This window comes from Mycobacterium sp. NGS68, assembly GCF_059812195.1.
Map to the genome: position 1 here is coordinate 57007 of NZ_JCALCE010000006.1, position 112575 is coordinate 169581.

Below are 112575 nucleotides of genomic sequence, written 5' to 3' on the forward strand. Positions count from 1 at the left end.
CCGGAACCGGCGGCAGCGGCGGGGAGGGCGGTGACCCTGGCGCCACCGGCGGCCTCGGTGGGCAGGGCGGCGCCGGCCTCAGCAAAGGCGCCCTCGGCGGCAATGGCGCGGCGTCCAACGTTGGTGGTGACGGCGGCACCGGCGGCAAAGGCGCCGACGCCACCACCCCGGGTGGCGCCGGTGGTACCGGCGGGGCCGGAGGCAACGGTGACCCGAACTTCAACGACGACGGCGGCACCGGCGGTCAGGGCGGTGCCGGCGCCAAAGGCACGTCCAGCATGGGCCCGGGCATCGGCGGGACCGGTGGGGCCGGCGGCGACGCTGGGTTGGTCGGTACCGGAGGCACCGGCGGCAAGGGCGGCACCGGCGGGATCGGCGCGTCCGGGGCTGACGGCAGCGTCGGCAGCGCGCCCGGCGCCACGGGCGGCACCGGTGCCGACGGCGGCGCCGGGGCCAGCGGCGGCACCGGCGGAATCGGCGGTGTGGGCGGCACGGTGTCGGGCAATGGTGGCCTGGGCGGGTCCGGCGGCACCGGCGGCTCGGGCGGCGCAGGCGGCGAGGGCGGTACCGGCGCCGACGGCAATCCCACCGGCAGCGGCGACGGCGGCACCGGCGGCACCGGCGGCGGCGGCGGAGAGGGTGGCACCGGCGGCCAAGGTGGGGCCGGCGGCAGCCTGGCTGTCGGCGTGCAGGGTGGCCTGACTCAGGGCGCGCCGGTCATCGGCGCCGGCGGCGCTGGCGGGGCCGGCGGCGCCAGCGGGCAGGGTGGTGATGGCGGTACCGGCGGCGGCGGCGTGGTGAACAGCAGCGGCGCCGCCGGCGGCGGCGGCACCGGCGGCCAAGGCGGCGACCCCGGCAGCACCGGCGGCCAGGGCGGGCAGGGCGGCTCTGGGTACACCGTCGGCGTGCAGGGTGACACTGGTGGTCTTTCCACCACCGGCGGGGACGGCGGCACCGGTGGCAAAGGCGCCGATGCGACCACCGCCGGAGCCACCGGCGGCGCGGGCGGGACCGGCGGAAACGGCGCCCCGGGCGCGGACGACAACGGCGGCACCGGCGGTCAGGGCGGCGCCGGCGGCAAAGGCAGCAGCGACAAGGCGCCCGGTGTCGGCGGCACCGGCGGGACCGGCGGCGACGCCGGGTTGAACGGAAAGGGCGGCACCGGCGGACAAGGCGGCACCGGCGGGATCGGCGCGCCAGGCGCGAACGGCGGCGACGCCGCCGACCCAGGTGGCACCGGCGCCAACGGGCTTACCGGCGGTACGGGCGCCGACGGCGGCGTCGGCGGTCAAGGAGGGTTAGGCGGCTCGGTGTCCGGCGACGGCGGGGCGGGTGGCGTCGGCGGCACCGGCGGCGCGGGCGGGACTGGTGGCACCGGCGGCACCGGCGGAAATGGTGTCGTGGCGGCCGACGGCACCGGCGGAACCGGAGGAATTGGCGGCACCGGCGGCGTCGGCGGCGTCGGAGGCCAAGGCGGGGCAGGCGGCCACGTGGCCGTCGGCGGCTCAGGTCATGACGGCGTCGGCGGCGCAGGCGGGGCCGGTGGTTCGAGCGGCCAAGGCGGACAGGGCGGCACCGGCGGCGACGGCGTCGTTACCGGTGGTGGTGCCGCTGGTACCGGCGGCACCGGCGGCCAGGGCGGTGACCCGGGGACCACCGGCGGTGCCGGCGGCCAAGGCGGCGGCGGCTCGGCGCCTGGCGATCACGGCGCGACCGGTGGTCTGGCCACCAGCGGTGGGGACGGCGGCACAGGCGGCAAAGGGGCAGACGCCACCGCCCTGGGGGCCACCGGCGGCGTCGGCGGCGTTGGGGGTGTCGGCGGGGAATACGGCGGCGGTGGCACTGGCGGGCAAGGCGGACAAGGCGGCAAGGGTACCGACGCCACCGACCCCGGCGGCGGCGGCACCGGCGGTGCCGGCGGCCGCGGAGGCGGCGACTACGGCAAGGGCGGCACAGGCGGGCAAGGGGGGCAAGGTGGCACCGGGTTTACCGGCGATGACTCCGACGCCGCCGGCGGAACCGGTGGCACTGGCGGCACGGGCGGTGCCGGCGGAACCGGCGGTGCCGGCGGTAGTGGCGGTCTGGTCTCCGGAGACGCCGGCGACGGTGGGCCCGGTGGCAAGGGTGGTACCGGCGGCGACGGGGGCAAAGGTGGCGACGGCGTCAACGGCGCCAACGCCGTCGGCGGGACCGGCGGTACCGGCGGCACCGGCGGAGAGGCCGGCCAGGGCGGTAGCGCAGGGACCGCAACCGGTACCGGCAAAGATGGTAACTCGGGTGCCGTGGGCACCGGGGGCGACGGCGGCGACGGCGGCAACGGCGGCGTGGGCGCCAACGGCACGCCCGGCGCCGCGGGCGGCGGCAAAGGCACCGCTGGCGACGACGGCGGCCCGGGCGGCCAAGGCGGCCAAGGCGGATCAGCCGACTTGGGCGGCACCAACGGCGACGGCGGCAAGGGCGGCCAAGGTGGACAGGGTGGCACTGGCGGCGACGGCGGCACCGGTGTCGCCACCGGCACCGGTGGGACCAGCAACGGCACGTTCCACGCGAATGCCGTTGTCGGGGGCGGCGGTGGTGGCGGCGGCAATGGCACCCCAAACACCACCGGCGGTGACGGCGGCAACGGCGGCAACGGCGGTGCCGCCGGCGCTGGTGGCGACGCCGGCACCGGGGACGGCAAGGCGGGACAGGTGGGCGACGTCGGCACCGGCGGCACCGGCGGTACCGGCGGCAGAGGCGGACTGGGCGGCCAAGGCAGCACCGGCGCGTCCGGTGGCGGCCAGGGCGTCGACGGCTATGTCGGCGGCGCGGGCGGACAGGGCGGCCAGGGCGGCGCGGCAGCCGCCGGCGGCACCAACGGCGACGGCGGCAAAGGCGGCACCGGCGGCGACGGCGGGACCGGGGGAACCGGGGGCTACGGCCTCACCGACGACCTCGTCAGCAGCAATGGCGGAACCGGCGGAACCGGCGGAACCGGCGGTGCGGGTGGCCTCGGCGGCTTCGCCGGCACTGGCGCGGGCAAGGCGGGCGGCATCGGCAATGCGGGCGACGGCGGCAACGGCGGCACGGGCGGTCTCGGCGGCGATGCCGGCTACGGGACCTACGGCGGCGTTGGCCAGGACGGCGGCCCCGGCTACACCGGCGGCGCGGGTGGCAACGGCGGCCAGGGCGGCACGTCCGGCTACGGCGGCACCAACGGCAACGGCGGCAACGGCGGCAACGGCGGATACGGCGGTGATGGCGGCCAGGGCGGCTACGGCCAAAGTGGTCCGGGCGGCAACGGCGGCAACGGCGGCACGGGTGGCGCGGCCGGCCTCGGAGGCGCGCCCGGCGACAGCGGCGGCAAGCCCGGAGACGCGGGCCACGCCGGCACCGGCGGTACCGGCGGCAACGGCGGCGATGGTGGCGGCGGCGCGATCGGCACGGCTGGCACCGATGGCAAGGATGGCGGTCTCGTGAGCGCAGGCGGGGCCTCTACCAGCGGCAGCGACGGCTACGACGGCGGAGCGGGGGGGCAAGGTGGCCAGGGCGGCGCCGCACCCGTCGGCGGCACCAACGGCAACGGCGGTCACGGCGGCAACGGTGGATATGGCGGCGATGGCGGTCAGGGCGGCAACGGCGGTAACGGTGGTGACGGCGGCGTCGCCTCCGACGATCCTTTCCTACAACTGGGCACCGGCAACGATGGCGGCAGCGGCGCGGCCGGCAGTGACGGCGGCAACGGCGGTAACGGCGGCGCGGCGGGGGGCGGCGGCGCTGCAGGTGCCGGCGCTGGCGTCGCCGGCACCGTCGGCAACACCGGGGTCGGCGGTGGTGGCGGGAACGGCGGCAAGGGGGGCAGCGGCGGTAGCGGCGGGTTCGGCGACACCGCGAGCACCGCGGGGGGGACGGGCGGCGTCGGCGGCAACGGCGCCGGCGGCGGCCAAGGGGGCGACGGCGGGCGCGGCGGCGATGCCAGTGGGCCGGGCGGGACGGCGGGTGCCGGCGGTAACGGTGGCCAGGGCGGCGCCGCGGGGGACGCAGGCGCCGGCGGAGTGGGCGGTTACACCCTAAGCGCAGACGGCCCCGGCGGTGACGGCGCCAAGGGCGGAACCGGCGGCTTGGGTGGCAATGCCGGCCAAGGCGGCCAAGGCGGTGATGGAACAAACGGTTCCACCGCGGGCAGTGGCGGTGGAGGTGGCGTGGGTGGTTCCGGCGGCGACGGCGGTGCCGGCGGCTCCGGCGGAACCGGCGGCACTTACGGCGTCAGTGGCTCGGGCGCCGCAGGCGGCGACGGCGGCGACGGCGGTAACGGAGCCGCCGGTGGGGCGGCCGGCTCCGGCCCTGGCGGCGCTCAAGGGGTCGCCGGCGCGGGCGGCGGCGGCGGCAACGGGGGCACCGGCGGCAGTGGCGGAGACTTCTTCGACCCTGCCCTGGGAGCCGTTGGCGGCACCGGTGGGAATGGCGGCAACGGCGGCAACGGAGGCACCGGTCCGGGTGCCACCGGCCAGGGCGGCAACGGCGGTGACGGCGGATACGGCGGTGGACCCGGCTACGGCGAGTCGAGCCGGGGCGGCGACGGCGGCGACGGCGGAAGACCCGGCGGTGCCGGCGGTCAAGGTGGAAACGATGCCGCCAACGGCTCTAACGGCTGATCTGATCGGGCCTCGTCACCGACGCCGGAGGGTACCCGCGACTCCTGGTCAGGGCGGGCACCCGGCATTGCGCTCCCGCTGGTGGTGAACTTCCCGATGGCGGCGATTTTGGGGGCTTTCGCGTCTGCTCGCGCGGACATGTCTACAGTCGATCACGGTGACTAGCCCAGCTAAGAGCAAACGAGGACCGGCATGACGGAGATCGCCACGGCCAGTGGGGTCAAGAGCATCGGGATGCTCAGCGTCGGGGCTTACCGCCCCGAGCGGGTGGTCACCAACGAGGAGATCTGCGAGAACATCGACTCGTCCGACGAGTGGATCTACACCCGCACCGGCATCAAGAGCCGCCGCTTCGCCGCCGACGACGAATCCGCCGCGTCCATGGCGACCGAGGCGTGCCGGCGCGCCCTCAAGAACGCGTCACTGGCCGCGTCCGACATCGACGGTGTGATCTTCACCAGCAACACCCATTTCCTGCAGACGCCGCCGGCCGCGCCGATGGTCGCGGCGGCCCTGGGCGCGAAGGACATACTTGGCTTCGACCTGTCCGCCGGCTGCGCCGGGTTCGGCTACGCCCTCAGCACGGCCGCCGACATGATCCGCGGCGGGGGCGCCACCAAGATGCTGGTTGTCGGCACCGAAAAGCTCTCCCCCACCATCGACATGACCGACCGCGGCAACTGCTTCATCTTCGCCGACGGCGCCGCCGCGGTCGTAGTGGGCGCGACACCCACCCAGGGCATCGGGCCCACAGTCGCGGGCAGTGACGGCGAACAGTCCAGCGCCATCCGCCAGGACATCGACTGGATCACCTTTGCGCAGAACCCGAGTGGCCCACGCCCCTTCGTGCGACTGGAAGGCCCCGCGGTGTTCCGCTGGGCGGCGTTCAAGATGGGCGACGTCGGGCGCCGCGCGCTGGAACTAGCGGGCGTCGGACCGGATCAGATCGACGTCTTCGTCCCGCACCAGGCCAACAGCCGCATCAACGAGCTGCTGGTCAAGAACCTGAAGCTGCGGGAGGACGTCGTCGTCGCCAACGACATCGAACACGCCGGAAATACCTCGGCGGCGTCCATCCCGCTGGCCATGGCAGAACTGATGACGACGGGCGCGGCCCAGCCGGGCGACTTGGCCCTGCTGCTCGGCTACGGTGCTGGTCTGAGCTACGCCGCACAGGTAGTGCGGATGCCGCAGCACTTCGACACGTAGCCGCCAGCGGCGTCAGTCCCCGTCCGGCTCGTCGGACACCTCGGATTCGTCGGGCACGTCCTCACCGCGCAACCGGGCGCGCAGCTTGTCCCGTTCCGCGCGCCGACGCTCACCGGCGACCGCCAGCGCCGCGGTGGCGCGGCGGCGCAGCGGGGCGAAGATCCAGATCCCCAGCGGCATCGCGATGACGAACGCGAACAGCGCCGCGACGACGACGGGGAACTGCCGGACCCCCAGGATCAGCGCCACCCCGTAAATCGCGCACCCGACCACCACCACCAGCAGCAGCCGCAACGCGGCGTAGAGCAGCACGTCGAGCGCCACTCGGTCCCTGGTGGCATCCCCTGTGGCGGGGCCGTTCCGCGCTTTTGACACAGCTAGAGACTACGGCGCAGGTATATTCGCTCAAAGGAGGTGTTGAGTGATCTACCTGCTCCTCGTTCTGGTGTTGGGGACGCTGGTCTACTTCGGCTGGCGCGCGGCCAGGGCCCAGGCGAACCGGCCGAAGACCCGCGTGATCGGGCCCGACGACGACCCGGAATTCCTGCGACGGCTAGGGAAAGACTTTCGTTAGGCCGGGAAACCGCCCGCGACGACGGCGGCCAACTCGGTGAGCGCTTCCCGCGTCTGCCGCCGCAGCCGGGACAGATCCACCTCCGCGCCCTCCTCCAGGTGCGGGTCGAACGGCACCAGCCGCACGGCGCGGCAACGCCGCGAGAAGTGGTCGACGACCTTCTGCATGTCGACATTGCCCGACCGTGGCCGCACCGCGTTGATCACCGCGACCGAGGACCGCACCAGGTCTTCGTGGCCATGCGCGTCCAGCCAGTCCAGCGTCGCCGACGCGCTGCGCGCCCCGTCGATCGAACCCGAGCTGACGACGATCAGGGCGTCGGACCTGTCCAGCACCGCCGACATCGCCGAGTGCAGCAGCCCGGTGCCGCAGTCGGTGAGCACCAGGCCGTAGAACCGCTCCAGGATCCCCAGGGCGCGGTTGTAGTCCTCGCCGCTGAAGGCGTCCGACGCGGCCGGATCGCTGTCCGACGCGAGCACCTCGAGGCCGCTTGGCCCGCGCGAGGTGTAGCGGCAGACGTCGCTGTAGCGCTCGATGGTCCCGGCGTCGTGCAGCAGCTGCCGCACGGTGGCCGCCGTCTCCAGCGGGATCTTCTGGCTTAGCGTGCCGCGGTCCGGGTTGGCGTCGACGGCCACGACCCGGTCGCCGCGGACGGAGGCCAGGGTGGATCCGAGCGTCGCCGCGATCGTGGTCTTGCCGACGCCGCCCTTCAGCGACAGCACCGCGATCTTGTAGCAACCCCGCAGCGGCCGGTTGATCTGGGCCACCAGGTCGTTGTGCCGCGCGGCCCGCGGGCTCTCGCCGACGTTGATCATCCGCCCGGACGCCACATACAGCAGCCGGCGCCAGCCCTCCGAGGGCGGCGGCTTCACCGGTCGCAGCAGCATGCCGGTGGACAGCTCCGGGTACGGCGTGTGCGGCACCTTCTCCGGGCGGTACGGGGCATCCACCGGCGGTTGCGGCGGCGCGGCCTTGTCGACCGGGCCGGTGTAGTAGCCGCCGAAGCCCGGTTCGATCGGCCGGATACCGGTGACCGGGCCCGCGTCCCAGGGCGGTAATCCGCCGGGTGCGGTCGGCGGAACGACACCGCGGGGGTCTATTCCGGGACGTCGCGCCTCGGTGCGGAATCCGGCGAAGGCGCGGGTCGGAGGTTCCGCGCCGCCGTCGGCGGGCGGCGGACCCTCGCGTCCTGGCGGGTACGGCGTCGGCGGCAACTCCCTGGTCGGATGATCGACCGCGGGGCCGCGTGCGGTGGGCGGCGCCCCCGCGCCCATCGGGTGCTCAGACAACGTCGAATTCCCCCTTTGGGCCACTGCTTGGCCCCTCGGTTACTTACCGGGCCGAATGCCGACGATCGGTCAGCCGACGCCCGCGTAGGAATGCAGGCCTACAGTCACCAGGTTAACGAAGAACAGGTTGAAGACCATGGCGACGAATCCCACGACGTTGATCCAGGCCGCCTTCCGATCCCGCCATCCTGCCGTTGACCTGGCATGCAGATACGCCGCGTACACCACCCATGCGATGAAAGACACCGTCTCCTTGGGGTCCCAGCCCCAGTACCTGCCCCACGCCTGCTCGGCCCAGATTGCGCCGAATATCACACCGAAGCCGAACACCGGGAACGCGAAGATCGTGGTTCGGTAGGCGACCCGGTCCAGGGTCTGCGCGTCGGGGAAGCGCCCCACGATGCGGGCCAGCGCGCCCTCGGCGCCCGGTTCCCCCAACCGCGACGTGCGCAGCAGGAACAGGATGCTGGCGATGCCGGCGACCAGGAAGACCCCCGAACCGAGGCTGACCACCGACACGTGGATGGGCAGCCAGTAGGACTGCAGCGCGGGCATCACCGGCGCCGCGTTCGCATAGAGCCAGCGGCCGGACACCGTGAGCAGAATGAGCACCGGCACCAGCAAGAAGACCCACAGCGGCCGGTACTGCGGGCGGCGCAGCACGATCGCGCCCGCGACCAGGCCGCAGAAGCAGGTCAGGTTGATGAACTCGTACATGTTGCCCCACGGCACCCGCGTGGTGGCCAGGCCGCGCAGCACGATGCAGGCGAACAGCAGCCCGATGCCGAGGTAGGTGACCGACAGCCCGGCCCGTCCGATGCGTTCGTCGAACGGCCGCTGCGGGCCTTCCGCGACGACCCCGGGCGTCGCGCTGTCGGCCGCTACGGCACCGGCCAGCACCCGGTCGCGGGTTTCGACGCGGCGGCCGCCGACGTAGGCCAGCTCGAACGCCAGCAGCAGCAGCGCCACCACCAGCGCCACCACCGCCGACGTGAACGCCCAGTCGGAGTACCTGGACAGGCCGATGTCGACGTGCACGGTGTTCATTTGACGTCCACCTGAGAACTCCTTTGGGCGGTCGTGTCGCTCGCGGTGTCCAGCCCGGCCAACAACCGCTCAGTCAGGCGCTCGAACTCGTCGCCCCACCCCGAGTTGTCGGTGCGCGCCAAGCCGCCCAGCTCGACGTTCACCGTACCGGGGGCCGCGCCGCCGGCCGGCGTCAGCCGCACCCACACCCTGCGCCGGCGCACCACCAGCGACACCAGCAGCCCGGCCATCATCGTGATGGCGAACACCAGCACCCACCGCTGGCCCGGGTCGTGGGAGACCTGCAGATTCACGAACGGCACGGCGCCGTCGAACCGGACGACGGTGCCCGCGCCCGGCCCCGCGTCGATGCGGACCTGCTCGCCGACGCGCAGGTTGACCCGCTTCTCCTTGGTCAGCCGGCCCTGCTGGATCAGCCGCGGATCCAGGGTGAACAGCGACTGCGGGCGCCCGGTGTCCAGCCCGGTGTCGCCGCGGTAGATGTCGACGGCCACCGCGGGCGCGTCCAGCGCGGGGAAGCGCGACGACAGCAGGGTGCCGTCGAGCTGCTCGGTCGGCGCCAGCAGGCCCTGGATCGCGATCTGGTGTATGCGCCGTTCCTCGGCGCTGGGGTAGCTGCCGGCGGGCGGGTCGATGCGCGCCACGCCCGACGAGAGCAGGGTCTGCGGGTTGTCGGGCCGCCATTGCACGGTCGACGTGCGGGTCTGCCCGTCGGGGAACGTCACCGTGAAAGTCGGGGCGTAGCCGTGGCCCTGCAGGTACACCCGGTCGCCCCCGATCCGCAGCGGGTGGTTGACCTCCAGCCGGTAGGGCCGCCAGGTGTTCGCCGCCAGGTCGTTACCGGACTGGTAGGCGATGTCCGCGGCGAACGAGGTGGCCTGGCCCGACGGCAGGTACTTCGCCTGGAAGTCGTTGACGCGCAGGCAGATCGGGTGCAGTGACGTGCCGTCGACGGTGTTGCCGGCGCGGAACGAATCGAACGCGGCCGGCGACGCCGAGCAGACGCCGGGCCCGCCGTCGGCGATGACGATCACGTTGCCCTCGTAGCCGAACAGCTTGCCGACGGCGACCGCGACCAGCAGGCCGAGCAGCGAGAAGTGGAACAGCAGGTTGCCGAACTCGCGCAGGTAGCCCTTCTCGGCGGACACCTCCACCGCTTCACCCTGTTCGCGGGTGGACGTGCGCCAGCCGCGCAGCCTCGCGGTCATGGCCGCGGCGATGTCGTGCGGGTCGCCGTCGGCCTCGGCGGCGGCGTGCTTGGGGAGCCGGGCCAGGTTGCGCGGGGCCGCCACCGGCTTGGCGCGCAGGCCGCGGGCCTGCTCGATCATCCGCGGCGTGAGGCAGCCGACGAGGGAGACGAACAGCAGCACGTAGATGGCGGTGAACCAGAAGCTGGAGAACACGTCGAAGGCCTGCAACGCGTTGAGCCAGGGGCCGATCACCGGGTGGCTTCGCAGGTACTCGTCGACCTTGCCGGCGTTGAGGCTGCGCTGCGGCAGCAGCGCGCCGGGGATCGCGCCGAGCGCCAGCAGGAACAGCAGCACCAACGCCGTGCCCATCGACGTCAGCGACCGCCACAGGTTGCGGCACCGTTGCGCGAGCAGACGCAAAAGTCCCCCAAAATGGCCCATTTTGGGTGCTTTTGTGTCTGCTCGCGGGGGCGCCGTCAAATCGGCAGCCTCACGTCGGACACGAAGGCGTCGCGCAGCCAGGAGATGAAGTCGTTCCACAACCCGGTGACCAGCGCGGCGCCGACGGCGATCAGCAACGCCCCGCCGAAGATCTGGATGGCCCGGGTGTGTCGGCGCAGCCAGCCCAGGCCCGCGACGGCCCCCGCGGAGCCGAACGCCAGCAGCACAAACGGAATCCCCAGCCCCAGGCAATAGGCGATCACCAGCGCGATGCCGCGCGCCACGTTGGCCCCCTCGGTGGCCGAGGCGACGGTGATCACCCCCGTCAGCGTCGGCCCCAGGCACGGCGTCCAGCCCAGCGCGAACACCGCGCCCAGCAGCGGCGCCCCCGCCACCGTCGTCAGCTGCCGAGGGCTGAAGCGGGCCTGCCGCTGCAGCGCCGGGATGAAGCCCAGGAACACCAGGCCCATCACGATGGTCAGCACCCCGCCCACCCGTTGCAGCAGCACCTGGTTGGTGATCAGCGCCGACGTCATGCCCAGCACCGCGACGGTGCCGAGCACGAACACCGTGGTGAACCCTGCCACGAACAGCGCGGCCGACCCGACGACCCGCCACCGCGCCGCCGGCGGCGCCTTGACGGCACCGGCTTGCGGAGCCTCGTCCACGCCGACGACCCCGACCAGGCCCGCCAGGTACGACAGGTAGCCGGGGACCAGCGGCACCACGCACGGCGAGGCGAAGGACACCAGCCCGGCCAGCACACACACGCCCAGCGCCACCAGCAGCGGCCCGGCGGCGGCGAGGTGCGCGAACCCGGTCATGACGCCGGGGTTCCCGCGGCTTCGGCAGCCACCCGTTGCACCACCGGCTGCAGATCCTCGGCCAGCAGTTCCCGCAGGAACACCGCCGCGACCCGGTGCTGGCGGTCCAGGATCAGCGTGGACGGGATGACGGTGGTGGGGTACTTGCCGCCGAACGCGATCAGCGTGCGCATCGCGGGGTCGTAGATCGACGGATAGGTGACGTGGCGGTCGCTGATGAAATCCTGCGGGGCGTCGCGGCTGTTGTCGCGGACGTCGATGCCCAGGAACGCGACGCCGGCGTCGCGGGTGGCGTCGTACACCTTCTGCAGCTGGCCGACCTCGGCGCGGCACGGCCCGCACCACTGACCCCACACGTTGACGACGACCACCTTGCCGGTGAATCCGGCGTCGTCGAGTGACACCTTGCGGCTCGGGTCCGCAAGGTCGGGCCCGGACAGCGGGCCCGGACGCCCGCGGCTGGCCGGCGGGTCGTAGTAGATGTCGGTCTTGCCGCCCGGGGAGACGAACGCGAACGTGCCGCCCTGCGCGACCGCGTCGCGTCCGGAGCAACCCGCGACCAGGCAAGCGAGCAGAACCCCGGCGATCGCCCGGCGCGCGATCACGTCGCCGCCGGTTCCGCGTACTCCACGCCGGCCAGGGCGTCGCCGTCATAGACCAGCGTCGTCACCGAGGCCAGACCGCATTCCCGGCGCCGCGGGTCGTGCCAGAGCCTGTTGCCCGTCACGTGCATGCGCAGCGTCCACACCGGCAACTGGTGGCTGACGCACACCACTTCGTGTCCGGCGCCGCGCGCCCGCGCCTTGTCCGCCGCGGTCGCCATGCGTGCCGCGATCTCGGTGTAGGGCTCCCCCCACGACGGCCGGAACGGGTTGCGCAGCTGCCACCAGAACCGCGGGTCGCGCCAGGCGCCGTCGCCGGGGCCGACCTTGCGGCCCTCGAAGAAGTTGGCCGATTCGATGAGGTCCGGGTCGGTGTCGATCGGCAGGTCGTGCGCGGCGGCGATGGGTGCCGCGGTCTCCTGGGCCCGCTGCAGCGGCGAGGCGATCACCGCGGCGACGTCGCGGCCGGCCAGGAAGTCGGCGACCGCGGCCGCCTGCTCGCGGCCCCGGTCCGACAGGTGGAATCCGGGCAGCCGCCCGTAGAGGATGCCGGTGGGGTTGTACACCTCGCCGTGGCGTATCACGTGGACGCGGGTCTGCTCGGCCATCACGCCTCCCCCGCGTCGGCCGCGGCCTCGGCGGCCGCCCGGGCGGCAAGGGGCATAGCGTCGGCGATCCGGCCGAACGCGTCGTCGTCGAGCGCGGCCGAGACGAACCACGCCTCGAACGCGCTGCACGGCGGGTACACGCCCGCGTCCAGCAGGGCATGGAAGAACGGGGCATAGCGCCACGTCTGGCTGGCCCGGGCGGACGCGAAGTCGGTCACCGGCGTCTCGGTGAAGAACACGCTGAGCATGTTGCCGGCCCGCGGAATCTGGTGTGGCACACCGGCGTCCGACAGCGCCTGGGCAAGCAGCCCGGCCAGCCGATCCGCGTTGCGGTCCAAGGCGGCATAGACCGCGTCGTCGGCGGCCCGCAGCGTCGCCAACCCCGCGGCCATCGCCACCGGGTTTCCCGACAGGGTGCCGGCCTGGTACACCGGCCCCAGCGGCGCCAGTCGCTCCATCACGTCGGCGCGGCCGCCGAACGCGGCCGCCGGCAGCCCGCCGCTCATCACCTTGCCGAAGGTGAACAGGTCGGCATCCACCGGATCGACGCCGTACCAACCGCTTCGGCTGACCCGGAAGCCCGTCATCACCTCGTCGACGATCAGCAGCGCGCCGTGCTCGGCGGTGATCGTCTTCAACGCGGCGTTGTAGCCGGGCGCGGGCGGGACGACGCCCATGTTGCCCGGGCTGGCCTCGGTGATCACCGCGGCGATGTCGTCGCCGTGCCGGGCGAACGTTTGCCGCACGGCGTCGATGTCGTTGTAGGGCAACACGATCGTGTCGGCCGCGGTGGCGCCGGTGACGCCGGGCGAGGACGGCAGGCCCAGCGTGGCGACGCCCGAGCCGGCGTCGGCGAGCAGCGCGTCGACGTGGCCGTGGTAGCAGCCGGAGAACTTGACGATCTTGGCCCGACCGGTGAACCCGCGGGCCAGCCGGATGGCGCTCATGGTGGCCTCGGTGCCGGAGTTCACCAGCCGCAGCCGCTGCACCGGCGCCACCCGGCCGATGATCTCGGCGGCCAACTCGGTCTCGGCCGGCGTCGGCGCGCCGAACGACAGCCCGTTCGCGGCGGCCTTGGCGACGGCGTCCACGACGCCCGGGTGCGCGTGGCCCAGGATCATCGGCCCCCACGAGCAGACCAGGTCCACGTAGCGGTTGCCGTCGGCGTCGGTGAGCCAGCAGCCGTGCGCCTCGGTGATGAAGCGCGGCGTCCCGCCCACCGCGCTGAAGGCCCGCACCGGCGAGTTCACCCCGCCGGGGATGACCCGGCAGGCGTCCTCGAACAGCCGCGCGGATGCGCGCACGCTGGCAGTCGCCTGGTCAGTGCTACCCATGCCGACCAGTGTCCCAGCCTTCGCGGCCGGATCAACTACAGGGTGTAAGAGTCAGTGCCGGGCGACCTCCTGGGCGAGCTGCACGCGCGAGGTCAGCCCAAACGTATCCGGGTTGAACGCGGCCGGTGTCCGCGACTTGGATAGCAGGTATGCAACTTTCGCGTCGAATGGCCCGGTTCAACCGCCGCGTCACCAACCCACTCGAAATGCCGTTCGCCGGCTGGGCCCCGATGTTCGCGATCATCGAGCATGTCGGACGGCGCTCCGGCAAGACGTACCGCACCCCGGTGTCGGCGTTCGACATCGACGTCGACGGCACGCCCGGTATCGCGGTCTTGCTGGCCTACGGCCCTGACTGTGACTGGTTGAAAAACCTCACCGCCGCCGGGGGCGGGCGGGTAATCCGCAAGCGCAAGACCTTCGACATCACCGTCCCCAGGGTCGTCAGCAAGGCCGAGGCGGCCAAGCATGTCATCGACCGGCGGAAATCCTTCGCCCGGCCGCCGTTCGACCAGGCCGTCCTGCTCACTAAATCCGGCTGATGGCGGTGGTGCGTCGCGCAGTGGCCACGACCGAGCGGCGCTCGCGCGGCCACCGGTTGATGTCGATCCGCGCCGCGGGTTGGATGGGTCGCATGCAATTTCCGCAACGGCTCGCCCGGTTCAACCGCCATGTCACCAACCCGATTCAGCGGATGTGGGCCGGCTGGGCCCCCGGGTACGGCATCATCGTGCACGTCGGCCGTCGCTCCGGGAAGACCTATCGGACGCCGGTGAGCGCATTCACGACCAGCGTGGACGGCAAGCCCGGCGTGGCGGTCCCGCTGGCCTACGGCCCCGACCGCGACTGGCTGAAGAACCTGCGGGCGGCGGGCAGCGGCAAGATGCGCCGCAAGGGCAAGACGATTGGCATCACCGACCCGCAGATAGTCAGCCGGGACGTCGCGGCTTCGCATGTGACCCGCGGGAGCGCGGTTTTCGCCCGGTTGCCGTGGGAGCAGGCGGTGCTGTTCACCAAGATCGACTGATGCGGATCACCGCGATCCGGGAGATGCCGGTCGCGCTGCAGGGCGCCCCCGCCAACGCGCTGGTCAACTTCGGCGGCCACACCGTCTCGCTGGTCGCGGTGATCACGACCGCCGGCACTGGGGTCGCCTTCGACTCGATCGGGCGGTTCGCCCAGAGCGGGATCCTGCGCGACCGGATGATCCCCCGCGTGCTCGCGGCCCCGCCCGAATCGGTGCTCGACGGATCCGGCCGGCTGGACCCATCGGCCGTGCTGGCCTGCGCGCTGCGCGACGAGAAACCAGGCGGCCATGGCGATCGGGCCGCGGCCGCCGCCGCGCTGGAACTGGCATGCTGGGACCTCAACGCCAAGCTCGACGGCGAACCCGCCTTCGCGACGATCGCGCGCCGCTTCGGGCGCGAGCCTTTGGCCAGCGTTCGGGTCTATGCCGCCGGCGGCTACTACTACCCGAGCGGCGGCCTGGACCGCCTGCGCGACGAGATGCGCGGCTACCTCGACCTCGGCTACGACGCGGTGAAGATGAAGATCGGCGGCGTCGACATGCGTGCGGACCTGGCTCGCGTCGAGGCGGTGATCGACGTCGTCGGCTCCGGTGCGCGGGTCGCCGTCGACGCCAACGGCCGGTTCGACGCGACGACGGCGGCCCGGTGGGCGGCCGCGCTGACCCCCTACCGCCTGCGCTGGTTCGAAGAGCCCGGCGACCCGCTGGATTTCGAGCTGAACCGCGCGGTCACTGCCTACTACGACGGTGCCGTCGCCACCGGCGAGAACCTGTTCTCCGTGCCCGACGTGGTGAACCTGGTCCGCTACGGCGGCATGCGGCCGGGGCGCGACGTCTTCCAGATGGACGCGGGCCTGAGCTACGGGCTGACCGAGTACGCCCGGATGCTTGACGTGCTCGAGGCGCATGGATTCGACCGCCGGTTCGCCTTCCCGCACGGCGGGCACCTGATCAACCTGCACATCGCGGTGGGCCTCGGCCTGGGCGGTTGCGAGTCCTATCCGGGTGTGTTCCAGCCCTTCGGCGGCTACTCCTCTGGTTGCGCCCTTGCCGACGGCCGGATCACGCCGACGGACGCGCCGGGCTTCGGGCTGGAGCAGAAGGCCGGCCTGGCGGAGCTGATCGCCGAGTTAGGATCGAGCGCATGAAAATCGCGGTGATCGGTTGCGGTGCAATGGGTTCCATCTATGCCGCCCGGCTGGCCGCCGCCGGCAACGACGTGCTGGCCGTCGACAGCTACCGGGCCGCCGTCGAGGCGATCGCCCGGGACGGGCTGCGGGTCACCGGCCCCGGTTACGATCGGACGGTGCCGCTGCGGGCCGCCACGGTCGCACCGTCGGAGCCCATGGACCTGATCGTGCTCGCCGTCAAGGCCGCCGACGTGACAACCGGTGCCCGGCAAGCGCTTTCGCTGCTCGGCGCGGAAACGCCCGTGCTGACCATCCAGAACGGTCTCGGTTCGGCGGACACCGTCGCCGGGATCGTCGGGGAGCAACGGGTGGCCGTGGGCATCGCCAGCGGGTTCGGCGCGTCGCGCGTCGCCCCAGGCCACGTGCACCATAACGCGATGCGGGCCATGCGTTTCGGCGCGTACTCGTCGCTGCCGTTGGCGACGGTCGAGTCGATCGCGGCGGCCTGGACCGACGCCGGATTCGACGCCGCCGCCGTCACCGACATCGCGGCCATGCAGTGGGAGAAGCTGATCTGCAACGTCGCCTACAGCGCGCCGTGCGCTTTGACCGGCATGACCGTCGGGCAGGTGATGGACGACGCGGACATGGGCCCCGTCAGCCGGGCAGCGGCGACGGAGGCCTGGAACGTCGCCCGGGCGTCCGGAATCGCCGTCGGCGTAACCGATCCCGTCGAACATGTGCGGAATTTCGGCGCCGGCATGCCCGACGCCAAGCCGTCCGCGCTGCTCGACCACGAGGCGCGCCGGGTCAGCGAGATCGACGTGATCAACGGCGCCGTCCCGCGCCAGGGCGCCCGCGTCGGCGTCGAGGCTCCCGTGAACGCGACCCTGACCGCGGTCGTCAAGGCCGTCGAGCGGGCCTGGCGTTCCTAGCGCGAGCAGACGCAAAATAGACCGCCACCACCACCGCCCAGGACAGCAGGCTCAGCCAGAGCTGACTGCGCGCCTTGTGGTCGAACGCCATCTGCACCAGCACGGCGACGATTCCGCCGGCCGTGAGCACCGACAACACCGGAAAGAACCACATCTTCACCCGCAGCTTCTCGGGCGGCGTGCGTCGTCGCAGCACGATCTGTGACAGCGCGATCAGCAGGTAGACGAACAGGATGATCGCGCCAGATGAGTTGAGCAGGAACAGAAATACCGTGTCCGGCGCGAGCCAGGCCATCAGCACGCAGAGGAAGCCCACCACCGACGAGAAGACGATCGCGACGTGCGGCACCCCGCGCCCGCTGATCCTGACCAGGTGGGCCGGCGCCTCCCCGCGCTCGGCCAGCACGAACAGCATGCGCGACGACGTGTACAGGCCGGAGTTCAGGCACGACAGCACCGCGGTGAGCACCACGGCGTTCATCAGCTGATCCGCGCCCGGAATGCCCATGTGCTTGAGCGCCGCGACGTACGGCGACGCGCCGAGCTCGACCGAGTTCCACGGCAGCACCACGACGAGCAGAAAAACCGACCCGACGAAGAAGATCGCGATGCGGGCGACGACGGAGTTGGTGGCGCGATGCACGGCGCGCTCCGGGTCGCGGCTCTCGGCGGCGGCGATGGTCACGACCTCGGCGCCGACCATCGAGAAGATCACCACCACGATCGCGCCGAACACGGCCCACACGCCCTTCGGGAAGAAACCGCCATGGGCGTACAGGCCGGAGAAGTCTAGGTGCCGGCCCGGCCACCAGCCGAACGCGAACGCCACGCCGAGGCCCAGGAAGGCCACGATGGTCGCGACTTTGATTCCGGCGAACCAGAATTCGAACTCGCCGAACGAGGACACCGAGAACAGGTTGGTCGCGGTCATCAGCAGCATCAGACCCAGCGACGACAGCCACAGCGGCACGGGAAACCAGTAGTTGAGCACCTTCCCGCCAGCGACGGCCTCGAAGCCGACCACGATGACCCAGAAGTACCAGTACAGCCAGCCGACGGAGAATCCCGCCCAGCCGCCCAGCGCCCGGCCCGCGTAATCGGCGAACGATCCCGTGGACGGGTTGGCGCTGGCCATCTCGCCCAGCATCCGCATCACCAGGATGATCAGCACGCCGCAGAGCGCATACGTCACGAATGCCGCCGGCCCGGTGTCGCGGATCACCACACCCGACCCGACGAACAAGCCGGCCCCGATGACGCCGCCGATGGCGATCATGTTGAGCTGCCGTTGCGACAGGCCCGGGCGCAGCTGCGATGTGCCGCTCATGGTGGCTAACCACAGCACATTCGCGGGCCGGGCACCACCAGGCCGCCGATATGCTGGCACGCCATGGACGAAGCTCCCACATTGGCGCAGTTCCCGCTGCACGCCTACGACAAGCTGCGCTACGCCGACACCGACCGGCAGGGCCACGTCAACAACGCCGTGTTCGCCACGGCGCTGGAGACCGGCCGCGTCGAGCTGCTCCACGACGCGAGCCGGCCACTCGCGGAACCCGGCGGGTCATTCGTCATCGCGCGCCTCGAACTCGACTTCCGGCGCGAACTGACCTGGCCCGGCGAGGTCGCCATCGGCACCAGCGTCGAGGCCGTAGGGCGCAGTTCGGTCACGTTACGGCAAGGCCTTTTTCAGAATGGGCAGTGCGCGGCGCTGGCCCGCACCGTGATCGTCCAGGTCGGTGACGACGGACGCGCGCAACCGCTCGGCGCGGCGGCAGCGGCCCGGCTCGCCGAGCTGCAGCCCTGATCGGCTACTGCGGGTTGCCGGTGCGCGGATCGAGCAGCACCCCGGGCTGCCGCGGACCGCTGAAATCGAACATCCCGGTGAGCGGTCCGGCGCGTTCGTCCAGCGAATGGTCGCCGATCCGCCCGGTGCTCCAGTTGTCTTCGATGAAGCGCAGGATCGACGTCTGGTCGGTCAGCGTGTGGTCCACGAAATTCGCTCTGGCATACGGCGATATCACCAGCAGCGGCAGCCGCGGACCGTACCCGCAGCGCCCCTGGTAGCCGAGCACCGCGCCCGGATCACCGCATCGCCCCGGGCCGTTCAGGGCGTCCGCGCCGGTGGCCGAGGGCGAGACGATCGTCGGTGCGACGTGGTCGTACCAGCCGTCGGAGTCGTCGTAGGCGATCACGATTGCCATGTCGCGCCAGTCCGGCAGCTTCTGCAGGCGGTTGATCGTCTCGACCAGGAATTGCTGCTCGTCGAGCGGGTCGGAGTACAGGGCATGCGCGTCCTGGTAGGCCGGCGGCTTGAGGATGCTGACCGACGGCAGGTGACCCGCGTCGGCGGCGGCCCAGAAGTCCGACAGGTCGTACTGGTGGTTGGCCTGATCGGTGCGGCCGATCTTGTCGGTCCCGGTCGGCGGCAGGTGATGCGGGTTCGCGGTCGACGGGTAGTACTGGAACGGCTGATGGTGCGGGACGTAATCCGCCTTGGTGCCCAACGGCAGCGCGCCGGTTTTGCCAGTGCCGCCGAGGATCTCGCCGACGTTGTGCTTCGCGCCGCATTCCGCCGTTCCGTCCGGTTTGCGGGCCGTCGGCTTGAAGCCGCCCTGGAAGTAGCCCCAGGTCACGCCCTTCGCGTTGAGCAGGTCACCGATGTTCTTGTTGTTGGCGCTGAACTGCACCTGATCCCGCGTCGAGCAGTCGTCGCCCAGCGGTTGCGAGTCGTCGATGATCGTGCCCTGCCCCGCGCCGCCGTCGGCGATTACCGCATCCGTCGGGAACGGTTTGCCATCCGGCATGAATGTCGCTGTCACGCCATGGGTTTGGCCTGAAACCAGGTTGATGTGGCCGGGTGTGGACGGGCCGAACACGGTGCCGTGTGAGTTGTCGCTCATCGCGTAGCGTTGCGCGTAGTTCCACAGCGCAGTCACCGAGTTGCCGTCGAAGTAGGCCATCGGCAGGCCCGCGACGTTGAACAGCGGCGGCGAGCAGGGATCGCCGGTCGCGTGCTCGACGAACCGGTCCATCGCACCGCCGTTGGCGGCCAGCTGTTCGGCCCGGTACTCGTGGTTCTGGTCGCAGGTCACCTGCTGTGCCGGTCCGCCCAGCCGCATCGGCTGCACCGAATTGGGGTTGCGCGTCAACAACTCTGGGGTGAGGCCGTTGACCGCGGGCGTGTCCGGCTTGGCGGTGAACGGTTGCCCGTCGATGTTGGCCGCGTGCGGATAGGTCCCGAAGTAGTGGTCGAAGGAGATGTTCTCCTGGTAGATCACCACCAGGTGACGGATCGGTGTGGTGGTTGCCGGTTCGGCACTCGGTGTGCCGGGCCCGTGCGAGCAGCCGCCCACCAGAACCAGCACCGCAAGGGCGTTGCACACGCGGCGGGAAGTCAAAGTAGCCATTTCGCTGAAATACTATGTTGGCCAGGCGTACCGGGCCCGCAACATCACCGCGATATCACAAACCCCTCTCAATTGCGGCGTGGCAGTAGCGATGAACCCGGGTCTGGGCGGCATCATGACTATCGTGCCTGAGCTGACCCGCCGAGCGGTACTGCGACTGGGCGCCGGTGCCAGTGCGGGAGCCGCTGGCCTGTGGGCTTTGGGCGCGCTCTTGGATCCGCTCGAAGCACCGGCGGCGCCGTTGCCGCAGGGCCCCTCCCCCTTCGAACCCGCGGCCGCGGGCAGCAACCTCACCACCAAGCTGACCGGCTCTTTCGTCTCGAAGGCGCGCGGCGGCGCCGAAACGAACTGGGTGGTGGTCCTGCCTCCCGGACACAACGGCAAGGCCGCGTCGCTGCGACCGGTGATTGCGCTGCACGGCAAGGACGGCAACGCGGGCATGATGCTCGACCTCGGCGTCGAGGACGCGCTGGCCCGCTTGGCGAAGGCGGGCAAACCACCGTTCGCCGTGGTCAGCGTCGACGGCGGCAGCGACTGCTATTGGCACAAAAGGACTTCGGGAGAGGACTCGGGCACCATGGTGCTCGAAGAGTTCCTGCCGATGCTGACCTCGATGGGCATGGACACCTCCCGGGTGGCGTTCATGGGATGGTCCATGGGCGGATACGGGGCGCTGCTGCTCGGCGCCCGGCTGGGCCCGGCGCGGGTCGCGGGGATCTGCGCGATCAGCCCGGCGCTCTATCCCTCCTACGAGGCCAGCGCCCCCGGCGCGTTCGACAGCGAGGAAGACTGGGCGCAGCACACCGTCAACGGACTGCCGGCCCTGAACTCAATTCCGCTGCGGGTGGACTGCGGCACCTTCGACCGCTTCTACCCGGCCACCCGCGCGTTCGTCAGCCAACTGAAAAAGCCTCCGGCGACCAACTTCTCGATCGGCGGGCACGACGTGGACTACTGGCGCAGGCAGCTGCCCGGCGAGCTGACCTGGATGGCGACCTAGCGCAGACATGACAGTCCGACAGGTAGACACCGCCACGCGGCCCCGCGCCGCGGGGCGGCGGATGGCGTTTCGGCCCGACATCGAGGGCCTGCGCACCGTGGCCGTCGTGGCCGTCGTCTTGTTTCACGCGGGTATTCCCGGCGTCACCGGCGGCTACATCGGCGTGGATGTTTTCTTCGTCATCTCCGGCTTCCTGATCACCGGCCTGCTGCACCGCGAAGTCACCGCCAGCGGGACCGTCGCGCTGGGCCGTTTCTACGGCGCGCGGGCGCGCCGCCTGCTCCCTGTCGCGGCCACCGTGGGCGTCGCCACGGCGATCGCCGCCGCCGCGGTGCTGCCCCCGCTGCAGGCGCGCCGCGTCTTCGTCGACGGCATCGCCAGCGCCCTGTATGTGGGCAACTACCGGTTCGCCATGCAGGGCACCGACTACCTGGGCACCGACCTGCCGCCGTCGCCGTTCCAGCACTATTGGTCGCTGGGCGTGGAGGAGCAGTTCTACCTGCTCTGGCCGGCGCTGATCATCGGGACAGCGTGGCTGGTCCGACGGTTCGGCAAGGACAAAGCCGGAACGACACCGTACGCGGTGTTGCTCGGGCTCGTCGCCGCGGCGTCGCTGGCCGCGGCCGTGATGTGCACCCGCGTCTCGCCGCCGTGGGCCTTCTTCTCGCTGCCCACCCGCGCGTGGGAGCTGGCCGCCGGCGGCCTGGTGGCGCTGTCGCTGGGGTGGTGGCGCCGGCTGCCGTTGGCGTCCGCGGCGGTCGTCGGCTGGGGCGGCCTCGCGCTGATCCTGCTGACCTGCACCCAGCTGGGTCCGAACACCCCATACCCGGGCACCGCCGCGCTGCTGCCGGTGCTGGGCACCGCGCTGGTCATCGGCGGCGGCTGTGCCACCGGCGGCCTGGGCGTGGGCCGGCTGCTGTGCAAGCCGGCGATGCGGGCGGTCGGGCGCGTGTCGTACTCCTGGTACCTGTGGCACTGGCCGGTGCTGCTGTTGATGCCGCCGCTGCTGGGCGAGCCCGCGGGTCTGCCCGCCCGGCTGACCGCCGTTTTCGTCTCTGCGGGGCTCGCGGTGATCACCATGTACCTGGTCGAGAACCCGGGCCGGTTCGCCAAGGCCCTGCGCTCGTCGGCCCGGGCCAGCCTCGCGGTGGCCGCAGCCGCCAGCGCGGCCGCGGCGTGCGCCTGTCTGGTGCTGCTGACGGTGGTGCCTGCGCCGATGGGACGCGGGCCGGCCGCCGCACCCGCCACGATCGTCGCCACCGCAGCGCCCGCGGCGGCTCCCGTGGCCGATCCGGTCCGCGACGCCTTCGCCCAGGCCCGCCAGATCATCTCGGCCGCCGCGGCCCAGCGTGCCGTGCCGTCGAACCTGGACCCGCCGCTGGCCAGGGCGCCGGGCGACAAGGCTGCCGTCTTCGTCAACGGCTGCACGCGGTCCTGGCGTGACGTCGGACAGAGCGAGTGCGCGAACGGCGACACCGCCTCGCCGATGACCGTGGCCCTGGTCGGCGACTCGCATGCCGCCATGTGGGATCCGGCGTTCCAGCAGATCGCCGACCAACGGCACTGGCGGCTCGAGACGATGGCCAAGGTGACCTGCCCACTGCAGGACCTGCACATCGTCAGCCCCTACCTGGGCCGCGAGTACACCGAATGCGAGCAATGGCGCGGCCAGATCATGGCCCGGCTGAAGGCCGAGCATCCGCGCCTGGTGGTGCTGAGCATGAGCCGACGCTACGGCGCGGACTTCAGCTTCACCGCCTACGACCCGGCGTGGATCGACACGCTGGGCCGCACCGTGGCCGAACTCCGCCGCGACGGCGCCACGGTGCTGGTGCTGGGGCCGGTCGCCGACCCGCAGGGGTCCGCGCCGATGTGCCTGTCGGCGCACCTGGACGACGCCACGGCGTGCGCGCCGTCTCGGACGGTCGCGATCAACGGCGGCGGCGTCGCCGCGGAGCAGGCGGCGGCCACCGGCGCGGGCGGCCACTATGCGGACCTGACCGACCTGTTCTGCAGCCCCGACCGCTGCCCCATGGTCGTCGGCAACACCCTGGTGTTCCGCGACGACAACCACGTCACGACCCAGTACGCACAGCTACTGGCACCGGCACTCGGCGCGCTGGCCGATCGCGCCTTGGCAGACGGGTGAACTTCATGGCGAAGTCGCGCGTCTTAGGAGAAAGAACTACGGAGGGTTGGAGATGAGTTTCGAAGCGGGTGTGTTGCTGGTCTGCATTTCGGCGGCCGCACCGATCGCCGGCGTGGGCCTGGTGCAGCTGCAGGCCCGGCTCGAGCGCTGGGCCTACGAGCGTCACGCCAACGACTAACGACGCAACTGCGCGCCGATCAGCGGCGCGATCTTGTCCGCCAGATACTGATGTCCCGCATCGTTGGGATGCACGCCGTCGGCGCCGATCAGGCCGGGAAGGTCGACGAACCAGCGCTCGAAGATCGGGTCGACCCACACTGCGCCCACGTCGCGCGACGCCGCGAACAGTACGTCGCGAATCTGCAGCACGGGCACCGGCACGGCGGCCGTCGGCCACGGCGGCCCGATCACCAGGAACCGCGCGGCCGGCGCGTAGCGGCGGGCCATGTCGAAGGTGCTGCGAACCTTTTCGGCCAGCACCCCGAGGTCGACGCCCTGGTCGTTGCGGGAGCCGAAGAACACCACCAGCACGTCGCTGGGGCGGACCGCCCGCGCCGTGAGGTCCTCGAAGACGCTGCCGTGGTCGCCGGGCGTGCCGTACCCGGCCTTACCCTCGGCCGCCACGTCCGGCGCGATCCGCACGCCGCGCTGACCCAGCTTCCGCCAAGCGCAGGAGGTCCACGAATTGCGGCCCTGCCCGCCCAGATCGGTGCCGGTGGTGTAAGAGTCGCCGACCACCGCGACGTGGCTGAGCCGGAAATCCAGGCTCAGCGGCCGGTAGGACTGCGCCCGCAGCGGCGGCGCCGGGCAGGCAAAGACCAGCCCGACCAGCACCGCCAGCACAGTGAAGAGACGGCTCATGACATGCGGGCCGGAACCGTTTCCAGCGTTTCCAGCTCAGGCTCGGACTCGGGCTCGGATTCGTCGTCGGGCTCGGACTCGGCGACCGTCGGCGCATCCGGGTTGTGGCCCGCGGGCGTGGCGGGGGCGTCGACCATCCTGCGCATCCAGCGGCGGGCGGGTTCTTCCACGGCGTGATACAGCAGGATCGACAACAGCACGGCGATCGCGAGCAACCCGAAGATGTTCCAGCGCCACGGGCTGTCGGTCTGCCATGGCTGCAGGCGGAAATTCACGACGGCCCACGTCCACGAGGTGTGGACCAGCTCATGGACCATGTACAGGCAGAACGAGATCTCCCCGCCGTACACCATCAACCGCGTCGACAACAGCCGCGGCAGGCTGCCCACGCCCATGGCCAGCGTGATCACCAGCGGGACGAATAGCAGGTCGACCACGCCGCCGCTGTCGTAGACCCCGGTGATCGGGAATTCCTTGAGCAGATACAGGATCCCGACGATCGCGCCCACCAACAGCAGCGAGAGGTACCCGGCGATGCGCCGACCACGGTCGGTCGGCCGCAACCGACGGACCGCGGCACAGGCCAGCGCGCCCGCGGTGAACTGCGTGACGATGCGCGGCAGCCAACTCCAGGGCGTGTAGAAGACCCCGCTGGCCAGTAACAGCACCATCGGCGGCAGCGCCGCCGCGAAAGCCAGCACGAGCAGGCCGCGCGCCCTGGTCGCGTGCTGAATCCGCCAGATCACCAGCACCAGCACACCGAACATCAGGTAGGCCAGCCATTCCGCGCTGATCGACCAGGCCGGCCCGTCCCAGCTGGACAGGTCGAAGAACGGCTGGAACCACAGTTGCACCAGCAGGACCTGACGCACGTAGCTGATCGCGGTGAGTCGACCGACGTCCGGCGACGGCGTGTGCCCGACGTGCAGGGTGAGGATGAACCACGCCGCCGCCAGGTGCAGCGTGACCAGGTAGACGGGCCAGACCCGGGCCAGCCGCAGCCACAGAAAGTGCACGGTGGCGCGCAACGAAAACGAGTGGCCCATGCGGTCTAGGTAGTTGTAGGTCAGCACGAACCCGCTGAGGATAAAGAACAGGTCGACGCCCTGCGCGCCACAGTTGAGGATCGGTGCGAGGTTGCGGCGCAGGTCGACCGAGACGTCGGAAACCATCGGCCGGAAGTGGAACAGCACCACCCACACCGAGGCGACGATGCGGAGCCCCGTCAGGGCTTTGATCTCGCCCTTGGTTTCTCCGGTGCGCACTAGTACTTCTTTTCCGTCTAGCTCTTTTCCGTCTGGACTCCGCCGTGCGGTTCGCCGTGACAAGCCCCCCGACACGCAACCGGCAGCCAGAGCAGCCTAACAGCGCGGGTCCCACGACGCGCCCGCCGCCCGCCCTCGTCGCGACACTTAAACCTGACACAAGACACGCCGCGGAGGCTCGCCGTGGATTAAGTCTCGGTATCCGCACACACCCCGCGCGCGTCCCAGGCGTCACTTCTTTAGCAAAGAGTTAGACGAGGCTGTCGGTCTCCTTAGGTTTGGCGAGGAATGTATAGACAGGTTCGGTCGACGATGCGCGAACCTGACACGAGTTCGGGAACGCCACGGGAATGGGGACACATGACTACCGCGATGACCGCCGAGCGTGAAGACTCCACTTTCGACTGCATCGGCGCCCAGGTTCGTGCGCAGAGCCGCCACCTGGCGACGGTGGTGACCGTCCGGGGCGAGATCGACGTCGTCAACGTCGACATGGTCCGGGCCTACGTGCGGCGCTTCCTGCTCGGACCCGAGCCCGTGGTGCTGGATCTGGGCGAGCTGACGCACTTCGCACCGGTCGGCGTCGGATTCCTCTGCCGGTTCGACGACGACTGCCGCGCCGCCGGAGTGCAATGGCGACTGGTCGCGAGCCCCGCGGTGAGCGAGCTGCTCGGCGACCACGCCCGGGCCATGTTCCCGATCACCCAGTCGGTGCACGAGGCGCTGCGCAACCTGGCCGACGCGATCGCCCGGCGCCGTCAGGTAATGCTGTCGCTCATCCGCAAGACGGCCTAGGCCTGACGCGCTCGCTGCCTGAGCAGCCCGGCCACCCCGACGACGGCCAGTACCCCGGCGAGCGTAGCCAGCAGCAGGCTCAGTACCACCAGCTGCGGTTCGTACACCAGCGACTCGGTGGACGGCTGGCCGTCCGCAATCGGCGCGACGATCACGGTGCGATGCGAATGCGGCCAGCACAGCGCCACACCCGCCACCGCGGCGCACGCCACGGCGAGGGAAACCAGGCTCCAGATGCGGGCGGTCACCGCGGTGGCCACGAGTCGTTCTCCTCGTCCATGTCGTCGATGTCGGCGTCGACCTCGATTGCCTCGACCTCCGGGCCGACCCGCTCCTGCACCAGCGGCGCCAGTGCCGCCCGCAGTTGACGATGGCGTCGCGCCCAGGCCTGCGCGGTGCGGCCCTCGGTCATTTTCAGGCCGATGCCGGTGCGTCCCCGCGGCACGCCGACGAGTTCACCGAGCGCCCGCGCCGACTGCCATTTCGCGAGGTCCTTGCCGGAGACGACGGAGTTCTCCGGTTCCGGAAAGATCCTGACGATTTCGGCGAGCCGGATCGTTTCGGTGCCCTGCCGCAGCGAGTCCTGGGTCAGTTCGACCGAGGTATGGATGCGTGCGGCCACCACCTGCAGGCCCACGAACAGCGACACCATCACCAGAAAGATCCCCGGAATCAGCAGGTTCATCCGCTGACCGCTGGAGATCTGGACCAGGATCATCGACAGCGCGGCGAGCGGGCCCGCCAGAATCCACAGCCAGCTGGCACCCGGTTCGTAGAACAACGGCTTGGGCCCGTCGTCCCTCGCTGGTGTCACATCCAACCCCATTCCGTGATTGTTACCCACCGATGGGTAGATCAGGAAAGCCAACCCGCCGCATCGGCGGCCCAATAGGTGAGCACGATGTCCGCCCCCGCCCGCCGGATGCTGATCAGCGACTCCAGGGCGGCGGCGCGCTCGTCGATCCAGTTGTTCGCGGCCGCAGCGCAAATCATCGCGTACTCCCCCGACACCTGGTAGGCGGCCACCGGCACCGGGGAGACGTCCGCCGCCGCCGCGACCACATCCAGGTACCCCAGTGCGGGCTTGACCATCACGATGTCGGCCCCCTCGTCGAGGTCCAGTCGGATCTCACGCAGCGCCTCACGGGCGTTGCCCGGCTCCTGCTGGTAGGTCCGCCTGTCGCCGGACAGGCTGGAGCTCACCGCCTCGCGGAACGGCCCATAGAACGCGGAGGCGAACTTCGCGGCGTAGGCCAGGATCACCACGTCGGTGTGGCCGGCGGCGTCCAGGCCGTCGCGGATCGCGCTCACCTGGCCGTCCATCATGCCGCTCGGGCCGACCACGTGAGCACCCGAATCAGCTTGTGCCACAGCCAATTTCACGTACCTGGCCAGGGTGGCGTCATTGTCGACGCGGCCGCGTTCATCCAGCACGCCGCAGTGGCCGTGGTCGGTGAACTCGTCCAGGCAGGTGTCGGCCATCAGCACGGTCGCGTCGCCGAGGTCCTTGCTCAGGTCCCGCAGGGCGACGTTGAGGATGCCGTCGGGATCGGTGCCGGCGGACCCGGCCGCGTCCTTGTCCGACTCCCGGGGCACACCGAACAGCATCAGCCCGCCGACCCCGGCGCTGACGGCGTCGGCGGCCGCGCTGCGCAGCGAGTCGCGGGTGTGCTGCACCACCCCCGGCATAGACGGGATCGGTCGCGGTTTCGATATCCCGTCGGCCACAAACATCGGCAGCACCAAATGCCTTGGCTCCAAGGAGGTTTGCGCCACCAGGCGACGCACGGCCGGCGTCGAGCGGAGCCGGCGCGGACGCTGCCGCGGAAAAACCACTACAGCCCCCCGTGGCGACCCGCTGCGCCCGGCTCCGCCGCGCTTGCGATCGCCACCAGCCCCCCGTGGCGACCCGCTGCGCCCGGCTCCGCCGCGCTTGCGATCGCCACTACCGCCTGCGGCTCTTCTTGCGCGGCGGCGGCAGCGCACCCTCGGCACGCAACCGGGCGGCGTGTTCGGCCAGCGCGTCGACCAACGGGCCCACCGCGGCGGTGTCGGGCTGGACATCCACCCGCAGGCCGAACTCCGCGGCGGTCTCGGCCGTCTTGGGTCCGATGCAGGCGATGATGGTCCGCGCGTGCGGCTTGCCCGCGATGCCCACCAGGTTGCGCACAGTGGAGCTCGACGTGAAGCACACCGCGTCGAACCCACCCGTCTTGATCATCTCGCGGGTGGTCGCCGGCGGCGGCGCGGCGCGCACCGTCCGGTAGGCGGTGACGTCCTCGATCTCCCAGCCCCGCTCCCGCAGGCCCTCGGCCAGCGTCTCCGTGGCGATGTCGGCACGCGGCAGCAGCACCCGGTTCACCGGGTCGAAAATGCTGTCGTAGGGCGGGAATTCGTCCAGCAGGCCCAGCGAGGACTGCTCCCCCGCCGGCACCAGCTCGGGGCTGATCCCGAACGCGCGGACCCGGTCCGCTGTCGCCTCGCCGACACAGGCGATCTTCACGCCGGAGAACGCGCGGGCGTCCAGGCCGAACTCGCCGAACTTCTCCCACACCGCGCGCACCGCGTTGGTGGAGGTGAACACCACCCACTGGAACCGGCCGTCGACCAGTCCCTTGACGGCCCGCTCCATCTGGGCGGGGCTGCGCGGCGGCTCCACGGCGATGGTCGGCACCTCGATAGGCAGGGCGCCGTACGACGTCAGCCGCTCGCTCATCTCGCCGGCCTGGTCCTTGGTGCGCGGCACCAGCACGGTCCAGCCGTACAGGGCCCGGCTCTCCCACCAGTTCAGCTTCGCGCGGCTGGCCACCGTCTTGCCGATGGTCACCACCAGGGGCCCGCTCAGCGGATCCCCGCCGCTGGCGGTGGACAGTCCGCCGCCCAGAATGGCCGGGTCGGTCAGGCCGGCCAGCGTGGTCTCGACCGAACGCTGCTGGCAGGTGCTGCCCTGCGCGGTCACCACGCAGGGGGTGGTCTCGGCCAGCTCGTGCTCGATCAGGGTGCGGGCGGCGTCGGCCAGGTGCGATCCGGTGGCCTGCAGGATCAGCGGCCCGGGCGCGGCGGCCAGCGCCTCCCAGTCCACCTCGCCGCGCACGTCGGCGACGGTGTGCGACGAGCCCAGCGGCAGCCCCGCGTACGTCGGGACGGCGCTGGTGGCGGCCAGACCGGGAATGATCTCGATGTGCAGGTGGCTGCGTGCGACGGCATTCACCTCGGTGATCACCGCGTCCAGCGTCAGCGGGTCGCCCGCCACCAGCCGCACCACGTCGACGCCCGTGCGGGCCTCGGCGGTCAGCGTCTTGGCGACCTCGGCCGGATCACCCAGCGCCGGACGGATGTCCGGGGCGCCGGGAACCGGGGCGGAGCTCGTGTCGGGACCGTCGGCGCTCCCGGCCGGCGGCTCCGCGGGTGCCGGCCCGGAGATGGGCGGCAGGTCCCGGCCGATCAGCGTCAGCACCGGCTCCGGCACGTCGGGGTCGGTGAATACCAGGGCGGCGTTCGCCAGCACCGTGGCGGCCCGCGTCGTCAGCAGGCCTGGGTCGCCCGGACCCGAGCCCACGAACGTGATGCGGCCCGGTCTCGGCTTACGCCCTCGCGTCATCATTGTCGCTCCCACGTCTGTCTCAACTAGTCTCTGTCAACTTCCCGCGACTGACCCATCAGCTCCCGGGCACCCAGTTCGAACAACTCCGCGGCCACCGAGAGCCCCAACTCCCGTGCCCGGTCGGAACTCCCGATCCCAGACGCGCGGATCACGTCGGATCCGTCCAGCGCCGCCACGCAACCGCGCAGCGACAGCTCCTCGAAGACGCGACCTTCCTCATCGATCGACTCGACCACTTCTGCGATCGCGCCCACCGGTGCGGAACATCCCGCCTCCAGTTCGGCGAGCAGGGCTCGCTCCGCGGTGACCGCCACGCGCGTGTCGGGGTCGTCCAACTCCCCGAGCACTGCCGCCAGCCGGCGCTCCCCGGCGCGGCACTCGACGGCGAGCGCGCCCTGAGCCGGTGCTGGCAACATCTGCACCGGCTCTAACGTCTCGGTGACATCATCGAGGCGCCCCAGCCGGGCCAACCCCGCCCGAGCCACCACGATGGCGTCAAGATCACCACTGCTTACCCTGTTCAACCTGGTATCTAGGTTGCCTCGTAGGGGGCGGATTTCCAAACCGAGACCCAATGCTCTAAGCTGTGCGGCCCGTCGCGGCGACGAGGTGCCCACCAGCGAACCGACGGGCAACTCCCCCAGCGTCAGGCCGTCCCGGGCCACCAGCGCGTCGCGAGGGTCGTTGCGCGGCGGTATCGCGGCGATGGTGAACCTGGGGTCGGCGGCGGTCGGCAAATCCTTGTGCGAGTGCACCGCCGCGTCCACCCGGCCCTCCTCGATCGCCTCCCGCAACGCGGTGGTGAAAACGCCCACACCCAGAGTCTCGATCGGCGCCGACGAGCGGTCGCCGACGGTGCTGATGGTCACCAATTCCGCGGGATGACCGTTGGCGATCAAAGCGTCCCTGACGAGGGCGGCCTGGGTAGTGGCCAGCAGACTGCCCCGGGTGCCTATCCGGATCACGTGCGCCAATCGGTTACTCGACAGGCTGCTTGTCGTCGAATTCGCTTGCCGCAACGGGCAATTCACCGGCGGCAACAGCAGCTACGGAGTCTATGGCCGTCTGGTTGAGCTCGAAGAGCTCGCGCAGGGCCTCGGCGTAGCTGTCGCCGCCGGGGGCACTGGCGAGTTGCTTGATGCGCACCGTGGGCGCGTGCAACAGCTTGTCGACCACCCGGCGAACCGTCCGCGCCACCTCTTCGCGCTCGGCGCTTTCCAGGCCGGGCAGCCGGTTGTCCAGGCGCAACAACTCCGCCTCGACCACGTCGGCGGCCCGCTGCCGCAGCGCCGTGACCGTCGGCGTGACCTCCGCCATCCGCTGTCCCGCCAGGTAGGCGGCAACCTCGGCCGCCACGATGTGCCGGGCGGCGTCCACGTCACCGGCCGCCGCATGCGCCGCGGGTTCGTGCTGCACGCGGTCCACGTCGACCACCCAGACGCCGGGCAACCCGGCTACCGCCGGATCGACGTCGCGGGGCATGCCCAGGTCGCAGATCACCAGCGGATTCGCAGCTTCGTCGCGGCGCGCCGCCGCCAGCGCGTGGTGCACGTCGGCCAGCGACACCACCGGGCTGACCGCGCCGGTACAGGTGACCACCACGTCGGCGACGGCCAGCGCCTCCGCCAGACCGTCCAGGGTCACGGCCTCGGCGGGCACGCCCGACTCGTGGATCTTGTCGACCAGCCGCTGCGCCCGGGACTGCGACCGGTTGAGCACCTGGATTCGCCCGACGCCGGCCCGGGTCAGGTGCCCCGCCGACAGCGCGCCCATCGACCCGGCGCCGATCACGACGGCGGTCTTGCCGCCCAGGCCGCCCAGCCTGCGCTCGGCCATGCCCAGGGCGACCGACACGACCGAGGCGCCTGCGGCGTCGATGGCAGTCTCGGAGTGCACCCGCTTGCCCACCGACAGCGCGCGCTGGGCCAGTTCGTGCAGCAGGCGCCCGACGGTACGGTTGGCCTCGGCGGAGGTGTAGGCGCGTCGCACCTGGCCCAGCACCTGCTGCTCACCGATCACCGCCGAGTCCAGGCCACTGGCCACCGCGAACAGGTGCTCGACGGCGGCCTCGCTGTAACGGACGTAGGCGTACTGGGTGAGGTCGCCCATGGACATGCCGGAGTGCTCGGACAGCACCTGCCCGACGACCGAAAGGCCGCCGTGGAAGGCGTCCACCACGGCGTAGACCTCGACACGGTTGCACGTCGACAACACCATCGCCTCGGTCACCAGGGGTGACTGCAGCACCCGGTCGATGATCTTGATCTGATCGGATTCGTCGATGCTGAGTTGTTCCAGGACCGAGACCGGCGCACTGCGGTGCGAAACCCCGAAGAGCAAGATGCTCACGGCAGCATCACCTGGCCAGCTCCCTTGCTTCCTCCAGTACTGAACTGCCCTCTACGGTAATGGTTGTTCCGGTGGGCTACCAAATATCGCTCGACGTCCAGTCACCGACGAGTGCTCAGGCGAGGTCCGCCCGCAGCCGCGGCTCGTCGATCTCCCAGTAGCTGTGCTCGCGCCCGTCGAGCAGGATCACCGGCAGCCGATCGCCGAATTCGGCCCGCAGCCCGGGATTGCCCGCAGCCGCGGCGGCGTCCACATCGGTGGCCGACAGGTCGAAACCCAGCTCCACGGCGAGCTCCCCCAGCCGGCTGTGCACGCGCGCGCAGATCGCGCATCCGTCGCGCGTCAGCAATTCCACCCGGGCCCGGCTCACGGCTACCAAGTCTGGCACGCCGGATAGGGTTGGTGAGACCAACCGGGAGGTGTCCGATGGCTTCCTCTGATTCACCCTCTGACCCGCAAGAGACGCTGGCCGACAATGCCAGCGCCGAACGCGCGCTGCACGATCTGCAGACCGTCGGCAGTGAGGGCCGGCCGCAGCCGCCCATCGACCTGACGGCCGCCGCCTTCTTCGATGTGGACAACACCCTCGTGCAGGGCTCGTCGCTGGTGCATTTCGCGCGCGGCTTAGCCGCCCGCAAGTACTTCACCTACAACGACGTGCTCGGTTTCCTCTACGCGCAGGCCAAGTACCAGGTGCTCGGCAAGGAGCTGAGCGGCGACGTCTCCGCCGGGCGCCGCAAGGCGCTCACCTTCATCGAGGGCCGGCCGGTCACCGAGCTGATAGCGCTGGGCGAGGAGATCTACGACGAGATCATCGCCGACAAGATCTGGCCCGGCACCCGTGAGCTCACCCAGATGCACCTCGATGCGGGCCAGCAGGTGTGGCTGATCACCGCCACGCCGTACGAGCTGGCAGTGACCATCGCGCGGCGGCTCGGCCTGACCGGGGCGCTGGGCACGGTCGCCGAGTCGGTCGACGGGGTGTTCACCGGCAGGCTGGTCGGCGAACTCCTGCACGGCACCGGCAAGGCCCACGCCGTGCGATCGCTGGCCATCCGTGAGGGGCTCAACCTCAAACGCTGCACCGCGTACTCCGACAGCTACAACGACGTGCCGATGCTCTCGCTGGTAGGGACCGCCGTCGCCATCAACCCCGACACCCGGCTGCGCGGCCTGGCCCGCGAACGTGGCTGGGAAATCCGCGACTTCCGGACCGCCCGCAAGGCCGCGAAGATCGGGGTGCCGTCGGCCCTGGCGCTGGGCGCGGCCGGCGGCGCGCTGGCCGCATTGGCGTCGCGACGGCAATCACGCTGATAAGCTGCGCCGCTGACTACCTATAGCATTTGAGCAGGGAGCGGCAAGAACATGTCAGTGGACGGAACCGACGCACTCATCGGCAAGCACTATCGTGCGCCCGACTACTTTCAGGTGGGCCGCGAGAAGATCCGCGAGTTCGCTGCCGCGGTCAAAGACGACCACCCGGCGCATCACAACGAGGTTGACGCCGCCGAGGCTGGGTATGACGCGTTGGTGGCCCCGCTGACATTCCTGGCTATCGCCGGTCGGCGCGTGCAGCTGGAGATTTTCTCGAAGTTCAGCATCCCGATCAACATCGCCCGGGTCATGCACCGCGATCAGAAGTTCAAGTTCCACCGGCCGATCGTCGCCGACGACAAGCTGTACTTTGACACCTATCTCGACGGCGTCATACAGTCCCACGGCACGGTGCTGGCCGAAATCCGCAGTGAAGTCACAGACGCGGAGGGAAAACCAGTGGTCACCAGCGTCGTCACGATGCTGGGGGAAGCCTCACACGAAGATGCACGCGCTGAAGAAACCGTCGCTGCAATTGCATCCATATAAGCCGGAAAGTAGGGTCGATTCCAATGACGTCACAGAGTGAAACGGGTGACACGCAGCTAAAGCCCCCGGTCGAAGCAGTCCAGTCGCACTACGACCGCTCGAACGAGTTCTTCAAGCTTTGGCTCGATCCTTCGATGACCTACAGCTGCGCCTACTTCGATGAGAACCCGAACATCGATGAGCCGCAGAGCAAGACGCTGGAAGAGGCGCAGTTCGCCAAGCGCAAACTCGCCCTCGACAAGCTCAACCTCGAGCCCGGCATGACGCTGCTCGACATCGGCTCCGGCTGGGGCTCGACCATGCGCCACGCCGTCGAGCACTACGACGTCAACGTGATCGGCCTGACGTTGAGCGAGAACCAGCTGGCGCACTGCGAGGAAAAGTTCGCCGAGATGGACAGCCCCCGCCGCAAGGAGGTGCGGCTGCAGGGCTGGGAGCTGTTCGACGAGCCAGTGGACCGGATCGTGTCGCTTGGCGCGTTCGAGCACTTCGCCGACGGTGCCGGGGACGCCGGATACCAGCGCTACGCCACCTTCTTCAAGAAGTACTACAGCCTGCTGCCCGACGACGGCCGGTTCCTGCTGCACTCGATCGTGGTGCCCACCGCCGAAGAGGGCAAGAAGATGGGCCTGAAGACGACGATGAGCCTGCTGCGCTTCATCAGCTTCATCCTCAAGGAGATCTACCCCGGGGGTAAGTTGCCGCAGGTCGAGCAGGTCGACCGGTACTCCACCGAGGCGGGTTTCAAGATCGAGCGCCACCACTTCATCGGCAAGAACTACGTTCCCACGCTCAACGCCTGGGCCGAGGCGCTCGAAACGCACAAGGAAAAGGCCATCGAGCTCAAGGGCCAGGAGATGTACGACATCTGGCAGCGGTACCTGACCGGATGCTCCGACCTGTTCCGCGACGGCTACACCAACGTGTGCCAGTTCACCCTGGTCAAGTAGGCGCGGTCGCACGAAACGCGGCGCCTGCCGCAATTGCATCCATTTGACGGCGGCAGACACTAGGGTCTTGTCGGTGACCCAAGAGACTGACGGAAACGGACCCCAGCTGTCGCCGCCAGTTGAGGCAGTCCAGTCCCACTACGACCGTTCCAACGAATTCTTCAAGCTGTGGCTCGATCCGTCGATGACCTACAGCTGCGCCTACTTCGAGCGCCCCGATATGACGCTGGAAGAGGCCCAGTACGCCAAGCGCAAACTCTCGCTCGACAAGCTGGAACTCGAGCCGGGTATGACGTTGCTCGACATCGGCTGTGGCTGGGGCTCGACCATGCGGCACGCGGTCGAAGAATACGACGTCAACGTGATCGGCCTGACGCTGAGCGAGAACCAGCTGGCGCACGACACGGCCAAGTTCGCCGAGATGGACAGCCCCCGAAGCAAGGACGTCTGGCTGCGGGGCTGGGAGCAATTCAACGAACCCGTCGACCGCATCGTGTCGCTCGGTGCGTTCGAGCACTTCGCCGACGGTGCCGGCGACGCCGGATTCGAGCGCTACGACACCTTCTTCCAGATGTGCTACGACGTGCTGCCCGACGACGGCCGGATGCTGCTGCACACGATCGTCATCCCGACTCCCGAGGAAGCCAAGGAGCGTGGCATAACGTCGCCGATGAGCCGGCTGCGCTTCATCAAGTTCATCCTGACCGAGATCTATCCGGGCGGACGACTGCCCAGGGTCCCGCAGGTGGAACAGGCCTCCGCGAAGGCCGGTTTCGAGATCGAGCGCTGCCACCGGATCGGGTCGAACTACGTCAAGACGCTGGACACCTGGGCCGAAAGTCTGGCAGCGCACAAGGACGAGGCGATCGAGCTGAAGGGCCAGGAGACGTACGACAACTTCATGCACTACCTGACGGGCTGCTCGGACCTGTTCCGGGATGGCGTCACTGACGTCTGCCAGTTCACCCTGGTCAAGTAGGCGGGTCTCAGCCGAAGAAGATGTTGCGGCGCCCGGCCAGCAGCCGGTACAGCGTCTGCTGGATGGTCTCACGCACCTGGTCGGTCAGGTCGAACGTGACCATCGGGTCGTCGGCGTCGGTGGCCGCATAATCGGCGGTGTGAATCGGCTCTCCGAACGCGATCCGCCACTTCGACGGCAGCGGCACCACGCCCGCCGGCCCGGCCAGCGGGAACAGCGGCGTGACGGGGAAGTAGGGCAGGCCGAACAGCCGCGCCAGCAGCTTCACGTCGGCCAGCATCGGGTAGATCTCCTCGGAGCCGACGATCGAGCACGGCACGATCGGCGCCTTGGTGCGCAGCGCCGCGGAGACGAAGCCGCCGCGGCCGAACCGCTGCAGCCGGTAGCGGTCCTCGAACTTCTTGCCCAACCCCTTGTAGCCCTCGGGGAACACGGCGGTGAGCTCGCCGGCGGCCAGCAGGCGGTGCGCGTCCGTCGTGCAGGCCATGGTGTGGCCCGCCTTGCGGGCGACCTCGCCGACCACCGGCAGGTCGAACACCATGTCGGCGGCCAGCAACCTCAGGTCCCGTTGCGCCGGGTGCTCGTCGTGGACGGCCACCGACAGCATCAACCCGTCGAACGGCAGCACCCCGGCGTGGTTGGCCACGATCAGCGCGGCGCCCTCGGCCGGCAGGTTCTCTACCCCGCTGACTTCCACCCGGAACCACGAGTTGAAGAAGAACCTCAGCAAAGGGCGAACGATCGCGTCGTTGAAGTGTGGATCGAACCCGAACTCGTCCACGCTGTAGTCGCCGGTAAGCCGCTGACGGAAGAATCCGGCGACCGACGCGACGCGCTGCGCGAGTTCGTTCAGTGGAGCTTCGCCGCCCCGTGACGAAGGCGTGCCGGCGGCGCGGCGGTGCTCGTCGATTTCCCGGACGACGGCGGCGATCTGTTCGGCCGACGCACGGCCCCGCGGATCGGAGAGCAACGAGGGATGCTGGCGGGAGGCATCGGCCCGTTGATCCGCTCGTCTGCGCGCTGCTACCCGACCCCTATTGCTATGGATTGGAATAACATTCGCTCTGGTCTCACCCGCCACGTTATCTATCCGAATCTATCTGATATCGACCCATGGAATTGGATTTCGGCTACCCCAGCGCTGCGCCAAAGCAATGACACGACCCTCCAAAGAGCGTACCCGATCAGGGTCGATTATGGGAGTCAGGCTGCGCCCGCGGACGTAGTCGTCGAAGGCTTCTGCGGTGGTCCATTTGGGCTGGTACCCGAGCTCGGTACGCATCCGCGTGGTGTCCATCACACGGCCATAACTCAGGTAGTCGAACTGCTCGCGGTTGATCTCGGTGTAGCGATTGGCCCGCCGCAAGGAATCCAACAGCCAGACGCCAAATCCCGGTACTGGCAACGGGATTCGGCCGGCCAGCCGAATTGCCTGGGACAGCATGATGATGCCGTCGGCGCCGATGTTGAAGGTACCGGCCTTGCCCGCCATCGCCGCGCGCTCCAGCGCGCCCAGCGCATCCTGCTCGTGCAGCAACTGCAACCGCGCGTCGCGGCCGAACATCGTCGGCACCAACGGGCCCGCCAGATACCGCGACAGCGTGGTGTCCATCGCCGGGCCAATCATGTTGGCCAGCCGCAGAATAGTCACCGCGATGTCGGGCCGGCGCCGGCCCAGGCCGCGCACGTAACCCTCGATGTCGAGGCTGTCCTTGGCAAAGCCCTCGCGGAACGGCCGACGGCTGCTGCTGTTCTCGGTGAACACCACCGGATCACGCGGGCTGGACCCGTAGACCTCCGACGTCGACTTGAGAATGACGCGGCGCACCGAGGGCGCTTTCTGGCACGCAGCAAACAGCTGCATCGCGCCCATCACGTTGAGTTCCTTGAGGGCGGCGCTGCCGCCGGAGCGCGGTGCGTACGACGCCGCGGCGGCGTGCACCACAGTGTCCACCTCGCCGTTTCGAATCACCTTGGCGATGAATGGATTACGGATGTCCGCCCGCACGAACTCGGCCCGGCCCATCCGGCGCAGCATGTCCTTGCTCGGGGCGATCGCGTCCACCGCGATCACCCCGTTGATCAAAGGATTCTGCGCGAGCCGCGCCGTGAGATAGCCGCCCAGGAACCGGCACGCGCCGGTGACCAGCACGACTTTGGGGTAATGCACGGTGCCGCTGGTGTCGGCACCGTCCCCGTTCGACGAATCCACCCAGACAGCCTAGCGGCCAGGAGAAACGGCGGCATTACGGTCCCGTGACGGGTCGCGCCGGCCCGGACAGGGCCTACTTGCCAAGTTTTCTGCGCTGCACCCGCGTGCGACGCAGCAGCTTGCGGTGCTTTTTCTTCGACATGCGCTTGCGCCGCTTCTTGATTACTGAACCCATAACTCCGCTATCTGACCCGTGACTGGCTTCCCAAAAGGACCCAGCCACCTTACCCGGCCAGCCACGGCGAACACCAAACCGGTCACCCGGCCGGTGCGCTACCCCGCGTCGAAGTAGGAGGTCTCCAGCATGTCGTGGACGGCCTTGGCGTGCACCCGGAAAGAGCGCCCGACCCGGACCGCGGGCAGCTCGCCGTTGTGCACCAGCCGGTACACCGTCATCTTGGAGACCCGCATCAGCGCCGCCACCTCGGCCACGGTGAGAAATTGCGTCCTGGCCTGCTGACCGTCGGCGGAACCGGCGTCCCGCGCCGATTTCCCGCCAGCCGATGGACCGTTCGTAGACGTCATCGCAACCCAATCGTGTCAGGCACGCGCATGCCAGCGGCTTCCCCTCCGCTGGCACAAACACGCGCTTACAAAGAGGAGAATAGCGGGACTCGTGGGGTTACTGGTACTGGTGGGGGATAATCAGTTCAAAATTCTTGAATTATTCCGATGTAATTCTTAGCTGCTCAGACCGTGTTTTCGCGGCCTGGACCGCCGCATCCACGGTGGCCCGCAGGCCGCCCCGCTCGAATTCGCGCAGCGCAGCGGCGGTGGTGCCGCCGGGCGAAGTGATCGTCGCCCGCAGCTGCGCCGCGGTGGTGTCCGTCTCCATTGCGCGCGGCTGGCCGTCGGCCGTCCGCCGCTCGGAGTCCATCCGCTCCAGCAGCATCGCCGCCGACCCTGCCATCGTCTGGGCGGTCAGGTCGGCGGCCACCTGCCGGCTCAGGCCCACCGCGACCCCGGCGTCGATCAGGGCCTCGACCAGCAGGAAGAAATAGGCCGGGCCGGAGCCGGACAGCGCCGTCACCGCGTCCAGGTGCACCTCGGGAACGGTCAGCACGCCGCCCACGGCGTCGAACAGCGCGGACACCTCCTCCAGCTGTTCCGGGGTGACGAATCGGCCCTTGGCCAGCGCGGTCACCCCGGCGGCCACCAGGGCCGCGGCGTTGGGCATCGCCCGGACCACCGGCGTCCCGGCCGGCAGCTTCGACTCGAAGTAGTTGATCGTGACGCCGGCGGCCACCGTGACGAACACCTGCTCGACGCTGTCGTGTTCGGCGGCGGCGGCCGCGCGGGCCAGGTCCGCGATCACCAGTTCGACGTCGCCCGGCTTCACCGCGACGACGACGAACGTGGCGTTCTCGACCGCCTCGGTCACCGACGTCACCAGCACCGAATAGGTCTCCGACAGGTACTTGGCGCGATCCGGCATCCGCTCGGCCACCACGAGGTCCTTGACCTGCCTGCCCGCCCGCAGCAGACCCGACAGCAATGCCTCGCCGATGTTGCCGCCACCAATGATCGCGATTCTGGCCATGGGAGGAAGCATTCCAGACGGGCGCTACCGCTCCGGGGGCACCATGGCCAGCTGCCGAGCCTGCAGCACCAGCCGGCCCGCGCTGTCGACGACGGTGTGGTCCTCGTCGAACCAGTGCTGCCCGATCTCGACGCAGGTGGCCACGATCCGCAGCCATCCGTCGGCGGGCAGGCCCCGCAGCAGCGCGGTGAACTGCACGGTCGGCGCCCACCCCGTGCGGTCGACCGCAAAGGTCACCGGGGCCGACAGGTCCCCGCACATCAGGGCGAACAGCGCGTCCGGTGCCGCGTCGCGGGGCCGCGCCCACATCTGCAGCACCGGCGGCCGCCCGTCACGCACGGGCTCGAGCGTCGACAGCAACGGCCGGATGTCGCAACCCGCGCCCAGATGCACCAGGCCGGACAACTGATGGCCTGGACCGATCGGCTGGATGTCGTCGGGCGGTTCCGGCGCCATCAGGTCCACGACCGGGTTCGCCGACAACAACGGGGCGTGCTGATGCTCCGGCTCGCCCAGCGTGACCACGGCGTGCACCGCGGTCCGCTCGTCCTGAATGAGCTCGACGTCGACGACGCTGATCCGCCGACCCCGCTTGTGCAGCGACGTGACCAGTTGCATCGCGCCCGGGCTGGGCGCCCGCAGGAAGTTCGCCGACACGGCCACCGGTTCCAGGCCCCCGCCCCCGAAGGCCGTGCGCGCGGCGTTGCCACACAGCGCCACCATCACGCCGCCGTGAAGCTTGGGCCCGATGGTCCAGTGCTCGTTCAGCTCGCCCTCATACACCGCTCCGTCCGGACCGGCGGATACCTCGCGCAGGTCCATTGCGCGCGTGAACATGGCGTCCATCAGCGCAGCAGGTGGGTTCGGGCGAACTGCAGGGACTCGGCCAGCATGGCTTCCCGCTCGCTGGCCGAACGCGCGGTCGAGGTGGACACCTCCAGCACGACGTGGCCGGCGAAATCGCTGGCGGCCAGCAGCTGGCACACCTCGGCGGTGGGTTCCGTCCCCCGCCCGGGCACCAGGTGTTCGTCGGCGGGCAGGCCGCTGCCGTCGCACAGGTGCAGATGCACCAGCCCGGAGCCCATCCGCCGGGCCATCTCCAGCGCGTCGGTGCCCGCGGTCGAGGTGTGCGACAGGTCCAGGGTGTAGTGCGCGTGCTCGCCGTCCAGCGGGTCGTAGGACGGCGCGAACGCCGAGATCGCCGGACCGGGGCCGCCGCCGCGCCTGCGCATCCGTTCCCGCGACTGGCCGGAGCCGAAGAACCGGTCGGCCCGGAACGGGAACATGTTCTCCACCGCCACCATCACGTCGCTGCCCGCTTCCAGTTCGACGACCTGGTCGTGAAACCCGTCGGCGTAGCGCCGCTGCCAGCGGAACGGGGGGTGCACCACCACGGTCTGCGCGCCCAGCTGTTCGGCGGCGGCCACGCTGCGTTCCAGCTTGGCGATCGGGTTGGAACCCCATACCCGCTGCGAGATCAGCAGGCAGGGGGCGTGCACCGACAGCACCGGCACCTGGTAGCGCCGCGACAGCTTCCCGACGGCATCGACGTCCTGGCTGACCGACTCGCTCCACACCATCAGCTCGACGCCGTCGTAGCCGAGCCGGGCGGCGTACTCGAACGCGGCCTCGGCCCGCAGTGGGTAGACCGAGGCCGTTGACAGGCCGACTTTGATTGCGGGGCGCACGGTCTCCTCTACCGACGCCTAGCCGGCTTGTAGCGACAACACCAGCGGGCCGAGGGTGATCAGCAACCCCACGGCAACCGCGATCAACGTACTGGCGATGTCCTCGGTCTTGCGAACTACCCGCACTCCCACCACCAGGCCGAGGATGACCAGCACCGACAGCACCAGGGTCACGATGGGGTTCCAGCGCCACAACTGGTCGAACGCGATGAACAGACCCGCGCCGAACGCGACGGCCACGATCGACTGCAGCACCACCAGGCTGCCCCGCCAGAGGGCCTCGAGCCGGCCGTGCGACGGCTGGTCCCGCGCGTCGTCGAGGCCCATGAGGTCGGAGATGGCGTCGCGGTGGTCGGCGGTGAAATCGTCGCCGAAGTCCAAGCCCTCGCCCGCGCGCTCGTCGCTACGGCGCCGGGCGAGCTCGTCGGCCAGCGTCTGGCCGCCGAACAGCGTGCCCTCGGGAGCTTGCAGGTAGGAACGCACGTACGCGGAATCCTCGATGGCCGATTCGGCCTCGCTGACCTCGGAGTCCATCACGTCCACCGACATGTCGGAGTAGTCCCCGACCGGGTCCGGGCTCATCCCCTCGGCGCCGGATCCCGGGCGCTTGGCGTCGCCTTCGTCGTCGCCGTAGGGCAGCGGCCGCGGGTACTCGCTGCGCTCCGGCCCCGACTTGCGCTGCGGGCGTGCCGAGGACTTGGGCCAGCGCGGTTCGGGCTCGGCCCAGTAGACGCCGTCGTTGTCGTCGTCGGTGTCGCCCGTGTCGTCGGTCTCGGCCGGTGCCGGCGCGGCCGCTTCCGGCTTGACGGGCGCGGGCTCGGGCTCCGGCTCCGGCTCCGGGGCGGCGGGGGCGGCCGCTTCGGGGGCCTCGCGGTAGTCGTCGTCGATGACGGGAATCTCACCGGTGAGCTCGGCGACGGTGACGGCGTCGTTGTCGCCGCGCCGACGGCGCCGACGGCGGGTGACCGCCGGGGCGCCGATGCTTCCGTTCCTGGCCAGCAGCTCGGCCACCGAAATCGGCCGGGTTTCAGGGTTCTGGGTCTCGGGTCCGGTCATGGTTTGTCGCCTCTCGATCGGCTTGACGCGTTCCGATCAACTACCTGACCTCCAGCATCCCGCACCCACGTCTCAACGAGGCCGGTTCCGTCGGCTTCGCTGTCGAGTTTGCGCAGGATCAGACCCTCGCGGAGCGCCCACGGGCAGATATCCACCGTTTCTATAGACAGCGCTCGCATACTCGCCTCCGCAACCAGCGCGCCCGCCACGATCTGTGGCGCACGCTCGGCGCTGACTCCCTCCAGTTCGGCACGGTCGGTCGCCGCCATCCTAGAGATAAACGCGATGAGCTGCCGCAGGCCGTTGAGCGTCAACGTCCGCTTCACCCGCGGCCCGGCGGCCGACGGCGCCGCGCCGGTGAGCCGCGCCAGCGAGCGGAACGTCTTCGACGTCGCCACCGCCAGGTCGGGCATGCCGGCCTCCAGGACGGCCATGCTGGCGTCGGCCAGTTCGGCGTCCAGCCAGTCCCGCAGCATGCCGACGCGGCGCCGGCCGGGCGGGTCGTCGGGCAGCCAGTCCCGGGTCAGCCGTCCGGCCCCCAGCGGCAGCGACAACGCGACCTCGGGCTCCTCGTCCACGCCGCTGGACAGCTCCAGCGAGCCGCCGCCGATGTCGAGGTTGATGATCCGCCCCGCGCTCCAGCCGTACCAGCGGCGCACCGCGAGGAACGTCAACCGGGACTCGTCGACCCCGGACAGCACCTGGAGCTTGACGCCGGCTTCCTTGCGCACCCGGGCCAGCACGTCGTCGGAGTTCTCCGCGTCCCGGACAGCCGACGTAGCAAACGCCATCAGCTCGGAGCAGCCCGAGCTCACCGCGATCTTGGCGAACTCGTCGATGGTGGAAACCAGCTTGTCGGCCCCGCGCTTGGTGATCTTGCCCGAGCTGTCTGTCGCCTCGGACAGCCGCAGGGTTGCCTTCGTGGAACTCATCGGTGTCGGATGCCCGCCGCGATGGGCATCGACCACCAGCAGATGGACCGTGTTGCTACCCACGTCGAGGACGCCCAATCTCACGAAACTAACCTAGCCGGGTCAGGTGGGAGAAAGCTGAGCGACCCGCGCAGCGGATAGCGGGCCCGGCGCGGGTGTGAACCCGTACCGGCGACGCGATCTTGGTTTAACGTTGAGTCCGTGGCTAACTCGCGTCCCGACGGGCAAGAGGTCGAACTGGATTTCGCCCGGGAATGGGTGGAGTTCTACGACCCGGAGAACCCCGAGCACCTGATCGCGGCCGACTTCACCTGGTTGCTGTCGCGCTGGACATGCGTCTTCGGCACGCCCGCCTGCCAGGGCACGGTGGCGGGCCGCCCGGACGACGGGTGTTGCTCGCACGGCGCGTTCCTGTCCGACGACGACGACCGCGCCCGGCTGGACGACGCCGTGCAGAAGCTGACCGCCGACGACTGGCAGTTCCGCGACAAGGGCCTGGGCCGCAAGGGCTACCTGGAGCTCGACGAGCACGACGACCAACCGCAGTACCGCACGCGCAAACACAAGGACGCCTGCATCTTCCTGAACCGGCCCGGTTTTCGCGGCGGCGTCGGCTGCGCGCTGCACAGCAAAGCCCTGAAGCTGGGCGTGCCGCCGCTGACGATGAAGCCCGACGTCTGCTGGCAACTGCCGATCCGGCGCAGCCAGGAGTGGGTGACCCGGCCCGACGGCACGGAGATCCTCAAGACCGTCGTCACCGAATACGACCGTCGCGGCTGGGGCTCCGGCGGCGCCGACCTGCACTGGTATTGCACCGGCGACCCGGCCGCGCACGTCGGCAAGAAGCAGGTGTGGGAGTCGCTGGCCGACGAGCTCACCGAGCTGCTGGGCGAAAAGGCGTACGCCGAGCTGGCCGCGATGTGTAAGCGGCGCGCCAAGCTAGGCCTGGTCGCCGTCCACCCGGCGACGCGAGCTGCCGAGTAGCTCGCCGGCCACGATCACGGCCCCCGCCCAGGCGGCGCCCAGGAGCCAACCGCCCAGTACGTCGCTGACGAAGTGCACCCCGAGATAGATGCGCGAGAGCCCCACCGCGCCGATCAGGCCGATCGCGAGGGTCCACACCAGCACCCGGGGAATCCACTGCGTGACGACGTAGCGGGTCAGCATCCAGGCCGACACCACCACCACTGCGGCGGTGCCGGCAGCGTGGCCGGAGGGAAACGAGAATCCTTTCTCGGTGACCACGGCGTACGGTATGGGCGGGCGTTCGCGGACCACCAGAATCTTCGCCGTCATGACGACGAGCAGGATGCCGAGGGCGCCGGCCAACGCCAGCACCACGGGCAACCACGACCTGCGCCACAAGGCCATCCCGGCGCCGGTCACGATCGTCATCACCCCCAGCCCCACGGGACTGCCGATGGCCGAGAAGACCAGCAGCACCGTGGTCAGCCAGCGGTCACGATGGGTTCCCAACCACTCGGCCGCCGGACGGTCGATGCCCGCGATGCCATCGCCTTCCAGCACGTCGTCGAGGACTTCGGTGAAGCCGTCGGCCAGGACCACCACCACGGCCAACTGGACCAGCAGCAACAGGCCAGCGACCCGGTACGCGGGCAACTGGTCCACCCACGCCCGCCCGCGGCGCACCACCTGCATGTCCAGCACGCGCCGGACCCAGGGCGCGTCGCGCACGCGGGCCCAGAGCGCCTGCCCGAGGTGCGGATGTCGGGCGACCCAGACCGCCGCGGCCACCAGCAGCAGCAACAACACCACTGCACCGGCGCTGACCAGGCCGAAACCCGCCGCGCCGTACACGGCTGACCCCTTCATGTCAGGAATCCAACCAGCTAATCCCGGTCCTCGGTGTAGCACCTGACCATTCGCAGCGCGCTCGCGTTCAGGTACGCCTCGACCGTTGCGGCGGCCGCGTCGGCGTCGCCCGCGACGACCGCGTCGGTAATGGCCCGCAGGTCCGCCAGCAGCGGCTCCGCGTCGTCGTAGGCCGCGGTGAGCTCGTGCTCGCGACCGCCGAAGGCCTGCTCGACCCAGCGATACAGCAGCCCCAGTGCCCGGTTGCGACTGCTGCGGATGAGGACCCGGAAGTAGGCCAGGTCGGCCGCCTGGCGCGCGACGGCCGTGTCGGCATCCTGCACGGCGGCCAGGGCCGCGCGCAGTGCGTCGTCGTCGTTGTTGTGCCGGGCCGCCAGCCGGCCGATGAGCGGGCCCAGCGCCGCGCGGATCTCCAGTAGCTCGACCAGAAACTCCGGGCCCAGCCTGCGGACCAGCGCCTCGACGACGGCCGGATTGGTGAGGCCTTCCGGGTCGCGCACCACGTTGCCGCTGCCCTGTTTGGCCTCGATCAGGCCCATCTGCTGCAACCGGGCCAGTCCCTGCCGCAGCGAGGTGCGGTTGACGCCGAGCTGTTCGGCCAGCTCCCGCTCCGGCGGCAGCGTCGAGCCCGGCGGAAAGGCGCCGTCCAGGATGGCGTCCGCGATGGTCGCGGCGATCTGTTCGTCGACCCGCTGGCGATCCGGCGGCTGCAGGAAACTTGACTGGTTCATTGGCTCAACCAATATAGTATGGGCGAGGGCCGCCACGGCGGTGACACGCCGCGGGTCGTGCGTCGATCCTGCGGCCAGGGCCAGCGCCGTGGACGCAGGGCCGATGGGAGGCAAATCGGGTGGACGACGAACTACGCTCGGCCAGCGCGCCACGGTGGCGCGGCAAGGCCGGGCGCCTGGAAGTCTGGTACGCCACACTGTCGGATCCGCTCACCCGCGCCGGCCTCTGGGTGCATTGCGAGACCGTGTCCCCCACGTCCGGCGCCCCGTACGCCCACGGCTGGGCGACCTGGTTCCCCGCGGACGGCCCGCCGTTGACCGAGCGGTTCGGCCCCGAGCCCGTTGCGCCGGCGTCCGGAGCGGCCTGGTTCGACGCCGCGGGCGCCCGGGTGGCGAACGAAGAGCTGACCGGACGGGCCGGGTGCCTGTCCTGGCTGCTGTCCTGGCAGGACGCCGGCGCGCCGCTGTGGACGTTCCCCCGCGTGGCGTGGGAGCGCGAGTTGCTGCCCGGAGCCCAGGTGGTTCTCGCCCCCACCGCCGACTTCGCCGGCTCGTTGAGTGTCGGCGACACCGTGCACCGCCTGGATGGCTGGCGCGGCAATGTCGCCCACATCTACGGGCACGGCAACGCCAAGCGCTGGGGGTGGATCCACGCCGACCTCGGCGACGGCGACGTGCTCGAGGCCGTCACCGCGGTGTCCCACAAGCCGGGCCTGCGCCGGCTGGCGCCGCTGGCGTTCGTCCGCTTCCGCATCGACGGAAAGGACTGGCCCGCAAGCAATCTGCCGTCGCTGCGGATGCGGTCCACGCTCGGTCTGGAGCACTGGCAGCTGGAGGGCCGCATCGACGGCCGCACGGTGCTGATCCGGGTCGACCAGCCCGCCGAGCGTTGCGTCAGCCTCGGCTACACCGACCCCGACGGGGGCGCTGCGGTGTGCACCAACACCGAACAGGCAGACATCCATGTCGAAGTCGACGACCGGCAATGGTCGGTGCTGGGCACCGGGCATGCCGAGGTCGGCCTGCGGGGTGCTGATGCGCCCGTCGTAAACGAAAGGACACCGTCATGAGCTTCCTGCTTGACCCGCCGCTGCTGTTCGCCTCCGGGGTGCTGATCGAGCGCGGTCTGCCCGAGGACCGCCGCGACGTGGCGGAAGCCGCCACCCTCGGCGTGTTCTTCGCCGGGTCGTTCGGGCTCTACCACAACGTGCCCGGGCTCGGCTTCCTGTGGCGCCCGTTCCGCGCCCGCAACGGCCGCGACTTCATGTGGAACAGCGGCGTTTTCGGCATGGACACCACCGAACTGGACACGGCGCGGCACGCCGCCGCCGGCGGCATCTTCGGGACGTATCCGTTGTTCATCAAGCTCGGGCGCCGGCTGGGCCGCCGGCTCGGACAACGCAGATGAGCCGACTCGCGGACCGGGCCACGGCGTCGTTCGGCGCGGCGCTGCTACCGCACGAGTGTGGCGGCCCGGCGCCCACCGAGCTCGTCAAGCGCATCGACCGCTACGTCACCCGGATGCCGGCTTCGACGCGGCGCGCGGTCCACGCCGGGATGCTGTCGCTGGCGACGGCGAGCTACCTGACCACCGGGCGGTCGCTGGCGCGACTCGGCCCCGAACACCGGGAACGGCTGCTGCATCGCCTGGCCGCGCTCAACCCGGATGCGGCCGCCGCGGTCGAGGCGATGAAGGTGATCGTGCTGCTCGCCAACGGCGCGGATACCTATGCGCCCGAGCTGCTTTCGCGGGCCGCCCAGCACGGCGCGGCCCGTCCCGACGCGGCGCTGAACGTCACCCGGTCGGCCGACAGCCGCTCCGTCGTTACCGCCGACGCCGTCGTCGTCGGATCCGGCGCCGGCGGCGCGATGGTGGCCCGCACCCTGGCCCGGGCCGGCCTGGCCGTGGTGGTGCTCGAGGAGGGGCGGCGCTGGACGGTCGAGGAGTTCCGCACCACGCATCCCATCGAGCGTTACGCCGGGCTCTATCGCGGCGCCGGGGCCACGGTCGCGCTGGGACGCCCGTCGGTGGCGCTGCCGATCGGCCGGGCCGTCGGCGGCACGACCGTCGTCAACTCCGGCACCTGCTTCCGGCCGCCGCTGGCCGTGCAGCGGCGCTGGCGCGACGAGTTCGGCCTCGGCCTGGCCGACCCGGACCGACAGGCCGTCCACCTCGACGAGGTCGAGCGCACGCTGCGGGTGGCGCCGGTCCCGCTGGACGTCATGGGCCGTAACGGGCAACTGCTGCTGAACGCCGCCGGCCGGCTCGGCTGGGATGCGGCCCCCATCCCCCGCAACGCGCCGGGCTGCGACGGCTGCTGCCAGTGCGCGATCGGCTGCCCCAACAACGCCAAGTTCGGCGTGCACCTGAACGCGCTGCCCCAGGCCTGCGCGGCGGGCGCCGAGATCATCGCCGAGGCGCGAGTGGAACGGGTGCTGGTTTCCGACGGCCGGGCCCGCGGCGTGCGCGCCCGCCGGCCCGACGGCACCGCGCTTGACGTGCTGGCCGACACCGTCGTCGTCGCCGCGGGCACCACGGAGACGCCGGGGCTGTTGCGGCGCAGCGGAATTGGCGCGCATCCCCGGCTCGGCCGCAACCTCGCGCTGCACCCGGCGAAGATGCTGGCCGGGCGCTTCGAGGACGACGTCTACTCGTGGCGCGGCGTGCTGCAGAGCGCCGCGGTGCACGAGTTCCACGAGTCCCACGGCGTGCTGATCGAGGCGACGTCGACGCCGCCGGGCATGGGGTCGCTGGTGTTCCCCGGCTACGGCTCCGAGCTGATCGGCTGGCTGGACCGGGCCCAGAACATGGCGACGTTCGGCGCGATGGTGGCCGATCAGGGCGTCGGCTCCGTGCTGTCGGTCCGCGGCGAGACGGTGGTGCGCTACAACATCGCCCGCGAGGCCGTCGGGCGGCTGCACGTCGCCCTGGAGGCGATCGGCCGGCTGCTGTTCGCCGCGGGGGCGGTCGAGGTGCTCACCGGTCTGCCGGGTGCCATGACGGTGACGTCGTTGGCGGAATTGCGGGATGCCCTGCGCCGCAGCGACGCGCGGCATTTGCAGCTGGCCGCGTTCCACCCGACGGGCACCGCGGCCGCCGGCGCCGACGCGCAAATCTGTCCGGTGGATCCTTCGGGCCGGCTGCGCGGCGTCGACGGGGTGTGGGTCGCCGACGCCTCTATCCTGCCCAGCAGCCCCGAGGTGAATCCCCAGGTCTCGATCATGGCCATGGCGCTGGCCGTGGCCGACGAGATCGTGGCACTAGCGCCTACATGAGCCCTAGCTGTGACAGCAGCTGGCCCGAATCGCTGACAAAAGCCAAGATGTCGCGGATCCCGCCGCCGACCAGGCAGATGGAGCCGGCGATGATTCCGGTCAACGCCATCCCTCGGCCCCCCGGGCCACCGCGCTGCTGTTCCTCAGCCTGTGCCACGCGTCATTGCTGACCGACCGGGCAAGCGCGCGGCCCAGGCGGGCTTTTGGTGAGTCCACGCGGTGAGCGTTTTGTCGGACAGCGTCTTGTCGGCTGTCACCGGTGTGTCGATCCATCGCGGCGACTTATCGACTTGTCGGAACTGTCACCGATGTCCTGAGACATCACGCGATCTTGTCGGTGGCCTCCGGTACCATCGAAAATATGTTCGAATCAGAAGGTGGTCTCGGCGTCGATCCCAAGCCCAAGCCCGAGCCCGCGCCCGAGCCGGAGTCGGAGTCTGGGTCGGGGGCGTCGCGTCCGGTGCCGGATCCTGAGGTGGTCGCGCGTTTTGATGCGGTGGCTACCAACCTCGCGGCGCGGTTTGCCCAGCGCACTGCGTCCCCGGAGTCCACGCAGTGGGTGGCCCGGATTGCGGCGATGGCGCGGATGGCGAATCAGGCGGCCGGCGCGCAGTTGGTCGCGATCGGGGAGTTATTCGCCTACCGGCTCTCCCAGGCCCCCGATACCCAGCAGTGGGCGGTGGACACGATGGACGCGGTGGCCGCTGAAGTGGGCGCGGGCCTGCGGATCAGCAAGGCCCGCGCGCTCAGCCGTGTCGAGGACGCCCGCGCGCTGCGTGAACGGGTACCGAAGACCGGGGCGGTGTTGGTGGCCGGAGACATCGATCTGGAGGCGTTTCACACCATCGTGTTCCGCACCGATCTGATCGAGGACCCCGAGATCCTGGCGCGGGTGGACGCGGTGATCGCCGCCAACGTGGCGCGCTGGCCCACGATGAGCCACGCGCGGCTGTGCGGCAAGATCGACGCGCTGGTGGCCCGGGTCGATGTCGATGCGGTACGCCGCCGTAAGGAACGCCACAACGATCGGGAGGTGTGGATCGGCGGGGAGATCGACGGCATCGCCCAGCTCACCGGCACCCTGTTCGCCCCGGACGCGCACGCGCTGGATCAGCGGTTGACCAAACTCGCGGGCACCGTGTGCGCGCATGATCCGCGCACCGCCGCCCAACGCCGCGCCGACGCCCTGGGCGCGCTGGCAGCCGGCGCGGACCGGCTGGGGTGTCGCTGCGGGCGCGCTGACTGCGCCGCGGGCACCACACCGCCGGCCTCGCCGGTAACGATCCATGTGATCGCCGAACCCGCCGCCCTGACCGGCACCCCCGGCGCGGTGGCCTCCGAGATGACCGCCGACGGGCTGATCACCCCGGAACTGCTGGCCGAGTTGGCCCACACCGCCAAAGTGATCCCGCTGCTGCATCCCGGTGACGCCCCACCCGAACCCGGCTACACCCCGTCGGCGGCACTGGCCGCGTTCGTGCGGTTCCGCGACCTGACCTGCCGCTGGCCCGGCTGCGATGTCCCCGCACGGGCCTGCGACCTCGACCACACCATCCCCTACGCCCGCGGCGGGCTCACCCACGCCGGGAACCTCAAATGTTATTGCAAGACACACCATTTGGTGAAAACGTTCTGGGGCTGGACCGACCAGCAACTCGCCGACGGCACCGTCATCCTCACCGGCCCGGGCCGACAAACCTACGTCACCACCCCCGGTTCGGCGCTGCTGTTCCCCAGCCTGTGCCACGCCGTCGGCGGCATGCCCGCCCCCGAAACCCCACCACCTGACACGTGTGCGAACCGCACCGCCATGATGCCCAAACGCCGCCGCACCCGCACCCAAACCCGCGCCGCCCGCGTCACAGCCGAACGCCAACACAACCGCGAGGCCCGCACCGCCAACACCCCACCCGTCAACACCGAACCCCCACCCTTTTGAACCGACGGTGGTTATGCTCGCCAGATTATGGAGATCCGGTACCCGGCGATGGCAGCGCTGGCGCTCGTCGCTGCGGCCATCGCAGCCATCGACTGCCCGGCGCCCGCGCACGCCGACTTCCCCGTCCAGTTGCACTGGAAGCTGGCCGGATCGGGCGGAGGGCACATTGACGCGCCGTTCATCTCGAACGTCGAGGTGACCGGCGAGACCTGCGCCACCAACCCCACGAAGGACGGATTCACCGTGGACCAGGGCGGTAGCCCGTTCGGCAAGTGCACCTACAACAAGACCTGGGTGCAGTACTCGGTGACGGTTAAGGGCGTATCGACCAAGACGGTCCCGGTCCGCATCCAGCAGGTCAGCGACGTGGGCTCGACGCCCGTCCTGTTCGACGCGCAATGCGCCCAGCCCTATTGGTGCATCTTCGGACCGGCCCAGAGTTCGCGGAACGCCGACGTCACGGTCGGCGGCGCGTTCTAGCCCCCGAGCTAGCCCTCCAGCTTGTAGCCCAGCCCGCGCACCGTCACCAGGTGCACGGGGTTGGCGGGATCGGCCTCGATCTTGGACCGCAGCCGCTTGACGTGGACGTCGAGGGTCTTGGTGTCGCCGACGTAGTCGGAGCCCCAGACCCGGTCGATCAGCTGCCCGCGGGTGAGCACCCGACCGCTGTTGCGCATCAGGTATTCGAGCAGGTCGAACTCCTTGAGAGGCAACGTGATCGCGTCGCCATTCACCGAGACGACGTGGCGTTCGACGTCCATCCGCACCGGCCCGGACTCCAGCACACCGTCGCTGAAGTCGGAGTCGTCGTCGCCGCCGCGGCGCAGCACGGCCCGGATCCGGGCGATCAGCTCGCGCGCGGAGTAGGGCTTCGTCACGTAGTCGTCGGCGCCGAGCTCGAGCCCGACGACCTTGTCGATCTCGCTGTCGCGCGCGGTCACCATGATCACCGGCACGCTGGACCGCGCCCGCAACTGCTTGCAGACGTCAGTGCCCGACATTCCCGGCAGCATCAGGTCGAGCAGCACGATGTCGGCGCCGGAGCGATCGAACTCGGCGAGCGCCGAGGTCCCGTCGGTCACCACCGTGGCCTCGAAGCCCTCCTTGCGCAGCAGGAAGGCCAGCGGGTCGGCCAGCGACTCCTCGTCCTCCACGATCAATACGCTCGTCATTAGCGCGATTCCTCCAGGGTCATCGACTTAGCTCTTCCTCTCGTTGTGTCCTGCCGGGCCGCACATCGCGGCCCCGTGGTTGTGCGTCCTGGCCGTCCTCGGCGTCATAACCGGGCTGCGCCGGGATAGCGGGAATGGACAGGGTGAACGTCGACCCGGTCCCGGGCTTGCTCCACACGCCGATGCTGCCGTTGTGGTTGGCGGCGACGTGCTTGACGATGGCGAGGCCCAGGCCGCTGCCGCCGGTGGCCCGCGAGCGCGCTTTGTCGCCGCGGAAGAACCGCTCGAACACCCGCTCCTGATCCTCGAGCGCGATGCCAATACCCCGGTCGGTGACGGCGATCTCGACGTTGTCGCCCCGCAGCCGGCGGCTGATCGTCACCGGCGATCCGCTGGGTGAGTACGCGATCGCGTTGGACACCAGGTTGGCCAGCGCGGTGACCAGCAGGGTCTCGTCGCCCAGCACCCGCAAGCCGCTCGGGGCGTCGGTCCGCACCTCGATGTCGGCGTTTTCGGCGGCCACCTTATGACGCGAAATCGCCTCGGACACAACGGTGTCGACTTCGACCTCGGTCATGTCGCGCTGCCTCTCGGCCCCCTGCAGCCGGGACAGCTCGATCAGCGAGGCGACCATGTCGCCCAGCCTGTTGGCCTCGATAAGCACCTTCTCGGCGAACCGGCGCACGGTGTCGGGGTCGTCGGCCGACGCCAGCAGGGCCTCGGCGAGCAGCGCCATCGCGCCGACGGGGGTCTTGAGCTCGTGGCTGACGTTGGCGACGAAGTCCCGCCGGACGGCCTCCATGCGGGCGTAGTCCGACTGGTCGTGCACGAAGACGACGGAGAACCGCCGGTCCTCCTCGCTCAGCAGCCGCGCGTACCCGTGCACCGCCAGCCGCCCCCCGGACGAACGTTTGGCCGGAGCGAGGTCGAACTCGACGTCCTCGCCCGTCAGCGCCTGCCTGGCGGCGCGCCAGGCATGCTCGTCGAGCTGGCGATCGCGAACCAGACCCAAATCCTTGGCCCGGTCGTTGAGGTAGACCACGTCGCGGTGACTGTCGACCACCGCGGCGCCCAGCGGCATCAGCGCAATAATCCGCTGCAGCATCTGCGAGACGGTGATCCCCGCCCACTCGGTGGCGGCTCGTTGGCGGCGCTCGGCGAGGCGCGGGGCCAATCGCACCCCGGCCACCACACCTACGGCAAGTGCCAGTGTGGACAACACCCCGGCCAGCAACAGTGCCGAGAACACAGTCACACCCGAAATCCTACAAATTCGGTGAACGACGCCCTAGCGGAGCGAGGCCAAAAACGGACAAGTCACACGCTGCGCAACAGGTGTTCCGCTGCCGTTAACGTGATGTTTGGCAAAGGGGCCTATTCGGCTTTTCTTAAACCTGCCAAGACCCGCGTAATCACGCCTTCGCGGCACCCTGGCTGGCTACCGCCGCGGCGCCGGCGGCCGCCGCCTCGGGGTCCAGATAGGTGCCGCCGGGCACCACGGGCCGCAAATCAGCGTCCAGGTCGTAGCGCAGCGGAATGCCGGTCGGGATGTTCAACCCGACGATGTCGTCGTCGGACATCCGGTCCAGGTATTTGACCAGGGCGCGCAGGGAGTTGCCGTGCGCGACGATCAGGACCGTCTTGCCCGTGCGCAGGTCGGGGATGATGACGTCGGTGAAGTAGGGCAGGAAGCGCGCCACGACGTCGGACAGGCATTCCGTGAGAGGCCCGCCGCTGATATTCGCGTACCGCGGGTCGGCGTCCTGGCTGTATTCGCTGCCGGGCTCGATGGGCGGGGGCGGGGTGTCGTAGCTGCGACGCCAGGTCATGAACTGCTCGTCGCCGTAGCGGTCCCTGGTCTCGGCCTTGTCCAGACCCTGCAGCGCCCCGTAGTGGCGCTCGTTGAGCCGCCAGCTGCGTCGCACCGGAAGCCACAACAGGTCCGCGGCGTCCAGCGCCAGGTGCGCGGTGGTGATCGCGCGGCGCAGCAGCGACGTGTAGAGCACGTCGGGCAGCAGGCCCTGCTCGGCCAGCAGCTCGCCGCTGCGCACGGCCTCCGACCGGCCCTTTTCGGTCAACCCGACGTCGACCCAACCGGTGAACAGGTTGAGCGCATTCCACTCGCTCTCGCCGTGGCGAAGCAGAACCAGCGTGCCGGTGTCTCCCATGCCGGTTAGTCTCTCACGCGCTCCCAGAGAATCGCCGAGCGTAACCACACTGCGAAATCCGGCTCGAACTTTCGCAACCCCAGTACGCTCGCGACGCCGAACTCGCCCTAGTCGTCATCGTCGTCGATCAGGTGCGCGAACGCCTCCAGGTTCTTCAGCGACTCCCCGCGCGACACCCGCCACTCCCACTCCTTCTGGATCGACGACCGAAAACCCAACTCCAGCAACGTGTTGAAGTCCGAGTCGACCGCCTCCAGCACCTGCCCGAGCACCCGGTCGATCTCGTCGGCGTCAACCGAGGCCAACGACATCCGGCCCACCAGGTAGATGTCGCCGACGTTGTCCAGCGTGTAGGCGACGCCGTACAGCCGCCGATTGCGCTTCAGAAGGAACTTGTAGACGCCCTCGTGGTTCTCGTCGGGTTTGCGGCACACGAACGCCTCGACGCGCACCGAATGCTCCCCGATGGTCAGGATGGTGTTGGTCTTGAGCTTGCGCTCGCCGGGCAGCTCGACGACCAGGCCCGGCAGGCCGCCGTGGGCGCCGCCGTGTTCGGAATATGTCAGCTCGCTGGCCCGCAGGGCCCGCACGATCACGTCCTGCACCGCCTCCGGCGTGGACGTCACGCGCGGACCAACTCGTCGCGCAGCTGGGTCCGGAAATCGGCGATCGCGCGCCGGTAGCTGGCCAGCAGCGCGTCGGTGGTGTGCTCCCAGGAGAACGTGGCCGCGTGCGCGGCTGCGGCGCGGCTGATGGCCGCGGCCTGCGGTCCCGCGCCCAGCCGCAGCAGGCCATCCAGGGCTACCGCCCACTGGTCGACGCCGTGGCCGGACACCAGGGTGCCGGTGATCCCGTCGCGCACCGCGACCGGCAGCCCACCCACCGCGGCCGCCGCGACCGGGGTGCCGCAGGCCTGCGCCTCGAGGGCGACCAGGCCGAACGACTCCGAGTAGCTGGGCACCGCGACCAGGTCGACGGCCTGAAACAGGGTGGCCAGGTCGGTGCGGGACTGCGGCGGCAGGAAGGTCACCCGATTGGTGATGCCGAGTTCGGCCGCCAGCCGAACCAGACCGTCCGGCGACGCCAGGCCGCTGCCCGACGGCCCGCCGGCCACCACGATGCGCACCCCCGGGAGTTTCGCGGCCGCCCGCAGCACGATGTCGGGCGCCTTCAGCGGCTGGATACGCCCGACGAAGGCGACCACGCTTTCGTCCGGCGGCAACCCCAGCGCGGCTCGCGCGGCGCGCCGGTCGCCCGGCCGGAACACGTCCAGATCGACACCCGGATGCACCACGTCGATCCGCGCCGGATCCGCGTGGTGGATCGAAACCAGTTGCCGGGCTTCGTCATCGGTGTTGACGATCAACCGGTCCGCCTCGTCGACGACCTGCTGTTCCCCGACGGTGCGCAGCGGCGGCTCGGGGGTGTCGCCGTCGGCCAGCAACGCGTTCTTCACCGCGGCCAGCGTGTGCGCGGTGTGCACCAGCGGCACCGCCCAGCGGTCCCGGGCCAGCCAGCCGACCTGCCCGGACAGCCAATAGTGGGAGTGCACGATGTCGTAGTGCCCCGGTTCATGGGAAGCCTCGGCGCGCAGCACCCCGGCCGCGAACGCGCACAGCTGGGTCGGCAGGTCGTACTTGTCCAGGCCCTCGAACGGCCCGGCGACGACGTTGCGGACCAGCACCCCGGGTGCCACCCGGGTGACCGGCGGATCCGCCGACGAGGTGGCCCGGGTGAAGACCTCGACTTCGATACCCCGCCGGGCCAGGTGCAACGCGCTCTGCAACACGTAGACGTTCATCCCGCCCGCGTCGCCGATGCCCGGCTGCGCCAGTGGTGAGGTGTGCACCGCCAATACCGCCACCCGGCGCGGGTCGTTCACTGCCGAGTCGTCGTGGCGCACTCTTTCATCTTTACAGGACGCTAGGCGGTCGACTCGGGGATGGCATCCCGCAGCCGGGAGTCCAGCGCCCCGGAACGCCGCATCGCGCTCAGCGGGTCGGCATAGAGCCCGCCCAGCGACACGATCCCCGCCCCGGCTTCCTGCACCCGGTTGCCGAAGGCGGTGACGCGGATGTCGCGCGGCGGCAGCACCGAACGCGCGGCGAACGCGGCCTCGACCTGCTCCATGCCCTCCGGATACTCGGTGAAGGCCTGGCCGCCGACCACCAGCTCGTCGGGATTGAGCAGGTCACGCAACAACGCGACCGCTTCACCCAGAACGTGGGCCCGCTCCGCGAGCAGCTCCCGGGCCTGCGGATTGCCGGACCGGGCCACGCGCAGCAGGTCCGTGATGGCGGCGGCGGGGCCGGTCGTGCGGTTGGCGGTGCCAGGCAGGATGCGCAGCCGGCGGGCGGCGGCCAACACCGCCTCGTCGCTCACGGTGGATTCGAGCTGTCCGGTGCCGCCGAGCAGCTCGGACTGCACGGGCAGGGCTGCGATGGTGCCCGGCCCGCTGGTCGGGCAGTGCACCCGACCGCCGATCACCAGCGCATAGCCCACGGTCTCGCGGGCGTAGACGTAGAGGCTGGTCGGCGAACTCGGCGCGAATCGCCGCATGCCGAGCAGCAATTCGGCGCCGGCCATGGCGTCCACGTGGGAGGCCACCGACACCGGCAGGCTCAGCGCGTCCGCCAGCACCTGGCCGACCGGCGCCTGGCGCCAGCCGAGCCGGCTGTGGTCGACATTGCCGGTCGCGCTGTCGACGGTGCCACCGACGGCCACCCCGATCCACAGCGGCGTGCGCCGATGCCAGCGCCGCAGGTACCGCCCCGCGCTGTCGGCCAGCGAGGCCAGCGCGGGTCCGGCCGCGCTGCGCGGCGTCGGGGTCTCGACGGTGTCCAGCGTGCGGCCGAACAGGTCGGTGGCCACGATGCTGGTGGTCCGGGCGCCGATGTGAATGCCCAGCGTCACGAACGGCTCGTGGTTGACCTCCACGGGCACCCGCGGGCGCCCGATGGCACCGGAGACGGCCAAATCGGCGCGCTCGCGCAGCAGGCCGGCGTCGAGCAGGGCGATGACCTGACGGTTTACCGTCGCGATGCTCAGCTTCGTGACCCCGGCGATGACGTCACGGCCGACGGGCCCACGCAGGCGCACCGCCCGGAAGACGGACGCGGCGGCCGAGTCAGACAGATGCAGTGCCGGCGGCACGATCTGGCGGTGTGATCGCGGCTGGCCGCGACGGGGGGAATGGTGGGAAAGAGATGTTGAGCGCACGAGCGTCCTTAGTCCGAGTTCTGTTGGCCGGTCCCTGGCCACCCCTGAAACTCAGGCGTGGCAAAGTACGCGGCGACAACACGCGCCCGCGTAGAAACACGCGGTCGGAGTGTTGAACAAGGCGCTGCGGTGCACATCGAGAAATTTAGCACGTTTATTAGAGTTGTCCCCGTGATCGCCGCCGACGAACAGAAACGGGTTGCAGTCGTCACCGGTGCCAGCTCCGGAATCGGCGAGGCAACCGCCAGAACGCTTGCAGCTCAAGGGTTTGCTGTGGTCGCCGTGGCGCGTCGCGCGGACCGGATCAACGCCCTGGCCGACGACATCGGCGGCACCGCGATTGTGGCCGATGTCACAGACGAAGCCGCCGTAGCGGCGCTGGCCGACGCCCTGGATCGGGTGGATGTGCTGGTGAACAACGCCGGCGGGGCCCGCGGCCTGGAATCGGTCGCCGACGCGGACATCGAGCACTGGCGCTGGATGTGGGAGACCAACGTGATGGGCACGCTGCGGGTCACTCGCGCGCTGTTGCCCAAGCTGATCGCCTCCGGCGACGGCTTGATCGTCACCGTCACCTCGATCGCCGCGCTGGAGATTTACGACGGCGGGGGCGGCTACACCGCCGCCAAGCACGGCCAGGGCGCCCTGCACCGCACGCTGCGCGGCGAGCTGCTGGGAAAGCCAGTGCGGCTCACCGAAATCGCGCCGGGGGCGGTCGAAACCGAATTCTCGCTGGTGCGCTTCGACGGCGACCAACAGCGCGCGGATGCCGTCTACAGCGGGATGACGCCGTTGGTGGCCGCCGATGTCGCCGAGGTGATCGGGTTCGTGGCGTCGCGACCGCCGCACGTCAACCTGGACCAGATCATCATCCGGCCCCGCGACCAGGCGTCAGCGACCCGCCGCTTTAACCACCTGGCCGGGAAGTAGCGGTCGTCGACGTGGTGGTCGTCGGCGTGCCCGACAGGCTGGGCGCGTTCGACGGGGTGGCCGGCGCGGTGACCGGGATCTTGCTGGCCGGCGGGCGCGCCGACGGCGGCGGCAGCGCCGACATCGACACCCAGGTGTTCCAGTCCACCGCCCAGTCCCAGATGTCGCCGTCGGAATAGGACAGCTGGATCGAGCTGCCGGTCACCTCGACCGGGTCGCCATACATCGCCGTGGGGTAGTACTCGGCGGCATCGGCCGTCGACAGGTTGATGCAGCCGTTGGTGACGTTGCTGTTGCCCTGCGCACCGGCGCTGGACGGGTTGGCGTGGATGAACTCGCCGTTGTTGGAGATCCGCACCGCCCAGCGTTCGTGGGCGTTGGTGTAACCGGCGGCCGGGTTGGACATGTAGAAGTCGGCGTACTTCTCGGTGACCACGTGGATGCCGTTGCGGGTGACGTTGCGCGCCTTGTCGGCCTCGCCGTAGCTGCACGGGAAGTCCATGATGACGCCGGCGTCGGTGACCACCTGGATGCGGTGGGACGTCACCTCGGCCTTGACCACCTGCCGGCGCCCGATCTGGATGCTCAGCGAAAAGTCCTGGGCGCCGTACGCGCCGTCGCCGAACGGCAGCCCGTACAACTTCGCGTCAACGTTGACGGTGGTGCCGGCCGGGTAGTACTCGCGGGGCCGGTAATGGATGCGGGCGCCCTTGGCCTCGTCGGGCAGCCAGGCCCAGCTGCCCTCCACCGGCGGGTTGGTGGTGACGGTCAGCGCGCGCTCGACGGCGGCCTTGTCGGCGATCGGCGCGTCGAACTGGATGATGATCGGCGCCGCGACGCCGACGGTCTGGCCGTCGGCCAGCTGGAACCCGCCGTCGATCTTCTTGCTGGGAGTGACGGTGGTGAGCTTGCCCTTGACCGGTATCGCCTTGCCGTCGTGGCCGACGGCGGAACCGCTCCAGGTGTAGGTCGCGTCGTAGCCCAGCGGCTCGGTGGTGGTGTAGACGGTGCGGTCCTGGTTGAAGGTGCCGGCGACGGCCTTGCCCGACGAGTTCGTCAGGGCGACGTGCTGCAACCAGCCGTCGCCCACCTCAACGCTGATCGGCGCGATGGGCACCACGTCCTTGGCCACCCCGGAGTCCAGGGCCGGCTGGAACTTCAGCTCAGCCGCCGCGGGCGGCTTCTTATCGGCCAGTTTGGCCACCGGATTGGAACAGGCGGCCAGAAAGTTCGGGGCGAACACACCGACCCCGAGGGCCGCCAAGGCCATGCGCCGATTGATCGGCGGGGGCGTACTGGAGGTGCTCACGACATCCCAAGATACCGGGGAGATAACGGTATTACCCCATCGCAACGGTGAGACAAGCGCTACAACACGCACCCAACCAGCACTGGCTCGGGTTTCAGTGTGATACCGAACACATCGGCGACCCCGTCGCGGATGGTGCGGGCCAGCGTCAGCACATCGGCGGTGGTGGCGCCGCCGCGGTTGGTCAGCGCGAGGGCGTGTTTGGTGGACAGCCGGCAGGGCGCCGCCTCGTCCGGATAGCCCTTGCCGAAGCCCGCCCGTTCCACCAGCCAGCCCGCGGCCAGCTTGACTCCGTCCGGCGCCGGGTACCGCGGCACCGGGCCGTCGACCGCGGCGGCCAGCCGCTCGTAGACGTCGGGCGCCACCACCGGGTTGGTGAAGAACGACCCCACGCTCCAGGTGTCGTGGTCGGCGGCGTCCAGCACCATGCCCTTGGCGGCCCGCAGCGCCAACACCGCCGCCCGGACGGCCCGCGGTTCGGCTCGCTCGCCGCTGCCGGCGCCCAGGGCGGCCGCCAGCTCGCCGTAGCGCAGCGGAGCGCTGCGGCCGGAGGGATCCAGCGCGAACTCCACTTCCAGCACCAGGGCGGGCGTCTGCAGGCCGTCGGCGCGCTTGAGCACGCTGGTGCGGTAACCGAAGCGCAGCTCGGCGGCCGGCACCCAGCGCACCTCGCCGCTGCCGCGATCCAGCAGCCGGACCCGGGTGATGGTGTCGGACACCTCCGCGCCGTAGGCCCCCACGTTCTGCACCGGCGTCGCTCCGGCCGATCCCGGGATCCCGGACAGGCATTCCAGGCCGCCCAGCCCCCGCTCGAGGGTTTGGACCACCACGTCGTCCCAGACGGCGCCCGCCTCGGCGCGCACCAGGTTGCCGTCGATCGCGACGCCGTCGTTGGCCAACCGGACCGCGGTCAAGTCGGTCAGCGCGTCGGAGAGCACCAGGTTCGATCCGCCGGCAAACACCAGGGCCTCGGCGTCCAGTTGGCGCACCGTCGCGATCACCTGTTCCGTAGTGGCACAGGTGATTAGGCGCCGGGCGACCGGTCCCACGCGCAACGTGGTCAGCGGGGCCAGCGGCACCGCCTCGGCGACGCGCGCGCCCGCAAACTGCGCGCCCGCTTCGCCCGGTTTCATGGGCCGTAACGGTAGCGTGACGGGCTATGCCGCGTTCGTTCGACATGACCGCCGACTGCCCGGGCAGCGTCGAAGACGTCTACCGGGCGTTCGGCGACGCCGACTACTGGCAGGGCCGGCTGGCCGTCACCGCCGCCGACGAGGCGGTGCTCGAGTCGCTGCGGGTCGCCGACGCCGATATCGGGGTGGTCACCCTGCAGGTGGTCCACAGCCAGCAACTGCCCGGACTGATCACCCAGGTGCACCGCGGGGACCTGGGCATCCGGCGCAGGGAAAGCTGGGGCCCGATCGACGACGGCACCGCGACGGCAGCGCTGACCGGCGAGATCGTCGGCGCCCCGGCGGCGTTGTCCGGCACCGCAACCCTGACCCCGATCGTCGGGGGCGGCTGCCGGATGGCGTATCAGATCAGCATCCAGGTGCGGATCCCGCTGATCGGCGGCAAGATCGAGAAATTCATCGGCGCGCACCTGGCCGGTGTGCTGGAGGCCGAGCAGCGCTTTACCGCGGCTTGGCTCGGCGACCACCCCTGAGCCCCCTGAGCCCCGGCCTAGGCTGAGGGCTATGCGGATCGCGCTGGCGCAAATCCTCAGCGGCACCGACCCAACGGCAAACCTGGAGCTGGTGCGCGACTACACCGGCCGCGCCGCCGAGGCCGGCGCGCGGCTGGTGGTGTTCCCGGAGGCGACGATGTGCCGGTTCGGCGTCCCGCTGGCGCCGGTCGCCGAGCCGCTGGACGGGCCGTGGGCCGAGGGGGTGCGGCGGATCGCGACGGAGACCGGCATCACCGTCGTCGCCGGCATGTTCACCCCCACCGACGACGGCCGCGTGACGAACACGCTCATCGCCGCCGGTCCGGGCACCCCCAACCGGCCCGACGCGCACTACCACAAGATCCACCTCTACGACGCGTTCGGCTTCACCGAGTCGCGCACCGTCGCGCCCGGCCACGAACCGGTGGTCGTCACCGTCGATGACGTGCGGGTGGGCCTGAGCACCTGCTACGACATCCGCTTCCCCGCCCTCTACACCGAGCTGGCCCGCCGCGGCGCCCAGCTGATCGCCGTGTGCGCGTCCTGGGGCTCCGGTCCCGGCAAACTCGAGCAGTGGACATTGCTGGCGCGGGCCCGGGCGCTGGACTCGATGAGCTACGTGGCCGCGGCGGGGCAGGCCGACCCCGGCCGGCAGTCCGGCTCCAAGGCGCCGACGGGCGTGGGCGGCAGCCTGGTCGCCGGCCCGTTGGGCGAGGTGGTGGCGGCGGCGGGGGCCGACCCGCAGCTGTTGGTCGCCGAAATCGACGTCGCCGACGTGGCGGCGGCTCGAAAAAACATCGCTGTGCTGCAAAACCGCTCACACTTTGCTCAGACAAATAGGGCAGAATCGCCAGAGTGACGAATCCGCAAGGACCGCCCGGCGACCCGACGGCGTGGGGGCGGCCCGGCAATCAGGGGCCCTTCAACCAACCAACCGAGCGCATCCGCGGCGGCCAGTTACCCGGAGGTTCGCAGGACGCCACTCGGCCCGGCCAGCTGCCCGGGCCGACCGAGCAGTTCGCTGCGCCCCGCGCCAACGCCCAGCAGCAGCCCTACTCGCCGCCGCCGGTCCCGCCCGGCCCGCCGAGAGACCGGCTGGCAACGCCGAAGGAAGAGCCGGCCGCGCCGGCGAAGAAGAAGCGCAGCCTGCGCAGTCCGCTGTCCATCTTTTTGGTCCTGATCATCGTCTTCGCGGTGGTCGTCGGCGTGTTGATCACGGCGGAGCTGATCGTCCGGGGCAAGGCGACCAGCAAGATCGCCGAGGTGGCGGCGTGCAAGACGCAGGACTCGGCGACCGCGAAGTTCGGGGTGGCGCCGCTGGTGCTGTGGCAGCTGGCCACCGATCACTACACCAACATCACGGTCGAGACGGCCGGGAATCATCTGCGCGACGCCCAGGGCATGAAGCTCCTGCTCAACATCAAGGACATCCGGCTCAAGGACAGCGGCGACTCTAAGGGCACCATCGGCTCGATCGACGCGACGATCACGTGGACGGCGACGGGCATCCAGCAGACGCTGAAGACCGCCATTCACGGGCTGGGCAGCTACCTGTTCAGCAGCGTGACCACACAGCCCAACGACCAGACGGTCGCGCTGAAGGGCCCGCTGGACAACATGGTGGTCAAGCCGGAGGTCTCCAACGGCGGCCTCAAGCTGGAGATCGTCAGCTTCAACGTGGTGGGCATCAACCTCAACAAGCACAAAGAGGACGCCCAGAAGTATCTCGACGACTACACGTCGAAGCTGGACGACCAACTTCCGCTCGGCATCAAGGCCGACAAGGTGGAGGTCACGGGCAGCGGCGTGGTGGCCCATTTCGGCGTACAGAACGCGAACATCCCGAACAACAACACCCAGGACGAGTGCTTTACGAAGCTGTGAGCCCGTCGAGCACCGCCCGGGTACCGGACAGGCCCAGCCGGGTGGCGCCGGCGTCCAGCATCGCCAGCGCGTCCGCCGCGGTGCGGATGCCGCCGCTGGCCTTGACCCCGAGTCGCCCGCCGACCGTCTCGGCCATCAGCGCGACGGCGGGCACCGACGCCCCGCCCGCGGGATGAAACCCGGTCGAGGTCTTGACGAAATCCGCGCCCGCGTCCTCGGCGGCGCGACACGCGTCGGCCAGCGTGCGCGGACCTGCTGAGTCCAGCAGCACCGCGGATTCCAGGATCACCTTGAGCACGGCGCCGCCGTGATCCGATATCGCGGCCCGGACGGCGGCGATGTCGGACCGCACCGCGTCCAGGTCACCGGCCAGCGCGGCGCCGATGTCGATGACCATGTCGATCTCGGCGGCACCGTCCGCAACGGCCGCGGCGGCCTCCTGCGCCTTGATCGCGGGCAGGTGCTTGCCCGACGGGAAACCCGCCACGGCCGCGACCCGCACGGCACCACCGGCGGCCCGGACCGCGACCGGCACCAGCGAGGGCGAAACGCAGACCGCGCAGACACCCAACTCGGCGCCCTCGGCGACCAGGGCGCGCACGTCGGCGCCGGTGGCCTCGGGCTTGAGCAGCGTGTGGTCGACCAGCGCGGCCACCTGCTCGCGGGTCGGCATTAGAACCGCTCCTCGGGGGCGCCGGGATTGCAGCGGGACGCGATCATCTCGGAGTCGCCGACGACCGGCCGCCACGGCTCGAGGTTCCAGCTGGTCTTGCCGGGCTCCGCGAGCTCGGCGAACTGCCAGTGGCAGAGGAACTGGGCGCGCATGCCGGGGGTGTCCGCGTCGGGCGCCAGCGCGAGCACCTCAGCCCAGGCCTGGTCCCCGGCGTCCGGACGCGCCTGCGCGGCCGCAGCCCGCCCGGCCGGCGTCGGGAACACCCGCAGGCTGGTCAGCTGCCCGTACCGGGTCCACTGGGTGTGGTCGATGAAGGCCGTATCGGCTCGGGCGGATGGCGCGAACAGCACGGCGGCGGCCAGCGCCAGCACCGCCGCCATCAGGGCTTTCATGCCCTCAGCGGGACTTGCCCTGGATTTCCAGCAGTTTCGGCCGCACGTCGACGAGGTATACGCCCGCCGCGCAGGCGGCGATCGCGATCCCGAGCACGCCCAGCACGGGATAGAGAAGCGAGGTCAGCGCCACGGCGCCGGCCAGGATGATCAGCCACACCGGCTTGGTCAGCTTGTCCGCGGCGGTATAGGCGTCGGGTCGCTGCATCGCGGCGTGCACAAACGCGTACACCGACGTCACCAGCACGGCGATCGTCAAGACCAGCATGACGGTGTTCACGACGTTCATCACGCCTCAAGGGTATTGGGCACCGCCGTAAACGTCGACTCCGAGCCGCCCCGGGCGGGGCGACTCGGAGTCGAGTGTGTTGCTAGCGGTCGATTACTTCTGGGTGACCTTCTTGGCCGGAGCCTTCTTGGCCGGAGCCTTCTTGGCGGCGACCTTCTTGGCGGGCGCGGCCTTCTTGGCCGGGGCGGCCTTCTTAGCCGGCGCGGGGGTCTTCTTGGCGGGCAGCTCGATGCCGACCAGCTTGGCGGCGCGCTCGCCGACGGCGCGGGTCTGCTGCGCGACGGTGCCCAGCGCCTCCTGGGTCAGCTCGGTGACCTGCTCGACGTAGCCCTCGGCACGCGCCGACGCGTCCTCGAACGCGGACTGGGTGCGCAGCCGCTCCAGGGCGGCCTCGCCGCGTTCGACCAGCTCGTTGTAGCGGCCGGTGGCGGCCTCCAGGTAGCCCTCGGCGGCCTTGCGAAGCTCCTCGGAGGTGAACTTCTCGCGCAGTTCGCCGAACTTCTCGGGCAGGGTCTCCTGGATCTTGGTCAGCCGGTCGCGGGTCTCCTCGACCCGGCCACGGGTGTCGGTGCGGGTCTCCTCGGCGCGCTCGCGCAGGTTGGCGCGGGTGTCTTCGGCGCGCTCGCGCAGGTTGGCGACGAGGTCGTTGACGGTGGCCAGCGCCAAGTCGGCCGCGCCCAGCGCCGCCAGCAACGGAGCCCGCAGGTCCTCGATGTTCGGGTTTTCAGCCATGTTTTCTTCCTTTCATGGATTGTTTTCGTTCGGCTTATTTGCGTATCTGGTCTGGTGGAAGTTAGGGCAAGCGTCGGCTCCTCGGAAAGGAGTAGTCAAGACCCGCGGATTGACATCACACGCGGCTTGCTGCGGAAAACCTCCTGCTATTCGTCGGGTCTAAGGGCCAAACCCGTCATTCGACGGTTTCGGTTTGGCTCGGACATTCCTCACGGACGGACTCATTCTGGAAAGTAAAGGACGCGTAGATGTCGAGCAGGACCTGCTTCTGACGCTCCGTGATCGACGGGTCGGTGATGATTGCGTCCCGCACTGGACTCGCCTCGCTCGGCTCGAGAATCCCGGCTCGCACGTAGAGGACCTCGGCGGACACCCGCAGCGCCTTTGCTATCTGGTTCAGGACGTCGGCGGACGGTTTGCGCAGTCCGCGCTCGACCTGACTCAGGTACGGGTTGCTGACACCAGACCGCTCGGCGAGCTGGCGCACCGAGACGTGGGCCGTCTCACGCTGGCTTCGAATGAAGGCACCGATGTCGGAAGCCGCAGTCGACACCTTATCGGCGAGCTTTTCCTCCGCCATAGGTGCCTCCTCGATTCATCGGTACTGGTGTACCAAGAATACGGAGGAATGCTTGCTTTTGCAAGCGCTTGTTAGCACTCGTCAGAACAACACCTGCGCGACGGCGTAGATCACCAGGCCCGCCAGCGCACCCACCACCGTGCCGTTGATCCGGATGAACTGCAAGTCGCGACCGACGTGCAGCTCGATCCGCCGGCTGGCTTCCTCGGCGTCCCAGCGCTCGATCGTCTCGGTGATGATCGCGGTGATCTCGACCCCATATTGCGAGACCAGATGCTGTGCGGCGCGCACCATCCAGTTGTCCACCTTGTCGCGCAGTTCGGCATCGTCGCGCAGCTTCTCACCAATTCGAACCACGGTGTCCGCAATCCGCGTGCGCAGCGTGCTGGACGGGTCCTCGACGCCCTCGAGGACCAACCGCTTGAGCGTCTTCCACGCCGACGCGGCCGCGTTGGCAATCTCCTCGCGCGCCATCAGCTGCTCCTTGATGGCATCGGCGCGCGCGATCGTGGACGGGTCGTTCTGCAGGTCGTCGGCGAACTCGAACAGGAAGCGGGTGGCCGAGCGCCGCAGTTCGTGGTCGGGATTGCGGCGCACCTTGTCGGTGAAGTCCATCAGCTCGCGGTGGATGCGGTCCCCGACCATGTGGTCGACGAACCGCGGCGACCAGGTCGGCGAATCCCGTTCCACCACCCGCTGGATGACCTCGCCGGCGTTCAGCGACCACTGGAACGCCCGGTCGGCCAGCAACTGGATCAGCGCCTCCTGCCGATTCTCCGCCAGCAGCGTCGCCAGCACCCGCCCCACCGGCGGGCCCCACTGCGGCTCGGCGATGCGGCGCACGATCATCCGGTCGATCACCTGCTGCACGTCGTCGTCGCGCAACAGCTCCACCAGTACCCGCAGCACGGTCGCCGTCTCGCTCGCCACCCGCTCGGCGTGCGCGCGCTCGGACAACCACTTGCCGAGCCGACCAGGCACCTCCGCGTCGCGCAGCTTGGTCTCGACGACCTCCGCCGACAGGAAGTTCTCCCGCACGAACGTGCCCAGGCCCTCGCCGAGCTGGTCCTTCTTGCGCTTGATGATCGCGGTGTGCGGGATCGGGATGCCCAGCGGGTGCTTGAACAGCGCGGTGACCGCGAACCAGTCCGCCAACGCACCCACCATGCCGGCCTCCGCGGCGGCGCCGACGTAGCCGACCCAGTCCGGCACCGCCCCCTGCGCCTGCGCCCACCGGCACGCGAGGAACACTCCGGTGGCGCCGATCAGGAAGCTGAGCGCCACCACTTTCATCCGCCGCAACGCCCGCCGTCGCTCGGCGTCCGCCTCGGGATCCGCCCCGGCGAACGACTCCGCGAAAGACGTGCGGGCGGGGCGCGTCACCGCCGCCGGCGGGTCGACTCTGTGGGCCACCCCACCATCATCCACGTGACAGCGAGTCGTCAGCCACCATCGACCCCCCCGGGCTGGCCGCGGGCACTACTATCGAGGCGTCTAGTGAATGGAATCCGGCGAAAGTGACAGAGCAAATCCCGGTTGTGACCGCTAAGACGGACGGTCGCAAGCGACGTTGGCATCAGCACAAAGTTGATCGCCGAAACGAGCTGGTGGACGGCACCATCGAAGCGATTCGCCGACAGGGCCGCAACCTCAGCATGGACGAGATCGCCGCGGAGATCGGCGTCTCCAAGACCGTGCTGTACCGCTACTTCGTCGACAAGAACGACCTGACGACCGCGGTGATGATGCGCTTCGCGCAGACCACGCTGATTCCCAACATGGCCGCGGCGCTGTCGTCGAACCTGGACGGCTATGACCTCACCCGCGAGGTCATCCGGGTGTACGTGGGAACCGTGGCGGCCGAACCCGAGCCGTACGGCTTCGTCATGGCCAACAGCTCGGGCAGCAAGAGCAAGGTGATCGCCGACTCGGAGCGAATCATCGCCCGCATGATCGCGGTGCTGCTACGGCGCCGGATGAAGGAAGTCGGCATGGACACCGGCGGTGCCGAGCCGTGGGCGTACCTGATCGTCGGCGGCGTACAGCTGGCCACCCACTCCTGGATGTCGAACCCGCGGATGAGCCCCGACGAGCTGATCGACTACCTGACGATGCTGAGCTGGAGCGCGCTGTGCGGGATCGTCGAGGCGGGCGGGTCGCTGGAGAAGTTCCGCGGTCAGCCGCATCCTTCGCCGATCGTCCCGCCGCGCGAGGCTGTGACCTAAAGCCCAGGCCGGAAAATACGGTTTCGGCCCTGTCACGGGCTAGCATGCAGGGATTGCTTCGGAGGCCTGGCCGGGCTGCGATTGTTTGCTGCGCCGCGAGCCTCCGAAATACAGAAAGGCTCTCATCGCCATGGCCGTGCAGCTCACGCCGCATTTTGGGAACGTGCAAGCCCACTACGACCTGTCCGACGACTTCTTCCGGTTGTTCCTCGACCCCACCCAGACCTACAGCTGTGCCTACTTCGAGCGGGACGACATGACCCTCGAGGAGGCGCAGATCGCCAAGGTCGACCTGGCGCTGGGCAAGTTGGGGCTGGAGCCCGGGATGACGCTGCTCGACATCGGCTGCGGCTGGGGCGCCACGATGCGCCGCGCCGTCGAGAAATACGACGTCAACGTCGTGGGCCTGACGCTGTCCGAGAACCAGGCCGCCCACGTGCAGAAGAAGTTCGACGAGATGGACACCCCCCGGAGCACGCGGGTGCTGCTGGAAGGCTGGGAGAAGTTCGACGAGCAGGTCGACCGCATCGTCTCGATCGGCGCCTTCGAACACTTCGGCCGGCAACGCTGGGGTCACTTCTTCAAGATGGCCCACGGCGTCCTGCCCAGCGACGGCGTGATGCTGCTGCACACGATCGTCCGGCCCGGCTTCAAGGAAGCCCGGGCGAAGGGACTGCCGCTGACGCACGAAGTCGTGCACTTCACCCAGTTCATCCTGGCCGAAATCTTCCCCGGCGGCTGGCTGCCGACTCCCGCGCTGGTCGAAGAGCACGCGACGGAGGTTGGCTTCACGCTCACCCGGGTGCAGTCGCTGCAGCTGCACTACGCGCGGACGCTGGAGATGTGGGCGGCCGCGCTCGAGGCCAACCGCGAGCAGGCGATCGCGATCCAGTCGCGAACCGTGTACGACCGCTACATGAAGTACCTGCACGGCTGCGCGAAGCTGTTCCGCCAGGGCTACACCGACGTCGACCAGTTCACCCTGGTGAAGTAGCCGCGCTCAGGACGCCTGCTTGTACTGCAGCTGGTTGACCTGCTGGTATCCCGCCTGGACGCCGCAGGCCGCGGCGGTAAAGGTGATCGTTTCCGTGCCCGCCAGGGTGGTGGGGTCCCACGTGTCGACGTAGGGTTGCTCGGTGGAGCTGCCGTCGGCGCAGCGCTGAGGCCAGGTGCCGTTCATCACCCATTGCCCGTTGATCAACTTGGCCTGTCCGACGGTCGGTCCACCGGCCGTGGACGACGCCGTGGCGCATCCGTCGCCGCAGGGCGTGAAGTAGAAATCGCCATTGCTGGTAGTGCCTTGCGGGGACGTCGTGGTCCAGGTGTAGTGCCCGTTCATCGACGGTGCGGCCCACGCCGGACCGGCGGCACCGACAGCGAGGCCTACGAGCATGGCGGCCGCGGCCATCCCCGATCCGAACCTCTGAGTTTGGTGTGAGCCGCGCAGTGATTTCATAGGCGACAATTAGCAACTAGGTGGCCGGCCTGCACCCTCTTGGCCGCAAATTAACGACTTTCTTACACCGCGGCGCTCGCAGGCCCTAGTAGGTGTAGAAGCCCTGCCCGGTTTTCTTGCCGAGCCGGCCCGCTTCGACCATTCGCAGCAGCAGCGACGGCGGGCCGTAGAGCGGCTCCTTGAACTCCTCGTACATCTTGTCCGCGATTAGTTTGAGGGTGTCCAGGCCGATGAGGTCGGAAAGCCGCAGCGGGCCCATCGGGTGCGAGAGCCCGGCGACGACGGCCTTGTCGACGTCTTCGATCGTGGCCGATCCGCCCTCGACCATCCGGATCGCCGAGAGCAGGTAGGGCACCAGCAGCGCGTTCACCACGAAGCCGCAGCGGTCGGCGCAGCGCACCACCTGCTTGCCCAGCACCGCGCTGGCGAACTCCTCGGTGCGGGCGGCGGCGGCATGGTCGGTGACCAGCGTGCTGACCAGTTCGACCAGCGGCAACACCGGGACCGGGTTGAAGAAGTGCAGCCCCAGCACGCGCTGCGGGTTCTTGGTGGCCGCGGCGATCTTCATGATCGGAATGCTCGACGTGTTCGACGCCAGCACGGCGTCGGGATCGGTGATCACCCGGTCGAGTTCGGCGAAGACCTTGGTCTTGACGGACTCGTCCTCGACGATCGCCTCGATGACCAGCTGGCGATCGGCCAGGTCTTCCAGGTTGGTGGTGAAGGTCAGCTTCTCCAGGGCGCGGTCGCGCTCCCGCTCGGTCACCTTGCCCGCGCTGACGCCCCGCTCGAGCGACTTGACGATGCGGTTACGGCCCGCGGTGATCAGTGCGTCGGTCGTCTCGAACACCGTCACGTCGACGCCGGCGCGCACCGATACCTCGGCGATGCCGGAGCCCATCTGCCCCGCGCCGACTACCCCGACTCGCTGGATCGCTCCCATGTGCCCTCCTTCTACGCGCGAGCAGACGCAAAAGCACCACATTTGCGGCGCAAATGGGTGCTTTTGCGTCTGCTCGGCAGACTAACTCAGTGGAACTGGCCCTCTTCGGTGGAGCCGCTCAGCGCGGTGGTCGAGGAGTTGGGGTCGACGGTGGTGGCGATCCGGTCGAAGTAACCGGCGCCGACCTCGCGCTGGTGCTTGGTCGCGGTGTAGCCCCGCTCCTCGGCAGCGAACTCCCGCTCCTGCAACTCGACGTAGGCGCTCATCTGGTTGCGGGCGTAGCCGTAGGCCAGGTCGAACATCGAGTAGTTCAGCGCGTGGAAGCCGGCCAGCGTGATGAACTGGAACTTGAAGCCCATGGCGCCGAGTTCCTTCTGGAACCGCGCGATCGTCGAGTCGTCGAGGTGCTTGCGCCAGTTGAACGACGGCGAGCAGTTGTAGGCCAGCAGCTGGTCGGGGAACTCGCTCTTGACGCCCTCGGCGAACTTGCGGGCCAGCTCCAGGTCCGGCGTGCCGGTCTCCATCCAGATCAGGTCGGAGTAGGGCGCGTAGGCCTTCGCCCGGGCGATGCAGGGCTCCAGGCCGTTCTTGACCCGGTAGAAGCCCTCGGCGGTGCGCTCACCGGTGATGAACGGGCGGTCGCGCTCGTCGACGTCGGAGGTGATCAGCGTGGCCGCCTCGGCGTCGGTGCGGGCGATGACGACCGTCGGGACGTCGGCGACGTCAGCCGCCAGGCGGGCCGAGGTCAGGGTGCGGATGTGCTGCTGGGTCGGGATCAGCACCTTGCCGCCGAGGTGGCCGCACTTCTTCTCCGAGGCCAGCTGGTCCTCCCAGTGCGACCCGGCGACGCCCGCGGCGATCATGGCCTTCTGCAGCTCGTAGACGTTGAGCGCGCCACCGAAGCCCGCCTCGCCGTCGGCGACGATCGGCGCCAGCCAGTTCTCCACCGAGTGGTCGCCCTCGACCTTGGCGATCTCGTCGGCGCGCAGCAGCGCGTTGTTGATCCGGCGGACCACCTGCGGCACCGAGTTAGCCGGGTAGAGGCTCTGGTCGGGGTAGGTGTGGCCGGACAGGTTCGCGTCACCAGCGACCTGCCAACCCGACAGGTAGATGGCCTTCAGGCCGGCGCGGACCTGCTGCACGGCCATGTTGCCGGTCAGGGCGCCGAGCGCGTTGACGAATTCGAGGTCGTGCAGCTGGCTCCAGAGCACCTCGGCCCCGCGGCGGGCCAGGGTGGCCTCCTCGACGACGCTGCCCTGCAGCGCGACGACGTCCTTGGCGGTGTAGGTGCGGGTGACGCCTTTCCAGCGGGGGTTCGTGTCCCAGTCCTGCTGGATCTGCTCGGGGCTTTTCGGGGTGCCAGCGTTCGACATCTGAGTCATCGGGACGGCTCCTTAACGGTTCTTCGTGGCCGCTTTCTTGACGCCAAGCGGCTGGGCTTCACTGATCTGCTAACGAGACGATGGCACATCCCATTCCTGCAGGTCCACTCATTTCACTTGCGAATTTCGGCTATGACTTGCGGTCATTTTGCGAATCTTGCGAAGGAGCGAATCTACTGAACCGGTTCAGAAGCTACCGGCCGGTAACAAGAATCCGCAGGTCAACCGGGCATTTAGCAGGACGCTTGTCCGGTTAACGAGCGAAGAGCGCGGCGACGGCTTTCGTCTCGTCGCCGACGGCGTATGTGAGCGTTGTAACAGTGCGATCGGTCAGGCTGGCGCCGAACTTCTCGGTGGATCCCGGCGGGTGCACGTGGGCGATGATCTCGAGCTTGTCCCCCAGCGCGACCGGCGCCTCGTGCTCGAGGGTCACCCGCAGCGGCCCCGCCATCAGCTCGGTGTGGGACGCCAGGTAATCCTCGATCACGCTCCAGTACACGGAGTTGTTCATGTGGTCGAACAGGTCGATGTCGGTGACCCGGATGCCGAACTCGTGAATCTCCGTCGCGTCGTCGCGGCTGCCCGGCTTCAGGTAGCCCTTCCAGCGCAGCCGGTCGATTGACGTGGTCTTCTGCAGGCCCGCCAGGAAGTCGTCGGACATGCGGGCGGGCATCTCGGTTTCCCGGTTGACGTGGATCCAGAACGCCTCGGACTCGATCAGGCCGCCCTTGCGCCCGTCGATGCGGACCCGCATCTCACACCACCGGTTGGAGGTTCCCGAACACCACCGCCGGCAGCGCAGCATGTCGCGGAACTCGGTGGGAGCGATCAGGTCGACCATGGTGCGCCGGACGATCCAGAGCGGATGGGTCTCCTCGAAGCCCATCTCGCGCAGCTGGTCTTGGCCGATGTCCTGGATGTGCCGGGCCGCGGCGTCCAGCCGCAGCCGACCGGTCCGGTCGATGTCACCCATGCGTAGCGGCCATTCGCGGTCGAACACGTCGGGGTTGCCGTCCGGCACCGGCATCATCTCTTTGTCCAGGCTCACGGCCACCTCCCGTCCGTCCATACCCTGGATTCCCGAAGCGAATCATGCCAAATACCGACTTGGCATAGCCAACGCCTGCTCCGCGGGTCCTTCCCGGCGCGCCCCGGCCCCCACCCCGACGAGGGTCGACTTAATACACGCCCAGGGGCCCTCGACCGTGCCACAACCCCACCCTCGACGAAGGGCGCAGGGCCCCAAGGCCAGCTCACACCCCTGCAAACTTCGCTAAGCGAGCCTTAACACCGCAGCGTAGGCTCGGTCGGGTGTCCAAGACGTTCGTCGGGTCACGCGTGCGCCAGCTGCGCAACGAGCGTGGTTTCAGCCAGGCGGCGCTGGCCCAGATGCTGGAGATCTCCCCCAGCTACCTGAACCAGATCGAGCACGACGTCCGCCCGCTGACGGTGGCGGTGCTGCTGCGCATCACCGAGGTGTTCGGGGTGGACGGGACCTTCTTCGCCTCGCACGACGACACCCGGCTGGTCGCCGAACTGCGCGAGGTCACCATGGACCGCGACCTGGACATCGACGTCGATCCCACCGAGGTCGCCGAGATGGTCAGCGCCCATCCCACCCTGGCGCGCGCGGTGGTCAACCTGCACCGGCGCTACCGGATCACCACCGCGCAGCTGGCCGCGGCCACCGAGGAGCGGTTCTCCGACGGCAGCAGCGGCACCGGCTCCATCACGATGCCCCACGAAGAGGTGCGCGACTACTTCTACGAGCGACAGAACTACCTGCACGAGCTGGACACCGCGGCCGAGGACCTCACGGTCCAGATGCGGTTGCACCACGGCGATCTGGCCCGCGAGCTCACTCGCCGGCTCACCGAGGTGCACGGGGTGCGCATCACCCGGCGCATCGACCTCGGCGATTCGGTGCTGCACCGCTACGACCCCAAGACCAACACGCTGGAAATCAGCAATCACCTGTCGCCTGGCCAGCAGGTGTTCAAGCTGGCCGCCGAGCTGGCCTACCTCGAGTTCGGCGAGCTGATCGACACCATGGTGACCGACGGCAAGTTCACCAGCGCCGAGTCGCGGACGCTGGCCCGGCTGGGGCTGGCCAATTACTTCGCCGCGGCCGCGGTGCTGCCGTACCGCCAGTTCCACGACGTGGCGGAGAACTTCCGCTACGACGTCGAGCGGCTGTCGGCGTTCTACTCCGTCAGCTACGAGACCATCGCGCACCGGCTGTCCACGATGCAGCGGCCGTCGATGCGCGGCGTGCCGTTCTCGTTCGTCCGGGTGGACCGGGCCGGCAACATGTCAAAGCGTCAGTCCGCCACGGGATTTCACTTCTCCTCCAGTGGCGGAACCTGCCCGCTGTGGAACGTCTACGAGACGTTCGCCAACCCGGGCAAGATCCTGGTGCAGATCGCCCAGATGCCCGACGGCCGCAACTACATGTGGGTGGCCCGCACCGTCGAGCGCCGGGCCGCCCGGTACGGCCAGCCCGGTAAGACGTTCGCGATCGGCCTGGGCTGCGAGCTTCGCCACGCGCACCGGCTGGCCTACTCCGAAGGCCTCGACCTGTCAGGGGAACCGGGGAAGATTCCCGCGACACCGATCGGCGCGGGCTGCCGCGTCTGCGAACGCGACAGATGCCCCCAGCGGGCCTTCCCGGCCCTCGGGCGGGCGCTCGACCTCGACGAGCACCGCAGCACCGTCTCCCCCTACCTCGTGCAGCAGCCGTGACCGTCGGCCCGGTAGGGTCGGCCCGGTGAGGCACGCATGACCGGCCCGAAGAACGGCGACGACACCGGAAGTCCGGCACGCATCCCACCCGGCGGGTTCCGCCAGCTGGGCCCGGTCAACTGGGCCCTGGCGAAACTGGCCGCGCGCAAGGTGCGGGCCCCGGAGATGCACCTGTTCACCACGCTGGGCCAGCGCCAGGCTCTCTTCTGGACCTGGTCGAGCTACGGCGGCCGGCTGCTGCGGGGCCGGCTCCCGACGATCGACACCGAGCTGGTGATCCTGCGGGTCGCGCACCTGCGGTCCTGCGAATACGAGCTGCAGCACCATCGCATCATGGCGCGCGCCCAGGGCCTGAACGCGGAACTGCAGGCCGCGATCTTCGCGTGGCCGGACGTCTCGGAGGAGGCCCGCAACAGCCTGAGCGAGCGGCAGCAGGCGCTGCTGACCGCCGCCGACGAGTTCGTCCTGGACCGCAACATCAGCGACGCCACCTGGCAGTGGCTGGCCACGCACCTGGACCGGCCGCGGCTGATCGAATTCTGCATGCTGGCAAGCCAATACGACGGCCTGGCCGCGACGATCCACTCGCTGCGGGTCCCGTTGGACAACCCGCGGGGTTAGAAATACAGGTTGGCCAGCAGGGCCAGCGTCATCACGACCGGGAGCACCGGCAGGCCGAACGCGAACGCCGACCCGAAATGCCTGCGGCGCCAACGCATCAGCAAGCCGCCGAGCATCCCGCCGACCACCAGCGCGGCCGAGAGCGCCAGCACCGCCAGGCTCCACCTGCCCACCGTCGTGAGGTCGTCGCCGACGGTGATGGCCGCCAGCCACAGGGCGTAGCCGGCAACCAGCCCGGCGATGGCGCCGACGATGGTCTCACTGGAACGCGCCTGCGCCGACGGGCCTACGAGCCGGGATTTCGCCACGCCGCCATCGTAGGTGACGGCGGAGCGCTACGCGCCGCCGAACGTCCACGCCGAGGTGGACGACACCAGGAAACCACGGGGCTTGCCGCCCGTTCCGCTGTAACAGGCCACGCCCCCGTCGCTGGTGGCCATGCAGGTGACGTACCGCTCGTAGGTGTAGTTGATCCGGTACTGGACAGGGAGCCGTCCGAGCGGGCCGGCGCTGGGTCCCGGCTTGAAGCTTGAGCCGCTTCGCATTCCAGCTTCGCCACGGGTTACGTCGACGAATATCTCGCCCTCCCCGTGGGCTGCGCCGGGCAGGGTTCCGTCGCATCCGAATTTGCCGCCGCTGAATATCATGATCTGGCACGTCAATCCGGACGCGACGGAGAAATACGGGAACGCGTTCTTCTGTGCCGGGTCGCCGTGAAACACATCCTGGTTGTCCACAACGAAGTCGTGGGGGTCCGGGAAATTGGCGGGCAGTCCCGGGGTCCGAGGCCCGATGCCACTGTGCTCGGGCGACAACACGAACCAGACGTGGGCCGGTGACCCGCGCACGCACATGGTGGTTGCACCCGCGCTGACCGCACATTGGAAGTCGCGGTGAACGATCTTTTGTCCCGCCGGTAACGTCTTCGCACTAACGGTGTCGACGCCGGACGTCGGCGCCGCCGGCTCCCGATCCCGGCGAAAAGCGGAGAACTCGATGTCGGAGGCTATCTGGCCGTAGCCGCTCAATTCGACCGCGTTGGCCGGCGCAGGGGTGCCGCGCAGCTCCCCGCGGCATACTGCCGACCAGTCCATCACGCAGACCAGCCCGTCCGGCGTGCGGAAGCGCACATACGGCTGGTGTGAGTCGGGATCGATTACCTCGTACTCCCGCGCCGACGCTTCCTGGTAGCCACTCAGGTCAGGGGCCGGCGGCGGAGTGGGCGCCGGCGTCTGCGCCGCTGCCGACCCGTGCGGAGCCGGCGGATGGTGACACCCCGCAAGCAACAACGTCGCCGCGAGGGCGACCGGCCCCCACCGCCGCATCGGCTCAGAAGTTGATCATGTGGCCGATGAGGCCGTGGAAGCACTCCTGCAGGGCCTCCGACATGGTCGGGTGGGTGTGCACGTTGCGGGCCAACTCGGTCGCCGTCAGGTCCCACTTCTGCGCCAGCGTGAGCTCGGGCAGCAGCTCGGACACGTCGTGGCCGACCAGGTGCCCGCCGATCAGCTCGCCGTACTTGGCGTCGGCGATCAGCTTGACGAAACCGCTGGGGTCACCCACGCCGTGCGCCTTGGCGTTGGCGGTGAACGGGAACTTGGCCACCACCACGTCGTAACCGCCGTCGCGCGCCTGCTCCTCGGTCAGCCCGAAGCTGGCGACGTTCGGCTGGCAGAACGTGGCACGCGGCATCATCTGGTAGTCACCGAGCGCCAGAGTCTCTGCGCCGGCGATGGTTTCGGCCGCCACCACGCCCTGCGCCTCGGCGACGTGGGCCAGCTGCAGCTTGCCGGTGACATCGCCGATGGCATAGATGTGCGGCACGGAGGTCTGCATGTACTCGCCGATGCCGATGGCCTTGCGGTCGGTCAGCTCGACGCCGGCCTTGTCCAGGCCGTAGCCCTCGACGTTGGGGGCAAACCCGATGGCCTGCAACACCTTGTCGGCCTTGAGCTCCTCGGATTTGCCGTCCTTGCTGACGGTGACGGTGACCCCGGAGCCATCGGAACCGCTGTCCGTGATGGATTCGACCTTGGTGCCGGTGAGGATCTTGACGCCGAGCTTCTTGAACGCCTTCTCGATCTCCTTGGACGAGTCGGCGTCCTCGTTGGGCAGCGCGCGCGGCAGAAACTCCACGATGGTCACGTCGACGCCGTAGTTCTTCAGCACGTAGCCGAACTCCATGCCGATGGCCCCGGCGCCGGCGATGATGATCGACTTCGGCAATTCCCGGGTCAGGATCAGCTTCTCGTAAGTCACCACGTTCTCCGACAGCGACGTGCCGGGTACCAGCCGGGTGCTGGCGCCGGTGGCGATGATCGCGTTGTCGAACGTGACTTCTTCGGTCCCGCCGTCGTCGTTGAGTTCGACCGAGATGGTGTGGGCGTCGGTGAACCGGCCGTAACCGTGGATCTCGGTGATCTTGTTCTTCTTCATCAGGAAGTGCACGCCGGCGACGCGGCCCTCGGCCACCTTGCGGCTGCGGTCGAAGGCCACCCCGTAGTCGAAGGTCGCCTCACCGCTGATGCCGAATACCTTGGCTTCCTTGGTGAAGATGTGCGCGAGCTCGGCGTTGCGCAGCAGCGCCTTGGACGGAATGCAGCCCACGTTGAGGCAGACGCCGCCCCAGTATTTGGGTTCGATGATCGCGGTGTTCAGGCCGAGTTGTGCGGCACGAATGGCCGCCACATAGCCACCGGGACCGGCTCCGAGGACGACGACGTCATAGTGAGTCACGGCCCCTACCCTAACGGCCAGGGAACGACGCCGAGCAGACAATGTCCGGTCCGTCCGCAGGAGTAATAGCCGTGCAGCGCCGCCGCGGCCGCGACGGATGCAACCGGCGCCGACATGAGCGCCAGCGACAGCGCGGTGACCAGCGCCCGGCCCGGGACCATCGCCAGCAGCACACCGGCCACCGAGCAGACGGTGACGTAGACCAGGACCGCGAACACCGGCCATGTCTTGTCGCCCGCGTGGAACCACCAGTAGAAGAGGCCCAGGCCCACCGGCGCCGCGGCGAGCCAGACGCCGAGGACCACCAGAATCAACTGCCACCACTTCAGATACTGATAGCGCCCGGGCACGGTGACCGGGACGACCGTCGCCTCGGCCGTCTCTCCCGCGGGTTCTTCGGCCACGGTTTCCGGCTCGGGTTCGGGCTGCGGCTCGGGTTCCGCCTCCGGTTCGGCGCGGGGATCGAACTCGTCATCGTCGTCGTCGTCGAAATCCGGCACGAACGCCGCGGTCCCGGGATTCGTGTCGTCAGCCACGTGAGGCAACCTGCACGACTGCGAGCACGCCGAACCAGCCGGGCGCCAGCGCGAGGATGAACCCGCCCAGCACGGTTACCCATCGACGGCCGGACAACAGGACCACCAACAGCCCCATGACGCTGAAGATCCCGACCACCACCGCGACGGCGACATCCGGGTCGGCCTGCGCGTGGAACAGCAACAGGGACGCCACCCCGGCCAATTGCCCCACGACGCTGCCGATCAACATCGCGCTGGCCAGCAGCCAAGGACGCGGTAGCGGGATCACGCCGTACCGGGGACGGGGCATGCCCCCGCGGCTGTGTCGTCGTCGGCTCGGACCACATTGCCGCGCGCCGACGGGCGTTCGCCGCGCTCGTAGGCGGCGCCGGTGATCACCGGGGCCGCCGCAAGCTCCGCTTTCTCGTCGTCGGTGAAGACCCGTCCGCGGCTGAGGAACCGCATGCCCTCGGGCGCTTCCAGGCTGAAGCCGCCGCCGCGACCCGGCACCACGTCGATCACCAGCTGCGTGTGTTTCCACGTCTGGTACTGCGGACCCGAGATCCACACCGGCACGCCTTCGGAGTCCGGGCCCCCCACGTCCAGCACTCCGAGCAGCACGTCGCGGTCGCCGACCAGGAAGTCACCCCGCGGGTAGCACATCGGCGACGACCCGTCGCAACAGCCGCCGGACTGGTGAAACATCACCGGGCCGTTGCGATCCTGCAACCCGGACAACAGCTCCGCGGCGGATGCCGTGATGACGACGCCCGGGACCATCAGAAGAAGCCTTGAGCCTTATTGCTGTAGGACACCAGCAGGTTCTTGGTCTGCTGGTAGTGCTCCAGCGCCATCTTGTGGCCCTCGCGGCCGAAGCCGGATTGCTTGTAGCCGCCGAACGCCGAGTGCGGCGGATACACGTGGTAGCAGTTGACCCACACCCGGCCGGCCTTGATCTCGCGGCCGGCCCGGTAGGCGGTGTTGCCGTCGCGGCTCCACACGCCCGCGCCCAGCCCATAGAGGGTGTCGTTGGCGATGCCCATCGCGTCGTCGTAGCTGTCGAAGGGCGTCACGGTCACGACCGGGCCGAAGATCTCCTCCTGGAACACCCGCATCTTGTTGTTGCCGGTGAAGATCGTCGGCTGCATGTAGTAGCCGCCGGACAGGTCGCCGCCCAGCTCGGCGCGCTCGCCGCCGGTGATGACCTTCGCGCCTTCGGCCTTGCCGATCTCGATGTAGGACAGGATCTTTTCCAGCTGGTCGTTGGAAGCCTGCGAACCCAGCATGGTCTCGAGGTTCAGCGGATCGCCCTGTCGGACGGCCTTGGTGCGGATGGCGGCGAGCTCGAGGAACTCGTCGTGGATGTCGGACTGGATCAGGCTGCGCGACGGGCAGGTGCAGACCTCGCCCTGGTTGAGGGCGAACATGGTGAAGCCCTCCAGCGCCTTGTCCTGGAAGTCGTCGTTGGCGGCCATCACGTCGGAGAAGAAGATGTTGGGGCTCTTGCCGCCGAGCTCGAGGGTGACCGGGATCAGGTTCTGCGACGCGTACTGCATGATCAGGCGCCCGGTGGTGGTCTCGCCGGTGAACGCGATCTTGGCGATCCGGTCGCTGGAGGCCAGCGGCTTGCCCGCCTCCGCGCCGAAGCCGTTGACGATGTTGACCACGCCCGGCGGCAGCAGGTCACCGATCAGCGACATCAGGTAGAGGATCGACGCCGGGGTCTGCTCGGCCGGCTTGAGCACCACGGCGTTCCCGGCGGCCAGCGCCGGCGCCAGCTTCCAGGCGCCCATCAGGATCGGGAAGTTCCACGGGATGATCTGGCCGACCACGCCCAGCGGCTCGTGGAAGTGGTAGGCCACGGTGTCCTCGTCGATCTGGGACAGGGCGCCCTCCTGGGCGCGGATCGCGGCCGCGAAGTAGCGGAAATGGTCGGCGGCCAAGGGGATGTCGGCGCCCAGCGTCTCGCGGATCGGCTTGCCGTTGTCCCACACTTCCGCGACCGCCAGGGCGGCGGTGTGCTCGTCGATGCGGTCGGCGATCTTGTTCAGGATCGCGGCCCGATCGGCCGGGGCCGTCTTGCCCCACGCCGGCGCCGCCGCGTGCGCGGCGTCCAGCGCCTTGTCGACGTCGGCCTCGTCGGAGCGAGGTATCTCGCAGAACGACTGGCCGGTGACGGGCGTCGGGTTCTCGAAGTAGCGGCCCGCGGCGGGCGCAACCCAGTCACCGCCGATGAAGTTTCCGTACCGCGACTCGAACGACATCAATGCCCCGTCGGAACCGGGACGCGCGAAGACTGTCATGGGATTTGGCTCCTCGTCAGATCTGTAATACAGCTCACACTACCGGTGGGACCACAATGTCTTCCATGACAGCTGACGCTCCCGACGACCCGTACCTGTGGCTGGAGGATGTCACCGGCGACGACGCGCTGGACTGGGTCCGCGCGCGCAACGAACCGACGCAGGAGAAGTTCTGCCGGGGCGAGTTCGAGGCGGAATTCGAGCGGATGCGCGCCGAGGCGCTCGAAGTTCTCGACACCGACGCCCGGATTCCCTACGTGCGACGGCGCGGGGAATACCTGTACGACTTCTGGCGCGACGCCGCCAATCCGCGCGGGCTGTGGCGGCGGACCACGCTGGAGAGCTACCGCACCGACGATCCCAAGTGGGACGTGCTGATCGACGTCGACGAACTCGGCCGCGCCGACGGCGTGAACTGGGTGTGGGGTGGCGCCGGCGTCATCGAACCGGAGCTGACCCGGGCCCTGGTCAGCCTCTCGCGCGGCGGCTCCGACGCGGTGGTGGTGCGCGAATTCGACATGCTGACACGCGAATTCGTCACCGACGGTTTCCAGCTGCCGGAGGCCAAGTCGCAGGTCGCCTGGGCCGACCCGGACACGGTGCTGGTAGGCACCGACTTCGGCCCCGACTCGTTGACCGACTCCGGCTACCCGCGCATCGTCAAGCGGTGGCGCCGCGGCACGCCGCTGGCGGATGCCGAAACGGTCTTCGAGGGCGAGCGCGGCGACGTCAGCGTCGGCGGCTCCGCGGACCGCACGCCCGGCTTCGAACGGGTCTTCATCGGCCGCTCCACCGACTTCTGGAACACGCAGCGCTACGAGCTGCGCGGCACGGAGCTGATCCCTCTCGACGTGCCGACCGATGCCAGCAGCATGTCGGTGCACCGCGAGTGGCTGCTGATCGACCTGCGCTCCGACTGGGTTATCGGCGACACGACCTACCGCGCCGGGTCGTTGCTGGCCGCCGACTACGACGAATTCCTTGGCGGCGGCAGGGATTTGCACGTGGTCTTCGAGCCCGACGAGCACACCTGCCTGTACCACTACGCCTGGACCCGGGACCGGCTGCTGATGGTCTCGCTCGCCGACGTCGCCAGCCGCGTGGAGATCGTCACGCCGGGCAGTTGGCAACGCGAACCGCTGCCGGGCCTGCCCGCGTCGACCAACACCGTGATCGTCGCGGCCGACGACACCGGCGACGAGTTCTTCTTGGACTCCAGCGGATTCGACGCGCCGTCGCGGCTGCTGCGCGGCACTGGTGCGGGCGACTTGGAGCAGATCAAGGCCGCGCCGTCGTTTTTCGATGCCGAAAACCTCTCCGTGTCACAACATTTCGTGGAGTCGACGGACGGCACCAAGGTCCCCTACTTCCTGGTGCGGCCGGCGGATGCGCGCGGCCCGGGCCCGACGCTGCTGTCCGGCTACGGCGGGTTCGAGACGTCCAACACGCCGGGCTACAGCGGGGTGCTGGGCCGGCTGTGGCTGGCCCGCGGCGGCACCTACGTCCTGGCCAACATCCGTGGCGGCGGCGAGTACGGGCCCGGGTGGCACACCCAGGCGATGCGTGAGGGCCGGCACCTGGTGGCCGAGGACTTCGCCGCCGTGGCCGACGATCTGGTCCGACGCGGCCTCACCACGGTGGGCCAGCTCGGCGCGCAGGGCGGCAGCAACGGCGGGCTGCTGATGGGCATCATGCTGACCAAATACCCGGACAAGTTCGGTGCGCTGGTGTGCAGCGTGCCGCTGCTGGACATGAAGCGCTACCACCTGCTGCTGGCCGGCGCCTCCTGGGTGGCCGAATACGGCGACCCCGACAATCCCGACGACTGGGCGTTCATCTCCGAATACTCGCCCTACCAGAACATTTCGGCCGACCGCAGCTACCCGCCGATCCTGATGACCACCTCCACCCGCGACGACAGGGTGCATCCCGGCCACGCCCGCAAGATGACCGCCGCGCTCGAGGCGGCCGGCCACCAGGTGTGGCTCTACGAGAACATCGAGGGCGGCCACGGCGGCGCCGCCGACAACGAGCAACTGGCGTTCAAGTCGGCGCTGAGTTACGCCTTCCTGCACCGGATGTTGCGGGCCTGAGCGTTTACCGATACCGGCGATGGGGCACCCTCGGGGATCATGTCGTCGCATCTGCCGGGGGTCCTGGATTCGCTCGGGTCGGTTCTCGACCGCTACGGCTACCTGGCGCTGGTCGGCGTGGTCAGCATCGAGGGCATCGGCATCCCGGCGCCCGGCCAGATCATCCTCATCGCGGCCGGCGTCTTCGCGGCGTCCGGGCAGCTGAGCCTGGTCGCGGTGCTGATCTCCGCCATGCTGGCCGCGGTGATCGGCGACAACCTGGGGTACGCGATCGGCCACTACGGTGGGCGGCCGCTGGTGGAGCGCTTCGGCCGCTACGTCTTCCTGAGCGAGAAACGGATCGACGCCACCGAGCGCTTTTTCCACGGGCGCGGCAACATGGTCGTGCTGATCGGACGGTTCGTCGACGGGTTTCGGCAAGCCATCGGGATCGTCGCGGGCATGGCCGAGATGCGATGGCGGCGCTTTTTGACCTACAACTTCGTGGGCGCCGTCGCGTGGGTCGCGATCTGGGTGCTGGTGGGATATCTGGCCGAACCGCACGTTCCCGCGATCTACCACACGTTCGTGCAGTACCAGACCTATCTGCTGGCCGCGCTGGCCGTCGTGGTCGCCGCCCTCGTGGCGCGCTGGGGCTATCGGCGCCGACAGGCTGCGTGAGCGGCGCGCGGCCGGCGCTGGTACTTGCCGCGGCGCTGCTCGCATGTGGCCATCCGACGCTGCCGCCGGCGGCCGAGCCGCAGCAGGCGCCCGCCGCCGCCGCGCCCGGCCGCACCGTGCCCGTCGGCGCGCATCCGGAAGGTGTCGCCGTCGACGAGGTGACCCGTACCGTCGTCGTCGCCACCCACGATCCCGATCAACTGGTGCTGCTCAATGCCGATTCGGCGGCCGACGTCATCGCCCGGGTTCCACTGCCTGGCTCCGCGCGGCACCTGCAGCTGGCGGCGCCCGGCGGGCCGGTGTTGGTGCCGGTGGAAACCGCGAACGCGCTGGTGCGGGTGCAGCTCCCCACGGGTCCGGCGTCACCGCCGATCCCGACCGGCACCTTCCCGCACGACGCCGCGGCGGCATCGAACGGTGCCGTGTTCGTGTCCGACGAGCATGGCGGCACGGTGAGCGTCGTGCGCGGCGACCGGGTGGTGAAGGTCTTCGGCGGCAGCGTGCAGCCCGCCGGTGTGGCCGCCACCGGTACGACGGTCGGCGTGCTGGACGCCCGCCGAAACGTTCTGACCTGCTATGACGCCGAGAGGCTGGCCGTCGTCGGCTCGACCCCGGCGGGCGCGGGCCCCACCCACCTGGTCGCCGACCGGCACGGTCACCTGATCGCCACCGACACGCGCGGCGACATGGTCAGGGTGTTCGACGTGCGCGGGGCCCCGCGCGAGGTCGGGCACGTCGCGCAGCCGGGGGGACCCTACGGCATCGCCTATGACCCGGTGCGCGACCGGCTCTGGGTCGCCTCGTCGGGAACCAACGTGGTCGTCGGCTACCGGCTGGACGGGCCCGACCCGCAGGAGTTCCGGCGCTTTCCCACCGTGCAGAACCCCTACTCGCTAGGTGTGGACCCGGCGTCCGGACGGCTCTTCGTCGCCGGCGTCAGCACGGGAGTGGTCCAGGTCATTGATCCCGGGGGTCCCGGATAGGCGTCTCTCGTCGACCAATCGATCGTTCAGCCGCGATTCGAGGCGGCCCAATTCCGCCGCTATGCGCGGATGGCCGTTTTCGGCAAGCACATCCGCCAGCCCGGTCAGCGCCCGATCGAGCTCGGCGGTGAAGGGGTGCCTGGTAACCGTCGGCAGCAGGTAGCGCAGCTGCGCGGTGGCCGTGTCTCGGTGGTCCGCCGAAAGGAGCGGAAACGTCATGGTGAAGACGTTCAGCACCTGAGCACAGGTCTGATGTTGTCCGCCCTCGATGGCGCCCGCCGCGATGCTGGTCAGCGCCGTGAGCACCACGGGAATCGTGCTGTCCCGGTAGACCACCGGAATCCGGTCGTCGTCGCTCGCGCCTGGCTGGTCGGGCTCCTTCGCCCAGTGGGCCAGGAGCACATGCAGCCCGTCGACCGTCACCAGGGCCGCCTCCGGATCGCGCTGGGTGGCAGCGGCCCACCCCATGCTGGACAGCTGGTGCACGCCGTAGGACGGCTCGCGGTCCAGTTGCCGTTCCCGGCCGCAGCGCAACGCATCCAGGACGGCGCCGGCCAGCCGTTCACGCTCGCGCTCGTCGTCGGCGCGAACCGTGGCCAACTCGGAGCCGACGACCAGGTGACTGCCGAGGGAGACACCGAATTCGATCTCCACTTCGCCGTGGGCGGAGTCCAGCGCGCGGCGCAGCGTGTCGATGTGCATGTCGACGAGATAGCCGTTGCACTCGGCCCGGACGGTGGTGGCGGGGAGGTGCCCTAGGCGCGGCTGGTCCCGCATCCGACGCAACCAGCTCAGTTGATGGTCGCGGGTGGCGGTGGTGAGTTGCACGATGCGCTCCACCACCGAAGGGGGACGCAGCTGGTCGAGCACCAGATAACCGAAAACCACCAGCCCGGCCAGCGCGAGCACGCTCAGGACCAGGGCGACCGCGGTGCTGAACACCGCCTTCTGCGGATCGACGAGGGTCAGCACCACCACGTAGTAGGCCGACAGCCCTGCGAAGTAGCCGAAAAAGGCCTGGTTGACGCGGCGGCGCAGAAACTGCTCCACCACGACCCACGTGAACACATCGGCCATCCGATGAACCAACGTGAGCAACAGCACGAAGGTGATCGTCATCAGGGTCAGCATCCCGGGAGCCACCGTGCGCAGCATCGACTGGTTTTCCTGCGGCGGAGCCAGCTTCGACAGCGCGTGCATGACGGGCTGCAGCCAACCCGCATCGCTGCCGTCCATCAAGCTGGTGACGACACCAAGCACGACGAACCCGACGATGATCTCCAATGGCAGCGCGAGGAACTCCTGCATTGACCGCCGCAACCCGCTTTCCCGTCGCGGACGTGAGCGTCCCGTCGTCTCGCGCATAATCGCTCACCCCGCATCGTTGCCGCGACACCCTCGTCGTCGCGCGTACCCATCCCGCGTTCGGCCGAACCAGCGCGGTGCCTTGACACTTGCGTCCGGCAACGACTTGTCTTCCGCTTATGTCCTCACCCACATTCGAAACGCTGCTGTACTCCACCGCGGGCCCGGTGGCCACGATCACGCTCAACCGCCCCGAGCAGCTCAACACGATCGTTCCGCCCATGCCCGACGAGATCGAGGCCGCCATCGGGCTCGCCGAACGGGACTGGGACATCAAGGTCATCGTGCTGCGCGGCGCCGGACGCGCGTTCTCCGCGGGGTACGACTTCGGCGGCGGCTTCCAGCACTGGGGCGAGGAGATGATGACCGACGGGAAGTGGGACCCGGGCAAGGATTTCGCGATGGCCACCGCCCGCGAGATCTCGCCGTCGCAGAAGTTCATGGCCATCTGGCGCGCCTCCAAGCCGGTGATCGCGCAGGTGCACGGCTGGTGCGTGGGCGGGGCCAGCGACTACGCGCTGTGCGCCGATCTCGTCGTCGCCAGCGAGGACGCCGTCATCGGCACCCCGTACAGCCGGATGTGGGGCGTCTACCTGACCGGCATGTGGCTGTACCGGCTGAGCCTGGCCAAGGTGAAGTGGCATTCGCTGACCGGCCGGCCGCTGAGCGGCGTGCAGGCCGCCGAGATCGAGCTGATCAACGAGGCCGTCCCGTTCGAGCGGCTGGAGGCGCGGGTCGCCGAGATCGCCGGAGAGCTGGCGCAGATCCCGCTGTCGCAGCTGCGGGCGCAGAAGCTGATCGTCAACCAGGCCTACGAGAACATGGGCCTGGCGTCCACCCAGACGCTGGGCGTCGTGCTCGACGGGCTGATGCGCAACACCCCGGACGCGCTGGAGTTCGTCCGCACCGCCGAGACGCAGGGCGTGCGCGCCGCGGTGGCGCGCCGCGACGGGCCGTTCGGCGACTACAGCCAGGCCCCGCCGGACCTGCGGCCGGACCCGTCGCACGTCATCGTCCCTGATAGCGACCACTAGTAAGATGGACTACGAAATGTGTCCGTGTTACGGTGGGCGGTATGTTCCGGCTGTTTTCTAGCCTGCGTGCAGGCAGTGTTTTCGTGGCCCTCTTTATCACCCTCGGCATCGCCGCCGCGGCCTTCCCCAAGGTCGCGGTAGCGGATTCCACCGAGGACTTCCCGATTCCCCGCCGCATCATCGCGACCACCTGCGACGCCGAGCAGTACCTGGCGGCGGCCCGGGACACCAGCCCGGTCTACTACCAGCGCTACATGATCGACAAGTCCAACCGGCCCGCCGATATCCAGCAGGCCGCGGTGGACCGCATCCACTGGTTCTTCTCGCTGTCGCCCGCCGAGCGCCGGCAGTACTCGGAGGACACCGCGACGAACATCTACTACGAGCAGATGGCGACGCACTGGGGCAACTGGGCGAAGATCTTCTTCAACAACAAGGGCGTCGTGGCAAAGGCGACCGAGGTGTGCAACAACTACCCGCGCGGCGACATGTCCGTGTGGAACTGGGTCTAGCCGAAGACGGTGGCCCAATCGTCGCGGATGCTGACGACGGTCCATCCTCGCGCATCGGCTTCCTGCAAAGCCTTTTCCGCGCCGGCGACGTAGTCGAATTCCCGGACGGCGTCGTCGTGGCGCACCAGTACGCACAGCGACAGTTCGGCGGCGTGGGTGTACTGCAGCATCGCGAGGTCGCCGTTGGAGTTGCCGACGGCGAGGATCGGGCGCCGTCCGACCCGTCCCCAGATCCGCACCGGCTTGACCGCGCCGTCGTCGAGGAACTCCGGCCGTGACGTCGTCAGCAGCTGGCCGTCCCGGAAGTCCAGCCCCACCGAGCTGCCGATCACCTGCTCCGGCGGCAGCCCGTACATCTGCGCGGTGACCGGCCGCATGAAGTCGCGTCCGCCGCCGGAGGCGATGTAGCTGGTGAAGCCATTGGCCTCCAGGTAGCGCAGCAACTCGACCATCGGCAGGTAGCCGCACGCGGTGTAGGGACGGTTCAGCGTGGGGTGGGTGGCCTCGGCGAAGAACTCCGTCACCCGCCGCGCGTGCTCCTCGACCGTCAGGCCCTGATAGGCCGAAAGTATCGCCCCGGCAAGGATTTTGACGTCGGAGTCGTCGCCGTTGTAGTGCTTGGTGACGGCGTCGTCGAACCAGGACAGGTCGTTGGCGGCGGCGGCGCGGTAGGGCTCGTTGTCCCGCAGCGACGGGTCCTCGGCGGCATGCTCAGCCAGCCGGCGGACCAGGAAGTCGAGCTGAATGTAGGCCGGCTTCTCGCACCACAGGGTGCCGTCGTTGTCGAAGACCGCGACCCGCTGTTCGGGCGCCACCTCCGACGTCGCGCGCGCGACGAAGTCGACGATCGCCGCCTTCGCGGGGCCGTCCCGCCATGACTCGAGCACTTAATCTTTGGCCAGGAACTGGTGCAACTTCTCCACCGCGTGGTCGATGGTGAAACTGGCCGGCGGGTGACGCGGCTTGAATTCCTTGAATGTTTCCAGGAATTGGGTTGCCATCGCGATCGCGTAGAACACGAAGTAGTCGTGGTGCAGGAACCAGTCGTAGTAGGTGTTCGAGGTGATGTCGGCGTATTCGAAGGGATCGGTGCGCAGGTTGAACAGCTTCGGGATCCGCAGTGCGGTGAACGGCTCGGCCCAGATCCGCATGGTGCCCTGGCAGCGTTGCTCGGCGAACACGATCTTCCAGTTCTCGAACCGCATGGCCACCAGGTCGCCGTCGTCGGAGAAGTAGAAGAAGCCGCGCCGCGGGCTGGTCTCGACCTCGCCGGTCAGATACGGCAGCAGGTTGAAGCCGTCGATGTGGACCTTGTACTCGATGTCCCCGATGCGGTAGCCGTTCTTGAGTTTGTCGGCGACGTCGGGGTCTCCCGCCGCGGCCAACAGCGTCGGCAGCCAGTCGTGGTGCTGGATGATCTCGTTGGACACGGTGCCGGCCTTGATCTTTCCGGGCCAGCGGATCATCTCCGGCACCCGGAATGCGCCTTCCCAGTTGGTGTCCTTCTCGCTGCGGAACGGTGTGGTCCCGGCGTCGGGCCAGCTGTTGCGGTGCGGGCCGTTGTCGGTGGAGTAGATGACGATGGTGTCCTCGGCGATGCCGAGTTCGTCCAAGGCGTCGAGCACCTGGCCGACGTTGCGGTCGTGATCGATCATCGTGTCGTGGTAGGCCGACTGCCACAGCCCGGCCTGGCCGCGGCTCTCCGGCTTGGTGTGGGTGTACAGGTGCATGTGGGTGGTGTTCATCCACACGAAGAACGGGGTGCCGGCCGCATGCTGGCGCTTGATGTAATCGACTGTCAATTCGGTGATCTCGTCGTCGACGGTCTCCATGCGCGTGGTGTCCAGCGGTCCGGTGTCCTCGATCGTCTGCCTGCCGACCGGACCGAACTTCGGGTCGTCGGGTTCGGTGGACACCTCGTCGGTGGCCCGGCATTTGAGCACTCCGCGCGGCAACGCCAGCTGGTGGAGCCGGGGGAACTGGTCCTTGTGCGGGTAGTCCGCCTGCTCGGGCTCCTCCTCGGCGTTGAGGTGATAGAGGTTGCCGAAGAACTCGTCGAACCCGTGCACCGTCGGTAGGTACTTGTTCAGGTCGCCGAAGTGGTTCTTCCCGAACTGCCCGGTCGCGTAGCCGAGCGGCTTGAGCAGCTCGGCGATCGTCGGATCCTCTGCGGCCCAACCGATGTCGAACCCCGGAGCCCCTACCTTGCTCATCCCGGTGCGGTACACGCTCTGCCCGCTGATGAACGCGGCGCGGCCCGCCGTGCAGCTCTGCTCGCCGTAGGAGTCGGTGAACCGCATCCCCTCGTTGGCGATCCGGTCGATGTTGGGCGTGCGATAGCCCATCAGGCCGTCGCTGTAGCAACTCAGATTGGTGATCCCGATGTCGTCGCCCCAGATCACCAGGATGTTCGGCTTACCGTCAGGCATGACGTCAGCCTATTCAGAACGGGGGGTCGTCGGATAGGGGTTTGCGGCAGGTGGTGGCAAACTCTGCTTCTAGCAGGGCATTTAGCGCTGCTTTACCAGTCCGCCGGGTGGGTGTTCATCAACGTCCTTGAGGAGCAGTTCGCGCACCGCGCGACGCGGTCCGAACGGTCGCAGCATGGTGCTGGCCGGGCGCGGGCGCACGTGCTGCGGCCACCAGAACCAGCGACCGAGCAAAGTGGCCAGCGCCGGCGTCATGAACGACCGCACGATCAAGGTGTCGAACAGCAGGCCCAGTGCGATCGTCGTACCCACCTGGGCCATCACCCGCAGCGGACTGAACATGAACGTGGCCATGGTGGCGGCAAACACCAGACCTGCGGAGGTCACCACCGATCCCGAACCGGCCATCGCGCGGATCGTGCCCGTCTTCAGCCCGGCGTGGATTTCCTCCTTGAACCGCGATATCAGCAGCAGGTTGTAGTCCGAGCCGACCGCCAGCAGCAGGATGATCGCCATCGCCAACACCATCCAGTGCAGCTTGAAGCCGAGGATGTACTGCCATAGCAGCACCGAGAGCCCGAACGAGGCGCCCAGCGACAGCAACACCGTGCCGACGATCACGAACGCCGCCACGACGCTGCGGGTGATGATCAGCATGATGATGAAAATCAGTGTGGCCGCGGAAATCCCGGCGATCATCAGATCGATGTTGGATCCGTCGTGCATGTCCTTATACGTCGCGGCGGTACCGCCGAGGTAGACCTTGGCGCCCTCCCAAGGCGTGCCTTTGATCGCCTCGTGTACGGCCTTCTGGATCGGTTCTATGAGCTTGATGCCTTCAGGGGTCGCCGGGTCGCCCTCATGCGAGATGATCAACCGGACAGCGTGCCCGTCCGGCGAGATGAACTGTTTGAGACCCCGCGCGAAGTCTGGGCTCTGGAACGCCTCGGGCGGCAGGTAGAAGGTGTCGTCGTTCTTCGCCCTATCGAACGCGTCTCCCTGGGCGGTGGCGTTCTCGGACTGTGCCCTTGCCTGCGCGTTGAGACCCATCGTGGTCGCATAGTTCGACATGATGGTGTCGAGATTGCGCTGCTGGCTCTCAATCTGCGGGGGTATCAGCGCTACGAGCTTGGGCTGAATCTGGTCCAGCTTGTCCAGATTCTGGCTGAGTTTCACGATGTTCTCTGCCACCTGGTCGATACCGTCCAGCGCATTGAAGATGGACCGCAGCGTCCAGCAAATTGGTATGTCGAAGCAGTGTTTCTCCCAGTAGAAGTAGCTACGGATAGGCCGGAAGAAGTCGTCGAAGTTGGCGATGTCGTCGCGCAATTTCGCGGTGATTTCGACAGTTTCTTTGGTGAGAATGGTCGTTGCGTGCGTCGTGTTGCTGAGGTCCTGGGTGACCTGCATCTGCTCATGCAGCGTTGCCATCGTCTTGCGCAGCTCGTCGGCCTGGCTCAGCAGGTTTTTCGCCTGCTCGTCCTGATAGTGCTGCGTCTGAATGCGCCCCGCGGCTTGAGCGCTCATCTGGAAACCGAGGGTGCTGTGGTCCAGTGGCGTGCCCAGCGGCCGGGTGATGGTCTGCACCCGGCCGATACCGGGGACATGGAAGACCGCCTTGGCGACCTTGTCCAGGACGAGGAAGTCGGCCGGGTTGCGCAGGTCGTGATCGGTCTCGATCATCAGCAGCTCGGGATTGAGCCGGGCCTGGTTGAAGTGCTTGTCGGCGGCCGTATAGCCGATCTGGGCCGGAGTGTCCGACGGCAAATAGTGCCGGTTGTCGTAGTCCGTCTTGTACCCGGGCAGGGCGAGCAGGCCGACCAGGGCGATCGCGATCGTCACTGCGAGAACCGGTGCGGGCCAGCGGACGACTGCGGTGCCGATGCGCCGCCAGCCCCGGGTCTGCAACTTGCGCTTGGGATCCATGAGCTTGAAGAACGAAGCCACCGTCAGCATCGCCGGGCCCAGGGTCAGTGCCGCGAGAACGGCGACCAGAATGCCGACGGCACACGGCACCCCCAGCGACTCGAAGTACGGCAACCGGCAGAAGCTCAGGCAGTACATCGCGCCGGCGATCGTCAGGCCGGATCCCAGCACCACGTGCGCCGTGCTGTGGAACATGGTGTAGAACGCTTCTTCGCGGGATTCACCCAGACCACGGGCCTCGTGGTAGCGGCCGACGACGAAGATCGCGTAGTCCGTCCCGGCGGCGATCGCCACCAGCACCAGCATGTTGTTGGCGAAGGTCGACAGGCCCATGATCCCGTAGTTGCCCAGCGTCGCAACGACACCGCGGGCCGCGGCGAGCTCGATGAACACGATGGCCAGCATGACCAGAACCGTCGTCACCGACCGGTAGACGATCAGCAGCATCACCACAATCACCAAGAGGGTGATGAGGGTGACGACCGCGACGCCCTTCTCCCCCGCGTGGGACTGATCGGCGAACAGCGGACCCGCGCCGGTGACGTAGGCCCTGATTCCCGGCGGCGCGTGCACCGAGTCCACGATCTTGCGGACGGCCTCGGAAGACTCGTTCGCCTGCCCGCTGCCCATGTTGCCGGCGAGGTAGACCTGAACGTATGCGGCCTTCTGATCGTGGCTCTGGGAGCCCGCGGCGGTCAGCGGATCGCTCCAAAAGTCCTGGACGTGCTGAACGTGTTTCTTGTCTTGCTCGACGCGCCTGACGATCTCGTCGTAGTAGCGGTGCGCCTCGGCCCCCAGTGGCTTGTCGCCCTCCAGCAAGATCATGGCCGAGTTGTCGGAATCGAACTCTTTAAAGGTCTTTCCAACCTGCATCATCGACTGGAAGGACGCCGCGTCCGTCGGACTCATCGACACCGAGTGGGTCTTGGCGACGACCTCCAGCTGCGGGGCCACGGTGTTGGTGACGAAGGCGATGCCCAGCCAGATGAGCACGATCGGCAGCGCCAGCCGGTGGATCATCCGCGGCAAGAACGGCGGGATCAGCGGCTGGTCGACGCGCCGAGGAGCCTCGGCGACCTCGGTGGGAGTCTCGCTCATGCGGACTTGTCCAGGCAGTAGACGAAGGCATTCACCGTCATGTTCGGGGGCGATTGGTTCGGCGCCTTGACGACGTCACCGCGCCCGTCGTTGTTGTTGACGAGGAACCGGCAGGCGATCCAGCTTCCCGTGCCTTGCGCAATCAGGTTGGCCGGGATCCCGGGCTTCGTTGACTTCAATTCTGTCCTCCACGGCAGCGGCACATTGAGTGCCTGTTGAGGATGGGAGTTTTCGTCGAGGTAATTGATGGTCGCCGTGCTGCCCGGTGCACCCCAAACCTCGAGAGTGATCGTCTTGGGGTTGAACTGGTCGATGACGTCACCGGCTGTGCCGCCACCGAACGAACCGCTGCGAACGCCGAAGACGTCGTGCAGTCGGTGGACGACGAACGCCGATAGCGCGACGACGGCCAACACGGTGAGGATGAGCCAGAACCGCGTGAGCAGGCTCCACAGACCTCGGCGCTTCCGCTGAGTCGCTGTACCACCCTTGCCGCCAGCAGAATCCGGGATCGTCAACGGTTCGGTCCTTGGCTCAGTCGTCGTCATGGGCGTGCTTTCCTAGCACTGAGAGCCGCCAACTAATTGGCCTGTCTTTCAACTTAGCCCCCCTAACCTAATGTAAAACCACCAAGAATTCTCGACGTGGCGCATCGAACGTCGCTTCGACGCGCTCGTCATCGGGACCCCGGCAGCGAGCCGATGCAGGTCGCGGTGAGCACCCGCGTGAGCGCGGAGCCGAATTCGATGTTCCATTCAGCCGGCAGTACCTCGGGTTCCTCGGCGTAGGCATCGGTGAGCCGCTCCGGCGGGTTCGCGATCTGCCAGAAGGCGGCGGCCAGCGAGTAGGCGGCGATCAAAATGTCGAAGGCGCCGGCGCGGCCGAGGGTGGGCAGGGCGCGCTCGATCGCGTCCGCGAGCGCGACGGCCGCGGCGCTGATGGTCCGCCGGATTTCGACCACGCGATCGACATCCACCTCATGCTCGAGGTGCAGGTGCAAGTTGGCCAGCAGGTCGCAGAAGAGGGTATTGGCGACCAGGCCGCTGGCAAGCGTCTCGGCGACCCGCTCCGCCGACATCGGACCGGGTTCGGCCAGTTGCTCGCATACCGTCTTCGACCACCCCACCCAGCCTTCGGCGGCCAGGTGCAGGAGCACCTCTTTATGGGAGCTGAAGTAGCGGCGCACCGCGGAGTAGTGAATTCCGGCGCGGCCGGCGACCGCGGTCAGGGTGACCGAGGCGACGCCGGTTTCGAGCGCCAGCGAGCGTGCGGCTTCCACGAGGGCCGCCGCACGTTGGCGCTTGTTCTCCTCGGTGCGGGCGCGACGGAAGGTGAGTTGCGCCACCGGCCGAGGATAACGCACATCATGTGATTTGCATAACGCACACAACGTGATTAGCGCCTGGTCAGGAGGTTGCTGGGCGCTCTGTTACGCACGTGATATGCGTTACACTCGTGGGGCCGCACGTGAAAGGAATTGACAGTTCCGGCTTAGGGTAGCCAAGGTTTACTTTCGTCCCGCCCGGGGGCGAGCAGACTTACGACCGGTGAAGGGGACTTGCGATTTTCAAGCTGCTATCGCGGTTGTGGATCCCGCTGGTCGTCGTCGCGGTTCTGATCGTCGGGGGGTTCATCGTGTTCCGGGTGCACGGCTACTTCGGCTCCGAGAAGCGGCCGTCGTACGCCGACAGCAACCTTGGCAGCCCGAAGCCCTTCAACCCCAAGCGGATCACCCTCGAGGTTTGGGGGGCCCCCGGATCGGTCGCCGACATCGCGTACTTCGACGTCAACGCCGACCCGCAGCACGTCGACGGAGCCGTGCTGCCGTGGTCGCTGGTCGTCACCACCGACAAGGCTGCAATGATGGGAAACCTTGTGGCACAGGGCACTGGCGATAGCATCGGCTGCCGCATCATGGTGGACAACGAGGTCAAGGCCGAGCGGGTCTCCAACGAGGTCAACGCCTTCACCTTCTGTGTGGTGAAATCCGCGTGAGCGCACCCGTCATCCAGGGTCCCCCGGAGTCGGCCCCTGCCCAGCACCGGCCGTTCATCGCCCGGATGATCCACGCGCTCGCGGTGCCGATCATCCTGTTCTGGATCGCGCTGGTGGTCATCCTCAGCCTGTTCGTCCCGTCCCTGGAGGTGGTCGGCCAGGAACGCTCGGTGTCGTTGAGCCCAAGCGACGCACCGTCGTTCGTCGCCCTCAAACACATCGGTCACGTCTTCGACGAGGGCGGCACCGACAGCGTGGCGATGCTCGTGCTGGAGTCAGTCGACACACCCGGCCAGCCCGCCAAGCCGCTGGGCGATGAGGCCCACGTGTACTACGACAACCTGATCCGCAAGCTGCGCGCGGACAAGGCGCACGTGCTGGCCATTCAGGACTTCTGGGGTGATCCGCTGACCGCCGCGGGCGCACAGAGCAACGACGGCAAGGCCGTCACCGTGCAGGTGAATCTCGCCGGCAACCAGGGCGAGCTGCTGGCCAACGAATCCGTCGAGGCCGTACGCAAGATCGTCAAGGAGAACCCGCCGCCCCACGGGATCAAGGCCTACGTCACCGGAGTGGCGGCGCTGGCCGCCGACCTCCATCACAGCGGCGACAAATCCATGGTCAAGATCACCGTCACCACGCTCGTGGTGATTCTGGTGATGTTGCTGTTCGTCTACCGCTCGATCCGCACGGTGGTACTGCTGCTGCTCACCGTCGGCATCGAGTTGAGCGCGGCGCGCGGGGGCGTCGCTTTGCTGGGCCACAGCGGGCTCATCGGCCTTTCGACCTTCTCCGTCAGCCTGCTCACGTCGCTTGCGATCGCGGCCGGCACCGACTACGGGATCTTCATCATCGGCCGCTACCAGGAGGCGCGTCAGGCCGGCGAGGATAGGGAAACAGCCTTCTACACCATGTACGAGGGCACCGCCCACGTCATTCTGGGCTCGGGTCTGACGATCGCCGGGGCGACGTTCTGCCTGCACTTCGCGCGGATGCCCTACTTCCAGACGCTGGGCATTCCCTGCGCGGTGGGCATGATGGTCGCGGTGCTGGTGGCGCTCACGCTGGGCCCGGCGGTGCTGGTCGTCGGCAGCCGGTTCGGGATATTCGACCCCAAGCGGCTGCTCAAGGTGCGCGGCTGGCGCCGCGTCGGCACCGCGGTGGTGCGCTGGCCGCTGCCGATCCTGGCCGTCACGTTCGCCATCGCGCTCGTCGGCCTGCTCACCCTGCCCGGCTACCGGCCCAGCTACAACGACCGGGCGTACCTGCCGTCCTTCATCCCCGCCAACGAGGGCTTCGCCGCCGCGGACAGGCATTTCAGCCAGGCCCGGATGAATCCCGAGATCCTGATGGTCGAGAGCGACCACGACATGCGCAACCCGGCCGACTTCCTGATCCTGGACAAGCTGGCCAAGGGCATCTTCCGGGTGCCCGGGATCTCCCGCGTCCAGGCCATCACCAGACCCGACGGGACGACCATGGACCACACGTCCATCCCGTTCCAGATGAGCATCCAGAGCGCCGGCCAGATGCAGACCATGAAGTTCCAGCGCGCCCGCATGGACGACATGCTCAAGCAGGCCGACGAGATGACCAAGACGATCGCGCTGATGCGACGGATGTATGCGTTGATGACGCAGCTGGTGGGCGTGACGCACAAGATGGTCGGCGATACCGAAGAGATGCAGCAGATCACCAATGACCTGCGCGACAAGATCGCCAACTTCGACGACTTCTTCCGGCCCATCCGTTCCTATTTCTACTGGGAAAAGCACTGCTACGACATTCCGGTCTGCTATTCGCTGCGCTCGATATTCGACGCCATCGACGGGATCGACCAGATCTCCGAGCGGCTGAATGTGCTGGTCGGCGACATCAAACAGCTGGATCGGCTGATGCCGGAAATGATCACGACGTTCCCGCCGATGATCGATTCCATGGACAGCATGAGACACATGATGCTGACGATGCACAGCACCATGGCGGGCATCTTCGCGCAGATGGACGAGATGAGCGACAACTCGATGGCGATGGGACACGCCTTCGACCAGGCCAAGAACGACGATTCGTTCTATCTGCCGCCCGAGGTGTTCAAGAACGCGGACTTCCAGCGCGCAATGAAGAGTTTCCTGTCCACCGACGGGCGCGCGGCCCGGTTCATCATCCTGCACCGCACCGACCCCGCGTCGGCCGAGGGCATCGCGAGCATCGACAAGATTCACACCGCGGCCGAGGAGTCCCTCAAGGGCACGCCGCTCGAGGACGCCAAGATCTACCTGTCCGGAACGGGGGCCGTCTTCAAGGACATCTCCGACGGCGCCAAATGGGACCTGGTGATCGCCGGAGTCTCCTCGCTCTGCCTGATTTTCATCATCATGCTGATCCTGACCCGCGCTTTCGTGGCCGCCGCCGTCATCGTCGGCACCGTCGCGATCTCACTGGGCGCGTCGTTCGGGTTGTCCGTGCTGTTCTGGCAGCACATCCTCGGCATCCCGCTGCACTGGCTGGTGCTGGCGATGTCCGTCATCGTGCTGTTGGCGGTGGGTTCGGACTACAACCTGCTGCTGGTGTCGCGCTTCAAACAGGAGATCCACGCCGGCCTGAACACGGGCATCATCCGGTCGATGGGCGGCACCGGCAAGGTCGTGACCAACGCCGGCCTGGTGTTCGCGTTCACCATGGCGTCCATGGTGGTCAGCGACGTGCGGATGATCGGGCAGGTGGGCACCACGATCGGCCTGGGCCTGCTGTTCGACACGCTGATCGTGCGCGCGTTCATGACGCCGTCGATCGCCGCACTGCTGGGCCGCTGGTTCTGGTGGCCGATCCGGGTGCGGACCCGGCCCGCCAAGACTCCCACCGAACGGCTCAACTCGCGGCCGCCCGAACGGGACCTGGTGTACACCGACTAGCTCCTCCGCGCTGCGGGCATCGGTGATTTCGCAGGGACTTCACGCTCGGCGAGAGCATCTGCCAGGGGGGTTGGCCCATCCGGCGGCCCCGCAGCCGCGAATACCTCGCGTGCAACGGAAGTTTGGGCGCTCGATAGCCGTCATCGGCAGCGGCGTGGCCGGCCTGACCGCCGCGTACGTCCTGTCCGGCCAGGACCGGGTCACCCTGTACGAGGCGGACGTTCGGCTCGGCGGGCACGCCCACACCCACTTCGTGGACGACGGCAACGGCGGCGTCACGGCCGTCGACTCGGCTTTTCTGGTGCACAACGACCGGACCTACCCGACGCTGTGCCGGTTGTTCGATGACCTGGGCATCGACACGCAGGAGTCCGAGATGTCGATGTCGGTGCGGGCCGACAACCCGGACGGCACGGCCGGGCTCGAGTACGCCGGGGCGCTCGGCGCGCGCGGGCTGTTCGCGTGCCGGCAGTCGCTGCGGCCGCGCTACCTGCTGATGCTCGCCGAGATCGTCCGCTTCCACCGCGCCGCGCAGCGGGTCCTGGCCGATAAGGCCTGCGACACACTGGAGACGCTGGACAGCTTCCTGAGCCGGCACCGGTTCTCGTCGTACTTCGTCGACTACTTCGTCACGCCCCTGGTGGCGGCGGTCTGGTCGTGCGCCGCCGACGACGCGCTGCGCTACCCGGCCCGGTACCTGTTCGTCTTCCTGAATCACCACGGCATGCTGTCGGTCTTCGGCTCGCCGACGTGGCGGACCGTGACGGGCGGCTCGGCCACCTATGTTCAGGCCGTCGCCGCCCGGTTGGACGAGGTGTCGACGGGGACGCCGGTGCACTCGCTGCGACGGTCCCCGGGCGGCGTGCTGGTGCAGGCGGGCGGCGATCCGGCGCGGCTGTTCGACGCCGCCGTCGTCGCCGTCCATCCCGACCAGGCGCTGCTGCTGCTCGACCGGCCGAACGCCTGGGAGCGCCACGTCCTGGGCTCGATCGGCTATTCGACCAACCGCGCCCTGCTGCACACCGACGAGTCGGTGTTGCCGCGGCGCCCACGCGCCCGCGCGTCGTGGAACTACCTGGTGACTCCCGGCAGCGACCACGTGGTGGTCAGCTACGACGTCAGCAGGCTGATGCGGCTGGCCGGCGACCGACGGTATCTGGTCACGCTCGGCGGCGAAGGCCGCGTCGACCCGGGCTCGGTGATCGCCGAGATGACCTACAGCCACCCGCTGTACACGCCGGAATCGGTTGCCGCCCAATGCGCATTGCCGACGCTGGACGACGATCGGGTGGTCTTCGCCGGCGCCTACCACGGCTGGGGATTCCACGAGGACGGCGCCGCCTCGGGGCTGCGCGCGGCGCACCGGCTCGGCGCCGACTGGCCCGCCCCGGCACACGCGCGGCAACGGGAAGCGGTGGTCGGATGCTGACCACACCCGCGATCTACCGCACCACGATCACGCACTGCCGGCAGACGCCGGTGCGCCACGCGTTCGAATACCGCAGCTACAGCTGGTATGTCGACGTCGACGACCTCCCCCGGCTGCCCTGGTGGCTGCGGCCGTTCGCGCGGTTCAGCGCCGACGACCACTTCGCGGGCGCTGGTTCACAGGCGGGGTCGCTGCGCGAGCGACTGGACGCGTTCTTTGCCGATCGCGACGTGGCCGCGCCCGACGGCCGCGTCACCGCGCTGCTGCAGCCACGGGTTCTGGGTTACGTCTTCAACCCGTTGAGCGTCTTCTGGTGCCACGACGGTGACGGCTCGCTGCGGCACGTGATCGCCGAGGTGCACAACACCTACGGCGAGCGCCACGCCTACCTGCTGCCGCCGGCGGACCGGCCCGTGACGGCCGCGAAGAGCTTCTACGTCTCACCGTTCAACCCGGTCGACGGCCACTACCGGGTGCGGGCGCCGCTTCCCGGCAGCGAGGTCGATATCACCGTCGCGCTGCACCGCGAGCAGCGCCCGGCGTTCACGGCCAACCTGCGCGGACGGCGGCGTCCGGCAACCGTCCGGGAGGTCACGTTCCTGCAACTCGCTTCGCCGCTGGCGCCGCTGGTGGTGGCCGCACGCATCCGGCTACAGGGGATCAAGTTGTGGCTACGTGGGCTTCCGGTGGTGCCCCGATGAGCCTGGAATCGCTCCAAACACGCTCAGCGCCAATAGATCCGCAGCGCTGGCCCGCGGTCGCGAGGGTGCCGTCGGGCCCGGCGGCGGCGGCGTCGGCGCTGATCGCCGAGCGGTTGCTCCGCCGCGCGGCCGCCCGCCTGCCCATGCGGCTGGTCTACCCCGACGGCGAGACCGTCGGCGCGGCCGACCCGACGCTGCCGACGCTGCTGATCCGCGACCCCGACGCGATGGCGCGGCGGATAGGTCGCTACGGCCTGATCGGTTTCGGTGAGTCCTACATGGCCGGCGAGTGGTCGTCGAACGACCTGCCCGGACTGCTGACGGTGTTCGCCGAGTCGGTCGCCGACCTGGTGCCGCGCGGGCTGCATTGGCTGCGGCCGCTCGGCCCGGCCTTCCGGCCGCGCTGGCGGGGAGCCGACCGCGACCAGGCCCGCCGCGACATCGCCCGGCACTACGACCTGTCCAACGAGCTGTTCGCCGAGTTCCTGGACTCGACCCTGACGTATTCCAGCGCGCTGTTCACCGAGCTGCCCGCCGCGTGGCCGGATTTGACTGCGGCGCAACACCGTAAGATCGACCGGCTGCTGGACCTGGCGCGGGTGGGGCCCGGCAGCCGGGTGCTCGAGATCGGCACCGGATGGGGCGAGCTGTGCCTGCGCGCCGCAGCCCGCGGCGCGCACGTCCGCTCGGTCACCCTTTCTGTGGAGCAGCAACGGCTGGCCCGCCGGCGCGTCGCCGACGCCGGCCTATCCGACCGGGTGCGCATCGACCTGTGCGACTACCGCGACTGCCACGACGAGGGCCGACACGACGCCGTGCTGTCGGTCGAGATGATCGAGGCCATCGGATACCACTCGTGGCCGCTGTACTTCACCGCGCTGGACCGGCTGGTGCGCCCGGGCGGGCGGGTGGCGATCCAGGCGATCACCATGCCGCACGCCCGGATGCTGGCCTCCCGCAACACGCACACCTGGATCCAGAAGTACATCTTCCCCGGCGGGCTGTTACCGTCCACCCAGGCCATCGCCGGTATCACGGCGCGACGCACCGGGTTACGCACCGTCGACATGGCCTCGCTGCGTCCGCACTACGCCGAAACCCTGCGGCTCTGGCGGGAGCGGTTCACGCAGCGCTCGGATGTGTTGGCGCACTTGGGCTTCGACGAGGTGTTCGGGCGGATGTGGGAGTTGTACCTGGCCTATTCGGAGGCGGGTTTCCGGTCCGGCTATCTGAACGTGTACCAGTGGACGTTCGAACGCGAGGTACGGGAATGAACCTGGCGGTGGTGTCGGGCGCCTCGGCGCTGGCGCTGGTCGTCGTGCATACGGTGACCTGCCTGATCGCCCGGCGGATCGGGCGCTACAACGTCGTCGACGTGGCGTGGGGCGTGGGCTTTGTCGTCGTCGCCGCCGTCGCCGCAGCGCTCGGCCACGGCGACCCGGCCCGGCGGTGGCTGCTGTTCGCCCTGACCGCGATCTGGGGCCTACGGCTGAGCTGGCACATCCAGCGCAAGACGGTCGGCAAGGGCGAGGACCGGCGCTACGCCGACCTGCTGCGCGACGCGACACCCGCCCAGGCGGTACGCAAGATCTTCGTGCTGCAGGGCTTCCTGGGCTGGTTCATCTCGCTGCCGCTGCAACTCTCGGCGGTGACGGCCCCGACGCCGCGGCCGTTGTTGCTGGTCACGGCGCTGGGCCTGGCGGTGTGGCTGCTGGGGGTCACCTTCGAGGCGGTCGGCGACCATCAGCTGCAGGCGTTCAAGGCCGACCCGGGCAATCGCGGCACCATCATGGACCGCGGCCTGTGGGCCTGGACGCGCCACCCCAACTACTTCGGCGACGCCTGCGTCTGGTGGGGGCTGTGGCTGGTCAGCGTCAACGGCTGGCCGGCGCTGGCCACGGTGGGCTCGCCGCTGGTGATGAGCTACTTCCTGGTGCGGGTGAGCGGGGCCCGGCTGACCGAGAAGTACATGCGGGGCCGGCCCGGCTTTGCCGAATACCAGGGACGCACGTCGTATTTTGTGCCGCGGCCGCCGCGAAGGTGACTGACGTGGCAATTTGGGCGCGCGCGGGCGATAGGCTGGCGGGCAATGACCCGACCGCCACAGCTGAGCGACGACCTGGACGCCTTGCTGCGACGGGTCGCCGGTGGCGACCGCGACGCCTTCGCCACCGTCTACGACCTCACCAAGAGCCGGGTGTACGGACTGGTGATCCGGGTGTTGCGTGACTCCGGCTACAGCGAGGAAACCACGCAGGAGGTCTATCTCGAGGTGTGGCGGACGGCGTCGGGATTCGACTCTGCCAAGGGATCCGCCCTGTCCTGGCTGCTGACCATGGCGCACCGGCGGGCGATCGACCGGGTGCGGGCCGAGGAGGCCGGCACCCGCCGGGAGTCGCGGTACGGCGCCACCACGGTCGAACCGGCCACCGATGTCGTCGCCGACTCGGCCCTGTCGAAAGACGAGCGGCGCCGCGTCAGCGAATGCCTGGGCGGGCTCACCGAGGCCCAGCGCGAATGCATCGAGCTGGCCTACTACGGCGGGCTGACGTACGCCGAGGTGTCGCGGCGGCTGGCGGCCAACCTCTCGACGGTCAAGTCCCGCATGCGCGACGCGCTGCGCGGCCTGCGCAACTGTCTGGACGTGTCATGACCGCACCTGACGACCCCGGCCTGCTCGAGCTGGCGACGCCGTACGCGCTGCACGCGGTGTCCGCCGACGAACGGGCCGACATCGAGCGTCGCGTCGCGGCGTCACCGGTCGCGGCCGCGTTCGAGGACGAGGTGCGCGCTGTGCGCGAGGTGATGGCGGTGCTCTCGGCGGTGACGGCAGTCGACCCACCGGCGCGGCTGCGGGCCGGCGTGCTGACCGCGACCGAGCCGGCGCGGCTTCAGGCCAGGCGCTGGCGGACGGCCGCGTTGGCGGCGGCGGCGGCGATCGTGGTGGGGCTGGCGGCGTTCGGCCTCGGGGTGCTGACGCGGCCGGCGCCGTCGCCGACGATGGCCGAGCAGATTATGGCCGCCCCGGACCTGCGGACCATCTCCGGGCCGCTCGGGCCCGGAACCGCGACGTTCATGTTCTCCCACGACCGCAACGCGGGCATGTTGGTGATGAACAACGTGCCGCCGCCGGCGCCGGGCACCGTCTATCAGATGTGGCTCATGGGTCCCGACGGCCAGCCGACGTCGGCGGGCACGATGGGACCCGCGGATGTGGCGCCCTCGACGAAGGCGACGGTCCGCGACCTCCGAGGCTCGACCGCGCTGGCGTTCACCACCGAGCCCGGCACGGGCTCGCCGCAGCCGACCGGCTCGATACTGGCCAAGCTGCCGCTAGGCTGACCGGTTCCGCAGGCCGCCGATGACGGCCACAATCAGGCCGAGCCCGACCAACGCCGCACCCGCGACCAGCGTCAGATTGAGCCATTCGTGCATGCTCGCCTCGGCGTGGCGGACCATGACGTCGGCGACCTGACGGATGTCGGCGGTGGTTCGGTTGAGCGCAGTGTTGAAGCGCCGCTTGCCGACCTCTACGGCCGCCCAGCCCATTCCGCCGATCAGCAGCACCGAGACGCCGATGCTGGTCAGCGCCTTGCCCCGGCGTCGGGCCGCCAGCAGCAGCAGGAACCCGCAGAACGCGGCCACCGCCCCGGCGCCGATGGTCGCCCAGGGGCCCCAGGTGCCCAGCTCGCTCAGCTCGCCCTGCCGCAGCGATCCCGACGTGCTGGGCAGCGACACCGACGTGCTGGTCAGCGGCACGGCCAGCTTCGTCGGCGCCTTCACCTGGTAGTCGCTCAGCATCCGCTTCACGGGGCCTTCATTGAGCATCGGGGCCAGGTCGACCACCCACTGATCGCCCTCCGCCGAGCCCGGCCGGGCGAACAGCCAGCCGTGGGCGGCCCGGTTCGCCTGGGCGAACAGCGGCGGAAACGCCGGGCTCGCGGTGAACGCGGCCATCACGTCGTGCACCCGCCCGCTGTCCGCGGCGGGACCGCCGCGCTCGGCGATCAGCGCCATTGCCCGCGTGGTGAGCTCACCCGCCATCGCGGACTGCAGCGCGGGATCGGCGGCGGCGTCGCGGGCCAGCGCGGCATAGCCGTCCACGTCCACGACGTTCTTCTGCAACCAGGTCGCGGGGACCAGCACGGCCAGCGCGGCCGTCGTGGCCAGCCAGCACACCAGCGTCAGCGCGAATCGCACGCCTAGAACCTACTGCGCGCACCTACTTGGCGATGCCGTTGGTCGACACGCTTTAAGTGTCGCCGTGGCTCGACCGGTATTCATAGCTGCGCGTCGGGCACTGGTTGTGGACCGCCGCCCACTTCGTGTCAACGACCGCCTTGAGCGAACGGGCATACTCGATCGGCACCATGGCAGCCAGCGCATCCACCCTGCGCTGCATCCGTGCCGCCACTTCCTTCTGGGCAGGAGTGCGCTCCGCCGGGTTTCCGGACTGAAGAAACTGGCGGGCTGCGGCAATGGCATTGTGAAAAACCGCATCCGGGTTGGCCATCGCATTCTTGGCCTCGGCCTCGTCCTTACTGAGCACTTCCTCGGCCAACCCGGGGCCCGCCGCGACGGAGGCGCAAATCTGTCGTCCGACGCCCCGCAGAAAGTGGGGCGTACTTCTGACGGTGTCCCGATCGAGCGGAACCGCGATGCCCAGCAGCGGCGCCGTCAGGTCGAACCTGTTCCAAACGTCCTTGTTGTCACAGGCCGCTTTCGCAAAACCGGCATCGCCGCCCGCGGGAACTTCGGTGTAGAACGAGCCTTCGAGCCAATGACGGGCCCTATCGCTTGCGGACCCAGTGGCGGGCGTCGATCCGGGCGACGAATCCAATGCTTGCTGGGCTCGCTCTAGCTGCTCACCAATGGTGGTGGCTTTACCGGTGACCGGGTCGGTGAACTTCATGGAGGCCACAACACCGGCATCAGCTCAAATCGGACGGCTAAGTCCTACTGCGCGATGCCCCGCACGTAGGCGGCTTGGCCGAGGTGCTGAGCGCAGTCGTCGATGATGCTGACCAGCCGCGCGCTGGCGGTCACCGGCGGATCCCAATTGGTGTCCACGACGCGGGCCAGCTCGTCGGCGGTGACGCCGGCGACGTATTCGAGGCTGAGCTGGTGAACCGCGTGGTAGTAACCGGCGAGCAGCTCGGCGGAGGCCCGCACCTTCGCGACATCCGCCGCGCTGTGCCCGTAGCCGGAGTCGTTGCGCGGCAGGTCCAGCGCGAACCGATCCACCCAGCCGTCGCGGGTCCACACCTGTTCGACGCCGGCGACGTCGGCGAGCTGCATGTCCTGCACCCGGGCGCTGTGCCAGATCAGCCAGGCGATGCTGTTGGCATCCGGGCTGGGCCGGTAGTCGGCCAGCTGGTCGGGCAGGCCGTCGGTCAGGTCGTCGACGTGCTCGATCAGCCTGGTGAACGCATCCCGGAGCAGTTCGCGGGCCGCTTCGTCGCTCATAGACGCGACCCTACGCCAGGGGGCACTTGGCCCGGCTGACACAGAACCGGAACAGGTTCCAGGAAATCTCGGCCTGCAGGCCGGCCCGCTCCAGGTAGCCGCACCAATCGCTGCGACGGAAGCTGCGCGCGATGGAGATGACGCCGTCGCGCCGAATCACCTCATGCCAGCCCATCGCGCGGGCCAGCACCGGGAAGGAGTAGTAGGGCAACGGATGACGATGCAGGTCGACGTTGTGCCAACCGTGGGTCGTGTTTTCGTCGAGCCAACTCAGGAACCGGACGACGCCGTCGTCGTCGAGGTGGTGGGTGAATTGCGAACTGACGATGAAGTCGGACCGGGCGTCGGGCACATACGTGAACACGTCGGCCGTGCGGAAGTCGATGTCCATCCACCGCGGCGTCGCCTCCCGCGCGACTATTGCGCTGCGCGGATTGACGTCGATGCCGGACAGTCGCACCTGCAGCCCGCGCCGTCGCGACCAACTGGCAATGGCGCGCAGTAGGTCGCCGTGGCCGTACCCGACGTCCAACACGGTGACCGGAGCGCCGGCCGGCAATGCGCAGATCGCGCCCGCCAGCCAGCGCACCGTCGGATGGTGGGTGAAGGTCAGGCGATTGACGACGGCAAGCTCGCCCAGACACCGTCGGTAGGTGGCGAGGTCGGTGCTCTCCTCGTCCAAGTCCTCCGCCTGCGTGCTGCGCGCCGCGAGGCTGTGCAGAAACCCCGCGTGATGAGACGCCGCGCCAACCATCGCGCTCCCGCCGTGCGTAGTTCGGAGCGCTCCTCTCCGATGGGTCGAGTGTGCTCGCCGCGGGTGGGGATTGTGTGCACTTCTGCGAACCACACAGGAGGTTTCCAGGCGTCTGGAAGCGAGTCCGAAGGGCGTGCCTCGCGGGCGATTCGACGCGCGTTTCTCCTGGTAGCTTGGTAATACATTCGGCACTTCTGAACAGCCCAAAGCCGCCCCTAGTAGGAGATTGGTCAGATGCACTACGACCTGCTCATCCGCAATGGCACCATCGTCGACGGCCTGGGCGGAGAACCTTACGTCGGCGACGTGGCCGTGCAGGACGGCGTCATCGCAGCGGTCGGCTCGGTGAACGGGGACACAGCCGAGCGGGAAATCGACGCGACCGGCCTGCTCGTCACCCCGGGCTTCGTCGACCTGCACACCCACTACGACGGGCAGGCCATCTGGTCGGAGCGCCTGACGCCGTCGTCAGCGCACGGCGTGACCACGGTGGTGATGGGCAACTGCGGTGTCGGCTTCGCGCCGTGCCGGCAGGAAGACCACGACGTGCTCGTCGACGTGATGGCCGGCGTGGAGGACATCCCCGGGGTCGTGATGACCGACGGCCTGCCCTGGACGTGGGAGACGTTCCCGCAATACATGGACGCCCTGGAGTCGCGACAGCGTGATATCGATGTGGCCGCCTACCTGCCGCACTCACCGCTGCGGGTGTATGTGATGGGCCAGCGCGGCGCGGACCGCGAGCCGGCCACCGACGAGGACCTCGCCAGGATGCGGGCGCTGGCCAAGGAGGCGATCGAGGCCGGCGCGCTCGGCTTCGCGTCGTCGCGCCTGATGATCCACAAGACCGAGAGCGGTGCGCCGATCCCCAGCTACGACGCCGCCCGCGAGGAGATCGAGGAGATCGCCCGCGGCGTCGTCGACGGCGGCGGTGGGCTGCTGCAGTTCGTGCCCGACATTCCGGCCGGGGGCTACCAGCCCGTGCTGCAGACGGTCTTCGACGTCGCCGAGGACGTCGGGCTGCCGCTCACCTTCACGCTGGTGGTCGCCAGCACCGGCGAGCCCACCTGGCCCGACGCGATCACGATGATCGACAAGGCGAACGCCGCCGCGGGCGACGGGGTCCGGGTCACCGCGCAGCTGCTGCCGCGGCCCATCGGGCTGATCATCGGGCTGCAGCTGTCCGCCAACCCGTTCGTGCTGTACCCCAGCTACCAGGAGATCGCGCACCTGCCGCTGGCCGAGCGCGTCGCCGAGATGCGCAAGCCCGAGGTGCGTGCCCGCATCTTGGCCGACAAGCCCGGCGCCGGGCACCCGATCCTCTACGCCGCCCAGATGTGGGACTGGATCTTCCCGCTGGACGACACCCCGAACTACGAGCCGAACCCGTCGGACAGCATCGGGGCGCGCGCCCGCGCTCGCGGTGTGGAGCCGGTCGAGGAGGCCTACGACCGGATGCTCGACGAAGACGGCCGGGCCATGCTGCTGGTCGCCACCAGCAACATGCAGAACAACTCGCTGGACACCGTCGGCGAGTTGCTGCATCGGGAGGACGTGGTGCTCGGCCTCGGCGATGGCGGCGCCCACTACGGCATGATCTGCGACGCCAGCTACTCGACTTTCTTCCTGGCGCACTGGGCGCGCGATCGCGAGTCCGGACGGTTCACGGTCCCCGAAGCCGTCCGCGAGCTCACTACCGTGCCGGCCCGCGTCGCCGGGCTGGCGGACCGCGGGCGCATCACGGTCGGCTACAAAGCCGACCTCAACGTCATCGACCACGCGGCGCTGCGGCTGCACAAACCGGTCATCACCTACGACCTGCCCGCCGGCGGGCGGCGGCTGGATCAGACCGCCGACGGGTACGTCGCGACCGTCGTCTCCGGTCAGGTGATCGCCGAGCACGGGGTGCCGACCGACGCCCGTCCGGGCAAATTAATTCGCGGCCGTCAACCGGCCCCTCTGTCCGTCTGAAACGGCCCCGGCAAGGCGCGCCGCCGGGTAGTTTGGGTTAGTGACAAACCCGCATTTTGCGTGGTTGCCGCCAGATATTAATTCGGCACTCATGTGGGCCGGCCCCGGAGTGGGGCCGCTGCTTGCTGCTGCCACGGCGTGGGGCGGATTGGCCGAAGAATTGGCGCAGTCCGCGGCCTCGTTTGCGGCCGTCACATCCGACTTGATCAACAGCTCGTGGCTGGGTGCCTCCGCGACGGCGATGATGGCCGTGGCGGCCCAATACTCGACATGGCTGCGCGCGGCGGCGGCGCAGGCGGAGGGTGCGGCCACCCGTGCGGAGGCCGTTGCGGCCGCATTCGAGACAGCGCTGACGGCCGCGGTGCAGCCCGCCGTGGTGGCCGCCAACCGCGGGTTGGTGCGGGTGCTCGCAGCGACGAACTTCCTGGGCCAGAACGCCGCGGCGATCGCGGACATCGAGGCCGCCTACGAGCAGATGTGGGCGATGGACGTCGCGGCCATGTCCGCCTACCACGCCGACGCGTCGGCGTTGCTGTCGCGGCTGCCGAGCTGGGACCAGGTGCTGGCCGGCCTCAACATTTCCAACCTCGGCATCGGCAACCTGGGCATGGGCAACATCGGCGCGGGAAACAGCGGCGACAACAACGTCGGCTTCGGAAACCTCGGCAACGGAAACTGGGGCATCGGCAATACCGGCGAGGGCAACATCGGGTTCGGCCTGACCGGCAACCACAAGATCGGCATCGGCCTGAGCAACACCGGCAGCGGAAACGTCGGCTTCGGCAACTCGGGCAAGGGCAACATCGGCTTCGGCAACTCCGGCACCGGCAACATCGGCTTCTTCAACTCCGGAACCGGAAACACGGGCATCTTGAACTCCGGCGCCCTCAACACCGGCCTGGGCAACTTCGGGTCCAGCAACCTCGGCTTCTGGAACGCCGGGCTGGGCCAGACCGGCTGGATGAACCAGACCACGCAGAGCCTCAACAGCCTGTTCGGCACCGACAACGTCACCGGCGCGCTGAGCACGGCCAACATCAACCGGGCCGTGCTCGACTCCAGCAGCGTGGCCCTCGGCGGTTTCACCCCCGACGTGGCCGGCGCGGGATTGCTCGGCTCCGGCCTGGCCAGTACGCCCCTTGGCGCCCTGGCCACCACCCCGCTCGGTGCCGTGGCGCCGGTCGCGCCGAGCATTGCGGCCGCGACGGGCATCCCCGCGTCTCTGTCGGCGACGCCCGCCGCAGCCCCGCCCGCCCCCGCCATCGGTGCCGCCGCAGCCGCGCCCGTTCGGAGCGGCGGCGCGGCCGGCAACTCCGGCGACGCGGGCCTGCGCAATACGCCCGCCCGTGAGGGCGAGAACGTCCCCGCCGACGGCATTCCCAGCTCCGGCTTCTTCGACAAGCTCGCCGCCACGCGCGTCGGCTCCGGCGTCCCGCAGCCTGGCTCGTCCGAGTAGTTTTTGCGCCCGGGAGCGTCGGGCGCGCTGCCGGCGCGCGACGGGCCTCAAAATGACGGGCAAACGCGGATTTGCCGCAAATTGGAGCGCCCTCGCGGCTGGCGCCGCACGGCCTATCCTCGACACATGCGCACGAAGAAGAAAGTGGACTTCGCGCGGCTGGCCGCCGCGCTCCCCGACTTTCCGTTCGCCTACCTGATCACCGTCGACGAGGGCTACCGCGTGCACACCGTGACGGTCGAGCCGACGCTGCGGGGCACTGTGCTCGACGTCGGGCTCATCGGCGGCCGAACGCGCGACAACCTCGCCCAGCGCCGCGACGTGACGCTGCTGTGGCCGCCGGCGGAACCGGGCGGCTACTCGTTGATCGTCGACGGCTCCGCCGAGGTTTCCGACGAGGGCACTCCCGGAGCTGAAGCCGCACGCTGCGGCGTCGTACCCACCCGCGCGTTGCTGCATCGCGAGGCAGAGTCCCCGTCGGCGGCCAAGGGCTGCCTGCACGACTGCGTCGTGTTCAGCGAGCCCGCGTGAGCCGCGTCGCGCCGCTCGCGCCGCCGTGGAGCGAGGAAGACGCCGCCGGCATCAACAGCTGGGGCCATCCGGACCGCACCTACGAGCCGCTCCTGCTGGTGCGTTGTCTGCAGCGCCATCCGGTGCTGGCGGGACGGCTGCGCAAGCTCGGCGAGTCCCTGTACGTCGCGGCGCTGCTGCCGCCCCGAAGCCGGACGATCGCGATCCTGCGCATCTGCGCGCTGGTGGGTTGCCGGTACGAATGGGGCGGCCAAGCGGCGTTCTGGGGACCGATCGCGGGCGTCAGCGACGACGAGTGCGACGCGCTGGTGCTCGGCGGCGCGCAGGATCCGCGATGGAGCGCGCCCGAGCGGACGCTGATCGAGGCGGTGGACGAACTGGAGCACACCGGCTCGTGGTCGGAGGCCACCTGGTCAGGGCTGGGGAGTTTCCTGGACGACGAACAGCGGATCGAGCTGCTGACCGCTGTCGGCTGGTATCGCACGATCTGCACGCTGTGCAACGCGCTGGCGCTGCCGGTGGAGGGCTGGATGCGGCCCTGGCCGTCAGCTCGCTGACCGGTCCCGGCGCAGGGCCGGATGCAGACTCTTCAGTAGCGGCAGCAGCAGCCGTCGCGGCATGACCTGAAAGAGCCGGCTACTGACCTGGCTCGCCAGCCCGGGAGTAACCGTGCCGCGGTCGCGGTCCAGAGCGTCGAGCCCGGCCCGGGCCACGTCCCGCGACGACTTCCACATGAACTTCGGGAAGGCGTCGGCGAAGGTCCGCTCGTCCATGCCCGCCTTCACCAGGAACTCCGTGCGCACGGGCCCGGGATCAAGCAGCGCGACGGTGACGCCGGTACCGGCCAGCTCGCCGTGCAGCCCTTGCGTGTAGGACCTCACGAAGGCCTTGGTGGCGGCGTAGCCGATCTGCCCCGGGAACGGGTGGAAGCCCGCGGTGGACCCGACGTTGAGGATCGCGCCGCGGCCGCGGGGCACCATCTGCTGGACCGCGCGGGTAGTCAGGTCGATCACAGCCTCGACGTTGACCCGCACCTGGGCGATCTCGTCGTCAACGGACGTCCGCATGACCGAACCCATGGTGCCGATGCCGGCGTTGTTGACCAGGATGTCGACGGTCAGCCCGCGGCCGGCGAGGTCGTCGAAGAGGCCGGCGCGAGCGGCGGGGTCCGCGACGTCGCAGGCGATCACCTCGACTCTGGTGCTCGGCAGCCCGCCGGCCAGTTCGCGCAGGCGGTCCTCGCGGCGGGCGACGAGCGTGACGCCGTAGCCGCGCTCAGCAAGCTCGCGGGCGATGTCGGCGCCAATGCCCGACGATGCGCCGGTTACGACGGCCGTGCTGGTGGGTGCGGGAGTCGGAAGGGCCACGGGTTCGACCCTATAAGGCCGCAGCGAAGGCGCCACGTTCGGCGAGTTTGCCCCGCACGCGTTCGATGATCATGTGCGGACGCAGCAGCATCGCGGCGCTGACCCGGATGACGATCCAGCCGGCCGCCTCCAGCAGGGCGATGCGCTCGATGTCCCACGCCCGCTGCCGGATCGAGCCACTTTGTGCCGAGCGCCGCGGCAGCGGACAGGCCGGCCAACGTGGCGCCCGTCGACAGCCAGGCGGCGCGCGCTTTCGTCGCTGCGGTCAGTTCTGCCTCTTTGTCTGTATTCGCGTCGCGGAACCGCGTCGTCGAACGGGGTACCTGTGGATGAATCTCTAGGTGTGGATACATCGCCGCGATCATCGAGTGTGGGGTCTCGTCTCGGCCCTAGCCCCGCGAGTGTGGGGACTATGAACGTCACCCTCCAGACGTACATAACCCCCACACTCGCCACGTGCGACGCGACGCGCGAGCTGCGAGCCGCGGAAGGCACGAAAAAGCCCGGCTCGACAACGCGAGCCGGGCTTTTTCGTGACTAAAGGACTTAGAAGTCCATACCGCCCATGCCGCCGGTCGGGTCGCCCGCCGGAGCGGCCGCCTTCTCGGGCTTGTCGGCAACGACGGCCTCGGTGGTCAGGAACAGCCCCGCGATGGACGCCGCGTTCTGCAGCGCCG

Annotated in this window: 114 protein-coding genes and 1 pseudogene (2 of these 115 cut by a window edge); 47 read left to right on the forward strand and 68 right to left on the reverse strand. The window is 69.2% G+C overall.

From position 1 onward, the window contains the following. Together AC5Y5V_RS09105 and fabH are read left to right on the forward strand one after the other, a co-directional pair. Positions 1–4634: the 3' portion of a PE family protein gene (locus AC5Y5V_RS09105; protein ID WP_499933093.1), read on the forward strand. It extends 1885 nt beyond the left edge of the window; only the last 4634 of its 6519 coding nucleotides appear in the window; its start codon lies off the left edge, out of view; its stop codon occupies positions 4632–4634. A 192-nt stretch (positions 4635–4826) separates the two neighbouring features. Further along, the gene (fabH, locus tag AC5Y5V_RS09110) at positions 4827–5843 is read left to right on the forward strand and encodes a beta-ketoacyl-ACP synthase III (RefSeq protein WP_499933095.1); all 1017 of its coding nucleotides are present in this window, start codon (positions 4827–4829) and stop codon (positions 5841–5843) included. A 12-nt stretch (positions 5844–5855) separates the two neighbouring features. Here the strand turns inward: fabH and AC5Y5V_RS09115 are convergent, their stop codons facing one another. Further along, a complete protein-coding gene (locus AC5Y5V_RS09115) occupies positions 5856–6218 on the reverse strand; it encodes a DUF4229 domain-containing protein (protein WP_499933097.1) in 363 nt (120 codons plus the stop codon). Positions 6219–6264: 46 nt separating this feature from the next. Between AC5Y5V_RS09115 and AC5Y5V_RS09120 the strand changes: the two genes are divergently transcribed. Beyond that, the gene (locus AC5Y5V_RS09120; RefSeq protein ID WP_499933099.1) at positions 6265–6417 is read left to right on the forward strand and encodes a hypothetical protein; all 153 of its coding nucleotides are present in this window, start codon (positions 6265–6267) and stop codon (positions 6415–6417) included. On the opposite strand, the gene AC5Y5V_RS09125 is transcribed toward AC5Y5V_RS09120, so the two are convergent. The 7 genes from AC5Y5V_RS09125 to hemL form a co-directional block, all read right to left on the reverse strand. Continuing rightward, on the reverse strand, positions 6414–7691 hold the full coding sequence (locus AC5Y5V_RS09125; protein WP_499933512.1) for a MinD/ParA family ATP-binding protein: 1278 nt from the start codon (positions 7689–7691) through the stop codon (positions 6414–6416). The two genes, AC5Y5V_RS09120 and AC5Y5V_RS09125, sit on opposite strands and share 4 nt — an antisense overlap. Before the next feature lie 84 nt (positions 7692–7775). Next, on the reverse strand, positions 7776–8753 hold the full coding sequence (ccsB, locus tag AC5Y5V_RS09130; RefSeq protein ID WP_499933101.1) for a c-type cytochrome biogenesis protein CcsB: 978 nt from the start codon (positions 8751–8753) through the stop codon (positions 7776–7778). Then, positions 8750–10333: a cytochrome c biogenesis protein ResB gene (resB, locus tag AC5Y5V_RS09135; protein ID WP_499933514.1), complete on the reverse strand. Its 1584-nt coding sequence runs from the start codon at positions 10331–10333 to the stop codon at positions 8750–8752. The genes ccsB and resB overlap by 4 nt, the downstream gene beginning before the upstream one ends. An 86-nt stretch (positions 10334–10419) precedes the next feature. After that, entirely contained in the window at positions 10420–11208 is a 789-nt protein-coding gene (locus AC5Y5V_RS09140; RefSeq protein ID WP_499933104.1) for a cytochrome c biogenesis CcdA family protein, read from the reverse strand. Further along, complete coding sequence (locus AC5Y5V_RS09145; RefSeq protein WP_499933106.1) at positions 11205–11813, reverse strand: TlpA disulfide reductase family protein; 609 nt, start codon at positions 11811–11813, stop codon at positions 11205–11207. Before AC5Y5V_RS09145 ends, AC5Y5V_RS09140 begins: the two co-directional genes overlap by 4 nt. Next, positions 11810–12418, reverse strand: coding sequence for a histidine phosphatase family protein (locus AC5Y5V_RS09150; protein ID WP_499933108.1), 609 nt, complete (start codon positions 12416–12418; stop codon positions 11810–11812). Before AC5Y5V_RS09150 ends, AC5Y5V_RS09145 begins: the two co-directional genes overlap by 4 nt. After that, positions 12418–13752, reverse strand: a complete 1335-nt coding sequence (hemL, locus tag AC5Y5V_RS09155; RefSeq protein ID WP_499933111.1) for a glutamate-1-semialdehyde 2,1-aminomutase — start codon at positions 13750–13752, stop codon at positions 12418–12420. The genes AC5Y5V_RS09150 and hemL overlap by 1 nt, the downstream gene beginning before the upstream one ends. Positions 13753–13901: 149 nt before the next feature. Between hemL and AC5Y5V_RS09160 the strand changes: the two genes are divergently transcribed. The 4 genes from AC5Y5V_RS09160 (at position 13902) to AC5Y5V_RS09175 (ending at position 16844) form a co-directional block, all read left to right on the forward strand. Next, positions 13902–14294, forward strand: coding sequence for a nitroreductase family deazaflavin-dependent oxidoreductase (locus tag AC5Y5V_RS09160; RefSeq protein WP_499933114.1), 393 nt, complete (start codon positions 13902–13904; stop codon positions 14292–14294). Positions 14295–14386: 92 nt separating this feature from the next. Then, positions 14387–14779 carry a nitroreductase family deazaflavin-dependent oxidoreductase gene (locus AC5Y5V_RS09165; protein ID WP_499933518.1) on the forward strand — a complete coding sequence of 131 codons (393 nt, stop codon included), beginning with the start codon at positions 14387–14389 and terminating at the stop codon, positions 14777–14779. Continuing rightward, on the forward strand, positions 14779–15927 hold the full coding sequence (locus AC5Y5V_RS09170; RefSeq protein ID WP_499933116.1) for an enolase C-terminal domain-like protein: 1149 nt from the start codon (positions 14779–14781) through the stop codon (positions 15925–15927). Before AC5Y5V_RS09165 ends, AC5Y5V_RS09170 begins: the two co-directional genes overlap by 1 nt. Beyond that, positions 15924–16844, forward strand: coding sequence for a ketopantoate reductase family protein (locus AC5Y5V_RS09175; protein WP_499933119.1), 921 nt, complete (start codon positions 15924–15926; stop codon positions 16842–16844). The genes AC5Y5V_RS09170 and AC5Y5V_RS09175 overlap by 4 nt, the downstream gene beginning before the upstream one ends. Here AC5Y5V_RS09175 and AC5Y5V_RS09180 read toward each other — a convergent pair. Then, complete coding sequence (locus AC5Y5V_RS09180; protein ID WP_499933121.1) at positions 16813–18171, reverse strand: amino acid permease; 1359 nt, start codon at positions 18169–18171, stop codon at positions 16813–16815. The two genes, AC5Y5V_RS09175 and AC5Y5V_RS09180, sit on opposite strands and share 32 nt — an antisense overlap. A gap of 63 nt (positions 18172–18234) precedes the next feature. Between AC5Y5V_RS09180 and AC5Y5V_RS09185 the strand changes: the two genes are divergently transcribed. Next, a complete protein-coding gene (locus tag AC5Y5V_RS09185) occupies positions 18235–18651 on the forward strand; it encodes an acyl-CoA thioesterase (RefSeq protein ID WP_499933123.1) in 417 nt (138 codons plus the stop codon). A 4-nt stretch (positions 18652–18655) separates the two neighbouring features. Here the strand turns inward: AC5Y5V_RS09185 and AC5Y5V_RS09190 are convergent, their stop codons facing one another. Then, positions 18656–20254 (reverse strand): phospholipase C, encoded by a 1599-nt coding sequence (locus AC5Y5V_RS09190; protein ID WP_499933125.1) that lies wholly within the window; start codon positions 20252–20254, stop codon positions 18656–18658. Between the two features lie 115 nt (positions 20255–20369). Between AC5Y5V_RS09190 and AC5Y5V_RS09195 the strand changes: the two genes are divergently transcribed. The 3 genes from AC5Y5V_RS09195 to AC5Y5V_RS09205 are packed head-to-tail and all read left to right on the forward strand — an operon-like array spanning position 20370 to position 23581. Further along, positions 20370–21254, forward strand: coding sequence for an alpha/beta hydrolase (locus AC5Y5V_RS09195; RefSeq protein ID WP_499933522.1), 885 nt, complete (start codon positions 20370–20372; stop codon positions 21252–21254). 7 nt (positions 21255–21261) lie between these two features. Then, complete coding sequence (locus tag AC5Y5V_RS09200) at positions 21262–23403, forward strand: acyltransferase family protein (protein WP_499933127.1); 2142 nt, start codon at positions 21262–21264, stop codon at positions 23401–23403. A gap of 52 nt (positions 23404–23455) precedes the next feature. Beyond that, the gene (locus tag AC5Y5V_RS09205) at positions 23456–23581 is read left to right on the forward strand and encodes a hypothetical protein (RefSeq protein ID WP_499933129.1); all 126 of its coding nucleotides are present in this window, start codon (positions 23456–23458) and stop codon (positions 23579–23581) included. On the opposite strand, the gene AC5Y5V_RS09210 is transcribed toward AC5Y5V_RS09205, so the two are convergent. Further along, entirely contained in the window at positions 23578–24264 is a 687-nt protein-coding gene (locus AC5Y5V_RS09210; RefSeq protein ID WP_499933132.1) for an Rv0518 family GDSL lipase, read from the reverse strand. The two genes, AC5Y5V_RS09205 and AC5Y5V_RS09210, sit on opposite strands and share 4 nt — an antisense overlap. Continuing rightward, positions 24261–25529 carry an acyltransferase family protein gene (locus tag AC5Y5V_RS09215; RefSeq protein ID WP_499933134.1) on the reverse strand — a complete coding sequence of 423 codons (1269 nt, stop codon included), beginning with the start codon at positions 25527–25529 and terminating at the stop codon, positions 24261–24263. The genes AC5Y5V_RS09210 and AC5Y5V_RS09215 overlap by 4 nt, the downstream gene beginning before the upstream one ends. A 360-nt stretch (positions 25530–25889) precedes the next feature. On the opposite strand from AC5Y5V_RS09215, the gene AC5Y5V_RS09220 reads away from it, so the two are divergent. After that, a complete protein-coding gene (locus AC5Y5V_RS09220; RefSeq protein WP_499933136.1) occupies positions 25890–26324 on the forward strand; it encodes an STAS domain-containing protein in 435 nt (144 codons plus the stop codon). Here AC5Y5V_RS09220 and AC5Y5V_RS09225 read toward each other — a convergent pair. The 7 genes from AC5Y5V_RS09225 to AC5Y5V_RS09255 all read right to left on the reverse strand — a co-directional run bounded on the left by AC5Y5V_RS09225 (position 26321) and on the right by AC5Y5V_RS09255 (position 32656). Next, complete coding sequence (locus tag AC5Y5V_RS09225) at positions 26321–26584, reverse strand: hypothetical protein (protein ID WP_499933138.1); 264 nt, start codon at positions 26582–26584, stop codon at positions 26321–26323. The two genes, AC5Y5V_RS09220 and AC5Y5V_RS09225, sit on opposite strands and share 4 nt — an antisense overlap. After that, positions 26569–27138: a transport-regulating membrane protein Mce1N gene (mce1N, locus tag AC5Y5V_RS09230; RefSeq protein WP_499933140.1), complete on the reverse strand. Its 570-nt coding sequence runs from the start codon at positions 27136–27138 to the stop codon at positions 26569–26571. The genes AC5Y5V_RS09225 and mce1N overlap by 16 nt, the downstream gene beginning before the upstream one ends. Positions 27139–27179: 41 nt before the next feature. After that, the gene (gene hemB, locus AC5Y5V_RS09235) at positions 27180–28160 is read right to left on the reverse strand and encodes a porphobilinogen synthase (protein ID WP_499933143.1); all 981 of its coding nucleotides are present in this window, start codon (positions 28158–28160) and stop codon (positions 27180–27182) included. Positions 28161–28269: 109 nt separating this feature from the next. After that, positions 28270–29925, reverse strand: a complete 1656-nt coding sequence (locus tag AC5Y5V_RS09240) for a bifunctional uroporphyrinogen-III C-methyltransferase/uroporphyrinogen-III synthase (RefSeq protein ID WP_499933525.1) — start codon at positions 29923–29925, stop codon at positions 28270–28272. A 26-nt stretch (positions 29926–29951) separates the two neighbouring features. Beyond that, on the reverse strand, positions 29952–30893 hold the full coding sequence (gene hemC / locus AC5Y5V_RS09245; protein ID WP_499933529.1) for a hydroxymethylbilane synthase: 942 nt from the start codon (positions 30891–30893) through the stop codon (positions 29952–29954). Positions 30894–30906: 13 nt separating this feature from the next. After that, positions 30907–32277 carry a glutamyl-tRNA reductase gene (locus tag AC5Y5V_RS09250; RefSeq protein WP_499933147.1) on the reverse strand — a complete coding sequence of 457 codons (1371 nt, stop codon included), beginning with the start codon at positions 32275–32277 and terminating at the stop codon, positions 30907–30909. A 115-nt stretch (positions 32278–32392) separates the two neighbouring features. Beyond that, a complete protein-coding gene (locus AC5Y5V_RS09255) occupies positions 32393–32656 on the reverse strand; it encodes a glutaredoxin family protein (RefSeq protein ID WP_499933532.1) in 264 nt (87 codons plus the stop codon). A gap of 47 nt (positions 32657–32703) precedes the next feature. On the opposite strand from AC5Y5V_RS09255, the gene AC5Y5V_RS09260 reads away from it, so the two are divergent. The 4 genes from AC5Y5V_RS09260 to AC5Y5V_RS09275 all read left to right on the forward strand — a co-directional run bounded on the left by AC5Y5V_RS09260 (position 32704) and on the right by AC5Y5V_RS09275 (position 36069). Then, complete coding sequence (locus tag AC5Y5V_RS09260; protein WP_499933149.1) at positions 32704–33591, forward strand: HAD family hydrolase; 888 nt, start codon at positions 32704–32706, stop codon at positions 33589–33591. Positions 33592–33648: 57 nt separating this feature from the next. After that, entirely contained in the window at positions 33649–34140 is a 492-nt protein-coding gene (locus AC5Y5V_RS09265) for an FAS1-like dehydratase domain-containing protein (protein ID WP_499933151.1), read from the forward strand. 23 nt (positions 34141–34163) lie between these two features. Continuing rightward, positions 34164–35090, forward strand: a complete 927-nt coding sequence (locus AC5Y5V_RS09270) for a cyclopropane mycolic acid synthase family methyltransferase (protein WP_499933154.1) — start codon at positions 34164–34166, stop codon at positions 35088–35090. Positions 35091–35163: 73 nt separating this feature from the next. Continuing rightward, the gene (locus AC5Y5V_RS09275; RefSeq protein ID WP_499933157.1) at positions 35164–36069 is read left to right on the forward strand and encodes a cyclopropane mycolic acid synthase family methyltransferase; all 906 of its coding nucleotides are present in this window, start codon (positions 35164–35166) and stop codon (positions 36067–36069) included. A gap of 7 nt (positions 36070–36076) precedes the next feature. Here the strand turns inward: AC5Y5V_RS09275 and AC5Y5V_RS09280 are convergent, their stop codons facing one another. From AC5Y5V_RS09280 to AC5Y5V_RS09320, 9 genes are all read right to left on the reverse strand, one after another. Continuing rightward, a complete protein-coding gene (locus tag AC5Y5V_RS09280; RefSeq protein WP_499933536.1) occupies positions 36077–37159 on the reverse strand; it encodes a lysophospholipid acyltransferase family protein in 1083 nt (360 codons plus the stop codon). A gap of 6 nt (positions 37160–37165) precedes the next feature. After that, complete coding sequence (locus AC5Y5V_RS09285; RefSeq protein WP_499933161.1) at positions 37166–38281, reverse strand: SDR family oxidoreductase; 1116 nt, start codon at positions 38279–38281, stop codon at positions 37166–37168. Positions 38282–38354: 73 nt separating this feature from the next. Next, complete coding sequence (locus AC5Y5V_RS09290; protein WP_003402602.1) at positions 38355–38456, reverse strand: 30S ribosomal protein bS22; 102 nt, start codon at positions 38454–38456, stop codon at positions 38355–38357. A gap of 98 nt (positions 38457–38554) precedes the next feature. Then, positions 38555–38806: a cell division/environmental response transcriptional regulator gene (locus AC5Y5V_RS09295; RefSeq protein WP_499933164.1), complete on the reverse strand. Its 252-nt coding sequence runs from the start codon at positions 38804–38806 to the stop codon at positions 38555–38557. 139 nt (positions 38807–38945) lie between these two features. Then, positions 38946–39821 carry a pyrroline-5-carboxylate reductase gene (proC, locus tag AC5Y5V_RS09300; RefSeq protein WP_499933166.1) on the reverse strand — a complete coding sequence of 292 codons (876 nt, stop codon included), beginning with the start codon at positions 39819–39821 and terminating at the stop codon, positions 38946–38948. A 24-nt stretch (positions 39822–39845) separates the two neighbouring features. Continuing rightward, complete coding sequence (locus AC5Y5V_RS09305; protein WP_499933169.1) at positions 39846–40667, reverse strand: thioesterase family protein; 822 nt, start codon at positions 40665–40667, stop codon at positions 39846–39848. Further along, complete coding sequence (locus AC5Y5V_RS09310; RefSeq protein ID WP_499933172.1) at positions 40667–41509, reverse strand: sugar phosphate isomerase/epimerase family protein; 843 nt, start codon at positions 41507–41509, stop codon at positions 40667–40669. Before AC5Y5V_RS09310 ends, AC5Y5V_RS09305 begins: the two co-directional genes overlap by 1 nt. Before the next feature lie 18 nt (positions 41510–41527). Then, positions 41528–42565 carry an Rv0497 family membrane protein gene (locus AC5Y5V_RS09315; RefSeq protein WP_499933175.1) on the reverse strand — a complete coding sequence of 346 codons (1038 nt, stop codon included), beginning with the start codon at positions 42563–42565 and terminating at the stop codon, positions 41528–41530. Continuing rightward, positions 42562–43581: a Ppx/GppA family phosphatase gene (locus tag AC5Y5V_RS09320; protein WP_499933178.1), complete on the reverse strand. Its 1020-nt coding sequence runs from the start codon at positions 43579–43581 to the stop codon at positions 42562–42564. Before AC5Y5V_RS09320 ends, AC5Y5V_RS09315 begins: the two co-directional genes overlap by 4 nt. Positions 43582–43698: 117 nt before the next feature. On the opposite strand from AC5Y5V_RS09320, the gene AC5Y5V_RS09325 reads away from it, so the two are divergent. Next, positions 43699–44481 carry a DUF3109 family protein gene (locus AC5Y5V_RS09325; RefSeq protein ID WP_499933180.1) on the forward strand — a complete coding sequence of 261 codons (783 nt, stop codon included), beginning with the start codon at positions 43699–43701 and terminating at the stop codon, positions 44479–44481. On the opposite strand, the gene AC5Y5V_RS09330 is transcribed toward AC5Y5V_RS09325, so the two are convergent. After that, a complete protein-coding gene (locus tag AC5Y5V_RS09330; protein WP_499933183.1) occupies positions 44437–45330 on the reverse strand; it encodes a phosphatase PAP2 family protein in 894 nt (297 codons plus the stop codon). The genes AC5Y5V_RS09325 and AC5Y5V_RS09330 overlap by 45 nt on opposite strands. A 17-nt stretch (positions 45331–45347) precedes the next feature. Continuing rightward, entirely contained in the window at positions 45348–46061 is a 714-nt protein-coding gene (locus AC5Y5V_RS09335) for a FadR/GntR family transcriptional regulator (RefSeq protein WP_499933187.1), read from the reverse strand. Between the two features lie 119 nt (positions 46062–46180). On the opposite strand from AC5Y5V_RS09335, the gene AC5Y5V_RS09340 reads away from it, so the two are divergent. The 3 genes from AC5Y5V_RS09340 to AC5Y5V_RS09350 are packed head-to-tail and all read left to right on the forward strand — an operon-like array spanning position 46181 to position 49337. Continuing rightward, a complete protein-coding gene (locus tag AC5Y5V_RS09340; RefSeq protein WP_499933189.1) occupies positions 46181–47131 on the forward strand; it encodes a tocopherol cyclase family protein in 951 nt (316 codons plus the stop codon). Continuing rightward, positions 47128–47469, forward strand: a complete 342-nt coding sequence (locus AC5Y5V_RS09345) for a hypothetical protein (protein WP_499933191.1) — start codon at positions 47128–47130, stop codon at positions 47467–47469. The genes AC5Y5V_RS09340 and AC5Y5V_RS09345 overlap by 4 nt, the downstream gene beginning before the upstream one ends. After that, the gene (locus AC5Y5V_RS09350) at positions 47466–49337 is read left to right on the forward strand and encodes a GMC family oxidoreductase (RefSeq protein ID WP_499933194.1); all 1872 of its coding nucleotides are present in this window, start codon (positions 47466–47468) and stop codon (positions 49335–49337) included. The genes AC5Y5V_RS09345 and AC5Y5V_RS09350 overlap by 4 nt, the downstream gene beginning before the upstream one ends. Here the strand turns inward: AC5Y5V_RS09350 and AC5Y5V_RS09355 are convergent. After that, a complete protein-coding gene (locus AC5Y5V_RS09355) occupies positions 49330–49494 on the reverse strand; it encodes a hypothetical protein (protein ID WP_499933196.1) in 165 nt (54 codons plus the stop codon). The genes AC5Y5V_RS09350 and AC5Y5V_RS09355 overlap by 8 nt on opposite strands. Positions 49495–49698: 204 nt before the next feature. Between AC5Y5V_RS09355 and AC5Y5V_RS09360 the strand changes: the two genes are divergently transcribed. Both AC5Y5V_RS09360 and AC5Y5V_RS09365 read left to right on the forward strand, forming a co-directional pair. Continuing rightward, a complete protein-coding gene (locus AC5Y5V_RS09360; RefSeq protein WP_499933198.1) occupies positions 49699–51276 on the forward strand; it encodes an HNH endonuclease signature motif containing protein in 1578 nt (525 codons plus the stop codon). A 27-nt stretch (positions 51277–51303) separates the two neighbouring features. Continuing rightward, positions 51304–51756 (forward strand): hypothetical protein, encoded by a 453-nt coding sequence (locus AC5Y5V_RS09365; protein ID WP_499933200.1) that lies wholly within the window; start codon positions 51304–51306, stop codon positions 51754–51756. Between the two features lie 8 nt (positions 51757–51764). Here AC5Y5V_RS09365 and regX read toward each other — a convergent pair whose 3' ends face one another. The 6 genes from regX to AC5Y5V_RS09395 all read right to left on the reverse strand — a co-directional run bounded on the left by regX (position 51765) and on the right by AC5Y5V_RS09395 (position 57835). After that, positions 51765–52448: a two-component sensory transduction protein RegX gene (regX, locus tag AC5Y5V_RS09370; protein WP_499933202.1), complete on the reverse strand. Its 684-nt coding sequence runs from the start codon at positions 52446–52448 to the stop codon at positions 51765–51767. Between the two features lie 19 nt (positions 52449–52467). Then, positions 52468–53703 carry a sensor histidine kinase gene (locus AC5Y5V_RS09375; RefSeq protein WP_499933204.1) on the reverse strand — a complete coding sequence of 412 codons (1236 nt, stop codon included), beginning with the start codon at positions 53701–53703 and terminating at the stop codon, positions 52468–52470. Positions 53704–53860: 157 nt separating this feature from the next. Then, positions 53861–54616, reverse strand: a complete 756-nt coding sequence (locus AC5Y5V_RS09380) for a phosphoglyceromutase (RefSeq protein ID WP_499933206.1) — start codon at positions 54614–54616, stop codon at positions 53861–53863. A 107-nt stretch (positions 54617–54723) separates the two neighbouring features. Further along, complete coding sequence (locus AC5Y5V_RS09385; RefSeq protein ID WP_499933210.1) at positions 54724–55242, reverse strand: type III secretion system chaperone family protein; 519 nt, start codon at positions 55240–55242, stop codon at positions 54724–54726. Then, positions 55239–56519, reverse strand: coding sequence for a D-inositol-3-phosphate glycosyltransferase (mshA, locus tag AC5Y5V_RS09390; protein WP_499933214.1), 1281 nt, complete (start codon positions 56517–56519; stop codon positions 55239–55241). The genes AC5Y5V_RS09385 and mshA overlap by 4 nt, the downstream gene beginning before the upstream one ends. Before the next feature lie 20 nt (positions 56520–56539). Then, complete coding sequence (locus tag AC5Y5V_RS09395; protein WP_499933216.1) at positions 56540–57835, reverse strand: ROK family protein; 1296 nt, start codon at positions 57833–57835, stop codon at positions 56540–56542. Positions 57836–58006: 171 nt separating this feature from the next. Here AC5Y5V_RS09395 and AC5Y5V_RS09400 point away from each other — a divergent pair, with 171 nt between their 5' ends. Then, positions 58007–58765: an SDR family NAD(P)-dependent oxidoreductase gene (locus AC5Y5V_RS09400; protein WP_499933540.1), complete on the forward strand. Its 759-nt coding sequence runs from the start codon at positions 58007–58009 to the stop codon at positions 58763–58765. Here AC5Y5V_RS09400 and AC5Y5V_RS09405 read toward each other — a convergent pair. Beyond that, positions 58743–60035 carry a L,D-transpeptidase gene (locus AC5Y5V_RS09405; RefSeq protein ID WP_499933544.1) on the reverse strand — a complete coding sequence of 431 codons (1293 nt, stop codon included), beginning with the start codon at positions 60033–60035 and terminating at the stop codon, positions 58743–58745. The genes AC5Y5V_RS09400 and AC5Y5V_RS09405 overlap by 23 nt on opposite strands. Positions 60036–60133: 98 nt before the next feature. Then, positions 60134–61207, reverse strand: a complete 1074-nt coding sequence (locus AC5Y5V_RS09410; RefSeq protein WP_499933220.1) for a UDP-N-acetylmuramate dehydrogenase — start codon at positions 61205–61207, stop codon at positions 60134–60136. A 26-nt stretch (positions 61208–61233) separates the two neighbouring features. On the opposite strand from AC5Y5V_RS09410, the gene AC5Y5V_RS09415 reads away from it, so the two are divergent. From AC5Y5V_RS09415 to AC5Y5V_RS09425, 3 genes are read left to right on the forward strand one after another with little or no spacing between them, the layout of a single operon-like run. After that, entirely contained in the window at positions 61234–61740 is a 507-nt protein-coding gene (locus tag AC5Y5V_RS09415) for a DUF2505 domain-containing protein (protein ID WP_499933223.1), read from the forward strand. A gap of 31 nt (positions 61741–61771) precedes the next feature. Next, a complete protein-coding gene (locus tag AC5Y5V_RS09420) occupies positions 61772–62599 on the forward strand; it encodes a carbon-nitrogen hydrolase family protein (RefSeq protein ID WP_499933226.1) in 828 nt (275 codons plus the stop codon). Beyond that, positions 62596–63624, forward strand: a complete 1029-nt coding sequence (locus AC5Y5V_RS09425; protein WP_499933230.1) for an LmeA family phospholipid-binding protein — start codon at positions 62596–62598, stop codon at positions 63622–63624. The genes AC5Y5V_RS09420 and AC5Y5V_RS09425 overlap by 4 nt, the downstream gene beginning before the upstream one ends. On the opposite strand, the gene deoC is transcribed toward AC5Y5V_RS09425, so the two are convergent. The 6 genes and pseudogenes from deoC to AC5Y5V_RS09455 form a co-directional block, all read right to left on the reverse strand. Continuing rightward, the gene (deoC, locus tag AC5Y5V_RS09430) at positions 63611–64297 is read right to left on the reverse strand and encodes a deoxyribose-phosphate aldolase (RefSeq protein WP_499933231.1); all 687 of its coding nucleotides are present in this window, start codon (positions 64295–64297) and stop codon (positions 63611–63613) included. The two genes, AC5Y5V_RS09425 and deoC, sit on opposite strands and share 14 nt — an antisense overlap. Next, positions 64297–64689 (reverse strand): DUF2599 domain-containing protein, encoded by a 393-nt coding sequence (locus AC5Y5V_RS09435; RefSeq protein ID WP_499933232.1) that lies wholly within the window; start codon positions 64687–64689, stop codon positions 64297–64299. Before AC5Y5V_RS09435 ends, deoC begins: the two co-directional genes overlap by 1 nt. Positions 64690–64693: 4 nt before the next feature. Next, positions 64694–64978 (reverse strand): DUF2516 family protein, encoded by a 285-nt coding sequence (locus AC5Y5V_RS09440; protein WP_499933546.1) that lies wholly within the window; start codon positions 64976–64978, stop codon positions 64694–64696. A gap of 93 nt (positions 64979–65071) precedes the next feature. Next, on the reverse strand, positions 65072–65710 hold the full coding sequence (locus AC5Y5V_RS09445; protein ID WP_499933236.1) for a heparin-binding hemagglutinin: 639 nt from the start codon (positions 65708–65710) through the stop codon (positions 65072–65074). 159 nt (positions 65711–65869) lie between these two features. Beyond that, a pseudogene (locus tag AC5Y5V_RS09450) lies at positions 65870–66290 on the reverse strand (helix-turn-helix domain-containing protein). Between the two features lie 81 nt (positions 66291–66371). Beyond that, positions 66372–67703, reverse strand: coding sequence for a DUF445 domain-containing protein (locus AC5Y5V_RS09455; protein ID WP_499933240.1), 1332 nt, complete (start codon positions 67701–67703; stop codon positions 66372–66374). Between the two features lie 104 nt (positions 67704–67807). Here AC5Y5V_RS09455 and AC5Y5V_RS09460 point away from each other — a divergent pair, with 104 nt between their 5' ends. Then, a complete protein-coding gene (locus AC5Y5V_RS09460) occupies positions 67808–68515 on the forward strand; it encodes a TetR/AcrR family transcriptional regulator (protein ID WP_499933242.1) in 708 nt (235 codons plus the stop codon). 130 nt (positions 68516–68645) lie between these two features. Next, entirely contained in the window at positions 68646–69509 is an 864-nt protein-coding gene (gene pcaA / locus AC5Y5V_RS09465; protein ID WP_499933247.1) for a cyclopropane mycolic acid synthase PcaA, read from the forward strand. Between the two features lie 6 nt (positions 69510–69515). On the opposite strand, the gene AC5Y5V_RS09470 is transcribed toward pcaA, so the two are convergent. The 4 genes from AC5Y5V_RS09470 to AC5Y5V_RS09485 form a co-directional block, all read right to left on the reverse strand. After that, on the reverse strand, positions 69516–69923 hold the full coding sequence (locus tag AC5Y5V_RS09470; protein WP_499933250.1) for a hypothetical protein: 408 nt from the start codon (positions 69921–69923) through the stop codon (positions 69516–69518). Positions 69924–70056: 133 nt separating this feature from the next. Next, positions 70057–70914, reverse strand: a complete 858-nt coding sequence (locus AC5Y5V_RS09475; RefSeq protein ID WP_499933253.1) for a 3-hydroxybutyryl-CoA dehydrogenase — start codon at positions 70912–70914, stop codon at positions 70057–70059. An 86-nt stretch (positions 70915–71000) separates the two neighbouring features. Beyond that, positions 71001–72287, reverse strand: a complete 1287-nt coding sequence (gene aceA / locus AC5Y5V_RS09480) for an isocitrate lyase (protein WP_499933549.1) — start codon at positions 72285–72287, stop codon at positions 71001–71003. A 262-nt stretch (positions 72288–72549) separates the two neighbouring features. Next, complete coding sequence (locus AC5Y5V_RS09485; protein ID WP_499933256.1) at positions 72550–73344, reverse strand: acyl-ACP thioesterase domain-containing protein; 795 nt, start codon at positions 73342–73344, stop codon at positions 72550–72552. 263 nt (positions 73345–73607) lie between these two features. Here AC5Y5V_RS09485 and ramB point away from each other — a divergent pair, with 263 nt between their 5' ends. Continuing rightward, positions 73608–75038 (forward strand): acetate metabolism transcriptional regulator RamB, encoded by a 1431-nt coding sequence (gene ramB, locus AC5Y5V_RS09490; RefSeq protein ID WP_499933259.1) that lies wholly within the window; start codon positions 73608–73610, stop codon positions 75036–75038. 36 nt (positions 75039–75074) lie between these two features. Then, on the forward strand, positions 75075–75659 hold the full coding sequence (locus tag AC5Y5V_RS09495) for a carboxymuconolactone decarboxylase family protein (protein ID WP_499933262.1): 585 nt from the start codon (positions 75075–75077) through the stop codon (positions 75657–75659). Here AC5Y5V_RS09495 and AC5Y5V_RS09500 read toward each other — a convergent pair. From AC5Y5V_RS09500 to exaC, 7 genes are all read right to left on the reverse strand, one after another. Beyond that, positions 75656–75913, reverse strand: a complete 258-nt coding sequence (locus AC5Y5V_RS09500) for a hypothetical protein (RefSeq protein WP_499933552.1) — start codon at positions 75911–75913, stop codon at positions 75656–75658. The genes AC5Y5V_RS09495 and AC5Y5V_RS09500 overlap by 4 nt on opposite strands. An 81-nt stretch (positions 75914–75994) precedes the next feature. Beyond that, positions 75995–76984, reverse strand: coding sequence for a hypothetical protein (locus tag AC5Y5V_RS09505; RefSeq protein WP_499933265.1), 990 nt, complete (start codon positions 76982–76984; stop codon positions 75995–75997). 4 nt (positions 76985–76988) lie between these two features. After that, positions 76989–78395: a dihydrolipoyl dehydrogenase gene (gene lpdA / locus AC5Y5V_RS09510; RefSeq protein ID WP_499933267.1), complete on the reverse strand. Its 1407-nt coding sequence runs from the start codon at positions 78393–78395 to the stop codon at positions 76989–76991. A gap of 5 nt (positions 78396–78400) precedes the next feature. Further along, on the reverse strand, positions 78401–78940 hold the full coding sequence (locus AC5Y5V_RS09515) for a hypothetical protein (RefSeq protein WP_499933269.1): 540 nt from the start codon (positions 78938–78940) through the stop codon (positions 78401–78403). Then, positions 78924–79202 (reverse strand): putative holin, encoded by a 279-nt coding sequence (locus AC5Y5V_RS09520; RefSeq protein ID WP_499933555.1) that lies wholly within the window; start codon positions 79200–79202, stop codon positions 78924–78926. Before AC5Y5V_RS09520 ends, AC5Y5V_RS09515 begins: the two co-directional genes overlap by 17 nt. Then, positions 79199–79693: a DUF779 domain-containing protein gene (locus tag AC5Y5V_RS09525; protein WP_499933271.1), complete on the reverse strand. Its 495-nt coding sequence runs from the start codon at positions 79691–79693 to the stop codon at positions 79199–79201. The genes AC5Y5V_RS09520 and AC5Y5V_RS09525 overlap by 4 nt, the downstream gene beginning before the upstream one ends. After that, positions 79693–81216 carry an acetaldehyde dehydrogenase ExaC gene (gene exaC, locus AC5Y5V_RS09530; protein ID WP_499933273.1) on the reverse strand — a complete coding sequence of 508 codons (1524 nt, stop codon included), beginning with the start codon at positions 81214–81216 and terminating at the stop codon, positions 79693–79695. The genes AC5Y5V_RS09525 and exaC overlap by 1 nt, the downstream gene beginning before the upstream one ends. Before the next feature lie 65 nt (positions 81217–81281). Here exaC and AC5Y5V_RS09535 point away from each other — a divergent pair, with 65 nt between their 5' ends. From AC5Y5V_RS09535 to AC5Y5V_RS09545, 3 genes are read left to right on the forward strand one after another with little or no spacing between them, the layout of a single operon-like run. Next, the gene (locus tag AC5Y5V_RS09535) at positions 81282–83309 is read left to right on the forward strand and encodes a prolyl oligopeptidase family serine peptidase (protein WP_499933275.1); all 2028 of its coding nucleotides are present in this window, start codon (positions 81282–81284) and stop codon (positions 83307–83309) included. Positions 83310–83348: 39 nt separating this feature from the next. After that, positions 83349–83969, forward strand: coding sequence for a DedA family protein (locus AC5Y5V_RS09540; RefSeq protein ID WP_499933278.1), 621 nt, complete (start codon positions 83349–83351; stop codon positions 83967–83969). Beyond that, positions 83966–84952, forward strand: coding sequence for a YncE family protein (locus tag AC5Y5V_RS09545; protein WP_499933282.1), 987 nt, complete (start codon positions 83966–83968; stop codon positions 84950–84952). The genes AC5Y5V_RS09540 and AC5Y5V_RS09545 overlap by 4 nt, the downstream gene beginning before the upstream one ends. Here the strand turns inward: AC5Y5V_RS09545 and AC5Y5V_RS09550 are convergent. Next, positions 84863–86317, reverse strand: coding sequence for a DUF2254 family protein (locus AC5Y5V_RS09550; RefSeq protein ID WP_499933284.1), 1455 nt, complete (start codon positions 86315–86317; stop codon positions 84863–84865). The genes AC5Y5V_RS09545 and AC5Y5V_RS09550 overlap by 90 nt on opposite strands. A gap of 119 nt (positions 86318–86436) precedes the next feature. Between AC5Y5V_RS09550 and AC5Y5V_RS09555 the strand changes: the two genes are divergently transcribed. Beyond that, positions 86437–87351, forward strand: a complete 915-nt coding sequence (locus AC5Y5V_RS09555; protein WP_499933288.1) for a crotonase/enoyl-CoA hydratase family protein — start codon at positions 86437–86439, stop codon at positions 87349–87351. A gap of 41 nt (positions 87352–87392) precedes the next feature. Further along, positions 87393–87863 carry a DUF5078 domain-containing protein gene (locus AC5Y5V_RS09560; RefSeq protein ID WP_499933291.1) on the forward strand — a complete coding sequence of 157 codons (471 nt, stop codon included), beginning with the start codon at positions 87393–87395 and terminating at the stop codon, positions 87861–87863. Here AC5Y5V_RS09560 and AC5Y5V_RS09565 read toward each other — a convergent pair. From AC5Y5V_RS09565 to AC5Y5V_RS09585, 5 genes are all read right to left on the reverse strand, one after another. Next, positions 87860–88750: an HAD family hydrolase gene (locus tag AC5Y5V_RS09565; protein ID WP_499933294.1), complete on the reverse strand. Its 891-nt coding sequence runs from the start codon at positions 88748–88750 to the stop codon at positions 87860–87862. The genes AC5Y5V_RS09560 and AC5Y5V_RS09565 overlap by 4 nt on opposite strands. Beyond that, on the reverse strand, positions 88751–90292 hold the full coding sequence (locus AC5Y5V_RS09570) for an arylsulfatase (RefSeq protein WP_499933296.1): 1542 nt from the start codon (positions 90290–90292) through the stop codon (positions 88751–88753). It lies immediately after the preceding gene. Positions 90293–90373: 81 nt separating this feature from the next. Then, positions 90374–93316 carry an MMPL/RND family transporter gene (locus AC5Y5V_RS09575; RefSeq protein WP_499933299.1) on the reverse strand — a complete coding sequence of 981 codons (2943 nt, stop codon included), beginning with the start codon at positions 93314–93316 and terminating at the stop codon, positions 90374–90376. After that, positions 93313–93864, reverse strand: coding sequence for an MmpS family transport accessory protein (locus AC5Y5V_RS09580; protein WP_499933301.1), 552 nt, complete (start codon positions 93862–93864; stop codon positions 93313–93315). Before AC5Y5V_RS09580 ends, AC5Y5V_RS09575 begins: the two co-directional genes overlap by 4 nt. Before the next feature lie 128 nt (positions 93865–93992). Further along, on the reverse strand, positions 93993–94679 hold the full coding sequence (locus AC5Y5V_RS09585) for a TetR/AcrR family transcriptional regulator (protein WP_499933303.1): 687 nt from the start codon (positions 94677–94679) through the stop codon (positions 93993–93995). Positions 94680–94888: 209 nt separating this feature from the next. Here AC5Y5V_RS09585 and AC5Y5V_RS09590 point away from each other — a divergent pair, with 209 nt between their 5' ends. The 8 genes from AC5Y5V_RS09590 (at position 94889) to AC5Y5V_RS09625 (ending at position 103695) form a co-directional block, all read left to right on the forward strand. After that, a complete protein-coding gene (locus AC5Y5V_RS09590; RefSeq protein ID WP_499933557.1) occupies positions 94889–95311 on the forward strand; it encodes an MmpS family transport accessory protein in 423 nt (140 codons plus the stop codon). A gap of 65 nt (positions 95312–95376) precedes the next feature. Then, positions 95377–98223 carry an MMPL/RND family transporter gene (locus tag AC5Y5V_RS09595; protein WP_499933560.1) on the forward strand — a complete coding sequence of 949 codons (2847 nt, stop codon included), beginning with the start codon at positions 95377–95379 and terminating at the stop codon, positions 98221–98223. Positions 98224–98332: 109 nt separating this feature from the next. After that, positions 98333–99652: an NAD(P)/FAD-dependent oxidoreductase gene (locus AC5Y5V_RS09600; protein WP_499933307.1), complete on the forward strand. Its 1320-nt coding sequence runs from the start codon at positions 98333–98335 to the stop codon at positions 99650–99652. Continuing rightward, entirely contained in the window at positions 99646–100353 is a 708-nt protein-coding gene (locus AC5Y5V_RS09605) for a DUF1365 domain-containing protein (RefSeq protein WP_499933310.1), read from the forward strand. The genes AC5Y5V_RS09600 and AC5Y5V_RS09605 overlap by 7 nt, the downstream gene beginning before the upstream one ends. Further along, entirely contained in the window at positions 100350–101627 is a 1278-nt protein-coding gene (locus AC5Y5V_RS09610; protein WP_499933313.1) for a class I SAM-dependent methyltransferase, read from the forward strand. Before AC5Y5V_RS09605 ends, AC5Y5V_RS09610 begins: the two co-directional genes overlap by 4 nt. Continuing rightward, positions 101624–102397, forward strand: a complete 774-nt coding sequence (locus tag AC5Y5V_RS09615; protein WP_499933316.1) for a DUF1295 domain-containing protein — start codon at positions 101624–101626, stop codon at positions 102395–102397. Before AC5Y5V_RS09610 ends, AC5Y5V_RS09615 begins: the two co-directional genes overlap by 4 nt. Positions 102398–102442: 45 nt before the next feature. Beyond that, positions 102443–103006 (forward strand): sigma-70 family RNA polymerase sigma factor, encoded by a 564-nt coding sequence (locus tag AC5Y5V_RS09620; RefSeq protein ID WP_499933319.1) that lies wholly within the window; start codon positions 102443–102445, stop codon positions 103004–103006. After that, the gene (locus tag AC5Y5V_RS09625; RefSeq protein WP_499933321.1) at positions 103003–103695 is read left to right on the forward strand and encodes an anti-sigma factor; all 693 of its coding nucleotides are present in this window, start codon (positions 103003–103005) and stop codon (positions 103693–103695) included. The genes AC5Y5V_RS09620 and AC5Y5V_RS09625 overlap by 4 nt, the downstream gene beginning before the upstream one ends. On the opposite strand, the gene AC5Y5V_RS09630 is transcribed toward AC5Y5V_RS09625, so the two are convergent. Genes AC5Y5V_RS09630 through AC5Y5V_RS09645 form a run of 4 tightly spaced genes read right to left on the reverse strand, consistent with a single transcriptional unit; the run spans position 103687 to position 106573 of the window. Beyond that, positions 103687–104553 (reverse strand): hypothetical protein, encoded by an 867-nt coding sequence (locus tag AC5Y5V_RS09630; RefSeq protein ID WP_499933325.1) that lies wholly within the window; start codon positions 104551–104553, stop codon positions 103687–103689. The two genes, AC5Y5V_RS09625 and AC5Y5V_RS09630, sit on opposite strands and share 9 nt — an antisense overlap. 52 nt (positions 104554–104605) lie before the next feature. Further along, positions 104606–105265: a hypothetical protein gene (locus AC5Y5V_RS09635; protein WP_499933327.1), complete on the reverse strand. Its 660-nt coding sequence runs from the start codon at positions 105263–105265 to the stop codon at positions 104606–104608. Positions 105266–105309: 44 nt separating this feature from the next. Then, positions 105310–105819: a mycothiol transferase gene (locus AC5Y5V_RS09640; RefSeq protein WP_499933329.1), complete on the reverse strand. Its 510-nt coding sequence runs from the start codon at positions 105817–105819 to the stop codon at positions 105310–105312. Positions 105820–105829: 10 nt separating this feature from the next. Further along, positions 105830–106573, reverse strand: coding sequence for a methyltransferase domain-containing protein (locus AC5Y5V_RS09645; protein ID WP_499933331.1), 744 nt, complete (start codon positions 106571–106573; stop codon positions 105830–105832). Positions 106574–106807: 234 nt separating this feature from the next. Between AC5Y5V_RS09645 and AC5Y5V_RS09650 the strand changes: the two genes are divergently transcribed. The 4 genes from AC5Y5V_RS09650 (at position 106808) to AC5Y5V_RS09665 (ending at position 111088) form a co-directional block, all read left to right on the forward strand. Then, complete coding sequence (locus tag AC5Y5V_RS09650; protein WP_499933333.1) at positions 106808–108544, forward strand: N-acyl-D-amino-acid deacylase family protein; 1737 nt, start codon at positions 106808–106810, stop codon at positions 108542–108544. Between the two features lie 40 nt (positions 108545–108584). After that, positions 108585–110000, forward strand: coding sequence for a PPE family protein (locus AC5Y5V_RS09655; RefSeq protein ID WP_499933335.1), 1416 nt, complete (start codon positions 108585–108587; stop codon positions 109998–110000). 126 nt (positions 110001–110126) lie between these two features. Beyond that, on the forward strand, positions 110127–110531 hold the full coding sequence (locus tag AC5Y5V_RS09660) for a pyridoxamine 5'-phosphate oxidase family protein (protein ID WP_499933337.1): 405 nt from the start codon (positions 110127–110129) through the stop codon (positions 110529–110531). Next, positions 110528–111088, forward strand: a complete 561-nt coding sequence (locus AC5Y5V_RS09665) for a carboxymuconolactone decarboxylase family protein (RefSeq protein ID WP_499933339.1) — start codon at positions 110528–110530, stop codon at positions 111086–111088. The genes AC5Y5V_RS09660 and AC5Y5V_RS09665 overlap by 4 nt, the downstream gene beginning before the upstream one ends. On the opposite strand, the gene AC5Y5V_RS09670 is transcribed toward AC5Y5V_RS09665, so the two are convergent. Both AC5Y5V_RS09670 and groL read right to left on the reverse strand, forming a co-directional pair. Then, positions 111077–111898, reverse strand: a complete 822-nt coding sequence (locus tag AC5Y5V_RS09670; RefSeq protein ID WP_499933341.1) for an SDR family NAD(P)-dependent oxidoreductase — start codon at positions 111896–111898, stop codon at positions 111077–111079. The two genes, AC5Y5V_RS09665 and AC5Y5V_RS09670, sit on opposite strands and share 12 nt — an antisense overlap. Before the next feature lie 546 nt (positions 111899–112444). After that, on the reverse strand, positions 112445–112575 hold the end of the coding sequence (groL, locus tag AC5Y5V_RS09675) for a chaperonin GroEL (protein WP_499933343.1). It continues 1495 nt past the right edge of the window; only the last 131 of its 1626 coding nucleotides appear in the window; its start codon lies beyond the right edge, outside the window; its stop codon occupies positions 112445–112447.

Bases quoted from the DNA above. Each gene is read 5' to 3' on its own strand.
- fabH (WP_499933095.1), top strand. From the start codon at position 4,827: ATGACGGAGATCGCCACGGCCAGTGGGGTCAAGAGCATCGGGATGCTC.
- AC5Y5V_RS09125 (WP_499933512.1), bottom strand. From the start codon at position 7,691: ATGGGCGCGGGGGCGCCGCCCACCGCACGCGGCCCCGCGGTCGATCAT.
- ccsB (WP_499933101.1), bottom strand. From the start codon at position 8,753: ATGAACACCGTGCACGTCGACATCGGCCTGTCCAGGTACTCCGACTGG.
- AC5Y5V_RS09140 (WP_499933104.1), bottom strand. From the start codon at position 11,208: ATGACCGGGTTCGCGCACCTCGCCGCCGCCGGGCCGCTGCTGGTGGCG.
- AC5Y5V_RS09150 (WP_499933108.1), bottom strand. From the start codon at position 12,418: ATGGCCGAGCAGACCCGCGTCCACGTGATACGCCACGGCGAGGTGTAC.
- hemL (WP_499933111.1), bottom strand. From the start codon at position 13,752: ATGGGTAGCACTGACCAGGCGACTGCCAGCGTGCGCGCATCCGCGCGG.
- AC5Y5V_RS09160 (WP_499933114.1), top strand. From the start codon at position 13,902: ATGCAACTTTCGCGTCGAATGGCCCGGTTCAACCGCCGCGTCACCAAC.
- AC5Y5V_RS09165 (WP_499933518.1), top strand. From the start codon at position 14,387: ATGCAATTTCCGCAACGGCTCGCCCGGTTCAACCGCCATGTCACCAAC.
- AC5Y5V_RS09170 (WP_499933116.1), top strand. From the start codon at position 14,779: ATGCGGATCACCGCGATCCGGGAGATGCCGGTCGCGCTGCAGGGCGCC.
- AC5Y5V_RS09175 (WP_499933119.1), top strand. From the start codon at position 15,924: ATGAAAATCGCGGTGATCGGTTGCGGTGCAATGGGTTCCATCTATGCC.
- AC5Y5V_RS09180 (WP_499933121.1), bottom strand. From the start codon at position 18,171: ATGAGCGGCACATCGCAGCTGCGCCCGGGCCTGTCGCAACGGCAGCTC.
- AC5Y5V_RS09185 (WP_499933123.1), top strand. From the start codon at position 18,235: ATGGACGAAGCTCCCACATTGGCGCAGTTCCCGCTGCACGCCTACGAC.
- AC5Y5V_RS09190 (WP_499933125.1), bottom strand. From the start codon at position 20,254: ATGGCTACTTTGACTTCCCGCCGCGTGTGCAACGCCCTTGCGGTGCTG.
- AC5Y5V_RS09195 (WP_499933522.1), top strand. From the start codon at position 20,370: ATGACTATCGTGCCTGAGCTGACCCGCCGAGCGGTACTGCGACTGGGC.
- AC5Y5V_RS09200 (WP_499933127.1), top strand. From the start codon at position 21,262: ATGACAGTCCGACAGGTAGACACCGCCACGCGGCCCCGCGCCGCGGGG.
- AC5Y5V_RS09205 (WP_499933129.1), top strand. From the start codon at position 23,456: ATGAGTTTCGAAGCGGGTGTGTTGCTGGTCTGCATTTCGGCGGCCGCA.
- AC5Y5V_RS09210 (WP_499933132.1), bottom strand. From the start codon at position 24,264: ATGAGCCGTCTCTTCACTGTGCTGGCGGTGCTGGTCGGGCTGGTCTTT.
- AC5Y5V_RS09220 (WP_499933136.1), top strand. From the start codon at position 25,890: ATGACTACCGCGATGACCGCCGAGCGTGAAGACTCCACTTTCGACTGC.
- AC5Y5V_RS09240 (WP_499933525.1), bottom strand. From the start codon at position 29,925: ATGACGCGAGGGCGTAAGCCGAGACCGGGCCGCATCACGTTCGTGGGC.
- AC5Y5V_RS09260 (WP_499933149.1), top strand. From the start codon at position 32,704: ATGGCTTCCTCTGATTCACCCTCTGACCCGCAAGAGACGCTGGCCGAC.
- AC5Y5V_RS09270 (WP_499933154.1), top strand. From the start codon at position 34,164: ATGACGTCACAGAGTGAAACGGGTGACACGCAGCTAAAGCCCCCGGTC.
- AC5Y5V_RS09290 (WP_003402602.1), bottom strand. From the start codon at position 38,456: ATGGGTTCAGTAATCAAGAAGCGGCGCAAGCGCATGTCGAAGAAAAAG.
- AC5Y5V_RS09295 (WP_499933164.1), bottom strand. From the start codon at position 38,806: ATGACGTCTACGAACGGTCCATCGGCTGGCGGGAAATCGGCGCGGGAC.
- proC (WP_499933166.1), bottom strand. From the start codon at position 39,821: ATGGCCAGAATCGCGATCATTGGTGGCGGCAACATCGGCGAGGCATTG.
- AC5Y5V_RS09305 (WP_499933169.1), bottom strand. From the start codon at position 40,667: ATGGACGCCATGTTCACGCGCGCAATGGACCTGCGCGAGGTATCCGCC.
- AC5Y5V_RS09315 (WP_499933175.1), bottom strand. From the start codon at position 42,565: ATGACCGGACCCGAGACCCAGAACCCTGAAACCCGGCCGATTTCGGTG.
- AC5Y5V_RS09330 (WP_499933183.1), bottom strand. From the start codon at position 45,330: ATGAAGGGGTCAGCCGTGTACGGCGCGGCGGGTTTCGGCCTGGTCAGC.
- AC5Y5V_RS09335 (WP_499933187.1), bottom strand. From the start codon at position 46,061: ATGAACCAGTCAAGTTTCCTGCAGCCGCCGGATCGCCAGCGGGTCGAC.
- AC5Y5V_RS09345 (WP_499933191.1), top strand. From the start codon at position 47,128: ATGAGCTTCCTGCTTGACCCGCCGCTGCTGTTCGCCTCCGGGGTGCTG.
- AC5Y5V_RS09350 (WP_499933194.1), top strand. From the start codon at position 47,466: ATGAGCCGACTCGCGGACCGGGCCACGGCGTCGTTCGGCGCGGCGCTG.
- AC5Y5V_RS09360 (WP_499933198.1), top strand. From the start codon at position 49,699: ATGTTCGAATCAGAAGGTGGTCTCGGCGTCGATCCCAAGCCCAAGCCC.
- AC5Y5V_RS09365 (WP_499933200.1), top strand. From the start codon at position 51,304: ATGGAGATCCGGTACCCGGCGATGGCAGCGCTGGCGCTCGTCGCTGCG.
- regX (WP_499933202.1), bottom strand. From the start codon at position 52,448: ATGACGAGCGTATTGATCGTGGAGGACGAGGAGTCGCTGGCCGACCCG.
- AC5Y5V_RS09380 (WP_499933206.1), bottom strand. From the start codon at position 54,616: ATGGGAGACACCGGCACGCTGGTTCTGCTTCGCCACGGCGAGAGCGAG.
- AC5Y5V_RS09405 (WP_499933544.1), bottom strand. From the start codon at position 60,035: ATGGCCTTGGCGGCCCTCGGGGTCGGTGTGTTCGCCCCGAACTTTCTG.
- AC5Y5V_RS09410 (WP_499933220.1), bottom strand. From the start codon at position 61,207: ATGAAACCGGGCGAAGCGGGCGCGCAGTTTGCGGGCGCGCGCGTCGCC.
- AC5Y5V_RS09415 (WP_499933223.1), top strand. From the start codon at position 61,234: ATGCCGCGTTCGTTCGACATGACCGCCGACTGCCCGGGCAGCGTCGAA.
- AC5Y5V_RS09420 (WP_499933226.1), top strand. From the start codon at position 61,772: ATGCGGATCGCGCTGGCGCAAATCCTCAGCGGCACCGACCCAACGGCA.
- deoC (WP_499933231.1), bottom strand. From the start codon at position 64,297: ATGCCGACCCGCGAGCAGGTGGCCGCGCTGGTCGACCACACGCTGCTC.
- AC5Y5V_RS09435 (WP_499933232.1), bottom strand. From the start codon at position 64,689: ATGAAAGCCCTGATGGCGGCGGTGCTGGCGCTGGCCGCCGCCGTGCTG.
- AC5Y5V_RS09440 (WP_499933546.1), bottom strand. From the start codon at position 64,978: ATGAACGTCGTGAACACCGTCATGCTGGTCTTGACGATCGCCGTGCTG.
- AC5Y5V_RS09445 (WP_499933236.1), bottom strand. From the start codon at position 65,710: ATGGCTGAAAACCCGAACATCGAGGACCTGCGGGCTCCGTTGCTGGCG.
- pcaA (WP_499933247.1), top strand. From the start codon at position 68,646: ATGGCCGTGCAGCTCACGCCGCATTTTGGGAACGTGCAAGCCCACTAC.
- AC5Y5V_RS09470 (WP_499933250.1), bottom strand. From the start codon at position 69,923: ATGGCCGCGGCCGCCATGCTCGTAGGCCTCGCTGTCGGTGCCGCCGGT.
- AC5Y5V_RS09475 (WP_499933253.1), bottom strand. From the start codon at position 70,914: ATGGGAGCGATCCAGCGAGTCGGGGTAGTCGGCGCGGGGCAGATGGGC.
- aceA (WP_499933549.1), bottom strand. From the start codon at position 72,287: ATGTCGAACGCTGGCACCCCGAAAAGCCCCGAGCAGATCCAGCAGGAC.
- AC5Y5V_RS09495 (WP_499933262.1), top strand. From the start codon at position 75,075: ATGACCGGCCCGAAGAACGGCGACGACACCGGAAGTCCGGCACGCATC.
- AC5Y5V_RS09505 (WP_499933265.1), bottom strand. From the start codon at position 76,984: ATGCGGCGGTGGGGGCCGGTCGCCCTCGCGGCGACGTTGTTGCTTGCG.
- AC5Y5V_RS09525 (WP_499933271.1), bottom strand. From the start codon at position 79,693: ATGGTCCCGGGCGTCGTCATCACGGCATCCGCCGCGGAGCTGTTGTCC.
- exaC (WP_499933273.1), bottom strand. From the start codon at position 81,216: ATGACAGTCTTCGCGCGTCCCGGTTCCGACGGGGCATTGATGTCGTTC.
- AC5Y5V_RS09535 (WP_499933275.1), top strand. From the start codon at position 81,282: ATGACAGCTGACGCTCCCGACGACCCGTACCTGTGGCTGGAGGATGTC.
- AC5Y5V_RS09540 (WP_499933278.1), top strand. From the start codon at position 83,349: ATGTCGTCGCATCTGCCGGGGGTCCTGGATTCGCTCGGGTCGGTTCTC.
- AC5Y5V_RS09550 (WP_499933284.1), bottom strand. From the start codon at position 86,317: ATGCGCGAGACGACGGGACGCTCACGTCCGCGACGGGAAAGCGGGTTG.
- AC5Y5V_RS09555 (WP_499933288.1), top strand. From the start codon at position 86,437: ATGTCCTCACCCACATTCGAAACGCTGCTGTACTCCACCGCGGGCCCG.
- AC5Y5V_RS09560 (WP_499933291.1), top strand. From the start codon at position 87,393: ATGTTCCGGCTGTTTTCTAGCCTGCGTGCAGGCAGTGTTTTCGTGGCC.
- AC5Y5V_RS09570 (WP_499933296.1), bottom strand. From the start codon at position 90,292: ATGCCTGACGGTAAGCCGAACATCCTGGTGATCTGGGGCGACGACATC.
- AC5Y5V_RS09575 (WP_499933299.1), bottom strand. From the start codon at position 93,316: ATGAGCGAGACTCCCACCGAGGTCGCCGAGGCTCCTCGGCGCGTCGAC.
- AC5Y5V_RS09580 (WP_499933301.1), bottom strand. From the start codon at position 93,864: ATGACGACGACTGAGCCAAGGACCGAACCGTTGACGATCCCGGATTCT.
- AC5Y5V_RS09595 (WP_499933560.1), top strand. From the start codon at position 95,377: ATGATCCACGCGCTCGCGGTGCCGATCATCCTGTTCTGGATCGCGCTG.
- AC5Y5V_RS09605 (WP_499933310.1), top strand. From the start codon at position 99,646: ATGCTGACCACACCCGCGATCTACCGCACCACGATCACGCACTGCCGG.
- AC5Y5V_RS09610 (WP_499933313.1), top strand. From the start codon at position 100,350: ATGAGCCTGGAATCGCTCCAAACACGCTCAGCGCCAATAGATCCGCAG.
- AC5Y5V_RS09615 (WP_499933316.1), top strand. From the start codon at position 101,624: ATGAACCTGGCGGTGGTGTCGGGCGCCTCGGCGCTGGCGCTGGTCGTC.
- AC5Y5V_RS09620 (WP_499933319.1), top strand. From the start codon at position 102,443: ATGACCCGACCGCCACAGCTGAGCGACGACCTGGACGCCTTGCTGCGA.
- AC5Y5V_RS09625 (WP_499933321.1), top strand. From the start codon at position 103,003: ATGACCGCACCTGACGACCCCGGCCTGCTCGAGCTGGCGACGCCGTAC.
- AC5Y5V_RS09635 (WP_499933327.1), bottom strand. From the start codon at position 105,265: ATGAAGTTCACCGACCCGGTCACCGGTAAAGCCACCACCATTGGTGAG.
- AC5Y5V_RS09640 (WP_499933329.1), bottom strand. From the start codon at position 105,819: ATGAGCGACGAAGCGGCCCGCGAACTGCTCCGGGATGCGTTCACCAGG.
- AC5Y5V_RS09645 (WP_499933331.1), bottom strand. From the start codon at position 106,573: ATGGTTGGCGCGGCGTCTCATCACGCGGGGTTTCTGCACAGCCTCGCG.
- AC5Y5V_RS09650 (WP_499933333.1), top strand. From the start codon at position 106,808: ATGCACTACGACCTGCTCATCCGCAATGGCACCATCGTCGACGGCCTG.
- AC5Y5V_RS09660 (WP_499933337.1), top strand. From the start codon at position 110,127: ATGCGCACGAAGAAGAAAGTGGACTTCGCGCGGCTGGCCGCCGCGCTC.